At 50.1% G+C, this 115,343-nt stretch carries 104 protein-coding genes and 2 pseudogenes (1 of these 106 only partly in view); 47 read left to right on the plus strand and 59 right to left on the minus strand.

From position 1 onward, the window contains the following. Positions 1 to 64: 64 nt before the first annotated feature. The 3 genes from F4V72_RS17225 to F4V72_RS17235 form a co-directional block, all read right to left on the minus strand. On the minus strand, positions 65 to 646 hold the full coding sequence (locus F4V72_RS17225; protein ID WP_085347622.1) for a Slp family lipoprotein: 582 nt from the start codon (positions 644 to 646) through the stop codon (positions 65 to 67). Between the two features lie 71 nt (positions 647 to 717). Next, a complete protein-coding gene (gene tsaB / locus F4V72_RS17230; RefSeq protein ID WP_053528972.1) occupies positions 718 to 1,413 on the minus strand; it encodes a tRNA (adenosine(37)-N6)-threonylcarbamoyltransferase complex dimerization subunit type 1 TsaB in 696 nt (231 codons plus the stop codon). 57 nt (positions 1,414 to 1,470) lie between these two features. After that, positions 1,471 to 3,381, minus strand: a complete 1,911-nt coding sequence (locus tag F4V72_RS17235) for an ATP-dependent DNA helicase (protein ID WP_000128801.1) — start codon at positions 3,379 to 3,381, stop codon at positions 1,471 to 1,473. Between the two features lie 130 nt (positions 3,382 to 3,511). On the opposite strand from F4V72_RS17235, the gene F4V72_RS17240 reads away from it, so the two are divergent. After that, on the plus strand, positions 3,512 to 3,856 hold the full coding sequence (locus tag F4V72_RS17240) for a RidA family protein (RefSeq protein WP_000029548.1): 345 nt from the start codon (positions 3,512 to 3,514) through the stop codon (positions 3,854 to 3,856). Positions 3,857 to 3,861: 5 nt separating this feature from the next. Here F4V72_RS17240 and F4V72_RS17245 read toward each other — a convergent pair whose 3' ends face one another. Continuing rightward, positions 3,862 to 4,041, minus strand: coding sequence for a YoaH family protein (locus F4V72_RS17245; protein ID WP_000457328.1), 180 nt, complete (start codon positions 4,039 to 4,041; stop codon positions 3,862 to 3,864). Positions 4,042 to 4,121: 80 nt separating this feature from the next. On the opposite strand from F4V72_RS17245, the gene pabB reads away from it, so the two are divergent. From pabB to F4V72_RS17265, 4 genes are all read left to right on the plus strand, one after another. Then, positions 4,122 to 5,486, plus strand: coding sequence for an aminodeoxychorismate synthase component 1 (gene pabB, locus F4V72_RS17250; protein WP_072158641.1), 1,365 nt, complete (start codon positions 4,122 to 4,124; stop codon positions 5,484 to 5,486). A gap of 3 nt (positions 5,487 to 5,489) precedes the next feature. Then, complete coding sequence (locus F4V72_RS17255; RefSeq protein WP_023247713.1) at positions 5,490 to 6,068, plus strand: CoA pyrophosphatase; 579 nt, start codon at positions 5,490 to 5,492, stop codon at positions 6,066 to 6,068. A 275-nt stretch (positions 6,069 to 6,343) separates the two neighbouring features. Continuing rightward, positions 6,344 to 7,708: an L-serine ammonia-lyase gene (sdaA, locus tag F4V72_RS17260; protein WP_023185515.1), complete on the plus strand. Its 1,365-nt coding sequence runs from the start codon at positions 6,344 to 6,346 to the stop codon at positions 7,706 to 7,708. 137 nt (positions 7,709 to 7,845) lie between these two features. Beyond that, positions 7,846 to 9,447 carry an EAL domain-containing protein gene (locus F4V72_RS17265; RefSeq protein ID WP_023247714.1) on the plus strand — a complete coding sequence of 534 codons (1,602 nt, stop codon included), beginning with the start codon at positions 7,846 to 7,848 and terminating at the stop codon, positions 9,445 to 9,447. 21 nt (positions 9,448 to 9,468) lie between these two features. Here the strand turns inward: F4V72_RS17265 and yoaE are convergent, their stop codons facing one another. Continuing rightward, complete coding sequence (gene yoaE, locus F4V72_RS17270) at positions 9,469 to 11,028, minus strand: CNNM family cation transport protein YoaE (protein ID WP_023247715.1); 1,560 nt, start codon at positions 11,026 to 11,028, stop codon at positions 9,469 to 9,471. Continuing rightward, positions 11,016 to 11,348 carry a protein YoaL gene (locus F4V72_RS24855; protein WP_371113464.1) on the minus strand — a complete coding sequence of 111 codons (333 nt, stop codon included), beginning with the start codon at positions 11,346 to 11,348 and terminating at the stop codon, positions 11,016 to 11,018. Before F4V72_RS24855 ends, yoaE begins: the two co-directional genes overlap by 13 nt. A gap of 151 nt (positions 11,349 to 11,499) precedes the next feature. Between F4V72_RS24855 and manX the strand changes: the two genes are divergently transcribed. From manX to mntP, 5 genes are all read left to right on the plus strand, one after another. Further along, positions 11,500 to 12,468, plus strand: coding sequence for a PTS mannose transporter subunit IIAB (manX, locus tag F4V72_RS17275; protein WP_000150521.1), 969 nt, complete (start codon positions 11,500 to 11,502; stop codon positions 12,466 to 12,468). Between the two features lie 52 nt (positions 12,469 to 12,520). Further along, positions 12,521 to 13,321, plus strand: a complete 801-nt coding sequence (gene manY / locus F4V72_RS17280) for a PTS mannose transporter subunit IIC (RefSeq protein WP_000406918.1) — start codon at positions 12,521 to 12,523, stop codon at positions 13,319 to 13,321. A 12-nt stretch (positions 13,322 to 13,333) separates the two neighbouring features. Then, on the plus strand, positions 13,334 to 14,185 hold the full coding sequence (locus F4V72_RS17285) for a PTS mannose transporter subunit IID (protein ID WP_024149642.1): 852 nt from the start codon (positions 13,334 to 13,336) through the stop codon (positions 14,183 to 14,185). A gap of 58 nt (positions 14,186 to 14,243) precedes the next feature. Continuing rightward, a complete protein-coding gene (locus F4V72_RS17290) occupies positions 14,244 to 14,702 on the plus strand; it encodes a DUF986 family protein (RefSeq protein ID WP_053507876.1) in 459 nt (152 codons plus the stop codon). 409 nt (positions 14,703 to 15,111) lie between these two features. After that, positions 15,112 to 15,678 carry a manganese efflux pump MntP gene (gene mntP / locus F4V72_RS17295; protein WP_023247718.1) on the plus strand — a complete coding sequence of 189 codons (567 nt, stop codon included), beginning with the start codon at positions 15,112 to 15,114 and terminating at the stop codon, positions 15,676 to 15,678. Here mntP and rlmA read toward each other — a convergent pair. From rlmA to mgrB, 6 genes are all read right to left on the minus strand, one after another. Further along, on the minus strand, positions 15,675 to 16,484 hold the full coding sequence (rlmA, locus tag F4V72_RS17300; protein ID WP_023247719.1) for a 23S rRNA (guanine(745)-N(1))-methyltransferase: 810 nt from the start codon (positions 16,482 to 16,484) through the stop codon (positions 15,675 to 15,677). The two genes, mntP and rlmA, sit on opposite strands and share 4 nt — an antisense overlap. A gap of 66 nt (positions 16,485 to 16,550) precedes the next feature. Beyond that, the gene (gene ftsI, locus F4V72_RS17305; RefSeq protein ID WP_023247720.1) at positions 16,551 to 18,296 is read right to left on the minus strand and encodes a peptidoglycan glycosyltransferase FtsI; all 1,746 of its coding nucleotides are present in this window, start codon (positions 18,294 to 18,296) and stop codon (positions 16,551 to 16,553) included. Between the two features lie 220 nt (positions 18,297 to 18,516). Further along, positions 18,517 to 18,726 (minus strand): transcription antiterminator/RNA stability regulator CspE, encoded by a 210-nt coding sequence (cspE, locus tag F4V72_RS17310; RefSeq protein WP_001062678.1) that lies wholly within the window; start codon positions 18,724 to 18,726, stop codon positions 18,517 to 18,519. 12 nt (positions 18,727 to 18,738) lie between these two features. Beyond that, positions 18,739 to 18,882 (minus strand): DUF2627 domain-containing protein, encoded by a 144-nt coding sequence (locus F4V72_RS17315; protein ID WP_001537930.1) that lies wholly within the window; start codon positions 18,880 to 18,882, stop codon positions 18,739 to 18,741. Positions 18,883 to 19,532: 650 nt separating this feature from the next. Further along, positions 19,533 to 19,820 carry a YebO family protein gene (locus F4V72_RS17320; RefSeq protein WP_023247721.1) on the minus strand — a complete coding sequence of 96 codons (288 nt, stop codon included), beginning with the start codon at positions 19,818 to 19,820 and terminating at the stop codon, positions 19,533 to 19,535. 70 nt (positions 19,821 to 19,890) lie between these two features. Continuing rightward, positions 19,891 to 20,034 carry a PhoP/PhoQ regulator MgrB gene (gene mgrB, locus F4V72_RS17325; protein WP_000714547.1) on the minus strand — a complete coding sequence of 48 codons (144 nt, stop codon included), beginning with the start codon at positions 20,032 to 20,034 and terminating at the stop codon, positions 19,891 to 19,893. Positions 20,035 to 20,191: 157 nt separating this feature from the next. On the opposite strand from mgrB, the gene F4V72_RS17330 reads away from it, so the two are divergent. Continuing rightward, positions 20,192 to 20,431, plus strand: a complete 240-nt coding sequence (locus F4V72_RS17330) for a YobH family protein (RefSeq protein ID WP_023247722.1) — start codon at positions 20,192 to 20,194, stop codon at positions 20,429 to 20,431. Between the two features lie 210 nt (positions 20,432 to 20,641). Here F4V72_RS17330 and kdgR read toward each other — a convergent pair whose 3' ends face one another. Then, positions 20,642 to 21,433: a DNA-binding transcriptional regulator KdgR gene (gene kdgR, locus F4V72_RS17335; protein ID WP_023247723.1), complete on the minus strand. Its 792-nt coding sequence runs from the start codon at positions 21,431 to 21,433 to the stop codon at positions 20,642 to 20,644. A 175-nt stretch (positions 21,434 to 21,608) separates the two neighbouring features. Here kdgR and F4V72_RS17340 point away from each other — a divergent pair, with 175 nt between their 5' ends. From F4V72_RS17340 to F4V72_RS17345, 3 genes are all read left to right on the plus strand, one after another. Beyond that, positions 21,609 to 22,982, plus strand: a complete 1,374-nt coding sequence (locus F4V72_RS17340; RefSeq protein ID WP_079836756.1) for an MFS transporter — start codon at positions 21,609 to 21,611, stop codon at positions 22,980 to 22,982. A gap of 397 nt (positions 22,983 to 23,379) precedes the next feature. Beyond that, positions 23,380 to 23,508 carry a hypothetical protein gene (locus F4V72_RS24630; RefSeq protein ID WP_254888655.1) on the plus strand — a complete coding sequence of 43 codons (129 nt, stop codon included), beginning with the start codon at positions 23,380 to 23,382 and terminating at the stop codon, positions 23,506 to 23,508. Between the two features lie 339 nt (positions 23,509 to 23,847). Further along, the gene (locus F4V72_RS17345) at positions 23,848 to 31,302 is read left to right on the plus strand and encodes a putative adhesin (RefSeq protein WP_150342484.1); all 7,455 of its coding nucleotides are present in this window, start codon (positions 23,848 to 23,850) and stop codon (positions 31,300 to 31,302) included. 94 nt (positions 31,303 to 31,396) lie between these two features. On the opposite strand, the gene htpX is transcribed toward F4V72_RS17345, so the two are convergent. From htpX to F4V72_RS17370, 4 genes are all read right to left on the minus strand, one after another. Then, complete coding sequence (gene htpX / locus F4V72_RS17355; RefSeq protein ID WP_000984496.1) at positions 31,397 to 32,278, minus strand: protease HtpX; 882 nt, start codon at positions 32,276 to 32,278, stop codon at positions 31,397 to 31,399. A 193-nt stretch (positions 32,279 to 32,471) separates the two neighbouring features. After that, positions 32,472 to 34,520 carry a carboxy terminal-processing peptidase gene (gene prc, locus F4V72_RS17360; protein ID WP_053507871.1) on the minus strand — a complete coding sequence of 683 codons (2,049 nt, stop codon included), beginning with the start codon at positions 34,518 to 34,520 and terminating at the stop codon, positions 32,472 to 32,474. A gap of 19 nt (positions 34,521 to 34,539) precedes the next feature. Then, positions 34,540 to 35,226, minus strand: coding sequence for an RNA chaperone ProQ (proQ, locus tag F4V72_RS17365; protein ID WP_000431401.1), 687 nt, complete (start codon positions 35,224 to 35,226; stop codon positions 34,540 to 34,542). Positions 35,227 to 35,323: 97 nt separating this feature from the next. Further along, on the minus strand, positions 35,324 to 35,821 hold the full coding sequence (locus F4V72_RS17370) for a GAF domain-containing protein (protein ID WP_001518229.1): 498 nt from the start codon (positions 35,819 to 35,821) through the stop codon (positions 35,324 to 35,326). Positions 35,822 to 35,949: 128 nt separating this feature from the next. On the opposite strand from F4V72_RS17370, the gene yebS reads away from it, so the two are divergent. From yebS to F4V72_RS17395, 5 genes are all read left to right on the plus strand, one after another. Then, positions 35,950 to 37,233 carry a membrane integrity lipid transport subunit YebS gene (gene yebS / locus F4V72_RS17375; RefSeq protein ID WP_023247729.1) on the plus strand — a complete coding sequence of 428 codons (1,284 nt, stop codon included), beginning with the start codon at positions 35,950 to 35,952 and terminating at the stop codon, positions 37,231 to 37,233. Next, positions 37,202 to 39,835 carry a PqiB family protein gene (locus F4V72_RS17380; RefSeq protein WP_053507870.1) on the plus strand — a complete coding sequence of 878 codons (2,634 nt, stop codon included), beginning with the start codon at positions 37,202 to 37,204 and terminating at the stop codon, positions 39,833 to 39,835. Before yebS ends, F4V72_RS17380 begins: the two co-directional genes overlap by 32 nt. A gap of 77 nt (positions 39,836 to 39,912) precedes the next feature. Then, on the plus strand, positions 39,913 to 41,352 hold the full coding sequence (rsmF, locus tag F4V72_RS17385) for a 16S rRNA (cytosine(1407)-C(5))-methyltransferase RsmF (RefSeq protein WP_053507940.1): 1,440 nt from the start codon (positions 39,913 to 39,915) through the stop codon (positions 41,350 to 41,352). A 117-nt stretch (positions 41,353 to 41,469) separates the two neighbouring features. Further along, positions 41,470 to 41,706, plus strand: coding sequence for a YebV family protein (locus F4V72_RS17390; protein WP_024149645.1), 237 nt, complete (start codon positions 41,470 to 41,472; stop codon positions 41,704 to 41,706). A 110-nt stretch (positions 41,707 to 41,816) separates the two neighbouring features. After that, positions 41,817 to 42,008: a YebW family protein gene (locus F4V72_RS17395; protein ID WP_000457838.1), complete on the plus strand. Its 192-nt coding sequence runs from the start codon at positions 41,817 to 41,819 to the stop codon at positions 42,006 to 42,008. A gap of 27 nt (positions 42,009 to 42,035) precedes the next feature. Here the strand turns inward: F4V72_RS17395 and pphA are convergent, their stop codons facing one another. The 3 genes from pphA to sopE2 form a co-directional block, all read right to left on the minus strand. Continuing rightward, positions 42,036 to 42,686, minus strand: coding sequence for a protein-serine/threonine phosphatase (pphA, locus tag F4V72_RS17400; protein WP_114048872.1), 651 nt, complete (start codon positions 42,684 to 42,686; stop codon positions 42,036 to 42,038). 222 nt (positions 42,687 to 42,908) lie between these two features. Next, entirely contained in the window at positions 42,909 to 43,073 is a 165-nt protein-coding gene (locus F4V72_RS17405; RefSeq protein ID WP_023247734.1) for a hypothetical protein, read from the minus strand. A 284-nt stretch (positions 43,074 to 43,357) separates the two neighbouring features. Next, on the minus strand, positions 43,358 to 44,080 hold the full coding sequence (sopE2, locus tag F4V72_RS17410; RefSeq protein WP_053528967.1) for a type III secretion system guanine nucleotide exchange factor SopE2: 723 nt from the start codon (positions 44,078 to 44,080) through the stop codon (positions 43,358 to 43,360). Positions 44,081 to 44,771: 691 nt separating this feature from the next. Between sopE2 and F4V72_RS17415 the strand changes: the two genes are divergently transcribed. The 3 genes from F4V72_RS17415 to F4V72_RS17425 all read left to right on the plus strand — a co-directional run bounded on the left by F4V72_RS17415 (position 44,772) and on the right by F4V72_RS17425 (position 47,102). After that, positions 44,772 to 45,167 carry a DUF1398 domain-containing protein gene (locus F4V72_RS17415; protein ID WP_023247736.1) on the plus strand — a complete coding sequence of 132 codons (396 nt, stop codon included), beginning with the start codon at positions 44,772 to 44,774 and terminating at the stop codon, positions 45,165 to 45,167. A gap of 325 nt (positions 45,168 to 45,492) precedes the next feature. Further along, positions 45,493 to 45,987, plus strand: coding sequence for a hypothetical protein (locus F4V72_RS17420; RefSeq protein ID WP_114048873.1), 495 nt, complete (start codon positions 45,493 to 45,495; stop codon positions 45,985 to 45,987). Positions 45,988 to 46,103: 116 nt separating this feature from the next. Beyond that, positions 46,104 to 47,102 carry a hypothetical protein gene (locus F4V72_RS17425; protein WP_053507867.1) on the plus strand — a complete coding sequence of 333 codons (999 nt, stop codon included), beginning with the start codon at positions 46,104 to 46,106 and terminating at the stop codon, positions 47,100 to 47,102. A 147-nt stretch (positions 47,103 to 47,249) separates the two neighbouring features. On the opposite strand, the gene F4V72_RS17430 is transcribed toward F4V72_RS17425, so the two are convergent. Then, positions 47,250 to 47,993, minus strand: a complete 744-nt coding sequence (locus F4V72_RS17430; protein WP_053528964.1) for a CZB domain-containing protein — start codon at positions 47,991 to 47,993, stop codon at positions 47,250 to 47,252. Positions 47,994 to 48,975: 982 nt separating this feature from the next. Between F4V72_RS17430 and F4V72_RS17435 the strand changes: the two genes are divergently transcribed. The 9 genes and pseudogenes from F4V72_RS17435 (at position 48,976) to F4V72_RS17475 (ending at position 58,403) form a co-directional block, all read left to right on the plus strand. After that, positions 48,976 to 49,590: a fimbrial protein gene (locus F4V72_RS17435; RefSeq protein ID WP_136058321.1), complete on the plus strand. Its 615-nt coding sequence runs from the start codon at positions 48,976 to 48,978 to the stop codon at positions 49,588 to 49,590. 188 nt (positions 49,591 to 49,778) lie between these two features. Beyond that, positions 49,779 to 52,262 (plus strand): fimbrial outer membrane usher protein StdB, encoded by a 2,484-nt coding sequence (gene stdB / locus F4V72_RS17440; RefSeq protein ID WP_136058322.1) that lies wholly within the window; start codon positions 49,779 to 49,781, stop codon positions 52,260 to 52,262. A 60-nt stretch (positions 52,263 to 52,322) separates the two neighbouring features. Then, positions 52,323 to 53,075 carry a fimbria/pilus periplasmic chaperone gene (locus tag F4V72_RS17445; RefSeq protein ID WP_024149646.1) on the plus strand — a complete coding sequence of 251 codons (753 nt, stop codon included), beginning with the start codon at positions 52,323 to 52,325 and terminating at the stop codon, positions 53,073 to 53,075. Beyond that, positions 53,068 to 54,258: a hypothetical protein gene (locus F4V72_RS17450; protein ID WP_150342485.1), complete on the plus strand. Its 1,191-nt coding sequence runs from the start codon at positions 53,068 to 53,070 to the stop codon at positions 54,256 to 54,258. Before F4V72_RS17445 ends, F4V72_RS17450 begins: the two co-directional genes overlap by 8 nt. A 126-nt stretch (positions 54,259 to 54,384) precedes the next feature. Continuing rightward, the gene (locus F4V72_RS17455; protein WP_023247746.1) at positions 54,385 to 54,894 is read left to right on the plus strand and encodes a CaiF/GrlA family transcriptional regulator; all 510 of its coding nucleotides are present in this window, start codon (positions 54,385 to 54,387) and stop codon (positions 54,892 to 54,894) included. Then, positions 54,881 to 55,687 (plus strand): transcriptional regulator, encoded by an 807-nt coding sequence (locus F4V72_RS17460; RefSeq protein WP_070789210.1) that lies wholly within the window; start codon positions 54,881 to 54,883, stop codon positions 55,685 to 55,687. The genes F4V72_RS17455 and F4V72_RS17460 overlap by 14 nt, the downstream gene beginning before the upstream one ends. Positions 55,688 to 56,203: 516 nt before the next feature. Beyond that, positions 56,204 to 56,338 (plus strand): annotated as a pseudogene (locus tag F4V72_RS17465) (DinI-like family protein); the annotation flags it as partial. 716 nt (positions 56,339 to 57,054) lie between these two features. Then, positions 57,055 to 57,867, plus strand: a complete 813-nt coding sequence (gene cdtB, locus F4V72_RS17470; RefSeq protein ID WP_053529091.1) for a cytolethal distending toxin subunit B family protein — start codon at positions 57,055 to 57,057, stop codon at positions 57,865 to 57,867. A 158-nt stretch (positions 57,868 to 58,025) separates the two neighbouring features. Next, positions 58,026 to 58,403 (plus strand): DUF1353 domain-containing protein, encoded by a 378-nt coding sequence (locus F4V72_RS17475; RefSeq protein WP_136058325.1) that lies wholly within the window; start codon positions 58,026 to 58,028, stop codon positions 58,401 to 58,403. 177 nt (positions 58,404 to 58,580) lie between these two features. On the opposite strand, the gene F4V72_RS17480 is transcribed toward F4V72_RS17475, so the two are convergent. The 7 genes and pseudogenes from F4V72_RS17480 to F4V72_RS17510 all read right to left on the minus strand — a co-directional run bounded on the left by F4V72_RS17480 (position 58,581) and on the right by F4V72_RS17510 (position 62,659). Further along, positions 58,581 to 59,123: a glycoside hydrolase family 108 protein gene (locus F4V72_RS17480; RefSeq protein WP_053507860.1), complete on the minus strand. Its 543-nt coding sequence runs from the start codon at positions 59,121 to 59,123 to the stop codon at positions 58,581 to 58,583. A gap of 196 nt (positions 59,124 to 59,319) precedes the next feature. Further along, a complete protein-coding gene (gene artA, locus F4V72_RS17485) occupies positions 59,320 to 60,051 on the minus strand; it encodes a pertussis-like toxin subunit ArtA (protein WP_053507859.1) in 732 nt (243 codons plus the stop codon). Further along, positions 60,048 to 60,494, minus strand: coding sequence for a subtilase cytotoxin subunit B (locus F4V72_RS17490; RefSeq protein ID WP_063390527.1), 447 nt, complete (start codon positions 60,492 to 60,494; stop codon positions 60,048 to 60,050). The genes artA and F4V72_RS17490 overlap by 4 nt, the downstream gene beginning before the upstream one ends. A gap of 117 nt (positions 60,495 to 60,611) precedes the next feature. After that, positions 60,612 to 61,031 carry a subtilase family AB5 toxin binding subunit gene (locus tag F4V72_RS17495; RefSeq protein WP_072158639.1) on the minus strand — a complete coding sequence of 140 codons (420 nt, stop codon included), beginning with the start codon at positions 61,029 to 61,031 and terminating at the stop codon, positions 60,612 to 60,614. 813 nt (positions 61,032 to 61,844) lie between these two features. Beyond that, positions 61,845 to 62,066: a DUF6979 family protein gene (locus tag F4V72_RS24860; protein WP_371113465.1), complete on the minus strand. Its 222-nt coding sequence runs from the start codon at positions 62,064 to 62,066 to the stop codon at positions 61,845 to 61,847. Between the two features lie 49 nt (positions 62,067 to 62,115). Continuing rightward, positions 62,116 to 62,466, minus strand: a pseudogene (locus F4V72_RS17505) (lysozyme); the annotation flags it as partial. Next, entirely contained in the window at positions 62,447 to 62,659 is a 213-nt protein-coding gene (locus F4V72_RS17510) for a phage holin (RefSeq protein ID WP_053529090.1), read from the minus strand. The pseudogene F4V72_RS17505 and the gene F4V72_RS17510, both read right to left, overlap by 20 nt. 969 nt (positions 62,660 to 63,628) lie before the next feature. Here F4V72_RS17510 and F4V72_RS17520 point away from each other — a divergent pair. Then, the gene (locus tag F4V72_RS17520) at positions 63,629 to 64,078 is read left to right on the plus strand and encodes a hypothetical protein (protein WP_150342486.1); all 450 of its coding nucleotides are present in this window, start codon (positions 63,629 to 63,631) and stop codon (positions 64,076 to 64,078) included. Between the two features lie 479 nt (positions 64,079 to 64,557). Here F4V72_RS17520 and F4V72_RS17525 read toward each other — a convergent pair whose 3' ends face one another. The 4 genes from F4V72_RS17525 to yobA all read right to left on the minus strand — a co-directional run bounded on the left by F4V72_RS17525 (position 64,558) and on the right by yobA (position 67,610). Next, positions 64,558 to 65,010 (minus strand): helix-turn-helix domain-containing protein, encoded by a 453-nt coding sequence (locus F4V72_RS17525; protein WP_308810300.1) that lies wholly within the window; start codon positions 65,008 to 65,010, stop codon positions 64,558 to 64,560. Positions 65,011 to 65,992: 982 nt separating this feature from the next. Continuing rightward, positions 65,993 to 66,343 (minus strand): YebY family protein, encoded by a 351-nt coding sequence (locus tag F4V72_RS17540; protein WP_053528958.1) that lies wholly within the window; start codon positions 66,341 to 66,343, stop codon positions 65,993 to 65,995. 16 nt (positions 66,344 to 66,359) lie between these two features. After that, positions 66,360 to 67,235: a copper homeostasis membrane protein CopD gene (gene copD, locus F4V72_RS17545; protein WP_072158693.1), complete on the minus strand. Its 876-nt coding sequence runs from the start codon at positions 67,233 to 67,235 to the stop codon at positions 66,360 to 66,362. Then, positions 67,236 to 67,610: a CopC domain-containing protein YobA gene (gene yobA, locus F4V72_RS17550; RefSeq protein ID WP_136058326.1), complete on the minus strand. Its 375-nt coding sequence runs from the start codon at positions 67,608 to 67,610 to the stop codon at positions 67,236 to 67,238. A 137-nt stretch (positions 67,611 to 67,747) separates the two neighbouring features. On the opposite strand from yobA, the gene F4V72_RS17555 reads away from it, so the two are divergent. The 3 genes from F4V72_RS17555 to exoX all read left to right on the plus strand — a co-directional run bounded on the left by F4V72_RS17555 (position 67,748) and on the right by exoX (position 69,460). Continuing rightward, entirely contained in the window at positions 67,748 to 67,978 is a 231-nt protein-coding gene (locus F4V72_RS17555; RefSeq protein ID WP_023246229.1) for a DNA polymerase III subunit theta, read from the plus strand. Positions 67,979 to 68,084: 106 nt separating this feature from the next. Beyond that, on the plus strand, positions 68,085 to 68,741 hold the full coding sequence (locus tag F4V72_RS17560) for a carbon-nitrogen hydrolase family protein (protein ID WP_023246230.1): 657 nt from the start codon (positions 68,085 to 68,087) through the stop codon (positions 68,739 to 68,741). Between the two features lie 23 nt (positions 68,742 to 68,764). Next, on the plus strand, positions 68,765 to 69,460 hold the full coding sequence (gene exoX / locus F4V72_RS17565) for an exodeoxyribonuclease X (RefSeq protein WP_136058327.1): 696 nt from the start codon (positions 68,765 to 68,767) through the stop codon (positions 69,458 to 69,460). A gap of 38 nt (positions 69,461 to 69,498) precedes the next feature. Here exoX and ptrB read toward each other — a convergent pair whose 3' ends face one another. The 4 genes from ptrB to yebG all read right to left on the minus strand — a co-directional run bounded on the left by ptrB (position 69,499) and on the right by yebG (position 73,227). Next, entirely contained in the window at positions 69,499 to 71,550 is a 2,052-nt protein-coding gene (ptrB, locus tag F4V72_RS17570) for an oligopeptidase B (protein WP_023246232.1), read from the minus strand. A 212-nt stretch (positions 71,551 to 71,762) separates the two neighbouring features. Continuing rightward, positions 71,763 to 72,422, minus strand: coding sequence for a tellurite resistance TerB family protein (locus F4V72_RS17575; protein WP_023178693.1), 660 nt, complete (start codon positions 72,420 to 72,422; stop codon positions 71,763 to 71,765). Between the two features lie 93 nt (positions 72,423 to 72,515). Continuing rightward, positions 72,516 to 72,869: a protein YebF gene (gene yebF / locus F4V72_RS17580; protein ID WP_023246233.1), complete on the minus strand. Its 354-nt coding sequence runs from the start codon at positions 72,867 to 72,869 to the stop codon at positions 72,516 to 72,518. A gap of 67 nt (positions 72,870 to 72,936) precedes the next feature. Further along, complete coding sequence (yebG, locus tag F4V72_RS17585; protein WP_023246234.1) at positions 72,937 to 73,227, minus strand: DNA damage-inducible protein YebG; 291 nt, start codon at positions 73,225 to 73,227, stop codon at positions 72,937 to 72,939. Between the two features lie 130 nt (positions 73,228 to 73,357). Here yebG and purT point away from each other — a divergent pair, with 130 nt between their 5' ends. Then, on the plus strand, positions 73,358 to 74,536 hold the full coding sequence (gene purT, locus F4V72_RS17590) for a formate-dependent phosphoribosylglycinamide formyltransferase (protein ID WP_080070872.1): 1,179 nt from the start codon (positions 73,358 to 73,360) through the stop codon (positions 74,534 to 74,536). Positions 74,537 to 74,633: 97 nt separating this feature from the next. Here purT and kdgA read toward each other — a convergent pair whose 3' ends face one another. From kdgA to zwf, 3 genes are all read right to left on the minus strand, one after another. Continuing rightward, complete coding sequence (gene kdgA, locus F4V72_RS17595; RefSeq protein WP_053508930.1) at positions 74,634 to 75,275, minus strand: bifunctional 4-hydroxy-2-oxoglutarate aldolase/2-dehydro-3-deoxy-phosphogluconate aldolase; 642 nt, start codon at positions 75,273 to 75,275, stop codon at positions 74,634 to 74,636. 37 nt (positions 75,276 to 75,312) lie between these two features. After that, positions 75,313 to 77,124, minus strand: a complete 1,812-nt coding sequence (gene edd / locus F4V72_RS17600) for a phosphogluconate dehydratase (RefSeq protein WP_023246236.1) — start codon at positions 77,122 to 77,124, stop codon at positions 75,313 to 75,315. Positions 77,125 to 77,358: 234 nt separating this feature from the next. Continuing rightward, positions 77,359 to 78,834 (minus strand): glucose-6-phosphate dehydrogenase, encoded by a 1,476-nt coding sequence (gene zwf, locus F4V72_RS17605; RefSeq protein ID WP_023246237.1) that lies wholly within the window; start codon positions 78,832 to 78,834, stop codon positions 77,359 to 77,361. Positions 78,835 to 79,175: 341 nt separating this feature from the next. On the opposite strand from zwf, the gene F4V72_RS17610 reads away from it, so the two are divergent. Together F4V72_RS17610 and pyk are read left to right on the plus strand one after the other, a co-directional pair. Next, positions 79,176 to 80,045, plus strand: a complete 870-nt coding sequence (locus tag F4V72_RS17610; RefSeq protein ID WP_001056723.1) for a MurR/RpiR family transcriptional regulator — start codon at positions 79,176 to 79,178, stop codon at positions 80,043 to 80,045. 123 nt (positions 80,046 to 80,168) lie between these two features. Continuing rightward, entirely contained in the window at positions 80,169 to 81,611 is a 1,443-nt protein-coding gene (pyk, locus tag F4V72_RS17615; RefSeq protein WP_023246238.1) for a pyruvate kinase, read from the plus strand. A 245-nt stretch (positions 81,612 to 81,856) separates the two neighbouring features. Here pyk and F4V72_RS24170 read toward each other — a convergent pair whose 3' ends face one another. The 5 genes from F4V72_RS24170 to znuA all read right to left on the minus strand — a co-directional run bounded on the left by F4V72_RS24170 (position 81,857) and on the right by znuA (position 91,443). Then, positions 81,857 to 82,000 carry a hypothetical protein gene (locus F4V72_RS24170; RefSeq protein WP_154714648.1) on the minus strand — a complete coding sequence of 48 codons (144 nt, stop codon included), beginning with the start codon at positions 81,998 to 82,000 and terminating at the stop codon, positions 81,857 to 81,859. A gap of 100 nt (positions 82,001 to 82,100) precedes the next feature. Next, positions 82,101 to 87,329 (minus strand): Ig-like domain-containing protein, encoded by a 5,229-nt coding sequence (locus F4V72_RS17620; RefSeq protein ID WP_170245767.1) that lies wholly within the window; start codon positions 87,327 to 87,329, stop codon positions 82,101 to 82,103. A 746-nt stretch (positions 87,330 to 88,075) separates the two neighbouring features. Next, the gene (gene lpxM, locus F4V72_RS17625; RefSeq protein WP_136058329.1) at positions 88,076 to 89,047 is read right to left on the minus strand and encodes a lauroyl-Kdo(2)-lipid IV(A) myristoyltransferase; all 972 of its coding nucleotides are present in this window, start codon (positions 89,045 to 89,047) and stop codon (positions 88,076 to 88,078) included. Positions 89,048 to 89,163: 116 nt separating this feature from the next. Then, positions 89,164 to 90,483, minus strand: coding sequence for a murein DD-endopeptidase MepM (gene mepM / locus F4V72_RS17630; RefSeq protein ID WP_023248792.1), 1,320 nt, complete (start codon positions 90,481 to 90,483; stop codon positions 89,164 to 89,166). 15 nt (positions 90,484 to 90,498) lie between these two features. Next, positions 90,499 to 91,443, minus strand: a complete 945-nt coding sequence (gene znuA, locus F4V72_RS17635) for a zinc ABC transporter substrate-binding protein ZnuA (RefSeq protein WP_023248793.1) — start codon at positions 91,441 to 91,443, stop codon at positions 90,499 to 90,501. Between the two features lie 78 nt (positions 91,444 to 91,521). Between znuA and znuC the strand changes: the two genes are divergently transcribed. Both znuC and znuB read left to right on the plus strand, forming a co-directional pair. Continuing rightward, complete coding sequence (znuC, locus tag F4V72_RS17640) at positions 91,522 to 92,277, plus strand: zinc ABC transporter ATP-binding protein ZnuC (RefSeq protein ID WP_053508920.1); 756 nt, start codon at positions 91,522 to 91,524, stop codon at positions 92,275 to 92,277. Then, the gene (gene znuB / locus F4V72_RS17645) at positions 92,274 to 93,059 is read left to right on the plus strand and encodes a zinc ABC transporter permease subunit ZnuB (protein ID WP_023248795.1); all 786 of its coding nucleotides are present in this window, start codon (positions 92,274 to 92,276) and stop codon (positions 93,057 to 93,059) included. The genes znuC and znuB overlap by 4 nt, the downstream gene beginning before the upstream one ends. A gap of 51 nt (positions 93,060 to 93,110) precedes the next feature. On the opposite strand, the gene ruvB is transcribed toward znuB, so the two are convergent. The 6 genes from ruvB to aspS all read right to left on the minus strand — a co-directional run bounded on the left by ruvB (position 93,111) and on the right by aspS (position 98,479). Beyond that, positions 93,111 to 94,121 (minus strand): Holliday junction branch migration DNA helicase RuvB, encoded by a 1,011-nt coding sequence (ruvB, locus tag F4V72_RS17650; protein ID WP_000568510.1) that lies wholly within the window; start codon positions 94,119 to 94,121, stop codon positions 93,111 to 93,113. A gap of 8 nt (positions 94,122 to 94,129) precedes the next feature. Next, a complete protein-coding gene (gene ruvA, locus F4V72_RS17655; protein ID WP_136058330.1) occupies positions 94,130 to 94,741 on the minus strand; it encodes a Holliday junction branch migration protein RuvA in 612 nt (203 codons plus the stop codon). A gap of 81 nt (positions 94,742 to 94,822) precedes the next feature. Further along, the gene (ruvC, locus tag F4V72_RS17660; protein WP_023248798.1) at positions 94,823 to 95,344 is read right to left on the minus strand and encodes a crossover junction endodeoxyribonuclease RuvC; all 522 of its coding nucleotides are present in this window, start codon (positions 95,342 to 95,344) and stop codon (positions 94,823 to 94,825) included. A 34-nt stretch (positions 95,345 to 95,378) separates the two neighbouring features. Beyond that, complete coding sequence (locus tag F4V72_RS17665; RefSeq protein ID WP_023248799.1) at positions 95,379 to 96,122, minus strand: YebC/PmpR family DNA-binding transcriptional regulator; 744 nt, start codon at positions 96,120 to 96,122, stop codon at positions 95,379 to 95,381. Positions 96,123 to 96,151: 29 nt separating this feature from the next. Continuing rightward, positions 96,152 to 96,604, minus strand: a complete 453-nt coding sequence (gene nudB, locus F4V72_RS17670; protein WP_053508919.1) for a dihydroneopterin triphosphate diphosphatase — start codon at positions 96,602 to 96,604, stop codon at positions 96,152 to 96,154. Positions 96,605 to 96,706: 102 nt separating this feature from the next. Next, positions 96,707 to 98,479: an aspartate--tRNA ligase gene (aspS, locus tag F4V72_RS17675; RefSeq protein ID WP_053508916.1), complete on the minus strand. Its 1,773-nt coding sequence runs from the start codon at positions 98,477 to 98,479 to the stop codon at positions 96,707 to 96,709. A 324-nt stretch (positions 98,480 to 98,803) separates the two neighbouring features. Between aspS and F4V72_RS17680 the strand changes: the two genes are divergently transcribed. The 5 genes from F4V72_RS17680 to cmoB all read left to right on the plus strand — a co-directional run bounded on the left by F4V72_RS17680 (position 98,804) and on the right by cmoB (position 102,585). Then, positions 98,804 to 99,370: a hydrolase gene (locus tag F4V72_RS17680; protein ID WP_023248802.1), complete on the plus strand. Its 567-nt coding sequence runs from the start codon at positions 98,804 to 98,806 to the stop codon at positions 99,368 to 99,370. Further along, positions 99,367 to 100,185, plus strand: coding sequence for a DUF72 domain-containing protein (locus F4V72_RS17685; RefSeq protein ID WP_063390543.1), 819 nt, complete (start codon positions 99,367 to 99,369; stop codon positions 100,183 to 100,185). The genes F4V72_RS17680 and F4V72_RS17685 overlap by 4 nt, the downstream gene beginning before the upstream one ends. Positions 100,186 to 100,437: 252 nt before the next feature. Continuing rightward, entirely contained in the window at positions 100,438 to 100,833 is a 396-nt protein-coding gene (locus F4V72_RS17690; protein WP_023248804.1) for an MAPEG family protein, read from the plus strand. A 40-nt stretch (positions 100,834 to 100,873) separates the two neighbouring features. Next, the gene (gene cmoA / locus F4V72_RS17695) at positions 100,874 to 101,617 is read left to right on the plus strand and encodes a carboxy-S-adenosyl-L-methionine synthase CmoA (RefSeq protein ID WP_023248805.1); all 744 of its coding nucleotides are present in this window, start codon (positions 100,874 to 100,876) and stop codon (positions 101,615 to 101,617) included. After that, positions 101,614 to 102,585 carry a tRNA 5-methoxyuridine(34)/uridine 5-oxyacetic acid(34) synthase CmoB gene (gene cmoB / locus F4V72_RS17700; RefSeq protein ID WP_136058331.1) on the plus strand — a complete coding sequence of 324 codons (972 nt, stop codon included), beginning with the start codon at positions 101,614 to 101,616 and terminating at the stop codon, positions 102,583 to 102,585. The genes cmoA and cmoB overlap by 4 nt, the downstream gene beginning before the upstream one ends. Before the next feature lie 305 nt (positions 102,586 to 102,890). Here cmoB and cutC read toward each other — a convergent pair whose 3' ends face one another. Continuing rightward, the gene (gene cutC, locus F4V72_RS17705; RefSeq protein ID WP_023248807.1) at positions 102,891 to 103,637 is read right to left on the minus strand and encodes a copper homeostasis protein CutC; all 747 of its coding nucleotides are present in this window, start codon (positions 103,635 to 103,637) and stop codon (positions 102,891 to 102,893) included. Positions 103,638 to 103,656: 19 nt separating this feature from the next. Next, the gene (locus tag F4V72_RS17710; RefSeq protein ID WP_053508911.1) at positions 103,657 to 104,226 is read right to left on the minus strand and encodes a VOC family protein; all 570 of its coding nucleotides are present in this window, start codon (positions 104,224 to 104,226) and stop codon (positions 103,657 to 103,659) included. A 236-nt stretch (positions 104,227 to 104,462) separates the two neighbouring features. On the opposite strand from F4V72_RS17710, the gene argS reads away from it, so the two are divergent. Continuing rightward, the gene (argS, locus tag F4V72_RS17715; protein ID WP_001025357.1) at positions 104,463 to 106,196 is read left to right on the plus strand and encodes an arginine--tRNA ligase; all 1,734 of its coding nucleotides are present in this window, start codon (positions 104,463 to 104,465) and stop codon (positions 106,194 to 106,196) included. 188 nt (positions 106,197 to 106,384) lie between these two features. Further along, a complete protein-coding gene (mrdA, locus tag F4V72_RS17720) occupies positions 106,385 to 108,256 on the plus strand; it encodes a penicillin-binding protein 2 (protein ID WP_121768329.1) in 1,872 nt (623 codons plus the stop codon). A gap of 54 nt (positions 108,257 to 108,310) precedes the next feature. Here the strand turns inward: mrdA and F4V72_RS17725 are convergent, their stop codons facing one another. The 7 genes from F4V72_RS17725 to cheB all read right to left on the minus strand — a co-directional run. Further along, entirely contained in the window at positions 108,311 to 109,450 is a 1,140-nt protein-coding gene (locus F4V72_RS17725) for a glycoside hydrolase family 88/105 protein (RefSeq protein ID WP_136058332.1), read from the minus strand. Positions 109,451 to 109,710: 260 nt separating this feature from the next. Next, on the minus strand, positions 109,711 to 110,103 hold the full coding sequence (flhE, locus tag F4V72_RS17730) for a flagellar protein FlhE (protein WP_023248811.1): 393 nt from the start codon (positions 110,101 to 110,103) through the stop codon (positions 109,711 to 109,713). Further along, the gene (gene flhA, locus F4V72_RS17735; RefSeq protein WP_023248812.1) at positions 110,103 to 112,181 is read right to left on the minus strand and encodes a flagellar biosynthesis protein FlhA; all 2,079 of its coding nucleotides are present in this window, start codon (positions 112,179 to 112,181) and stop codon (positions 110,103 to 110,105) included. The genes flhE and flhA overlap by 1 nt, the downstream gene beginning before the upstream one ends. Next, positions 112,174 to 113,325, minus strand: coding sequence for a flagellar biosynthesis protein FlhB (flhB, locus tag F4V72_RS17740; protein WP_053528942.1), 1,152 nt, complete (start codon positions 113,323 to 113,325; stop codon positions 112,174 to 112,176). Before flhB ends, flhA begins: the two co-directional genes overlap by 8 nt. Positions 113,326 to 113,518: 193 nt before the next feature. Continuing rightward, positions 113,519 to 114,163: a protein phosphatase CheZ gene (gene cheZ, locus F4V72_RS17745; RefSeq protein WP_023248814.1), complete on the minus strand. Its 645-nt coding sequence runs from the start codon at positions 114,161 to 114,163 to the stop codon at positions 113,519 to 113,521. A 10-nt stretch (positions 114,164 to 114,173) separates the two neighbouring features. Beyond that, entirely contained in the window at positions 114,174 to 114,563 is a 390-nt protein-coding gene (gene cheY / locus F4V72_RS17750) for a chemotaxis response regulator CheY (RefSeq protein WP_000763861.1), read from the minus strand. Positions 114,564 to 114,580: 17 nt separating this feature from the next. Further along, positions 114,581 to 115,343: the 3' portion of a protein-glutamate methylesterase/protein glutamine deamidase gene (cheB, locus tag F4V72_RS17755; RefSeq protein ID WP_023248815.1), read on the minus strand. The gene runs 287 nt beyond the window's last position; 763 of the gene's 1,050 nt are visible here — the last part of the coding sequence; the start codon falls outside the window, past its right edge; it ends in the stop codon at positions 114,581 to 114,583.

The raw sequence follows: 115,343 nt of genomic DNA on the forward strand, positions 1-115,343 counted from the left end.
TATGTCTCTATGAATGCAGAAACAGCGGCCCAGCCGCTGTTTCTTTCATTGATAAAACAAAGAGTTACTCTGTTACTATCGTCTGAACCTCTGCGGGCCCAGGGTTATACCATCCCCAACCACCATAGCCATAAGGCCAGGCGCGTCCGCCGTAAAACCACGGATCGATCGGCTGTGGAGGTATGACGACCTGCTGAACAAGATGCCAGCGTTTATAGCCGGTAGCCTGCATCAGCATAAATTTATACGGCGTATTACCGATTTTGCCGTCAACCGTTCCGGTTATCGGGCCGACAACGGTAACTAACTGGCCACGGAAGTCCACCGGGTCCAGAAAACCATTCACATCTGCAAAAATTCTGCCGCGCGAGGCTTCGCCCAGAACAGGACGCGCGCCGCTGTCGAGCGGTACGGTAGCGATTTCAAGCCGGGTTTTTCCCTGCTGATTTTGTACCGCCACAACTTTACCGCCGAAACGCGCCTCTTGCCCGATATAGAGCTGCGGCGCATTCATGACCCGTACCAAATCCTGCTGCGGCGTCGGACTCGAACCTTTAATGGCATCCGGGATAGTCACGCAACCGCTCAGCATAAGCGCAAAAGCGCACGCCAGCGCCCCTTTTATTAACCGTTTTTGAACCGCCATGATGCGACTCCTTTTTCTCGACGTCTATTCCACCCCACAGCATAAAGTATGGGGGGTAATAGTAGTGAGAGTCATTCTTTGCCGGGAAGTTTCTTCCACGCCACTTCGTTACGCAAATAAACCGGCTCGGCATGTTCCACGACAACGGTCTCTCCTGCCGCCAGTTTTTGACTGGCGATGGGCAACATATCTTCCGCTGCCGGGAGCGACACCTCACCATCGTAAAGCGCCAGGCCACACTCCTTCGCCAGATCGGGCCATGCGGACCAACCCGTTCCTACCGTCGCCCACTCGCCGGAAAGCTGTTTCAACCGCTCGCCGACCCGTTCCGGTTTCAGCACCGCTTCCGTCTCTTCGCCCTGCCAGACGCCCTGCGCATCACGCTGGTATTCCGCCCAGTACACCTCGCCCATTCGCGCGTCAATCGCGGCGAGTACGCGGGTCGCGCCGGTTTTACGCCACGCGCCCTGCGCCATCGTGGCAAGCGTCGAAACACCGATCATTGGCAGATTTGCCCCTAACGCCAGCCCTTGCGCAATTCCAATGCCGATACGCACGCCGGTAAAGCTGCCCGGACCGCGCCCAAACGCCAGCGCATCTATCTCATTGAGCGAGGCGCCGCTGGTGGCCAGAATCTCCTGCACCATGGGCAGGATACGTTGAGTGTGTTCTCGTGGACAAAGCTCAAAGTGAGCCTTGATAGTACCGTTGTTCCACAGGGCGACAGAACAGGCCTCTGTGGCGGTATCGATAGCCAGAATTCGCATGAGGTTTCGTGCTTAGATCAATAAAATAGCGCGCATCTTACCATACTCCGTAACAAATTACTCGGCGGATGGAATCGCAAGAAAGCGAACAGCACGGGCGATATCACGCGTACGCGGCGCAGGAGGCAGGCTGGCAAGAAACGTGGCACCATAGGGCCGCATCACCAGCCGGTTATCACAAATCACTAACACCCCGCGATCGTCCGCATCGCGAATCAGCCGCCCCACCCCCTGCTTCAGCGTAATCACCGCATCGGGCAGTTGAACCTCGTCAAACGGATCGCCGCCGCGCAAACGACAGTCTTCCATTCGCGCTTTTAACAGCGGGTCGTCCGGGGAGGTAAACGGCAATTTGTCGATAATCACTAAAGATAACGTATCGCCGCGCACGTCCACCCCTTCCCAGAAGCTGCTGGTGGCGACGAGCAGCGCGTTGCCCGCGCTAACAAATTGCTGTAACAGTTGGCCTTTACTGGTTTCCCCTTGCAACAATACTGGCAGCGTCATGGTGGCGCGAAACTGCTCCGCCAGATCGCGCATCATGGCGTGCGAGGTGCATAGCATAAAACATCGCCCGTTATTGGCTTCGATAATCGGCCTTAGCATGGCCGCCAACTGTCGCGCCGCGCCGGGCTGGTTGGTTTGCGGCAGGTTACGCGGTACGCAGAGTAACGCCTGGCGCGTATAGTCGAATGGGCTGGGCAGCAGCATGGATTCTGCCTGCTCAATTCCCAGACGGGCGGTAAAATGGTGGAGATCATCATTTACCGACAACGTGGCTGAGGTAAAAATCCAGCTACCGGGCTTCTGTTCCATCACCTCTTTGAATTTGTCCGCCACGGTGAGCGGCGTCAGCGCCAGGGTGAAGTGCCGCGAGGTGCACTCATACCAGTAGCTGTATCCCGGCTGATTGATCTCTTTTAAGCGTTTCAGCCGTGAACGATATAGCGTGGCGCGTTCAAAAGCCGCATCCAGCAGCGCCGAACGGCCGAGCGACAGCTTCGCCACGTCGTAACAAAGCTCCAGCGTATCATCCAGCAGTAAAAATGCCCGTTGGATACGTGGGTCGGCTAACAGTTCACGCAAATTCCCCCGGTAGCCAGGCTCCCCCAGTTGCAGACGAAAATCCTGCGCGCTCTGGGCAAGGCGATCGGCGCATTTTTGCAACTGTTGAGTGTCTTTCAGTTCCGTCCGGTAGGCAATGGTGATGTCTTTTGCTAAATCCAGTAACTGGCGGCTGGAGAGCGATTGTCCGAAATACTGGCTGGCGATGTCAGGCAGTTGGTGGGCTTCATCGAAGATCATTACTTCAGCCTGAGGGATGAGTTCGCCAAATCCGCTCTCTTTAACCACCATATCCGCAAGAAAAAGGTGGTGGTTTACAATCACCACATCTGCGTCCATCGCCTTTTTACGCGCTTTCACCACAAAGCATTCTTTGTAGAGCGGACAATCGCTGCCAAGGCAGTTGTCGTTGGTACTGGTGACCAGCGGCCAGGCCTGGGAATCCTCCGCCACGCTGACGCAGGTGCTGATATCGCCATCCCGCGTCTGATTTGACCAGGAGCGCAGCAATATCACGTCGCTTAACGTTTGTACCGGTAAATCGCCGCCCGCTAGCGCTTGTTGTTCCAGCCGCTCCAGGCAGAGGTAGTTTGAACGTCCTTTCAACAGGGCCGTCTTACCGGTAAACGCCAACGCTTTTGCTACCGTCGGCAGATCGCGGCTGTAGAGTTGATCCTGCAACGCTTTCGACCCGGTCGAAATAATGACTTTTTTCCCGGCGCGCAACGCCGGAGCGAGGTAAGCATAGGTCTTCCCGGTTCCGGTGCCGGCTTCAACGACCAGAGGCTGCGCATTTTCAATCGCTTGTGTTACGGCAACCGCCATTTGTCGCTGTGGTTCGCGTGGTTTAAAACCGGTTATCGCTTTAGCCAGTTGGCCATCTGCTGCAAAATCGTCCGTCACACTGCCCCCTGTTAATTTGCACAGGGATTATGTCAGGGTGGAGAGGCTTACGCCAGTTACAGAGGTGACGGCGGCGCCACATTGTGGCAGTCTTGCGCCATTCAAGTGGAAAGCAAATGAGGAATAAATAATGTCTATCGTGCGTATTGATGCCGAAGATCGTTGGTCAGACGTAGTGATCCACAATAATACGCTGTGGTATACCGGCGTGCCGGAAAACCTGGACGCCGATGCTTTTGAGCAAACGGCGAATACTCTGGCGCAGATTGATGCTGTGCTGGAAAAACAGGGCTCCAGTAAGTCACGTATTCTGGATGCCACTATTTTTCTGAGCGATAAAGCGGATTTTGCCGCCATGAATAAGGCGTGGGATGCGTGGGTCGTCGCAGGTCATGCGCCGGTACGCTGTACCGTACAGGCCGGGCTGATGAACCCGAAATATAAAGTTGAGATTAAGATTGTCGCGGCGGTATAAGCCGGTTATTCGTCTTCATCCTCAAAACGCGCCACTATCCGTTCACCGGTATGGTTGGCGCGAAGTTCGCCCGCGACCTGGGCAATTGCTTCTCCGCTGCTCATACCTTGTGACATCAATTCCTGGATACGTTCTACGGCTTTTTGCTGTTGTTCATGACTGAGTGAAGGTAAACCTGCAAACATGATTAACTCCTGCTAAATTGTTAGCGCTAATTATTTCACGCTACCCGGCGGTAAGCCAGTAGTGTTGTAACGAGTCAGGAATGATGAAGACGTTATCTCCCACTGTTATTACCTTACCCTGGCGTCCGGACGCCGCTGAACACTATTTTGCGCCCGTAAACCATTTGCCCTGGGCGATGCTGCTGCATTCCGGTGATGCTATTCATCCCTATAACCGTTTTGATATTCTGGTCGCCGATCCTGTCACCATGCTGACCACGCGCGCACAGGACACCACGGTATGTACTGCGCGCACAACCACCGTCACTCTCGACGATCCGTTACACGTTTTGCAGACACAGCTAGAGGCGCTGCCTTTCCATCCTCAGCCTGACCCTGACTTACCCTTTCAGGGTGGCGCGCTGGGTCTGTTTGGTTACGATTTAGGGCGGCGTTTCGAAACTCTGCCCGATACTGCCGCACACGATATCGCTTTACCGGATATGGCAATTGGCATTTACGACTGGGCGTTGATTGTCGATCACCAAAAACAGGTGGTGTCGCTGATAAGCTATCACGATGCAGACGCCCGATATCGCTGGCTCACCAGCCAGCGCGCGCCGACCCGAACGCCCTTTACGCTTACCTCAGCCTGGCAGTCCAATATGACGCGTTGCGAGTACGGCGAAAAATTTCGTCAGGTGCGGGCCTGGTTGCACAGCGGGGACTGTTATCAGGTCAATCTTTCCCAACGTTTTCAGGCGAGCTACGAAGGTGATGAGTGGCAGGCTTTCGAACGCCTTAACCGCGCAAATCGCGCTCCGTTTAGCGCCTTTCTTCGTCTGCATGACGGCGCCATATTGAGTCTTTCTCCCGAGCGTTTTATCCAACTGGAGAACGGTCATATCCAGACGCGCCCGATCAAAGGTACGCTCCCACGGCTTAACGATCCGCAGGCGGATCATCAGCAAGCGCAGAAACTGGCCAACTCAATGAAAGATCGCGCCGAAAATTTGATGATCGTCGATTTGATGCGTAACGACATTGGCCGGGTCGCCGTGCCGGGTTCGGTGAAGGTGCCGGAACTGTTCGTCGTCGAACCATTTCCTGCCGTTCACCATCTGGTCAGCACCATTACCGCCCGTTTACCGGACTCGCTTCATGCCACCGACCTGCTGCGCGCCGCCTTCCCCGGTGGCTCCATTACCGGCGCGCCTAAAGTGCGGGCAATGGAAATTATTGACGAACTGGAGCCGCAGCGACGCAACGCCTGGTGCGGTAGCATCGGTTATCTGAGTTTCTGCGGCAACATGGATACCAGTATTACCATCCGCACCGTCACGGCGACACAGGGCCAACTCTATTGCTCAGCCGGAGGCGGTATCGTGGCCGATAGCAAGGAAGAAGCGGAATATCAGGAAACTTTTGATAAAGTTAATCGTATCCTGCACCCACTGGAGAACTAATACGTGGATACCAGCCGTCTGACGCTCGATCATTTCTTATCGCGCTTTCAGCTTTTGCGCCCGCAGATGACTCATGAAACGTTAAATCAACGTCAGGCCGCCGTACTGATCCCTGTGGTTCGTCGCCCCCAGCCGGGGCTGCTGTTGACCCAGCGGGCTATTCATTTGCGCAAACACGCCGGACAGGTCGCCTTTCCCGGCGGGGCCGTGGACAGTACTGATGCTTCGCTTATCGCCGCAGCGCTTCGCGAAGCGCAGGAGGAAGTCGCCATCCCGCCACAAGCCGTGGAAGTGATTGGCGTTTTACCACCGGTAGACAGCGTGACTGGTTTTCAGGTCACACCAGTGGTCGGCATTATTCCCCCCAACCTTCCCTGGCACGCAAGTGAAGACGAAGTGTCTGCGGTGTTTGAAATGCCGCTGGCGCAAGCGTTGCAACTGGGTCGATATCATCCGCTCGATGTTTACCGTCGCGGCACTTCGCACCGCGTATGGCTCTCCTGGTATGAGCATTATTTCGTCTGGGGCATGACCGCAAACATTCTTCGTGAGCTGGCGCTGCAAATCGGCGTGAAGCCCTGACTATATACAAAGTCATTCAAGTTGCTTCAAGGCGGCAAGCGAGCGCATCCCACTCGCAGCCTCCACAGAGGCAGCCTGAGGGATAACGTGTATATACTTAACTTTACGCGCGCAAGACACGACTTGAGATTACTGCCGCAATATTAGTAAAAACGCAGTTATTCATTAGTTTAATTCATGTGAATAGTTAAGCTGATAGCGGCGTTCCCTCTTACACTATGCGCAGTTATAACATCGTAACCGGAAGCCCCGGTTGCCCTGTCAGGAGTATTATCGTGATTAGCCTATTCGACATGTTTAAGGTAGGGATTGGTCCCTCCTCTTCCCACACTGTTGGCCCGATGAAGGCCGGTAAACAGTTCGTCGATGACCTGGTCGAAAAAGGATTATTGGATAACGTTACCCGCGTCGCTGTCGATGTCTACGGCTCGCTGTCGCTGACGGGGAAAGGTCATCATACCGATATCGCCATTATTATGGGATTGGCGGGTAATGAACCCGCTACCGTGGATATTGATAGTATCCCCGGTTTTATTCGCGACGTCGAAACGCGCGAGCGTCTGTTGCTGGCCCAGGGACGTCAGGAAGTCGATTTCCCGAAAGATGACGGAATGCGTTTTCATAATGGCAATTTGCCGCTACATGAAAACGGGATGCAGATCCACGCCTGGCATGACGACACGGTCATTTATAGCAAGACGTACTATTCCATCGGCGGCGGCTTTATCGTTGATGAAGCGCATTTCGGCCAGGAAGCGACGAATGAGGTTACTGTGCCTTATCCGTTTAAATCGGCGAAAGAAATGCTGGAGTATTGCAACAGCACCGGCCTTTCACTCTCCGGCATGGTGATGCAAAACGAACTGGCGCTGCACAGCAAGAAAGAGATTGAAGAGTATTTCGGTCACGTCTGGCAAACCATGCAGGCCTGTATTGATCGCGGTATGAATACCGAAGGCGTTCTGCCGGGGCCGCTGCGCGTACCGCGTCGTGCCTCCGCGTTGCGTCGTATGCTGGTTTCCAGCGATAAACTTTCCAGCGATCCGATGAACGTCATTGACTGGGTGAACATGTTTGCCCTGGCAGTGAACGAAGAGAACGCCGCTGGCGGCCGCGTCGTGACGGCGCCAACCAACGGCGCGTGCGGCATCGTTCCTGCGGTGCTGGCATACTACGACCATTTTATTGAGTCTGTCAGTCCGGATATTTACACCCGCTACTTCCTGGCGGCAGGCGCTATTGGCGCACTGTATAAGATGAACGCGTCTATTTCCGGCGCCGAAGTCGGCTGTCAGGGCGAAGTCGGCGTCGCCTGTTCGATGGCGGCGGCAGGCCTTGCTGAACTGTTGGGCGCCAGCCCGGAACAGGTTTGCGTTGCTGCTGAAATCGGCATGGAGCATAACCTGGGGCTAACCTGCGACCCGGTTGCCGGTCAGGTTCAGGTGCCGTGTATCGAGCGTAACGCCATTGCTTCGGTTAAAGCGATCAACGCTGCGCGTATGGCCATGCGTCGAACCAGCGCGCCGCGCGTCTCGTTGGATAAAGTCATCGAAACGATGTACGAAACCGGAAAAGACATGAACGCAAAATACCGCGAAACGTCACGCGGCGGGTTGGCCATTAAAGTCCAGTGTGATTAAACGCCGTTTCCCCTCCCTTCGCCCATCTGCTACGGATGGGCGAAATTTTTATCTCTTCCTCGTCGACTCCACGTTTCCCCACTACACTTGCTGTGTCGCGGTTGGCTTTTGTCGCCAACGCTTATTGGGCGGCCCGCATGCAAACAGCACAACGGATCATCAATCATTATCGCCGTAATCGTTTCATTGTTTGCACGATTTGTGCACTGACCACGCTCATTCTTACGCTGAGCATCCGATTTATTTCGGAGCGGAACTTAAATCATCATCGCACGGTCGCGTTCGCGAATCATGCCGTTGATGCGCTGGATAATGTTTTGCATCCCCTCCAGGTCGGACGAAACGTGCTGCTACCATTGCTTGAACTTCCGTGCGCGACCGCGCATCTGCCGTTGCGTAAGCAAGCCGCCCGCCTGCAAACCATCCGTTCTATCGGGCTGGTGAAAGAAGGAATACTCTACTGCTCAAGTATTTTTGGTGCCCGTAACGTCCCCATGCGCCAGCTTCAGCCCGATCTTCCCGCAGCCAGCGATCTACTGCTGCTTTCCACGGATCAATCATTACTCAAGGGAAGCCCGATTCTCATTCAGTGGTATCCCGCCTCCGCCGATGGCCAGGATGGCGTGATGGAAATTGTAAATATTGGCTTGCTGACAACCATGCTACTTGAGCCGCAGCAGCCGCAGATTACCAGCGCCAGCCTGACGGTCGGCAAACGGCACCTGTTATATGGTCGGGGCGTGGTCGATACTCTCCCGGAATTAAAAAAAGATGAAGAGCGTTACCAGCTCTCATCGCAGCACTTTCCTTTTACTATCAGCGTCAGCGGACCGTCGGCAGGCGAACTGGCGTTCAAGCATCTACCGACGCAGTTACCGCTGGCCGTATTGCTTAGCCTGTTGATCGGTTATATCGCCTGGCTGGCGACGGCCAGCAGAATGAGTTTTTCCTGGGAGATTAATCTGGCCCTCGCCGAACGTGAGTTTGAGCTATTTTGCCAGCCGTTGCTCAATGCCCGTACGCAGCAGTGTACCGGCGTTGAGATCCTGTTACGCTGGAACAACCCGCGCCAGGGCTGGATCTCACCGGATGTTTTTATTCCTATCGCCGAGGAACATAACCTGATAGCGCCGCTTACCCGCTATGTGATTGCGGAAACCATTCGGCAACGGCACTACTTCCCCATAAGCCACCAGTTTCATATCGGCATCAATGTTGCGGCAAGCCATTTCCGGCACGGCGTGCTTCTCAGGGATCTTAATCAGTACTGGTTTAGTGCGGAACCTGTTCAGCAACTGGTGCTGGAGCTCACGGAACGCGACGCGTTACTTGACGTTGATTACCGCCTGATGCGAGAGCTGCATCGTAAAGGCGTGAAGCTAGCCATCGATGATTTTGGCACAGGAAACAGCTCGCTCTCCTGGCTGGAAAAGCTGCGTCCGGATATTTTGAAAATCGATAAATCCTTCACCGCCGCCATCGGCACCGATGCGGTAAATTCAACCGTGACCGATATTATCATCGCGCTGGGGCAAAGACTGAATATTGAACTGGTTGCGGAAGGGGTCGAAAACCAGACGCAGGCACAACATTTGCGCCAGCATGGCGTACAAATGTTACAGGGCTATCTCTATGCGAAGCCGATGCCAATTAGCGAATTTCCACAGTGGCTGGCGGGCAGCGCGCCGCCCCCCGCCCGGCATAACGGACAGGTTATGCCCGCTATGCCGCATCTATAGACTTGATTCCTGCGTGTGACGTTATTCCTCTTCGTCACGGACAGGCTGTTCTTTAACAATCCGAACCAGATCTACACGATAGTCGTTGGCCTCGACAATGGTGATCCGCAACGGCGGAACATCAATGACATCGCCTACACGAGGAATATGGCCATTAGCGGCGATCACTAACCCCGCGACCGTCGCAATATCGCCCTCTTCGTTCACCAGATGGTCAACTTCCAGCGCCTGCTGTAGCGCATGAAGATCGGTGCCGCCCTTCACTATCCAGCCCTCGGCATCGGCAACGATTTCCGGCGTTTCATCGGCATCCGGGAACTCACCGGCAATCGCTTCCAGCACATCCAGCGGCGTAACCAGCCCCTGCACCACGCCGAACTCGTTAGTGACGATAACGAAACTGCCGCGCGCGCGACGCAGAACGCCTAACAGATTGATAGGATCAAGCGTTTCCGGCACCACTATCGCCGGAGAAGACGCGGCGATAGCCGCCACATCCGCGCCCTCTTCCAGCGCCACTAGCAACTCTTTCGCGCGAACGATACCGATAATTTCATCCAGCTCGCCCCGACATACCGGGAACAGGCTATGCGGAGAAGAGAGCAACTGCTGACGGATTTCAGCTACGCTGAGATTCGCATCCACCCAACTAATTTCGCCTCGCGGCGTCATAATGCCGCGCAGGGAACGCGACGCCAGAGTCAGTACACCGTTAATCATGTAGCGCTCTTCTTCGGCGAAGGCGCCTTCCGACACCGACATCGCGACCGGGCTATCTGTCTCATGTTGCGTACTCGCCTGGCGTTTACCGCCCATCAGACGCAGGATAGCGTCCGCAGTACGCGCGCGCAGCGGCAACGTGGACTGATGACGAATAAAGTTGCGGCGCGCAATCTGGTTAAACACCTCGATAATGATCGAGAAACCAATTGCCGCGTACAGGTAGCCTTTCGGAATATGGAAACCAAACCCTTCCGCCACCAGGCTCAAACCGATCATCAGCAGGAAGCTCAGACAGAGCACCACCACCGTCGGATGCTGGTTGACAAAACGGGTCAGCGGTTTTGACGCCAGTAGCATCACCGCCATCGCAATCACCACCGCCGCCATCATAACCGGCAGATGGTTCACCATACCTACCGCCGTAATCACGGCGTCCAGCGAGAAGACCGCGTCCAGGATGACAATCTGCGTGACCACGACCCAGAAGCTCGCATAACCTTTACCGTGTCCGGCGTCATGCTCGCGGTTTTCCAGACGCTCATGCAGCTCGGTGGTCGCTTTAAATAGCAGGAATATCCCGCCCAGTAGCATAATTAAATCGCGACCGGAGAAGGTAAAATCCCAGACGGTAAAGAGCGGCTTTGTTAAGGTCACCAGCCACGAAATTATGGACAGCAGCGCCAGACGCATAATCAGCGCCAACGACAGCCCGATAAGACGCGCTTTGTCACGCTGCTTTGGCGGCAATTTATCGGCCAGAATCGCGATAAACACCAGGTTATCGATGCCCAGGACAATTTCAAGGACGACGAGCGTGAGTAAACCCACCCAAATTGAGGGATCCATTAATAATTCCATGACAAGCTCCTGCTTAAGGAATGACTAAACGGCGCCCACAACATCTCAAAGGATGCAGGCGGTAACGCAATAAACAAAGTAAGGTTATGGCAAGATATGCCAGATTGACAGGCGCAAAACGGCCAAAAAGTGAAATGACGTCGGTGACGATCCATACAACGGGCTGCTGCCCTATACCCCATTCTAATTAAACGGAAGCTAAACATAACAGAGACAACTGGTTTTTGGCAAAGATTTACCTTCCTTTGCAAAGAGATGTAACCAGGATATTTTACACTTCGAAATTTCTCATTATCGAAAACAAAATTACGGATCTCCATCACACAAAATATTTTTTTCGATATCTAAAATAATTCACGAAAATCATGCGTTTTTCGTTGTAACCCGGATCTGAATCGATTCGATTGCGGACGGCGATGCAAAAATACATCTGTCAAGTTGATGTGTTGACAATAATAAAGGAGGTAGCAAGTGACCATTGCTATTGTGATAGGCACACATGGTTGGGCTGCAGAGCAGTTACTTAAAACAGCCGAAATGCTGTTAGGCGAACAGGAAAACGTCGGCTGGATCGATTTCGTTCCAGGCGAAAATGCCGAAACGCTGATCGAAAAGTACAACGCTCAGTTGGCTAAACTCGATACCAGTAAAGGCGTGCTATTTCTCGTCGATACATGGGGAGGCAGTCCGTTTAACGCTGCCAGCCGCATTGTCGTCGATAAAGAGCGCTATGAAGTTATTGCCGGCGTCAACATCCCGATGCTGGTCGAAACGTTTATGGCTCGTGATGACGATCCGAGCTTTGACGAGCTGGTCGCACTGGCAGTAGAAACCGGTCGCGAAGGCGTAAAAGCGCTGAAAGCGAAACCGGTAGAAAAAGCCGCGCCAGCACCAGTCGCCGCCGCGCCAAAAGCTGCCGCGCCGGCAAAACCGATGGGCCCGAATGATTATATGGTTATCGGGCTTGCCCGTATCGATGACCGCCTCATTCACGGTCAGGTCGCTACCCGCTGGACTAAAGAGACCAATGTCAGCCGTATTATTGTCGTGAGCGATGAAGTCGCAGCGGATACCGTACGTAAAACGCTGCTGACGCAGGTTGCGCCGCCGGGCGTTACAGCGCATGTGGTTGACGTTGCGAAGATGATTCGCGTCTACAATAACCCGAAATACGCCGGCGAACGCGTGATGCTTCTCTTTACCAATCCTACCGACGTCGAGCGCATCGTTGAGGGCGGCGTGAAAGTCACTTCCGTGAACATTGGCGGTATGGCCTATCGTCAAGGTAAAACGCAGGTGAACAACGCCGTTTCCGTCGATGAAAAGGATATCGAAGCTTTTAAAAAGCTCAACGAGCGCGGCATCGAGCTTGAGGTGCGTAAAGTTTCCACCGATCCGAAACTGAAAATGATGGATTTAATTGCCAAAGTGGCGAAATAACCGCCGGCATTTAATTAGCTTTCACACTTAAGATAGCAATAGGAGAAGTACAATGGAGATTACCACTCTTCAGATTGTGCTGGTGTTCATCGTCGCATGTATCGCGGGTATGGAGTCGGTACTTGATGAATTTCAGTTCCACCGTCCGCTGATCGCCTGTACCTTAATCGGCGCCGTTCTGGGGGACATGAAAACCGGTATTATCATCGGCGGTACTCTGGAAATGATCGCTCTGGGCTGGATGAACATCGGTGCCGCCGTTGCGCCTGATGCCGCACTGGCGTCCATCATCTCTACCGTTCTGGTTATCGCCGGGCACCAAAGCATTGGCGCCGGTATCGCGCTGGCGATTCCGCTGGCGGCGGCAGGCCAGGTACTGACCATTATCGTACGTACCATCACCGTGGCATTCCAGCACGCGGCGGACAAGGCGGCTGAAAACGGCAACCTGACGGCGCTCTCCTGGCTACACGTTTCCTCCCTGTTCCTGCAGGCAATGCGTATCGCTATCCCGGCGGTTATCGTTGCTATCTCCGTAGGCACCAGCGAAGTACAGGGGATGCTGAATGCGATTCCTGAAGTTGTCACAGGCGGTCTGAACATCGCCGGCGGCATGATCGTCGTGGTTGGTTATGCGATGGTTATCAACATGATGCGCGCAGGCTACCTGATGCCGTTCTTCTACCTCGGTTTCGTCACCGCGGCTTTCACAAATTTCAACCTGGTCGCACTGGGTGTCATCGGCGCAGTGATGGCTATTCTTTACATCCAACTGAGCCCGAAATACAACCGTGTAGCGGGCGCGCCTGCAGCGGCGGCTGGCAATAACGATCTCGATAACGAACTGGACTAACAGGTGAGCGAAATGGTTGATATGACTAAAACTACCACCGAGAAAAAACTCACTCCGAGCGATATTCGCGGCGTATTCCTTCGTTCTAACCTGTTCCAGGGGTCATGGAACTTCGAACGTATGCAAGCGCTGGGCTTCTGTTTCTCTATGGTGCCGGCGATTCGTCGCCTGTATCCGGAGAATAATGACGCGCGTAAACAGGCGATTAAGCGTCATCTGGAGTTCTTTAACACTCATCCTTACGTTGCGGCGCCGGTACTGGGCGTGACCCTGGCAATGGAAGAAAAGCGTGCGAACGGCGCGGAGATTGACGATGGTGCCATCAACGGTATCAAAGTCGGTCTGATGGGACCGTTGGCGGGCGTCGGCGACCCTATCTTCTGGGGTACCGTCCGTCCGGTATTCGCGGCGCTGGGTGCTGGTATCGCCATGAGCGGCAGCCTGCTTGGTCCGCTGCTGTTTTTCATCCTGTTTAACCTGGTGCGCCTGGCGACCCGTTATTATGGCGTGGCTTATGGCTACCGCAAGGGCGTCGATATCGTTAAAGATATGGGCGGCGGCTTCCTGCAAAAACTGACTGAGGGGGCGTCAATTCTCGGCCTGTTTGTCATGGGGGCGCTGGTTAACAAGTGGACGCATGTGAATATCCCGCTGGTGGTCTCCACCATTACCGGTCAGGATGGTCAGACACGTGTTACCACCGTGCAAACCATTCTCGACCAGCTGATGCCGGGTCTGGTCCCACTACTGTTGACCTTTGCCTGTATGTGGCTGCTGCGTAAGAAAGTTAACCCGCTGTGGATTATCGTGGGCTTCTTCATCATCGGCATCGCCGGCTACTCCGTCGGACTGCTGGGCCAGTAAGGCTGTTGTACACTACCGGGGCCAAACGGCCCCGTTTTTTTATTTCTCTGGAGGATAAATGACTATCACGGACCTGGTGCTGATTCTCTTTATTGCCGCATTATTGGCTTATGCTCTCTACGATCAGTTCATCATGCCCCGTCGCAATGGCCCCACTCTGCTTTCTATAGCCCTGCTTCGCCGTGGTCGCGTAGACAGCGTTATCTTTGTTGGGCTGGTCGCCATCCTTATCTATAACAACGTGACCAGTCACGGAGCGCAGATGACCACATGGTTACTAAGCGCGCTGGCATTAATGGGGTTTTATATATTCTGGATCCGCACGCCACGGATCATCTTTAAACAACGTGGTTTTTTCTTCGCCAATGTCTGGATAGAATATAACCGTATTAAAGAGATGAATTTATCGGAGGACGGCGTACTGGTGATGCATTTAGAACAACGACGTTTGCTTATCCGTGTACGCAATATCGACGATCTGGAAAAAATATATAAGCTTCTTGTTGCAACTCAATAAGTTAAGATATAGCCTCAACTATGTTTTTCGAATTTTATTTCGAATCATAATATAGCTAAGGCTATATTTTCTATTGACCAATTGTTATTTAATTTAACGTTTTATTGATGAATAAATCTAAATGAAAATCGTTTTCAATTGAAAGGCAAATAATATTTTATCGCTGTTGTTTTATATTCTAAAAATATGTTAATGTTGCGCCGTCAATTGGGGAGTAGCCGATTTCCGGACTCCGGAAATGTACGCGTCAACATACTCGTTGCAAAACGTGGCGCGTACGGACCAGCCGCCGCTGGTCAGGCGAGACCATAGGCGCATCAACTGCTGTGTATTTCGTCACAGGATGGCGACATGCATGTTTGCTGGGGGCGGTGATGTGTTTAATGGATACCCCGGTCAGGACGCTGTCATGCACTTTACTGCTACTGTTCTTCTTGCTTTCGGCATGTCGATGGATGCTTTCGCGGCATCGATTGGCAAAGGCGCCACCCTCCATAAACCCAAATTTTCAGAAGCGTTGCGTACCGGCCTTATCTTTGGCGCGGTTGAAACGCTGACCCCGTTGATCGGCTGGGGGTTGGGGATGTTGGCGAGTAAATTCGTTCTGGAATGGAACCACTGGATAGCCTTTGTTCTGCTGATCTTTCTGGGCGGACGCATGATCATCGAAGGTATCCGCGGCGGTAGTGATGAAGATGAAACACCGCTACGTCGCCACAGCTTTTGGCTATTAGTCACGACGGCTATCGCGACAAGCCTCGATGCTATGGCGGTTGGCGTCGGTCTGGCGTTTTTGCAGGTGAACATCATCGCTACCGCATTGGCTATCGGTTGCGCCACGCTTATCATGTCCACCCTCGGAATGATGATCGGTCGCTTTATCGGCCCAATGCTGGGTAAGCGTGCTGAAATTCTCGGCGGGGTCGTACTGATAGGGATTGGCGTCCAGATCCTCTGGACGCATTTTCACGGTTAACTGTCACGCTGCCAGAGATGAAGGTTGAAATCCGTCTGGCAGCTAAGCCCGGCGCTGACGGCCAGTTGTTCCCACACTTCCGGTCTGGCTCGCCAGGCGAATGGCGTCATTTGCAACAGTGCTACAGCCGCTTCGGCGTTGAGCTGCATGTGATAAGCAAGGCGGGTACTCTGCTGCAATGTGAATCCGTCGAGCTGCTCGGTATGCGGCGCATGTAAACGCACCTCATCATAAATGAGTCCTTTTAGTTCCATCAGATGATGCGGTCCCGGCGTCGCGGTAACGACCCAACCACCAGGTTTCACTACACGCGCCAATTCCTGCGCCTTACACGGGGCGTAGATTCTGATCACCGCATCCATTGACGCATTGGCAAAGGGCAGTCGATGGCTTGACGCCACACAAAACTTCACCTGCGAATAGCGCTTCGCCGCCGCTTTGATCGCCGTTTTAGCAACGTCCAGTCCAAACGTGGTGATTCCCGGCAACGCCTCTGCAAAAGCATGGGTGTAATACCCTTCGCCGCAGCCGATATCCAGAATCGCCGTGGCCGACTTATCCAGCCGCTCGCGCAACAGGTTAATCACTGCATCGCGCAACGGCTGATAATGGCCTGCATCAAGAAACGCTCTCCTCGCCTGCATCATTTCGGCGCTGTCGCCCGGATCGCGTGAACGTTTATGCTGTACCGGCAGCAGATTGATATAGCCCTCTTTCGCCACATCAAACTGATGGCGCTGTGGGCACATAAAGCTGTTATTAATCTGCGTAAGCGGCTGATGGCAAAGCGGACAGGTAAACGACATGACAACTCCGGACTGGGGGCGCTAAAGGGCGCAAGTGTAACGCGAATTGCGCCCCGGGAAAATCCTTTACGAGCCTGGAACCGCAACGTGGCTGCCATGCATCACCAGAAGGTGATCTGAATCGGCTGGCATGCCGTCTGGCTCAACATTTTCCAGCCGCAATACATCGCCCATGATCTGGCTGAATACAGGCGCAGATACCGCGCCGCCATAATAAGCCCCATTTTGCGGATTATTAATCACCACCACCAGCGCAAATCTGGGATTGCTTGCCGGGGCTACGCCTGCGGTATATGCCACATACTTATCAACGTATTTACCATCATCGCCAATTTTTTTCGCCGTCCCGGTTTTGACCGCAATACGGTAGTCTCTTACTGCGGCTTTTGTTCCGCCGCCGCCAGGCAACGCGACGCTCTCCATCATATGTTCCACCTCGTGCACCAGTTCTTCCGACATTACCCGCGTGCCAATCACGGGCGGATCAACTTTGGTGATCGATAACGGACGATAAATACCAAAGCTGCCAATCGTGGCATAAACGTGCGCCAGTTGCAGCGGCGTCACCATTAATCCATAGCCAAAGGCGAAGGTAGCGCGATCCAAATCACTCCAGTAACGGCGTTTCGGTAATAACCCGCTGCTCTCTCCGGTGAGACCAAGTCCGGTAGGCACGCCGAAACCAAAGCTTTTATAAGTATCCATTAATTTCTGTACCGGCATCGCCAGAGAAAGGTGAGAAACGCCGGTATCACTGGATTTTTGCAAAATGCCGGTTAATGTCAGTTCAGGATAGTAACCGACGTCGCGGATACGGTGTCCATCGAGAATAAAGGGATGGGTATCGATAACACTGTCCGGTTGCACGATGCCCTGCTGTAATGCAGTCATAATGACCAATGGCTTCACGGTAGAACCGGGTTCGAAGGTGTCGCTGATGGCGCGGTTACGAAAATCATCCAACTGCGCGCCTTCACGGTTGTTGGGGTTGAAATCCGGGTAGCTCGCCATCGAGAGGATTTCACCCGTTGGGATGTTAATCAATACGGCAGCGCCGGATTCCGCTTTATTCCAGGTGACGGCGTTATCCAGCGCATCTTCGGTAACCGTTTGCAGACGTTCATCAATGCTAAGCTGAAGTTCATGAGCAGGAACCGGATTCACTTCCGTAATATTCTCTATAACGTGGCCAAACTTATCTTTACGCACCAGTCGGGAGCCCGGTTTTCCCGTCAGTTGCGCGTTAAAGCTCTTTTCAATACCTTCTATTCCCTGCCCGTCGATATTGGTAAAGCCGATCAAATTGGCCGCTACATGCCCGGCGGGGTAAAAACGGCGCGACTCTTCCCGCAGGTTAATGCCCGGTAGATTCAGTTTATCTATCCATTCGGCTTGCTGAGGTGAAACCTGGCGCGCCAGGTAGATAAAACGGCCTGCCGGGTTGCTGTTTACCCGTTCAGCAAGCGTACTGAGCGACAGATGTAGCGCGCTGGCCAGCGCCTGCCAGCGCTCATTGTAGCCAACTCCGCCTTTGCTTATGATAGTTTTCGGATCGGCCCAGACAGCATTAACCGGAACGCTCACCGCTAAGGGGCGCCCTTCTCTGTCGATGATCATGCCGCGTGGAGAAGCCGTCGTCACTTCACGAAGCGAGCGCATATCTTCTTGTTTCACCAGTTTCGACGGCGTAACAATTTGCAACCATGCCACCCGCCCTAACAGCAATGCCATACTGAGCAGAATGGCAGTGCAAAGTAGTGCAAAACGTATGGGCGTAAAATTACGGGTATCGCCGTCGCTTTTCTTTTTCACCTGATCTCCAGCCGAATCATTTTTCAGGTGATTGATTTAACGGGAAACGGCAGGAAAAACCAGAAAAAACAATGCTAATAATATCGCGCCTTTGCAACAAATCGCTAACGAGAGCGCATTCAGACACATTTTGAAGGATATTGAATTAAAAAGCCCCGCTTTTAGCGAGGCTTTATATCTGAGGCTGACGCGACAAACCGCATCAAATCAGTGGGGTCGATCAGATAGCTGTTACGTTAACAGCAGCCGGACCTTTCTGGCCGTCCTGAATTTCGAACTCAACGTTCTGGCCTTCAGCCAGAGTTTTGAAGCCATTGCCCTGGATAGCGGAGAAGTGTACGAACACATCTTTGCTGCCATCAGCCGGAGTAATGAAGCCAAAACCTTTGGACTCGTTGAACCACTTAACTTGACCTTTAATCTTTGCCATTTGCAAAATTCCTTAGAGTGTTTTCTTTGCCCGCAGGCATAACATAGATAAAACTGAGACATTACTGCTTGAGGCACTAATATAAGGTTCGGCAGAGAAGCGGTATTCAACGTCAACGTGTTTACTCAGGACTTCTTTACTGAAAATGCCACACATAAACAGAACTGTACCTCGTTTAACCCAAAGCCTGTTATCACATACAACGTTAATTATGGCAAGCCATTTTTAAACGTGTCTCGATCCGTCGCACAAATTACGAGAACCTTCACAAATTGACAGCACGTTTATGCAACAAAACTGCTGAAAATATATCCTTGCAAATTGGCGGACTTCCTGACAACGTCATTGCTGAACTGCCACTTTTTTACCATAGCTCAATAAGTTCGCTTCTTCCAGTACATCAAATCACATTTAAAAGCTGTATCTTTTATATCACTTTTTATGCAGATTAATGCATAAAATATCACAATGCTAAAAAACACCTTTTAATCAAAATAATAGAAAAGAAAAGAGGTATTCGACACTGCTTCCTGTGAAATTTCTCGCCTTTACAGGATGTCTTAAAATAATGAACAAACAATGACAATCCACAAAAAGAGAGAGAAACGTTTCGCTTTTAATAGACAATGATCGATATCACAAAATTGACATATACACATTTGTTATAGATATAAAACTATGTTTCATATAAAGCCATATATTATCTAAGGCGTTGATACTGTATTGTCAGTTACAAGCGGCAACACTGACAAATCCGAAGGGGGAATGGGGCGTATGGTATCTGGCTGCTTGCGCCCCGGTAAGCGTTATCGTTCAGCAACCAGACGGATGATGTCCTCATCCTCCTTCCGCTCGCTTGCCGCTATTGCGGGTTCAGCGTCTTTTTCTGGTTCGTTTGCTTCACAAAGGCGGCGCAACAACGCGTTTTGCCGCTTCTGTTGATCCAATAACGCTTCGAGCAATTCTATCTGCTCGTTAGCGCGGGAACTTGCCCGGTTGACAAAGAACCAGATCGCCAGCCCGACCACCAGAACCACCATTGATACTATTAAAGATGCAAGAGAAAACGCACCAGAGTTTAAAACATCGTTCATTTCACCACCTCAATGTAGAGACGTCATTCTACCACTGCTACACGGGAAGGAAATCTCTGGTATAAAACGTTTACCAGGGAATAAATTTATTGATGGCGCAAATACCGCTGAAAAATTGTACATCCTGATCGCACATGATATTAAACACCTGCGCCCACAGCAACAGGCATACCACCACCACGATGCCGAGAACGACCCATCGAAATTTTTTCACTCCACTCTCCGATCTTACATCTTATGTCGCTAAATTATCATGGGTTACCTAAACCAGGAGTAACTGTAGCGGCATTATATGTTTTTAGGAATGATTCACTTGTTTCAATCAATGTACACGCTACTCTTATTCTAACTAAAAAAGAAAAGAGGTAGTAATGCGTTTGATCATTCGCGCAATTGTATTGTTTGCCCTGGTGTGGATAGGCCTGCTGCTGAGCGGCTATGGCGTACTGGTGGGAAGTAAAGTGAACGCTGCGGGGCTAGGCCTGCAGTGCCATTACCTGACTGCACGTGGCACCACCACGGCGCAATATGTCCATACCAATAGCGGCATCATTGGCTTTTCTGACTGTCCCCTTTTCAGAAAAAGCGCCACTGTCGTGGATAATGGCTAAGCGATAATAAATAATTTCACAGCGAAACTATCACGGATGATTACCCTATATTAGCTGTTGTTTATAAGCGTCGTTAAATAATGTTTTAATAACCGTTAAATAAGCCGACAGTCATTATCCTCTTTGACCATTCCATCTCACCAGATGTTATAAAAAAAGCAGCTACATTTTTCGCGGCTGCTTTTTTTAACGTCATGCTAATAACGTTGCTTAGAAGGGATAATCGTTGTAACCCATTTGTTCAGAAATTTTACGCGCGGCGGCGTGTAACATAGCCACATATTCCTGTAGGCGCTCTTCTGAAAAGCGCAGCGTCGGGAACGAAATGCTTAACCCTGCGATTACCACGCCAAAACGGTCGAATACCGGTACGCCGATACAACGTAACCCTTCTTCCTGTTCTTCATTATCTTCACCGTAGCCTTGCGCACGTACTTTATCCAACAGCGGCAGCAACGCTTCAGTACTGGTAATGGTTCGTCCGGTGCTTTGTTTATACTCTACGCCGTCGAGAATCTGCTTAACCTCATCGCGATCGCGCCAGGCCAGAAGCACTTTACCGATGGCCGTACTGTACAGCGGATTACGACGACCAATGCGTGAGTACATCCGTAGATTGTACATAGAGTCAATTTTATGGATATAGACAATACTGTCTTCATCCAACGCGCCAAGATGGATAGTTTCTTTCGTCAGACGAGACAGTTCGCGCATCTGAATGTCCGCACTGCGGATCAAATCAACATTTTGCAAGGCTCGCGCGCCCAGTTCAAACAGCTTTAACGTCAGAGAGTATTTTTCAGACTCCCCCTCCTGAGCCACGTAGCCCAGCGTTTTCATGGTTTGCAAAAAGCGATAAACGGTGCTTTTCGACATCATGACGCGCTGCGATAGCTCGGTAATCCCTATTTCACGCTCTTCACCCAGCGCCTGCAGAATGCCGAAAACCTTCAGCACAGAAGATACAGAATCAGGCTGTTTATCCAGATCTGCGTTTGCCATTTATCACCTCATTACGAGTGTTTTATAAAATTCAGAACGAGTTTTTATTATAATTTCACGCCAGGTCGCCCGCAATCCATCTTTGCTTACTTCGTTACAAATCTGCGACATAACACCTCAATATTGATGCTAAAATTATTATTCAGCTCATAATTATCATTATTACAAAATACTTATGGAAAAAACACGGGCCGACGGCCTGCCCCTCCCGCAGAGATACGGTGCTATCCTGACGATTATTATCGGTATTTCGATGGCGGTTCTGGATGGCGCAATCGCTAATGTCGCGCTGCCAACTATTGCGACTGATCTACACGCCTCCCCTGCCAGCTCTATCTGGATTGTCAATGCGTACCAAATCGCGATTGTCGTCTCACTACTTTCCCTGTCTTTTTTAGGCGACATGTTTGGTTATCGCCGGATCTATAAATGTGGTTTAGTGGTATTTCTGCTTTCATCATTGTTTTGCGCGCTTTCAGACTCGCTGCAAATGCTCACGCTGGCGCGCATTGCGCAGGGGTTTGGCGGCGCGGCGCTAATGAGTGTAAACACGGCGCTGATTCGACTTATCTACCCCCAGCGTCATCTGGGACGAGGCATGGGAATTAACTCTTTTATCGTCGCTGTCTCTTCCGCCGCTGGTCCAACAATCGCCGCGGCGATCCTGTCCATCTCATCATGGAAATGGCTGTTTCTGATTAATGTCCCATTAGGTATCATCGCCTTAATTCTGGCTATACGCTTTTTACCGGCAAACATCGCCCATGACGCTAAGCCTCGCTTTGACTTACCGAGCGCGGTAATGAATGCGCTCACATTTGGCCTGCTGATTACTGCGTTGAGCGGCTTTGCTCAGGGACAGTCGCTAGCGTTGATTGGCGCAGAGCTGCTCGTTCTGGTCGTGGTCGGGTTTTTCTTCGTGCGCCGACAGCTTTCTTTGCCCGTCCCCTTGTTACCCATTGACTTGTTACGCATTCCGCTTTTTTCACTCTCGATCGGCACGTCAATTTGTTCGTTCTGTGCGCAAATGTTGGCCATGGTCTCGCTACCTTTTTACCTGCAAACCGTGTTGGGCCGCAGCGAAGTAGAAACCGGCCTGTTGTTGACGCCCTGGCCGCTGGCCACGATGGTGATGGCGCCGCTGGCCGGTTACCTGATAGAACGTCTTCATGCTGGTTTGCTGGGGGCGCTGGGAATGGTGATAATGGCAGCCGGGTTGTTTGCTCTGGTCATGTTGCCAGACTCCCCCTCCGATGTGAATATTATCTGGCCGATGATCCTTTGCGGCGCAGGGTTTGGCCTGTTCCAGTCGCCGAATAATCACACCATTATTACTTCCGCGCCGCGTGAGCGCAGCGGTGGCGCCAGTGGGATGCTGGGCACGGCGCGACTGTTAGGCCAAAGTACTGGCGCTGCGCTGGTAGCGCTGATGTTGAACCAGTTTGGTGACAGCGGAACCCACGTGTCGCTGCTGGCGGCGGGCTTTCTGGCGACCCTTGCCGCCATCGTCAGTGGACTTCGGATCACCCAACCCCGGATCAAGGGATAAAAAAGGTTCATCGCAGGTTAGCGTGAACCAATAGAAAACGGCAGTCAGAACGTTTAGGTTTGTATTCGCCAGAACACACCCTGAACCTTCAAAACTGCCGTTACTATGAATGCTAGCCTGACTTCTCTTTCTGGAAAGGGTTCAGTGTCTCTTCCTGCACTAAAATTACTCCCGATACACGGCTCATTCGCCTCCAGCCTCTGACTTCCCTAACCCCATATTGTCGCTCCGCATATTCACGATACTTCCCTGCGACGTACCTGCTCAGTTAGAAGGTCTCGCTGGATGTACCCGTTCGCCGCTTACGCTGCTCATCCTGCGGCATTATGACCGAAAAAATCAACTGGCTGCCTGAGCGTCAGCGATACACCTCCACCCTGTCGGCGTGAATAGCTATATGGACATGAACACTGCGTTACTGGAAGCCAGTCAGCCATTAAATACAGTCGATGTGATGAAAACGGCACTGAAAGAAGTGTGGTATGCCCCGAATGAACAGGAGGCGAGCCAGCACAGGAATAGTTGAAAAGGCAGGAGCGTATTATTGCAGGGAAGAGATGTGAATATCGCCGCCCTTAATCTAAAATAAGACGGGAATTAAAATTGTGTAATTACCTGTTAGTGATATGTTTATTCCACCAACGCAGACAGGCAATTATGGACGAAAATAAACTCAAAGCGCTCGCTGCTGAACTGGCTAAAGGACTTAAACCGAAGCCGACCTTAATCAGTGGTTGAAGGAAGTGCCGCATCAGCCGTCAGAAGACATTCAGTAAGCTAAGCAGTACAGAGGGCCCGCCAGCCACCTGCGGACTTTAGCTCACTAATATTAATATTGAAAATATCAATAAAAAGGTTTGAATACATGCCGCAAATAACCGCTATCAATAGTATTGAAAGTCAAAATGTAATGCATGGCGCCCCCTCCGCGATAACAGCACTTACTACAGAACAATTATTAATAAAAATAGATAATGTAAGGTTAGAAGAAAGACCTGCAATTCCAGTCTGCTACCGGCTGGCTGTGAATGCTGGCGTTGTCGCCGGGACGATATCCAAAGAAACAGAAGATATCCTTTCATCTATTCCTGGTAATTATTCTGAAAACTATCAAAAAATTATGGGGATTACTGTAGGGAATTACTTCATGCATATCAGCAAGGATCATATTGTCGACTCTGGAATAATAAATCTCAGGAATTTAAGAAGTGGTAAAATATTTCACACAGCCTATGTGCATAAAACTATAAATGGCGAAATTATATTTCTACATAATAATAATCTGACAATAGATGCAATATTAAACAAAGGGATGCATTCTCTCCCTTTACAAAAAGGGGGACTGAATGTTCATATATTAGATGACCAGAAACTTAGAAACCTACAGGATTATCTTAACCAAAACATTGGCTTTCACTTCATTACAACACGTGATTTGGAAACTAATTTAAAAAAAGAGTATGGCTTTAACCATCCCTGTAATTTGCCATGTGAGCATTTAACACATAATTCAGAGGGAGAAAAACTTTCATCAGAACAAATGATGGATGTTGATGTACCGGGGACATCGGCACAACAAGCTAATATCCCTACTATTGTATATGAATTCTCAGCACAGAATTTGCCGGAAAAACTCAGCGATATAAAACCTGACGATGACGATGACATATATACTTCATCTTCTTCCTCTTCTTCCTCTTCTTCCTCTTCGCCTTGCCCCTCTCCCCCTCGTGTTCCTGATGCAGAAGAAATAAGAAGGAAAGAAGAGCATAATAAACGGGTTCGCTGGTATCAACAAAAACGGTTTGCAGAACTCACTAAATTACATCCGGATCTGGCTAGTCATATCGTAACAGAAATGTTACCTACAGGTATTTTGTTGACTCGTGTTAAAAACAGCCCAACTGATATATTATTTGTTGATGTACATGGTACATACATGAATATGAAGTCTGGCACAATGCTGAAACCAGAAGCTATTGCTCGAGGTTTCACTAAGACAATAACTATACCTAAGAATTTAGAACTGAATTTTTTAGCACCACACGATACTATCCTTACAGAAGGACCTGGATCGAAGGATGGTAATCATGTTGGTATAACAGAAAGAGCATTAGGCGCTACCGGTAAATCTTGCCAGATTTATTCCAGGCTGGCAGCGCCTGATGCTATGAGACCCGGTATTGTTTACTCAGAATATAATGAAAAAACGGCGGGAACAAACGAAACAGGGAAAGTTGTGAATTATCTTTTGAGTTCTACTTCCGACGATGTGGATCAGACATTGTGCCAACTCTCTATTTTAGAAAACCGTATTAGTTGTCCTGATAAAATGGATATGCTGACTATTGCACCGAAAGTAGGTATTTTTGATGAAAAATATAAAGTAACAACCCTGGAGGAACTCTTAAGAGTGATCCAGATTACTAACCCTCAATATAAAAGGATAATCCTTGGCTCATGCCGAAGAAGTTATTTTTCACGTGATGATTCCATTTATGAGTATTCTCTTCAGACATCAGACTTACCAATTGACAGGCAGATGCCTATACGTGGAGATAATAAATCAGCTTTTATTGTTGAAGATTATAATATCCTACCCAATGATGATTTAATGTCAATACGAAATTATATCGATAGGGAAATCAGGAAAAATCTTGCATGGACTCCAGATGCAGGTGATTTTATTCCCCATGTGATGATGAAGTTACCAGATTTTCAGGAGACAGGCTTGCAACTTAATATATTTACGCCATCACTGGAGTCAGGTGAGTATAATCACTGCGTTAGTTACCCAGAAAATACAGAACAGTCTATCCGGCATGAAATAAACCTTATTAATTATGGCGACCACTATGATCTTTTGACTGCAGATAACAAAATAATTGATATTCCTCCTGGTGGAAATTGTTTTTATCATGCAATTTATAACGCATTAACGGCAGAGCAGAAAATCAAGATAACAGGTACGCCGTTCATTGATTTAGCTATCCAGAACTTAAGACATCGTATTGCCGATCAGATTCTTCGAGATCCATCTTTGTGGCATTTAATCCCCGGTTTACGCTCGTTCATCCCGGCTAATGATTCTCAAATGGATGAGGCTCAGCAGAACTTACCAACTCATTATACTGGTACTATCACCCGTAATGTTGGATATGAACATGATGAGGGTATTAAATTATCGATAAATAAGGTACAGCTAAAAAAACGACCGGCACACGATCAAAAAGTTAAAACTTTAACCAAACGTCTTCCTGAAGCCAAAAAATTGACATTACATGCTGCTTATGCCGGTAAACTTATGACAGAGACAGTGCTTGCTGAAGCCGAAAGAGATGGCATGCTGCCTGCCCGTGTCGATGGAATGATAAACGCAAAAGATATTTTAAGTCATTACCGGCAGCAATCACTGCGTTTAATGAACCAGGAATCTTTTGGCGTAACCGGATATGAAATAGCAAGACAGATGGAATCCAGACTGGAGAAACTAGACAGTGAGTTGTCTTATTTAGATCATGAGGGGAAGAGAGATGAGTACAATTTATTAGCCGCTTCACTTTTTGATATCCATCCTTATGATTTAAAAAAGATGGCGCGCGAATCTTTTCCACTGATGGATCGCTATTGCGAAATGTTGGATCGGGTTGTGACGAGTGGCAATCTCACGCCGGAGACGTTGCAACAATGTCTTGATGCATTGCTCCATCGTCATTCAGATGAAAAAATGCCATCAATTGTTACTACGCTTCTCATAGATGGTCATTTCTCAACCAATCATCGTGATGATTCCTTGCATGAATGGAAACCCCGGTTGTGGAGTGTCATGGTGCATACCGCTCAGGCATTGGATCCTGTAGAGGGTATAAACAATATCAGAAAAATATTACTATCCCGATTGTGGCACGATACATCAGTCGGCAAAATAGGTTTTTCATTCAGGCAGAAAAAAGTCAATGCCTATGAGAAAATATTTTCCTCTTCAGTTCACAAAGATTCATTTTCTGCAAATCTGCCGCCTCTTGAACTTCTGCCCTCTCGTGAAGAGTTAAGAGCAAGCAAAGCTGGACTGGAATGTGTCAGGTTAAATGATAAATATGCCAGAATAGCGTTCTGTGTCTTAACGCCCGTTGAAAATATGTCCCCCCTGTCAAAGACAGTTCGGGAACTGGCGCTCATCCCTGATGCTGAAACCCGGATGTCTAAGGTGGTAGGGTACCTACTTGATGCGGAAAATAGTCAGGATAAGGAAAAATTTAACTATTATATCAGACTATTGCTGCCTCCACTGATGAAGCCAGGAGCGTTATCAGGAATGGATGATAAATCAATGGCGCTTTATGCGAGTATTCTGGATACCGTGAGTCGAAGCGCGTTACTGGAACCGAAAATGGCAGAAAAAATTGTTCATACGTTGGTTAATCCGGATGAACTATTTTCTGTGATTCGTATCGCTTTACAGCGGAATTCTGCTCCCTGGATGCACTCAATATGGAGTGCATTGTACCATGCCACGAATAAATCGGAAAATATGACACTTGATAAGATAAAAGAAATTCTTTTATCCAATACCTATAGTAATGAAATGATTGGGTCGTTAAAGTCTATTCGAGGCCTTATCCATCCATATGGTTACAATGCTTATAAAACCATCTTCAGACGCCCTGTTTCTGACCATAAGAGACAACTACCACGACATTTTTTACCCGAACGGAGCCAAATATTACGATATAGCAATTCCACCAGGCTTCGTAATGAAATTGAACAGCATAAAAACGTCGCTCCGGATGTGACAACGTCTCAATACATATCTTTAGGGGCCTTGTTTTCACGTCTTTTTGCTGATGGGGATGTCAGAAAACCTCTGGCGAGTATTGAGCATAATAATATCCGAACGCCTCAAACGTTGGCTCAAAGTTTACAAGCGAGGAAAGAAAAGGAGCAATTGGCACTGAGTCAGTTTTATACTTCTGCTACACTGGTAAAAGAAAGCGATTGGCTCCGTAATGATATTATCTCAACTCAACGTAATTTGTTACGAACAGATCTTTTGCTAAATGATTTTTGGTCTGAAGAGATGCGCCAGTATGCACCATCATTGATTGGACGTATTTTGCATTGTAATATTATCATTAGTAATAATGACGTAGTACGTAGTGTTGGTGGAAATTATCAGGATAAAGTACAGCTCATTGAAACTGCTGAAGGATATATTCCTCAGCATGCTAAAGATACTGATTATAAGCCTGCACCATTTTTTACTGCTTTACTCTCGGCATTACCCGATAAGTTACATAGCGAATTAACAGATGCACTTCGCAAAAAGACAGGAAAAACTCTGGCCCATTTGAAACCTGAAGAACAGATCGCGAAGTTGCTCTCTGATTATATTGAAATAAATCCACAAGTAATAGATAAGCTAATTGAGGAAAGATCTGGTATTGATAATCATGAATTATCATATCTGGATGTATTGATGTCCAGAATTACCGGACAAAGCGAATCAAAACATGGCGATCTTGATTTTTACGAATTTCTTTATTTATCTACACGAATTTTCCATGTGGACAATAATGATATACAAGAAAAAATACTATCTGTCATGTTAAGAAAGGATATTATCCAGAAGATGTTGAGGTTAGAAAAAAATTATGGCGTGATGACAACATATCTTGGACTACTACAAGTTGCATCTAACAAAAATAAAATAAGTAGTGACGGCATCATGACTATTTTCAACTTTCTTGCTGATAAGAATTCGTTTTTTATTAAAAGAATTATCGATAGCAAAGATGGCGAGCAGCTTTTCAGTTCTTATGTTTCTCTGTTGGATTACGCCATCGATTTCATTGCGAAAAGTAAAACCAATACTGACGAGGAATTCAAACGTGTGGTTGGGGAGATGAAATCTCAACTTCGTCAGAAATGGCTGAATATGGATGTGTTTAAAAAACTTGTCAGTAAAAAACAGCGGCGTGATTATAAAAAATTCATCTCTCTGTTGCATCATCGTGAATTAACGCCTACCTCCATGGAGTTCGATTCTGAACAGAAAAAAAGACGTCTCGACTTCAGGAAAAAAGTGCTCAGGACGTCACACCGCATAAATAAGTCTATTCATATGGAGCCTGAAAATAGACAACCACACAGTACAGAGATAACCTCTCTGGGCTTATTACGATTTGCACAAAAATACTTCCATACCAGTATTATTGAGCCTGAGCGCATCTACAGGATTGAGCAAGAAGCTATCAGCATAGTTAAATCTGCAATTATTCAACAAGTTAAAAAAGAGGTAATAACAATCATCTCTCAGCAGTACCTTGATGCAGCGAATGATATATTGAGTCGTTACCCCGGTAATTTCGAAGCCATTGACCAGGCCGACAAATTACGTAACGAAGCTAAGAATCCATCTAAAGAGATCGTTGACAAAATTGCCAGTGAACTGGCGGAACAGTTTTTTAGGGAAAGAGAGCAGGATTATATTCCCGTTCTTCGGCAGATAATTTCCAGTCATGCGAATTTGCTTCCTTTTATGCAAACGTGGGATGAGCAAGAAGAACGGATGGTCGTTCCTCGTTATGCGAGTTATATTTCATCCAGCCCAGCATTCAACCTTTTAATTCAGGATGTTATCGTCGGTGATCATGCTTCTGAACACAAAGAGCCAATGATGCCCAACAGCGAACTTTCTGTTGAGGATTGTGCGAGAGTATCCAAATTAATTGATGCGAGTAAGGATGTATCGGGTATAAATGCAGATGGTCAATATACAACGGAGGAATTGTATATTGACCAGTATCGAAATAAAACAGGCCAGACTAATGCCTGGATTAGCAAAAATAAACGTCTCCGTCTTAATCATAAATATCCGCATACAAGAGATATTAAGATATTTTCCGACGAGAATATTTTTCCTGCACAAAGTGAACGAGCACAACAATCATTCAGTAAAACGCTAAAGAATAGTACGAGAAACAGTCTGGAAGATAGTGACCGAACTAAAATTACAGGAGAAACCGGAGGAATTCGTGTTCCAACAATTGTATCGCATGCAAATTCTCTGAACACAATGTCTCTACCTAATGGCATACAAAATAATGTTAATGCTTCGGTGGATACTGGAAATGAAAGAGTTAAAGTAACGAATTCTCTTGTAGAGAACCCTCTCACTACTGAAAAACTTAAACCTGACCTTTACTATTTACAACCTGTAGAGCATGAGCGAGAGTCCAGAGTGGCTCAAGCAGTTACTACCAATGGCGCGTTAAGTTATCACGCTATTTCATCCACGTATGCCATTGACAAAAAAGATGTAAAAAAATTACAAGACAAACCTTACTCTCCAGCTCTGATTAATGATAAAAAAATGAAAGAGAATGTTCTACCGATGTCTAAACCACAATCGTTTCAATATTTTCAATATGATAAATCAATAACTGAAAATGAGATTAAGAAAAAATTTGAAGTGGAGAGGAATAAAGCCCAAACGCCTAATTTTACTTTTGATGGATATGTTGAGGGTATAAACCAGAAATCTATCAACGAAAAAGCGTTAGTTAGAGACGCGATACAAAAATTAAATGCGGAATATATTGAATGGGAACGGGAAGTTAAAAATAATAGTATGGTATCTAACGATGCAGTGGAGACCAAAGCACATTATCAATGGAATGAACCTGCTCTTGGTAAAGAAGAGGTCCACATGAATAAAATTTTGAATGACACACATCTTTTGAATAAAGTACATAATACTGTAAAATTAAAATCGGAAAGTGAAAATAACGAAACCCACTCCCGTTGGGAAAGCAAAATAATTAGCGCTAATACGCTCACATCGCTTCCTGAAGATATCCGAAGCCGATATAAAGATGGCTTTAATTCTGCTATAAAACATATTGAAGACAGTGCTAAAGCTATTGTTGAAACATCGCAGTTTGCCACTATCATAAAGCATGAGGCCGCTCTGGTTGATGCGGTTACATTTTCAGATAAAATGCAATCTAAGGACTCAACAGATACTACGGTCATAAAAGCTAATAGTGAAATTCATGATGCAGTCGATGCGAAGCGAAGTGAAATAGAAGAAGAAAGGGCTGAAAAGCATGAGAAGGCCTTAGACAAGGCCAGGGAAGAAGAGAAGAAAATAGAGGAAGAGAAGGAAAAAGCACAGAAAGAGAAGGATGCTTATAAGGCGTTAAAAAATGAGGAAGATGAGGAAAAATTGAAGCGGATGCAAAACATGAAAGAACCGACACAGGCAGAAAAACGTGCTGCAGCACTCAAGCGTTTTGAGCTTGTACCGGATTCTGTGTAAATGCCTTTTCTCAGAAGTGACCGTCCAGGCGGTCACCGAACCCGATAAAAAAAGCGCGTCTGTCGACGCGCTTTCTCTTTTCATTTGCCGCAGATTACTTCAGGTATTCCCCACTGCGCAACGCTTCGATACGCTTATCTAACGGCGGGTGGGTCATAAACAGCTCACTTAACGATTTTGATTTACCGTTAATACAAAACGCCATCATGCTGGTCGCCTCTTGCGGCTCATAGCTGGTTTTCAGGCGCTGCAACGCGGCAATCATTTTTTCGCGACCAACCAGCTTCGCCGATCCCGCATCGGCATGGAACTCGCGATAACGGGAGAACCACATGGTAATAATACTCGCCAGAATACCGAAAACCAGTTCCAGCACCATCGCAACGGCGAAATAAATTAGCGGATTGCCGTTACTCCCTTCGCCCTCATCACGGTTGCCGCCCAGAAAGCCAGCAGCAATTTGCGCGATAATACGCGAAATAAAGATAACGAAGGTGTTTACCACCCCCTGAATCAACGTCATTGTCACCATATCGCCATTGGCAATATGGCTGATTTCATGGGCAATGACGGCTTCTGCTTCGTCAGGGCTCATGTTTTGCAACAGACCGGTACTCACAGCGACCAATGAGGCGTCACGGCGTGCGCCCGTCGCAAACGCGTTAATGTCCGGCGCATGGTAGATAGCAACCTGCGGCATGGCGATACCGGCCTGGCGCGCTTGCGTTGCTACGGTGTTCATCAACCAGCGTTCTCTTTCATTGCGAGGCTGTTCAATAACTTCCCCTCCTACGGATTTTAACGCCATCCATTTGGACATCAGCAATGAAATAAAAGAACCGCCAAAACCAAACAGCAGCGCCATGATCAGCAAGCCTTGTACGCTGCTCGACTGTATCCCCGTCAGGCTCAGAACCAGCCCGAAAACGACCATCACGGCCAGGTTCGTCAGCAGGAAGAGCGCGATTCGCATCATAATTTTCTTTTAACCTCAATTTAACAAAGCGCACTATGCGATTACCCACATCGTATGGGTCTTATGACTATTTTCAAGCATCATCAGGCTGTAAGTCACGAGAAAAACACAACTTTACATTTTGTAGCATTATACTGACGACTTTCTGCGCTTGTTAAAAAAAACAGGCACAATTTCTTGTGCCTGTTTAGCGTTACTTACTGGCTGCCGCCTGCTCTGTTGGTTTTTCTTTTTCAAGATGCGCCAGGTCCAGAGCAATCTTCACCGTTTCATCAAGGTACGGGTCTGGCTCCTGGTAATCCTTCGGCAGATCGTCCAGTTTCTTCAGCAACGGTTTACCCTCGCGTTTAAACCGATCATTGATACGCGCCAGACGCATAGCGTCTTCTTCATTGTTCTCTTTCTCACGCTGCGCATAATTCAGGGAGACAATGTTACGTTTATCCTTCATGGCATTGAAACGTGCGATATCCTTCATGATGTACTGGAACTCAGGATCTTTGGCGATACGCGCGTTGTGTTCTTTCAATAATTCCGGACCAAACGGAGTTAAATCACCCGATTTCGCGTACTTAGCCGCATCAATGCTATCCCACGGTAAGGCGTTATCTTCAAATTTTTCTCCGGTTTCCGTTTCTTCATTGCCTGTCGGCATGATGATATCCGGCGTGACCCCTTTGCGCTGCGTACTGCCGCCGTTGACACGGTAAAACTTCTGAATGGTGTACTGCACCGAGCCCAACGCAGGCCATTCCGGGCGAAGCATCTGATCGTAAATTCGATTTAACGAACGATATTGCTGTACCGTCCCTTTGCCGAAGGTCGGCTCACCGACAATCAGCGCGCGACCATAGTCCTGCATCGCGGCGGCGAAGATTTCCGATGCCGAGGCGCTGAAGCGATCGACCAGCACCACCAGCGGGCCTTTATAGTAGACCACGCCGTCGGTGTCGCTATCCTCACGCACCTTGCCGTTATTGTCGCGTACCTGCACTATCGGACCGGAAGGGATAAACAGACCGGAAAGCGAAACGGCTTCCGTCAGAGCCCCGCCACCGTTTGAACGCAGATCGATAACAATGCTGTTAACGTTCTGTTTTTCCAATTTCTGAAGCTGAATTTTGACATCATCGGTCAAGCCAACATAGAAGCCAGGAATATCCAGTACGCCAACTTTCTCTTTGCCAACGGTTTTCACCGACATTTTAACCGCGCGATCTTCAAGACGAATCCGTTCACGCGTCAGCGTAACAATACGGGTTTTCGTCCCTTTCCCAGCAGGCAGAATTTCCAGACGGACCTTACTGCCTTTTGGCCCTTTGATCAGCGCCACTACATCGTCAAGACGCCAGCCGATCACGTCGACCATCGGTTTTCCGGTCTGTCCTACGCCAACGATACGATCGCCGACGCTAATCGACTTGCTCTTCGCGGCCGGGCCGCCGGCAACCAATGAGTTAATGACGGTGTAATCGTCATCCATTTGCAGCACCGCGCCGATACCTTCCAGAGACAGACTCATTTCGGTATTAAACTGCTCGGTATTGCGGGGTGAAAGATAATTCGTATGCGGGTCGATTTCACGCGCAAAAGCGGTCATCGCCAGCGAGAACACATCTTCACTGTTAGTCTGCGCCAGACGGCGAATAGCAAATTTGTAGCGACGCGTCAGGGTTTCGCGAATTTCTTTGTCGCTCTTGCCAGTGAGTTTCAGACTAAGCTCATCGAATTTCACTTTCCCATCCCACAGCGCATTTAGCTCAGCCTCATCTTTCGGCCAGGGCGCTTTACTGCGGTCCAGGTTAAACGTATCGTTTCCGGTGAAATCCATTGGCCGTTCCAGCACTTTTAGCGCGTACTGGTAACGTTCAAACCGGCGCTTTTGCGCCAGATTGTAGAGATCGTAAAAAACATCCAGCTTACCCGTGCGCAGCTCATCGCCTAACACGGTTTTCTTTTTCGCAAACTGCTCGACATCGCTCGCCAACAAAACGTTATGGCTATAGTCGAGGAGATTCAGATAGCGATCAAAAATCTTTGCCGAAAATGCCTGATCCAGATCGAACTGGCGATAGTGGGAGCGGGTAAAACGCGACGTTACGCGCTCGCTCACCGTCGCATGTTGCGTCTCTTCCTTCAATACGGGAATTTGATCGGCTCGCGTAATATCTTCCACGGCGAAGGACTGACCTGCTAATGCAAGCAGGCCAGCTAACGCGGTAAGCCTAAAAAAAGTGTTCATGCCAGGCCTGGCCTCCGTTTCAGAACACCAGGTGTTCTGCGCGTACAATCAAAGACATACCCGAATTCAGCTGTACACGGACACCATCTTTGGTGATTTCTAATACGGTGGCATCCATCGCATTATTACCCGCTTTCACCTTGAGGGACTGCCCTACGGTCAATACTGAAATATCAGAAACCGGCGTGTGCTTCTCTTCGCGAGGCGCACGCGGCGCTTTCGTCGTCGGTTTATCAGCGCGAGGCTTACGTTCAGCGCCTTCTTTACGACGCGCTACCGGGCGAGGTTTACGCTCGCGTCGCGGCGCGTCTTCTTTTTCGCCTGCCGCCGCGGCAGCTTCGCGTTTTTTCGCTTGCTGCTCTGCGCGCTGCGCCTGAACCCGGGCTTTAGCTTCTTCAAGCTGCTTACGAGCATGTTCGACATGCTGTTCTTCCAGCTCGCCGCACGGATTGCCATCAAGATCGACGCGCGTTGCGCCTGGCTTAACGCCGTACAGGTAACGCCAGCTTGAAGTATAAAGACGTAAAGCGGAACGAAGTTGCGTTTTGCTGAGGTTCATTTCGCCCCCAACTCGCTCTACCAGATCCTGAAAAATACCAATTTTCAGCGGGCGAGCTTCGCCTTCCGCACTAAAACAGTGAGGAAAACGCTCGGCCAGAAACGCGATAACTTCTTTACTGCTATTCAACTTAGGTTGATTTTCCATGAAATTTCCTGATTACAACGGACGTAGCCAACAAGCCGCAGGCATGAACAGGCGTCATTATAATGACGCCATCAGTAATTGCTACGTTATCCGTTGATTATCCTGCGACGCTCGCAAAGAATTTTTTGTAATCCGTCGTTGCAAGCACGGTTTCAAGCTGTGCGACTAGCGTACGCAGGCCATGTTCATCTTCTTCGGTAAAACGGCCAAACGCCGTGCTATCTATATCCAGCACGCCGATAATCCGTTCGCCAACCGTGACAGGCAGCACAATTTCGGCGTTGCTGGCGGCATCACAGGCAATATGACCGTCAAACGCATGAACATCATCAATACGCTGAACCTTATTCTGCGCTACCGCTGCGCCGCACACGCCGCGACCAACCGGAATCCGCACACAGGCGATTCTCCCCTGAAACGGCCCCAACACCAGCGTATCACCTTCGAGGAGATAAAATCCTGCCCAGTTCACCTCAGTAAGGCGTTCGAACAGTAGCGCGCTGGTATTCGCCAGCGTGGCCAGAAAACTGGTTTCACCTGCCATTAACGACTGAAAATCACGGTTTAACGCCGCGTATAGCTCTGTTTTGCTCATTATATAATCACTTCGTGGTCTTACTCCTCAACACAGGCTATTAAAATAAGCATTAAATGCGTTCTTGCTCAAGATTATTCCTGTCATGAGTTAAGATTACATTATTCTAACACTTTGATTCACGATACATGGCTCTGAACACCTCACACGTCACGCCAACAAAAAAGCTAACGATCTGGTCAATTAGCGAAGCGCTGCCGCGCAGCCACTATCAGCGCTGCCCTGAATGCGACATGCTGTTCAGCTTACCGGAGATGAGCGCTCATCAAAGCGCTTATTGTCCTCGTTGCCAGGCCAAAATTCGCGATGGTCGCGACTGGTCGCTGACGCGGCTGACCGCGATGGCGGTAACCATGCTGTTACTGATGCCGTTTGCCTGGAGCGAGCCGCTACTCCACATCTACCTGTTGGGCGTACGCATTGATGCCAATGTTATGCACGGCATCTGGCAAATGACGCAGCAGGGCGATCCGTTAACCGCCGCAATGGTGCTCTTTTGCGTGGTGGGTGCGCCGCTTATTCTCGTTTTTTCAATCGCTTACCTGTGGTTTGGCAGCCTCCTCGGCATGAATCTGCGCCCGGTCCTGCTGATGCTGGAAAAACTGAAAGAGTGGGTGATGCTGGATATCTATCTGGTCGGTATTGGCGTTGCTTCTATCAAAGTACAGGACTATGCCTTTCTGCAGCCGGGCATCGGGCTTTTAGCGTTCGTCTCGTTGGTGGTTCTTAGCATTCTGACTATGATTCATCTGAATGTGGAGCAACTATGGGAACGATTTTATCCGCAGCGCCCTGCCCAACGTTCGGACGAAAGATTACGCGTCTGTCTTGGCTGCCACTTTAGCGGCTATCCGGATGCTAAAGGGCGCTGTCCGCGTTGCCATATTCCGCTACGGTTACGCAGAAAGCAGAGCGTGCAAAAGTGTTGGGCGGCATTGCTGGCGTCTATTGTCTTTTTGCTGCCGGCAAATCTGCTGCCTATCTCAGTGATTTATATTAATGGCGGGCGTCAGGAAGATACTATCCTGTCGGGTATTATGTCGCTCGCCAGCAGCAATATCGCCGTCGCCGCCGTGGTTTTTATCGCCAGTATTTTGGTGCCGTTTACCAAAGTCATCGTGATGTTTACGTTACTGCTGAGTATCCATTTCAAATGCGAACAGGGGCTGCGAACACGAATTTTGTTGCTGCGTCTGGTGACATGGATAGGCCGCTGGTCGATGCTGGATCTTTTCGTTATCTCGTTAACCATGTCTCTGATTAATCGCGATCAGATTCTGGCTTTTACAATGGGACCGGCTGCGTTTTATTTCGGCGCAGCGGTAATTTTGACTATTCTTGCAGTGGAATGGCTGGATAGCCGCTTACTTTGGGATGCACATGAGCCAGGAAACGCCCGCTTCGAAGACTGAAGCGCAAATTAAAACCAAACGCCGTATTTCACCTTTCTGGCTGCTGCCGCTTATCGCGCTAATGATCGCAGGGTGGTTAGTATGGGATAGCTACCAGGATCGCGGCAATAGCGTGACTATCGATTTTATGTCGGCGGACGGTATCGTACCGGGTCGTACTCCCGTTCGTTACCAGGGAGTAGAAGTCGGCACCGTGGAAGATGTCAGCCTGAGCAAAGATCTGCGCAAAATTGAAGTTCGCGTTAGCATCAAATCAGATATGGAGGATGCGTTGCGCGAAGAGACGCAATTCTGGTTGGTGACGCCCAAAGCCTCGCTGGCGGGCGTTTCCGGCCTGGATGCGCTGGTCGGCGGGAATTACATCGGTATGATGCCAGGTAAAGGTAAGCCCAGAGATCATTTCGTCGCCCTGGATACACAGCCTAAATACCGGCTTAGCAATGGCGATCTGATGATTCATCTCCATGCGCCGGATCTTGGTTCGCTCAATAGCGGTTCACTGGTCTATTTCCGTAAAATCCCTGTCGGACGGGTGTATGACTATTCGATTAACCCTAACAAACAGGGCGTCACGATTGACGTTCTGATTGAACGACGGTTTACCGATCTGGTGAAGAAAGGCAGCCGTTTCTGGAATGTCTCCGGCGTTGACGCCGATCTGAGCCTGAGCGGCGCGAAAGTGAAACTGGAAAGCCTCGCGGCCCTGGTCAATGGCGCGATTGCGTTTGACTCGCCGGACAATTCCAAACCCGCCGCCCAGGATGACACGTTCGGCTTATATAAAGATTTAGCCCATAGCCAACGAGGGGTAATAGTTAAACTTGAGCTACCCAGCGGGGACGGACTGAAAGCGGAATCTACGCCGCTAATGTACCAGGGACTGGAGGTGGGAGAGCTTTCTAAACTGACGCTCAACCCTGGCGGTAAAGTTACCGGAGAGATGACCGTCGATCCCAGCGTTGTTCCGCTGATGCGGGAAAATACGCGTATTGAGTTACGCAATCCCAGGCTGTCGCTAAGCGACGCGAATATCAGTTCGTTGTTAACCGGAAAAACCTTCGAGCTGGTGCCGGGCGACGGCGAACCGCGCAGTGAATTTATGGTAGTGCCGGGTGAAGAAGCCTTACTGCATGAGGCGAATGCCTTAATCCTGACGCTGACGGCCCCGGAAAGCTACGGCATCGAACCGGGACAGCCGTTAATTTTACATGGCGTAAAAATTGGCCAGATCATTGAGCGCAACTTATCCAGTAAAGGGGTGTCATTCACCGTCGCGATTGAACCGCAGCACCGGGATTTGGTACAGGGCGACAGTAAATTCGTGGTCAACAGCCGGGTGGATGTCAAAGTCGGCCTTGACGGCGTAGAGTTTCTCGGTGCCAGCGCCAGCGAGTGGATTGACGGCGGGATTCGCATTTTGCCAGGTACAGGCGGGAAGATGAAATCCACCTACCCGCTCTATGCTAACCTGGAGAAAGCGCTGGAAAATAGCCTCAGTGACTTACCCACTACCACCCTGACGCTGACTGCCGAAACATTGCCGGATGTTCAGGCCGGTTCCGTCGTGCTGTATCGAAAATTTGAAGTAGGCGAAGTCATCACTGTCCGACCACGCGCCAATACCTTTGACATCGACCTGCATATTAAGCCGGAGTATCGCCACCTGTTGACCAGCAATAGTGTGTTCTGGGCGGAAGGCGGCGCGAAGGTGCAACTTAACGGTAGCGGCCTAACGGTGCAGGCCTCTCCACTCTCTCGCGCGCTGAAAGGCGCCATTAGTTTTGATAACCTGAGCGGCGCCAGCGCCAGTCGGCGCAAAGGCGATAAACGTATTCTTTATGCTTCAGAAACTTCCGCCCGCGCAGTAGGCGGACAAATTACGCTGCACGCGTTCGACGCCGGAAAACTGGCGGAGGGAATGCCAATTCGTTACCTCGGTATCGATATCGGTCAGATCCAGACGCTGGAATTGATCACCGCGCGTAATGAAGTGCAGGCAAAAGCCGTACTTTATCCGGAGTACGTACAGACATTTGCCCGCGCCGGGACGCGTTTTTCCGTTATTACGCCACAAATTTCTGCGGCGGGCGTCGAGCATCTGGATACGATTCTCCAGCCCTATATTAACGTTGAGCCAGGACGCGGCGCGGCGCGGCGCGACTTTGAGCTACAGGAAGCGACCATCACCGACTCGCGCTACCTGGATGGATTAAGCATCGTCGTGGAGGCGTCAGAAGCAGGCTCGCTTAATATCGGCACACCGGTTCTGTTCCGCGGTATCGAAGTGGGAACCGTCACCGGAATGTCCCTGGGGTCGCTCTCCGATCGCGTGATGATCACCCTGCGCATCAGTAAGCGTTACCAACATCTGGTGCGCAATAATTCCGTGTTCTGGCTCGCCTCCGGCTATAGTCTCGACTTTGGTCTGACAGGCGGCGTGGTGAAAACAGGGACATTTAATCAATTCATCCGCGGTGGTATCGCCTTCGCCACTCCGCCAGGTACGCCGCTGGCGCCGAAAGCGCAGGCCGGTAAGCACTTCCTGTTACAAGAGAGCGAACCGAAAGAGTGGCGTGAATGGGGCACCGCCCTGCCACGTTAAACACCAGGCTCCGGCGTACTCGCGCCGGAGCGTTTTATGCTACACTGCGCGCCTGTTTTTTTGCCGGCGATACACCTGTGGCTCAACACACTGTCTATTTTCCCGACGCTTTTCTGAGGCAAATGCGTGAAACAATGCCTTCCACGCTCTCTTTTGATGAGTTTATTTCGGCCTGCCAACGCCCGTTGCGCCGCAGTATACGCATCAATACACTTAAAATATCCGTGGCTGATTTCCTCGCCTTAACCGCGCCCTACGGCTGGTCGCTCACGCCAATCCCGTGGTGTGAGGAAGGATTCTGGATCGAGCGCGATGATGAAGAAGCGTTGCCGTTGGGCAGTACCGCTGAGCATTTAAGCGGCCTGTTTTACATTCAGGAGGCCAGCTCGATGCTACCGGTCGCGGCGCTGTTCGCCGGTAATAATCATCCGCAGCGGGTCATGGATATGGCGGCGGCGCCAGGCTCCAAAACCACGCAAATCGCTGCCCGCATGGGGAACCACGGCGCCATTCTGGCCAACGAATTTTCGGCCAGCCGCGTCAAAGTTCTGCACGCTAACATCAGCCGATGTGGAATCGCCAATACCGTGCTGACGCATTTCGATGGCCGCGTATTTGGCGCCGCATTGCCGGAGATGTTTGACGCTATCCTGCTGGATGCGCCCTGCTCTGGCGAAGGCGTAGTACGTAAAGATCCTGATGCGCTAAAAAACTGGTCGCCAGAAAGCAATCTGGATATCGCTGCTACACAGCGGGAACTGCTCGACAGTGCCTTTCATGCTTTACGGCCCGGCGGCACGCTGGTCTACTCCACCTGCACGTTAAATCGCCAGGAAAACGAAGCGGTCTGCCTCTGGCTGAAAGAGACCTACGCCGATGCCGTTGAATTTTTGCCGCTGGATGATCTGTTTCCTGAGGCTGACCGCGCCCTCACGCCGGAAGGCTTCTTGCACGTTTTCCCACAAATTTACGACTGCGAAGGGTTCTTTGTCGCACGTCTGCGTAAAATTTCATCCCTTCCAGCCATGCCCGCGCCGACGTATAAAGTGGGGAAGTTTCCTTTTACCCCCCTCAAAGGCCGCGAAGCATTACACGTTACCCAGGTGGCCAACGCCGTCGGACTGATCTGGGATGAAAATCTCCATCTTTGGCAGCGTGAAAAAGAGGTCTGGCTGTTCCCGGCTGCGATTGAACCCCTGATCGGAAAAGTCCGTTTTTCCCGGCTCGGCATTAAGCTGGCCGAAAGTCATAATAAAGGCTATCGCTGGCAACATGAGGCAACGATAGCCCTTGCCAGTCGGAATCATGCTCACGCGTTCGAACTTTCCCCGCAAGAGGCAGAGGAGTGGTATCGCGGACGGGATATTTATCCGCAAACACCCCCTGCCGCTGATGATATACTGGTGACGTTCCAGCATCAGCCGCTCGGTCTGGCAAAACGTATCGGCTCACGAATAAAGAACAGCTACCCGCGTGAACTGGTACGAGATGGTAAACTCTTTACCGGTAACCGCTAAAGGGCGCACAAAAAAACCGCACTTTTTGACTGGCGCTTTTGCGCACGTTGACTACGCTGAAAAATGGACGACTAAACTGGTCGTACCACAATTAGCGTATTAACGGAGAGCACGATGATGAAAACCAGTGTGCGCATTGGCGCTTTTGAAATCGACGATGCCGAGTTACATGGCGAATCGCCGGGAGAGCGAACGTTAACTATCCCCTGTAAATCCGATCCGGATTTATGTATGCAGCTTGACGCCTGGGACGCCGAAACCAGCGTTCCCGCCCTTCTTAACGGGGAACATTCCGTTTTGTTCCGTAATCATTACGATCCTAAATCTGATGCCTGGGTCATGCGTCTTGCCTGACTCAAAAAGAACCCGTCGCCAGGCGGGTTATTTATTCTTCCTTTTCTCATTTCCCCCTTGCGCTAACCTCTCCTACACTATCGTGTAAAGTAGTTAACATTGAGGATGGAATGTTCGCGCTGGTACTTTTTGTGTGTTACCTGGATGGAGGATGCGAGGATATCGTTGTGGACATCTACGATACCGAGCAGCAATGTCTTTATTCGATGGACGATCAACGTATTCGCCACGGCGGCTGTTTTCCGGTGGAGGATTTTATCGACGGCTTCTGGCGACCTGCGCAGCAATATAGCGATTTTTAACCCCGACATTGACCTCTCCAAATGCCGCTATTGCATCTGCGCTAACGTCAATTGTCCGCCAAATACTGCGCCCGTATCAATATAGTGTACGTTGCCAAAATCCATACGCCGACACAGCGGCGTATGGCCAAACCAAAAATGATCGGCGCCTCTGATCCCGCCACGTTTATTCATAAGCCGTTCGCGGCTCCAGAGAACCTGATGTAAATCGACCTTTTTTTGCCATTGATAGGTTGACGACGGATAATCAGCATGGGCGATCACATGCGTGCTATGGCGGCAGCGAACTTCCAGTATCCAGGGCAGCCACTGGCAAAGGGTAAAAAGCATTTCAGCTTGCGCAGCGTGTTCAGTCGTCAGGCGGGTAAACCAGTCGCCACCATTCATAAACCACAGCGTTGACTGCGATGAAGACCGCGCATCCAGCGCCATTTGTTCATGATTGCCGCGAACCGCCCTCATCCATGACTCACGCAGTAAGGCCAGGCAGCGCAGGCTGTCTGGCCCTCTATCAATAATATCGCCCACAGAAACTAACAAGTCTTGTTGCGGATCAAATCGACACTCACGTAACTTTTTCATTAACATTGAAAAACAGCCGTGGATATCGCCGACAACCCAGATATGCCGCCAATCCTTCCCCTCTATTCGCTGATAAATTTCTTCAGGCCGCATCATGTTTTTCCTGTCGTTCATTATCCTGGACGGATATAAAAGGATAGCGCGTATAGGTTGTTTTGCTTAGTAAATATCCTCTGTTGTAAATAGCGTATTTTAACAGTAGAGAATAAATTCATTGTTATCAGCGGAATAAAATATAACTGACTGCGCCAGGGAGCGTTATCCCCTGGCGCAGCGAGTTACTCAATATCGCCTGTTCACATTCAATATTTCTCCTCCTCAAAAACATGGCAAAAACATAAACCACATATCGACACCACAGACTTCAGCACACTCTTTAGCTGAGTGACTTGCAAGACACATCAGCGCCAATGCAGGTGTCGTTACCGTGGCTAGCATCGCCCCCAAAAACAGGAGCAGCACAATTTTTTTTAAAGGCGGCATAACCTCTCCTGACAGTTAACAGACCATTAATCCTTATCGAGACATCATCCGTGTGCGGGTATCATAGACTTAACAGCACGTGGCGTTACAAAAAAAGCTGTCTGGTTATGCAGGTATTTAGAGTAATAACAATTATTTTAAGTTTTAAGGATATCCTTTTGATTTTTATATTAAAATAAAGATGGCGACCTTTTGTTAACAGCGTCGCCATAAAAATGAGTATACAGTTTAAGAAAATCTGCTATCAATTCACATGCTTAACAGTAGCACTATGTTTGCTATCTTCAGGAGGCATTCTGAAGATACTTATTCGCAATATTTTCCACTGTTAACTGAAATTGTTGTGGCGTCTGCATCGATCGCTCATTAAACAGCGACGTAACTTCTTTCATAATGATCTTCTCAGCATATGCTTTAAAAGACACCTGCTGATTATAATTTGTAAACATATGCGGATATTTAGTGCTCGCTGAAGAGATGAGAGGAACGACAAAAGGATTCGTCCCTGCCCCAGCTGGAGTAAATACGCCATTTTTTATCTCTCCAGGTAGCCCCGCATTTTGCGCAGCCTCTCCTATCTCTTTCAGAAAGGGCGTAATACTGCCCCCTTTATTGACGAGTAATTTACAACATTGATCTTTATGATTACTGTACACCGATGATAATATGGCTTCGCATGTCTGACGAGCATAGGCCGGATCTTTACTCGCATTCCCTTTGATATCCAGACTATTGAGTTTTTGCAGCATAAAATCTTTAACAATTTTATTGGTTAATACTGAGCGTCCCTCAGAAGCGTTCCCACGATGAAAATGGGTAGTCGGTGTTTCTGTTTGCTTGTGCAAGCTAAAATGCTCTGACAGACTCGTAGATAGTCTGATAAAGCTATTTCTAACAGCGGTAATACTTTTTGCAAACGCGCTCTTCTCCGTTGTTTTTTCTTTTACTGGTTCAACGTCACTTTTATGAATTCTACAAAGCTGGGGGGATAGTGTTATGTTAGTCACGGTAGTTCTCCTTTTGAATATGTATGCATAGCTACACCTTGTTTAGGTTCCTTGCTTTCAAAAAATAACCACTTCCGACACAATCCTCTTTACATGTTGATTTTTATAAATTTTATTTACCTGGTGAATTTTGGCACTCTATCACTTAGCGTGTTTTTTCGGCAAAACGTGATCAGCTTTTATCCAATCTCATTTTTACCAGGACAAGCCTGAACAGGGAAAACGTAACCCCAATTCATCTTCTGCATCACACGAGACATTCATGAATATTATTATTCATGCTGATACCGTTACGGTTTTACCTTATACATAGACTGCCCACCGATTTTTCTGTCGGTGAATTATCCACTTTTTCAGAACCAATAAAGTTACCCCCCCATATCTTTCGGCCACAGAAAACATCATCAAAAACACACCTAACCTACTGATTTTTTAAAAAAATTATTTATTTTAATTTTCATGTCGATCGGAAGAACTACAAATTTATATGAATGGGCTAATCTAGTAGCGGTCCAAAAAACACTCAACAAGAAATAATCAGTAACAATTGAAACACTATTCCAATCATAACGTAAATTATATGATACCAGACGATTATTATTGCTTTTTGGTAACATCTTTGTACGGTTTTTTTTAAAGCAACAATACTCTAGCACAACATATAGCATTATAACTTACAATAGGTTAACAAATGGAATTACAGCTTATACTTAATAATTATTTCGAGCGCGTCAGAAGGGATGCAAATTTCAACGCATTTTTAATCGATCTGGAACACAATAATATTGCTTATTATATCTATTTTGTTGCTACCGGTAATGTTAAAATCATTACCCATACCGGTCACTTTATTTCGGTTAAGAGCAATAGAAAGCTAATTAAAGTCAGTTCAACAACGAATGCAGAATTAATAAAATTCACTTCCGCTAAACATTTTTCTGGAGGACACTCCTATGAAAAGTACTGTAATGATCTGGCAACAGCAGGCGTTTTTAAATGGATTGTTGAGTTAAACCAAAAAACTCGACAATACTGGTCGAAAGACAACAAATTATTATATATAGAAAATGTGATCACGACGCTTTAACCGACAGCGGTACTAATAGAGTCAGTCGTGACATCTGCCGTGCTGCGAATACAGGTTGTCAATTAGAAACAACGGTGAGAGTCTGGCTGCGATGGCGCCTGTTCAGTTCAGACTGCGCGGCAACTTTTGATACGTCCCCTCTACAACTGAATGGCTTACATCAGGCAAAATGATTTTCAAAGTGATTTTGAGTAAAAACTCAAAATATTTGCATGCTATTTATACCCTGTCTAATTAATACCCTCCGGGAAGTATGGCATAATTGCCGAATCTGTCAGGCTTCGGGTGCGTACCGGAGCGTAATCGAAAAGCCATCTGGAGATGTATGAGCAAGGATGAAATCAGTTATCAAATTCTTTACCGGTACTATCTGGAAAAGCTGTACAGCACCTTTACCCGGAGAGTGGATAACGTGCTGTCATTTGCTCTCGTTCTTTTCGGGGTCGGCGTCATCGTAAACGTCGGGAGTCCCTTTATACTGGGGCTAAGCATTGTGGGTATCTCCGTACTAAAAATAGTATTCCGCTTCGGCACACGATCAACACAGGCCGACTGGCAATCCCGCGCCTGGTTGAAACTTTTTAATACCCGGCACCGCTTTCCTTCAGATAAATCTTTGTTTCTTAGCATCACATCTCTTGAGCAAGACGCGAGCGAAGTGTGGTCCATGCTTATTGGTCCTGCCATAGTCATGACCCGGACCGCCCTCGGGAAAACCCCCATTGAGCCATTGACGGCGGGTGAAAAACTATGTGCATTTTTGAGTGGCGCGACGAAACCCCAGCCCCCTATTGAAGAAAATGATTGGTTCAACGGCTAAAAAACTCTCTGAGCGTTATTTGAAAGTTTACAGGCTCCCTTTCACTCATAATCAATCCGTAATTTTATACTGATAACTACAGTAATCAGTTAATATATATAAATAGGGGAGTACCGATGCACATCAATTCAGCGAAAACCTATGCCAGGGCGTTTACCGCAAATACACAACTGCATGAAGCTGCAGGAAATTATGAAAATAAACTTGCCACTAAAATCGCCAAAGGAATCGTTGGAGCACTCACTCTGGGAATTGGATATGGTATTATCCGACTAATTGAAAATTATTGCAACGTTCGTGATAAAATTAATGATTATTGCGCTAATGCCGAGAATATTCATAATGGGATTGCGGTAGCTATAGTGACGGGGAATAACGTTGCCGAGATTAAACTCCAGGACAATAGAATTTTAACATTAGAACAAATTAACCATGAGCACGTTAGTGAATCCTCTGTAAGGATATCAGATGGTGAGCATACAGAAGAAATCCCAGGAACGTTTAGCGATATCTGTATGAAGCTAGGTCAGGAGTTTAATAATGCGCCTGGTCTGTATAACATTAGCAGTCAATATCAGCCGCTGGACTTCTTTTTACAGATGCGAGCCTGCACAATTGCGCCAGTCATTAACTTTTCGCCGGTCACCGGACAATATGAAAATTTATATGAGAATAATATTCTCAATATACATAATGCACTTAGCAAGGCTATATCCATGGAAATGACAGGGGCAAAAGTAACGTTAATCGGAGGGTCGGAAATTGAATTTAGTATCTCGCAAGAATCAGGCGACGAACAAAAAAAATCACAGATAACTAATGGGTTACAAGTTATGGAAGTTGAAGGTACTTTCACCGATCTCTGTCGGGAATACGAGTTATTACTTTATACAAAAGACCAGAATATTGATTTTACAACGCTGGATGAAAGGTTAGCTGAGGTAAAAGCGAATAAAAACTCAGCCGGGGCAATCCCTGATCTGGAAGACTTTACTCTTACAGCACGCTGTATGGCTGACGCAGAAACGGCGCGTCTTGCAGAAGCCACCCAACGGTTTAATGCAGCGTATGGTGATAGCGCGCCACCTTCAAGACCCCCACTACGTTTTAAGTAATGAATAATGGAAACGTACGCTATCCATGCCTGAGATCACTCAAGCTAAAAACAAATAATGCCGAAACCTGTGGCGCACTTGAATCCCGTACAAGAATGTTCAAGTAACGCTTCAGGCAGTCTGTCCGGCTGCTGTAAGTATCCCGTATTATACGCTCAGTTCAGTTTGCAGTTTATGTAACAGCGCAATATGTTTTTGTATCCGGACAATGCCGCCGACAAGCTGCTGACTGAGTACCTCTAGTTGTGCAAGGTCGCTGGACAATTGATTAAACTCCGTTCCCTCAACCCCCTTATCAATTATTTTATTTATCATTTCATGATAGCGAGAATGTATCTCCCCAAGCGAACGGAATATCGGTAAATGTGAGTACGCTTTTTTACCTCGTCCATTATACCACAGGCCCAGATGACACTTTTCAGCGCTCATCAATTTCAGCGACGCGTTATCATCTCCGCCAAGAATAATCGCCATAAATACTCGCTCGCGCCATAAGAAATGCTTTATTGTGATAACCGACAAGTCGAGTAATTCAGCAGCATAACGCTGCTCAACCGAAAATGTATGAATCCTTTCGGCAACTGAAGAGGCAGTGGTATGAAATTCTCTCAACTGCTGCAATAACGATTTTCTTCTCACTGGGGACAGAGGAGTCCTTTCAGAGTCAGCATATTTTGTTTCTTTAGCATTCCAGTGCTCAAGACGCCTGATAACCAACCTACTCCGGTTGGCGCTGTCCTGTAGCTCTCCGGCCAATAGCCGATGAGCTGAACATAAGTGCTCCAGATTTTCACGAACGCTGCCAAGTCCATCGGTCAGGTAGCTAAGACTGGTTAACTTACTCTGCTGAAGACGGTAAATGTACTGCATTCTTTTTATAGTATCGGGCATTTCCACTACTCCACTACAGCGGTGTCATCATGGGATAATCCACATATCGCTTACTGATGAGAAACATCAGTTCGGGATTCTGCAATTTCCTCTATGAAAAAGCTCACGTTCGTACGACAGATACAGATTAGAGACAGCAGGTTATAACTTTAAAGCGAATTTATCGATCATAACGATCGATAAATTCGATTATAGCGAGCATTAACCTCACCAGACGACAAAGCATCAGACCTTATACCTGCCAATGCCATCACATTTAGGTACCCGATTATTCAGGATGGATAAAAAGAGGTCGGATAAACAAAGGGTAACGTTCCAGTCTTCTGACCTCCTGACAACTACACAATGTTAGCTGTTGTAGTTTCATACTGCGTTGAGTGCAGCGAGGAAAATAGCGGCATATCGTGACAGGCATCACAATTAAAGAAATATGTCGCTTTGCCGATTAATCTTTATCGAATTTACACCAGGACAGTTTATAAATATTCATAAACTTAACGAATTGGAGTTAATGATCTGATACTTGCCGCTACAACAGGATTTAATCCTGTTAATTGCGACTATTTGAACGCATTTTTGAAATTATCATTCATGATATTTAGTTCCCCCACAAAACAAAAGATACATTTCATCTATAATATTACAAAATATTTCATAACCACAGTGAATATCTACAGGCAAGGCATTCCCCATACTAATAATTCTTTTAAAAAGTGTTTCCCTGATGATTATTCTTAAATCACGATCATAAACATCGATCGTATCGATCTATTTTTATTATTTTAATTTAAATGAGACTTTTCTTATAACTATCCAGGCATTAGCTGAAATAGCAGCATCCTGAGATCGGTTCAGACATGTTGGTTGTCTCCTGGCATCTATTATTAATACCTGCTTCACCTGAACGCTTCTCATTAATATTTTCAGACCTGTTTTCAGCCTGTGCTCAATAATTCTCATTTGCTCAAAGGACATATTATCTATGCGTAATAAAATAATACTTGCCATGACGGCTGCCGGTATGATGTGCGCCACTTCGGCTTTTGCTGCTGGTGCTATTGCCACCACTGACGCTGGCGGAGGGACAATGACCTTCAGTGGCTCAGTCATTGATGCGCCGTGCAGCATTGTGCCGGACAGCCAGAACATCAAAGTGGACCTGGGTCAGGTCAGTATGAAATCACTATCAGCAGCAGACAAGTACTCCAGTTCGGTTCCTGTTACCATAAGTCTGACCGGATGTTCATTTGAGGCAGCCCCTGGCACGCCACCGACAGATGGCACAACAGGTAACTATTCAAAAGTGGCCGTAACATTCCCTGGTGTTATGCCCCCACCGGGCGGCGATTTGGTTAAAGGAGAAATAGCAAATACCGCAAACTCCCCTGCCGCTAATGTAGCTATTCAGCTCCTGAAAGGTGATGGCGTTAATCCTGTGGACCTGAGCAAGACGACACCTACAACAGGTGATATTACACTGGATACCTCTTCGGCAACCAATAAGCTGAATTTCTTTGCCCGTATGATAACCGTTGGCGGAGCAGCCTCCCAGGGCGCTGTCGGCGCCACAGTCACCTATAAACTGAAATATTTCTGATACGGTCCGCAGGCCGGTATTTATTTCAGACAGTAATAAACAGTTTCGCTGTTTATTTATCCGGCATACTCGGGCACCGGAACTGTTTATTTTCTTTCTTCAGTGGCGGGCTGATATTTCACGGAGCGGTTTATATCAGCAGCAACGGATTTTAATTTATTCAGGTAACACGGACAGCGACACATACCATGAAAATAACCCGGCCGGCACTGCTGATTACCCTGAATATACTGACGTTACCGGCAGGGGCGACACAGTTCAGCGCCGGTTTTCTTAAAAACAGTGACCACAGCAGCGTGGATTTATCCGCCTTCAGCCGGGATGGCTACGTTGCGCCGGGAGATTACCTGCTTGATATTTACCTGAACGACAGACTCATCCGCAGCCAGTACAGCGTCAGGGTGGTGGAGACCGGCAACGGTCGCTCACGCTTCTGCATCACCCCGGCACTGACAGACATGCTCGGGCTGAAAGAGGAGAGCCGCCGTCAGCTTGTCCCGGTCGAAGGGACGGACGGTCAGTGCCTTAACCTGAGCACAGCGGACAGCAGGGTACAGTATTCACCGGACAACCAGTCCCTGTCCGTCACCCTGCCCCAGGCGTGGATGGAATACCAGGACCCGGACTGGGTGCCCCCGGCCCGCTGGAGCGAGGGCGTCACGGCGGCCCTGCTGGACTATAACCTGATGGCCAACCGGTACATGCCGCATCAGGGTGAGACCTCCACCAGTTACAGTCTGTACGGCACCGCCGGGTTTAACCTCGGCGCCTGGCGCCTGCGCAGCGATTATCAGTACAACCGCTATGCCAGCGGAAACGGCAGCGTGCAGTCTGATTTTTACCTGCCGCAGACGTATCTGTTCCGGGCGCTGCCCTCACTGCGCTCGAAACTGACGCTGGGACAGACGTATCTCAGCTCCGCCATTTTTGACTCCTTCCGCTTTGCCGGACTCACCCTGGCCAGCGATGAGCGCATGCTGCCGTCCTCCCTGCAGGGATATGCCCCGCAAATCAGCGGCATTGCGAACAGTAACGCGCAGGTGACCGTCAGCCAGAACGGCCGCATGCTGTACCAGACCCGGGTGTCTCCCGGACCGTTCGTACTGCCGGACCTGAGCCAGAACATCAGCGGCAATCTTGACGTGACGGTGCGCGAAAGCGACGGCAGCGTCCGGGCCTGGCAGGTCAACACGGCCAGCGTGCCTTTTATGGCCCGTCAGGGGCAGGTTCGCTACAAGGTGGCCGCCGGACGTCCGCTGTACGGCGGGACGCATAACAACAGCACGGTCAGTCCCGACTTTCTGCTCGGCGAGGCCACCTGGGGAGCATTTAATAACACCTCGCTGTACGGCGGCGTGATTGCCTCCACCGGCGATTACCAGTCCGTCGCCCTGGGTGCGGCGCAGAACATGGGGCTCTACGGCGCGATATCGGTGGATGTCACCCGCTCGGATGCACAGCTCCCGCACGGGCAGATCCAGTCCGGTTACAGCTACCGGGTTAACTACACCAAAACGTTTAACAGTACCGGCAGCACGCTGGCGTTCGTCGGATACCGTTTCTCTGACCGGCATTTTCTGTCCCTGCAGGAGTATCTGGCGCGTTCCGTGTATGACGGGGAGTATCTTCAGGATGAAAAGCAGAGCTACTCCGTAAGCTGGAATCAGTATCTGTCAGCCCTGAACATGAATGCCTCGCTTTCCCTGAGCCGTCTCAGTTACTGGAATGCTGATTCAAACAATAACTGGACCCTGTCGCTCAGTAAGTCGATGAATATGGGGCCCGTACACGGCATTAACCTGTCACTGTCACTGTCCCGTAATCAGTCGGCGTACAACCGGACACAAAACCAGGTTTATTTCCAGGTCAGTGTCCCCTGGGGGGACAGTCGCCAGGTGAGTTACAGCCTGCAGAAGGATAACCAGGGCAGTATGCTGCAGACCGTGAATTACAGCGATTTCCATAACCCGGATACCTCATGGAATATCAGCGCCGGCCATAACCGGTATGACAGCAACAGCAGTGACAGCTTCAGCGGGAGTATCCAGAGCCGTCTGCCGTGGGGCCAGGCCAGCGCGGATGCCACCCTGCAGCCCGGTCAGTACCGCAGTCTGGGGCTGAACTGGTATGGCTCACTGACCGCCACGGCACATGGCGCTGCGTTCAGCCAGTCAATGGCCGGGAATGAGCCGCGGATGATGATTGATACCGGAGACGTGTCCGGAGTGCCGGTTAACGGCAACAGCGGCGTGACCAACCACTTCGGGGTGGCCGTGGTGAGCGCGGGCAGCAGCTATCGCCCGGGCGACGTCTCCGTGGATGTGTCCGCGTTGCCGGACGGCGTGGATGTGGCTGACCCGGTGATCAGCCAGGTACTGACGGAAGGGGCCGTCGGTTACAGGAAGATAGACGTCAGCCAGGGAGAACAGATATTCGGGCATATCCGGCTGGCTGACGGCACAAGTCCGCCATTCGGCGCGCAGGTCGTGTCGGAGAAAACCGGTAAAACGGCGGGGATGGCGGGTGATAACGGGCTGGTCTACCTGACGGGCATTGATGCTTCAGAGCGGAATGCTCTGGTCGTGACATGGGGCGGCAGGCCGCAGTGCCGGCTGTCCCTGCCGGAGAACGCGAATCTCAGCCGGGGAGCCCTGCTGCTTCCCTGCCGGTGACGGCCTGCGACAGGCGTGCAACACAGCAGACGTACAACATTATTCTTACGGAGAGAAAAGGTGAACAACAGACAGACAGCGATGCTCATTGCCGGCCTGGTCCTTGTCCTTGCCGGGCCCGGTACTGGCCAGGCGGCCATCAATGTTGACCGCACCCGTATCATCATGAGCAGCGATGCAAAAGCCGTCTCCGTCGGGCTGAGTAACGACAGTCCCGACGCCCCCTATCTGGCGCAGTCATGGATGGAGGACAGCCTGGGAAAAGCGACAAATATACTGATAGCGCTGCCGCCGCTGCAGCGCATCGATGCGGGAAAAAAATCCCGGGTCAGGATAATGCGGGTGGAGAATGCAGGCACCGCCCCGCTGCCGGCAGACCGGGAGAGCCTGTTTTATTTTAACGTCAGGGAAATCCCACCGGCGCCGGAGGACAAAAACAAAAATATCCTGCAGCTTGCCACCCAGAGCCAGTTGAAGCTGTTCCTGCGCCCGGCCACGCTGGCGGCGGAGGGGAACGCCTCGCCGGAGAAGATGCTGCTGGTACAGTCCGCCGGCGGGTCGCTGACGCTGAAAAATCCGACGCCGTATTACATCACGCTTGTCTGGCTGGGACAAAGTCCGAAACAGAAACTGGCGGGCTTTAAGGAAGGCACGATGGTGGCCCCGTTTTCATCGCTGCCGGTGAATGCCGTCCTGCCTGCCGGAACTGGCCAGATAATGGTGGGCAATGTGGATGACTATGGCGGGCTGCGGATGAACCGCTTCATCTGCACGTCAGGAAGATGTACTTATCAGGAGCGTATCAATGAATAAGGTGATGTACGGAGAAAACAGGAGACGTGGCGGCAGGAATATGTTATGCCGGCTGCTCCGGTCCGGACGGTGGTTTTTATGTCTGGCGCTGCTCTGTTCTGTCATGTTGCCGGGATTTGCCAGCGCGGCAGAGCCTGTTCCGGCTACAGCGCAATGTACGGACTGGAACAATAGCCAGGGAGATATACAACTAAAGCTGCCGGCCTCTGTCACTATTCAGCCCGGTATGGTCGACATTCCTCCCATCCCGTCGGTCACCGTTAAGTATAAATGTAGCGTACCGGACAGTAACAATCACACAGTGGCTATAGTCTCTCTTGCCGATGCGCATAATTTAATTGGCTCACTGAAATCACTTGGGCTGACACTGAAAATGACGATTACTGATAGCTCCGGAGGGGCCGTAGGTCATTGGACTTTTCCCGCCCCGGGGGGGGGGATATACCCTGAATATGTAGCGATCGGCGATTCTTATAAGGGTAATGACGGTACCGGTGAGAGAACGATGACCATCAATGCAACCCTGTCAAGAAATCCATCACAAAGTACCCGCCCCGGGTTTTATGCGATACCCTCGCTGTCTGCTTTCAGACTGAAACCTTATTATAATTATGGCAGTGGTCCATTACTGACTTCTCCGGCAATAAGATTACAGTATGTCCCGACATGTTTTGTGAGGTTCCAACTGGATAAAAATAACATTAACTTTGGACCGGTAATGACAACAGATGTGGACAGTTCTTTTTCCCGGAGAGATAACTTTACTGTCACTGCAGATGTAAACCCAAACTGTAACAGCGGGCAGTTCGGAAATCTCCTTGGCGGCTATACCCCCCAACTGACAGGGGCACAGACATATTATCTGGACCTCCCTTTAAAGGTCTCTTTTACACTGCAGGGTGGAGGATATATTTCAGGGAATTCCATTCTTCTGTATAAGCAAGACACACTAACAAAAAATGGCCTGAAACTGACAATAACTGACCCGGATAATCACCCGGTTAAGTTTGGTGAAATCATTTCACCTGATGCCCAGTCACTACCTGGCAATAAACTAGGTGAATTCAGTAATGGAAATTTTAATGCTAAAAAAATATATAACGTCAAACTGTCCGCCACAGGAGAACCGGCATTAACCGGAAAATACAACGCACAAGTTCTCGTTAAGGTGGAATATTACTGATTATTTCCGGTGGAGAGCATAATAATCCATCGGCTGAACACCGTCATAAAAATAATAAACATATTAATAATATTTAATGATACCTCAGGCCTTTCTTTTTTCGTTAATTATGATGACGAGGTTTTTATGTGCCCTGATAACACACACGCAAAAAAGCGGTACCTGACGCCCGGTAACGATATGCATTATCCCGGTCAGTCAAACCATGACGCCTGCTTTATTCCAGAGAGCGTCCGCCAGTATGCCAGCGAGCCCTTATATATCATCGTCGCGCACTGGTGCCAACAGCAGCAGGACTGGGTCCAACGCAACCAGATATCAGAGGCGTTTCATATTACTGCCAGACGGGCCAGTTACCTGATTGCCTATCTGCGAAGTAAAGCTTCGCGGGTAGTCTGTGTCTGCCGCCATCAGACTCTGCCTAATAAAGCGCTACGCTATGAGATTTATATTATTCGTGTTCTTAACAATCCCAATCCAGCTCGCCGTGAACGGCTCGTAACGCCACCGGTATCCCGGCGCAGGGTCGGGAATGCCGACAAGACGATGGCGAATGTGTTGTGGAACCAGCTGTGCAGTAACAGAAATGCGGGGAAAATCCTGAAAAAGGAGAAAGATGAAGATGACAGGAAATAACCGGATGCCGGTTCGGCAGATCATCGTGCATGGTGACTGCTGGCCGGTAACAACCGCCGTGGCGCATCTGGTCAGGTCAGTACTATCTACGTGTGAGTATGTAATTACGTACACGCTGCCAGTTCTGTTGCAGCAACTGCACCGGAAACCGGAAGCAACCTTAGTATTGTGTCTGCGCCCTCGTGAACATCTTTTTTTGTTTTACGCTCTGAAACAAGCGATCCTGGATCACCCGGTCCTGGTCATCAGTGATGAACTGTTTTTTAGTGACCAGTTGGTACTAAAGGTATATGGGGATATCCCGGCAATTCAGCAGCAGGAACTAACGGAGATGCTTATACGGGTTAAACAAGAAGAGCAATGGTATGGCGGAACGCGTTGTCAAGTGACGAAAAAGCTGGACGATTTTCTGTTATATCCGACCCTGGTGACAGGTTTTCTGGAAGTCCCCCAGATATTCAACAGCCCAAAGCGGCTGATGACCTACATGTCACTGCTGATGCACAGGGAAATTCTGGCATGTGGAGTGAGTCCGGCCCAGCAGCGTCTGCTTGAGGAGGTTTATCGTGGCCGGGGAAGGCTGTCAGCGCTCTGTGGACGGCTGAATGCAAGGGAAAGACAAATCTGGCAAGACAAGTATCGGTTACTGGTGAAATTAGGCATGAGAAATCGGTTACGTGAACTGTTGTACGGCACCCGGTTCTGTATGAATATGCAAAAAACAGTTTTTATGGCTCCGGCAGAAACCGTATTCCCTGACCAGCAGAATGATTTCGCACCACACTCATTCTGATGATGGCGCCAGACGGAGTATTGCTCGGCTCATGAAATGATAAATAATCCATTCACGCAACGCCTCAGGCAATCTGTTCGGCCGCGCAGAGCCGTATCCCCGGCTCCCGCAACCGAGTCGGGTTCGAGAATGGCCACTGAGATAATCTATTAATGCCCTGCTTTTTTAATTTAAAAATGTTAAATAGAATTTTATCGTGGTATAAGGAAAAAAGCCGAACAGGGATGTGTCGAGTAACGGCAAACACGCCTTCGATTTCAAAGACAAATAAAAAGAGACCAAATATGATTTCTACAATAAGTCAACATTAAAATTCCTATTTAAATTCAGACCACTACATAATAATTGAGTATTTTTAACGACTAAAATACGTTATGTTACGTTCTCATAAATTCAATTAGTTATCATTCTTTACGTTTTAATTGGGACGTATTTCTGACCGTTTTGTTTGTCATTTTCCCGCCCCAAAATCCGCACGACCAAATACATCTCCCTCCTCCTCTGGGGAACCCCCAGCACCAGATATTTCCCGATGCTAAAGTGAAGGTTAAGCCCATGTAGACGAATGGCTTGAATAGCGACGCCAGCAAAAGCGATCGTGAAAAACTAAACCGTATGCTGGAGGAAATGTTTGAAGTAACAAATAAGTAGCGGGTTTCGGATTCTCTTGTACTTTCGTATTGTACTAGTAACAGCCACGGTAACTGGCGATTGTTCAGTAGAACAAGTATCAATCTACCGCTCATGCCCCACATAGTATGAGCTGTGGTATTCAGCTTCTTCCTCCAGAGCACTATCAAACTCACATACTCATATGGACATTATCATAATGAACGATAATCCCACGTCACGTTAATCAGCACTGTCTTCTGATAATGAAAACTGAGCGTCACCAATCTACATCCAGGCCGAATAACCGGAACGGACGACACTTCTCTCTATGCAACTAAATCATCAAGATACAATTATGAAAAATTCAGCAGCATGAAGTTTAAATTTCATGCACATTATTCATATAATCGTCTGACTCTACTCACCGTAACAAAGAATTGACTTCGTTAAATAAATATAAATTCACTTCTATATCAGACATCTATTTCGGTTTTATTTACGTTTCATGATGTACTTTGAATACTACCCTATGCAATGTATGGAACATGAAGCATACATTGCCAGGATACAATCAACAGCAATACTGTGAACGGATAATATTATGGATATAATCATCATCCTGGTAAAGAATAACATCTCTAAAAACGAATATGATACTGGCGAATACTAATGAAACAATCAAGATCTACGCATTTTTATCTCATTCAATTTAAACAAACAGTCAATAATTCAGCGAATCAACAGGGGAGTAGATGATGAAAAAGAATTTTTTTCACCTTCTGATAATGCTTATCTGCAGCTATATTTCTTTTGCCTACGCGAATATCAGCGACTACAGAGTTATGACCTGGAATCTTCAGGGATCTTCAGCATCTACAGAAAGTAAATGGAATATCAATGTCAGACAGCTTTTAAGTGGTACTGCCGGTGTGGATATCCTTATGGTCCAGGAGGCCGGTGCTATTCCCACCTCAGCGGTTCGTACCGGACGACATATTCAGCCTTTTGGAGTGGGTATTCCCATTGATGAGTACACCTGGAATCTCGGAACCACCAGACGTCAGGATATAAGATATATTTACTACTCGCCTATTGATGTTGGAGCACGCCGTGTGAATCTGGCAATAGTTACCAGACGAAGAGCGGATAATGTTTATGTCTTGCGTCCGACAACTGTCGCATCTCGCCCCATCATTGGCATCGGACTGGGTAATGATGTTTTTCTGACGACGCACGCACTGGCTAGTGGAGGTCCGGATGCTGCAGCTATTGTCAGGGTTACCTATAATTTTTTTAGAACACCTCAGATGCGGCATTTATCCTGGTTGCTTGGCGGAGATTTTAATCGCGCCCCAGACAGACTTGAAAGTGACCTGATGACTGAGCATCTGGAACGACTTGTAACCATAATTGCACCTACAGAACCCACGCAAATTGGCGGTAATATTTTAGATTATGGGGTCATTGTCGATCGAGCACCTTATTCACAAAGGGTTGAAGCATTACGTAATCCTCAACTCGCTTCTGATCATTATCCTGTGGCGTTTGAAGCACAGCATTGTGGATAAGAGACTCATCCACAAAAACGATGTATTTTTCATATTATTAAGCATGATATCTATTAGCAGATAGTAAACAGCAGGAATAGTCAATTCTCCCCAGTATAGAGTTTTGCGATATGTATTCCCTGATAATACAGTACATGGGATTAATAACAGGTAAAATTATGAGTTGTTTTACTACTCCAGCAATAATGGAAATGTTAGGTCATTATAGATGGCGGGTTTACGAACCATTCCGATTTTATCTCAGTGAAGATAAAAATGATGTAATTGAAGTGCCAGTCGGTTTTATTACCGATCTAGCCACTGTTCCGCGTATTTTCTGGTCACTGTTACCACCGGATGGAGAATATGCCAAAGCAGCAATCATTCACGACTACCTGTACCACTATTCACTACGCGACAGAAAAGAATCCGATTTAATATTTCTGGATGGAATGACAGTACTCGGTGTGCCAAAATGGAAACGAACATTAATGTATCTTGCTGTAAGGATGTTTGGATGGAAATATTATGACTCTCATACTTCACACTCTGATTAACTGTCTCAGGCTGACTTTCAAAATTAACAAAGTGGATGGGTTATTAAAAAAGCATGGAAAACCTCCATGCTTTAAAATAGCAATTATGATTCTTAACGGCTTTACTGTTCCATCGACAGTGACACAAATCGTATTGATGCATCCATCGCAAATAGCCATATTGCAGATTAATGAAAACTACAGTTTAACACGTTCTTTCATCCATCCGTAAATAAATGATTCATTAGCCTGACGCTGTTCAGCCAGTTCCAGATAGCGTTGCCCCTGACTACAATTTAGCGCAAGAATAAGTATCATTTCACCTTCACTTCCCCGGATAGAGAGGAAAAATCTCAACGCCGATAGGGTACGCGAACCAATCTGACTATCCACTATCAAATCCGGATAAAATCTTTGTTGATTATTAAAGACATTCAGCCAACGCTGGAACCACTTAATCGGGATTAATGGCCCCATATTCACACCCGTATCACAAAGCTCAGCAGCGACAGAGTGAGATATCATGGCGACTTGATCGAACCGCGGACCGTACCAGTAATCAGCCTCAAGAATTTTTAACGCTTGATCACGAGTAAGATTTCGCATATCGCCCATGTAGCCATTAGCTCGCGCCCTCATCAGGGTGATCCCCCAGTTAGTTGGACCGCCTCTGTCGTCAGGATGATTAACGTAACCGCCCTCTCTATCGAGGATAGACGCAAAGACTTCATCTTTAGTCATGATAGCTCTTCTCAATATTAATAAAGTACATCACCCGATTTCCATGTTTTATAATACCAGCAGGAATAGTGTCATCATTATCATATGAACATTAATCTTTAATAATAAATCTGTTCAGAAATCAGGAACTATTAACAGCATTGAACAGACTACTGACAGTGGTCTGTTCAATTTAATTTGCAGCATACTTTAACCCTCAATTACCTGAAATGATAAATTGTATTACTGGCCTTGCATCATAAAATGGCATTTTGTACACTTCAGTTTTTTGACCTCTATGTGTCTGACACACGCTATAAATTGAAAAGCATGAACTTATTAACGAGCCAAATGCATCAATCCGTTGCTGTGTATTAGCCTGCGGCTCGGGGAGAAAAGGTATCACTCCTGGATTCGACACACTGCTTATACTTACATAATCGGTATTTATTGTACTTGTACCATCCTTTATCTGACCTGTTGAACTATCATAAACGAGCGCCACAGCCTTTTGAATATTTTCCGGCAAAATAGACAATGTGGAAACATACTCACTTTGTAATCGTATCATGCTTTTTTCATAAGCATTAAAGTGACCGCCTTGCGATTCCAGGTAGTTGACGGATGGAGTCAAACTGTAGAAATTATTGTCTGCGCGAATTTTATATCTGTACAGATTACCTTTGAATTTTGAATGAGAATAGTACGCTCTGGCTATAGCGTATGTTTTATTAATATCTGATGTCGTTACAATATAACGACTGTCACTACTTCCACCAGCACACGATCTTCCACTGATCAATTGCTGTAGGTCCCGATTATATCCAAGTAGAGAGAACCCATCACGAAAAATAACATCCGGTGGATTTGGATCTACACGATAAACAAAATCTATCGCATAGATATCAAAACTGGCTATTATTAAGGTCAGTAATATTAACTTTTTCATTGTTCCACATCCCTCTTACTCTTAGGCTTACCAGGGCCAAAGCAGTCGGTTGCTGCGCTGCATGACGATAATCCCACGAGGGCATTTGTTGAAAATGTATTTACAAAGGGTTGATTTGTCCAGACATTATGATCATAATAAATCCTTACAGATTGTTCGGTGACGTAAAAATACCTTGCTTGTTCTAGGAGTACTTTAAAAGAAGGAGCCCATACACTCTCATTTGATACTGAGCATGCAATAAGAGGAGTACTACGACTACCATCGGCTTTAACCGCTTTTATGCAAAAATAAGCGCCCCCATCGATCTGGCCAACATGGAACTCACTGATAACTTCGTGTGAAAAATAACCAATGTTTTCGTAATCTCCCGTCCACTCAGCGCTGGCGTTGAAAGAACAAATGAGGCTTAATAACGCACAAACAGAGGTGATTTTTTTCATAATACTTCCTCTTAGCTTAGCCAAAAATATTTAAAAGCAGGAATTACTATTACGAATAAACTATTATATCAGTTTAAATTCGTATATGATGGCATTCTTAATAGCCAGGAACTCACTTTACATCTTCGGCTTCACAGGTCCGAAACATTCAGATGTACTACATGAAGAAAGTCCAACAAGTGCATTGGATGATAACGCTTCTATAAAGGATTTATTGCTCCAGACATTTGGTTGAACATACACTCTTATAGAGTGCCCTGTAATATAAAAATTCCTTGCCTGTTCTAACATAATATTAAATGAAGGTATCCATTTAGAATCATGTGAAAGTGCACATGCTATAATCGGTGTCCCTTCTCCTGATTTTTTAACTGTTTTTATGCAAAAATATGCACTGTGGTTAAACTGACCGACATGAAAATCAGAGATAACTTCATCAGAATAATAGTTTATAGAACTATCTCCTGTCCATTCAGCCCACGAACTCAAAGGCCATGCTGTAATTAACAAAGCACAGACAGAAAAAATCTTTTTCATATTAACACCTCACACCTTTATAAACAGAACGAAGCTTGCATTTATTCATTGTGTATCTACCGTGCTCTATTAGAGTTAAACAAAACTATCATAACTTACTTCAACAAAGAGTCACTAGCACAGACTCCTCTCTTCTCATGTCAAGAATAACCATTCATACTATACTATCCGCACATGAAACTTTAACAGCTAATAATAAGCCAGACCTATTTCCATTATTAAAAAATATCACCACCAACACTTTTATCTTCATAATAATAATAAAACAAATTAACCTCTGGTAATGATGAGTACTTATGACAATCGTCTAACATTTTAATTATTAAGTACTCATACAAACCGAAATCTATATATTTCATTTTAGCGTTCGAAAAAAGTGCCTGTGACGGACATTATGCCGAGGCACTGAATACTGCATTCTGGCGGGATCTGGCGTGTTACCAGTTCATTTCTGTGGGGTAGGTATAAAACTAACCCATGCCAGTCGCATTTGCCGGACGACACTGACAGGGCGCACCTGACCACACCCGGCATCCATGCCGGATGTTCACCATTTACTCTCTGTCTTCTCCCTGTACTCCCGGTTACGCCATTAACAATTACGATTGGATATTGCATGGTGATTACCTTCAAAAAAGAGATCACTGTCTCACCAAAACAGCCACACCCGAGCGCACCATGCTGCGATGGCGTTCTCAGCGGTCGCTTTTGTGAATGGTCTCGGGGTTGAAATACGTGGTGAGTGCGCGATGAAGTGGATAAGAAAAAGTCACACTAAATCCGAGGCCTTTAGGTACCAGACAAGCCAGGAACTTACTCTGGATGTTGAAGTAATCTACCTTGAGCAAGTGCTATGACAATGTCATAAGATCCTTGCCTGTCTTTGTAGCAAGTTTTGTCCACCAACTCGGCTTTGCTGATTGTAGGTAAATCTAATATCAGATTAGCAACCTGGATTGCTCTCTGGTACAGCTTTCCTCCTTTTTTCTCCTCATGCCGTGCTTCTATGCCCTGTAGATAGCCGCAATCAGCCAGGGTGAGAAATGTTGCTCTCGGGCATCCCTTCTTTCTTGAAGATTCACTTTCTTTTCAGCAGGGAGAATTTGGCAAATGCACCAGTACCAACGTTGTATGCAAAGGAGTAGAACGCCGCCCTTTCGCTTTCGGGGATACTGACCTTAATCAGTGGATCAATGCGGGCTGCGACCAGTGCCAGGTCTTTATTCAGTAGCGCATCACATTCCGCATCGGTGTAGTACTTGCCTGGAACGATGTCTTTTCCCGTATGCCCGTCGCAGACTGTGAGTACGACTGCCACATCGCGATAGGGTTCGTGGCGCCTGCCTTCCAGATCGTCAAGAAGCACCGCCGCTATCACTATTGCCCCCGCGCCACCAGCCAGAAGGGCTTTTACTTTATTCTTTAGAACCTCCATCCCCCTCCCGCTCCTGAATCTTTAACCGCCGCCACTGAAAATAAAAATTCGTTAGAAATGTCAGCGTACCAAAAATAACGCCACTAAGAATTCCAATTGCCGCCCATTCATCAGGAGTAAATGAGTCGAGGACGGAATAAAGCGTTGTGGCAAAAGACACGCCGTATGACACTCCCGTGGTCATTTTGTCCATTATCATAACTTCCCCTGTCCGGGAGACTAACTATCCGGGTATCGGGTGAGTGGAAAAAGAAAAGGCTACCGAAGTAGCCTTTGATTTAAATAATGAGTGAGTATTGCAGTGCCGGGCGCTACCCGGTGAGCCTTTGGTTGACCTGCCATGACCCGCTATGGTGTCTGCTGCGACATTGGTTAACAGAAGTATATGATCAGTTTGCCCCGTGCTAACGGGATTCACCGCAACATCATTACCATAACATGATAATTTACATGGTTTACTAGTTTAGGATTTATCTGTTTAACTTAACCATAAGAATCAGGCAAGGTTAGAAAACTGCACGATCCAGTCAATTGTGCGGTTCTCCTGCTAAAAGTGATGATGTACTCCTTGTTTATTTCAAATTCAGTATTTACTGCCCGCCTCTTCCCTTGGCGGGTTTTTTCTGCCTGAAATTTGCCCTGTAACAATGAGCCACCGCCGCCGCGTGACCAGCGGGACAACAACGGGGTATATGAAGTCGAACCTCGTATCTACAGTTTAGAAGGCTGCTAATCTGTCAGGATGAGCCAGTGGCGGTTGGTTGTTGTGGTGCCGGGCGTCTCCCGGTGAGTCTTTGGCTGGTTACGCACCGTGACTCGCACGATTATCCGTATCAGCAACCATTTACGACTCCCCGAGCCATGTTTTTTAACGGGTGTGGTTTACGCGCAAAACGGGTACTTCATATCGACTTTAGCCATCATAAATCCTGCGATAAGAATCGGTATTCTAAACGATAATCACCGGATTGAATACATGACCCCGAAAGGACAATTCGATATAACTTTATTTGCATTGCAAATTAATCTTTTCCATAAGGAACACCATTAAGAATAATACCAATTTAATTAAAATAACTTGATCTCCCAATTGAAGAATGAATAATAACGAGCCCTGCCAGGGCAGGGCATAGAAATAACTAACGAGAAATAGGTAGGAACAATGAAAAACACCGCTCTGGGTAAGATCATTTTTATCGTCGGCACCGCGTTGCTGCTCGGTGGCTGTAGTGGCATGGCCATGCCACCCTATGCCACCCACGGCACATCGGTCGGCATCATCGCGCCAGCGGGAGGCTATAGCGAGTGGCACACGGATAGCCGCAACCACACCACAGGAGGCAGTCACAGCCAGTCACAGGGAAACTGCACCCAAAGTGAAGATAGCCAGCTCAGCAAAAATGGTCTCACACGGACACACCAAAGCAACTGTAACACCCGTAGCCAAACCCACAGCAGTAGCACCAGCAAAACCCGCTCCAGTAGCGTCGGTTTCAGCGTCGGAGGGCCTGTTGGTGCCAGCCTGGGGTTGATCAAGCAGATGGAGTCGATGAACCGTGCGCCTGCTAACGATATGAGTAGTAATGATATGTTCAAAAATTTCGGTTTCTAAGCGCGTAACGCTACCTGGTACCGTCATGGTGTCCAGCCCGGCGGCTATCTTGTAACGACTCGCAGACAGCGCAAATTTTGGTTCACAATAACTGCAACTGAAATCGGACGTGGACTCACGCTAAGTGAGAACGAAATCCGACATCCAGACACAAATGAGAAATTTTTTCATTTACAGTTATTGTGAGCCAGCCAAAATGGATTGCGAGTCCGTATGGCTGATTGCGAGCCCATTTGCATTTAATCCGGGCTGAAAAATGGAATTATTGCGAGTCGTTACAGCTAGTTGCTCTAACCGGAAGAAGACAGTCTGAATCTAACATCGCTAATTCTATTCCTGATACCCCAGTATACCAAAATGGCGACATTGCATTATTTGAACAAAGAGGAATTTAGCGCTAGTTTACACAAATAGAATCTCCCTGCCTGTCTGTTATCAACAATATTAGCAAACAGGAGGCAGACTCCAATGAACCAGTGCTAATTTTTTCTGGTAAGAGACATTAATCTATTTTTTTGCCATTTAAAGAGCAACTTATCTAAAAAAAATAGTTTGAATACTTTCACTATCAAAAGACCGCCCCAAATAGCCATAACCCAAACAGGCCAATCACTATGCGGCGCATATATATAATTAAGAAAATACATTATTGCACATACAATGATAGCTACTATTATACTTTTTAATAACTTAGCTTCATCTTTTACTCGTTTTTTAGCTTCTGCGATTCGACTATCTAACTCTATACTTTCCGGCAGCGGCTCAGAAGTAAGTTCAGATACACTGACATTAAACACGGAAGCTAATGCGCTAAGTGTTTCTAAACTTGGCACTTCATTATTTTCTATTCGCTGAATAGTCCTTGTGCTGAGCGATGATAACTCAGCCAGTCTTTCTTGAGACCAGGCTCTTTCCAGTCTTAGTTGTTTCACTCTGCTTTCCATAATGGCATACCCTCTGAAATAAATAATCACGGTTTGATTATTGTTGCAGTGCTGACCGTTTATGGCAACGACATCATCATGACACGAACACGACACCAGTATGACAATTTTAATATCAGTTAGTTACAGTCGGTAAGTGACATTTCTACTTTGTGGAATCGGGTGACATTTTAAACTTGCAGTAACAAGACGGGTCCCGTCCACGTTGAAACGACCATGAGATGGTTATTTTCGATGGCTATATGGTCAAAACAAACTGAATAAAAAATGCATAGAACAGAGTGAAAATTGCATAGCGTTTTTTCGTAACGAACACGCTGTTTTATTAACTTTCCTCTGAAAGTGGCAAGAAACAAGCCCCTATGATCTGGGGATCTTCGTTGAGGTCAGAAATTCAACTCATACCAGCGTAGCGCACTTTTTGCGGCCCGTACTAATACTTTTCTTTTCCCCCTCAATAAAGCCCTCTGCAGTCGCCATAAGACGCCGAATTTCACGTTCTGACAGCTCGCGAGGAATTCACCCAAAAACTCCTGGGCCACACCTCAGAGAACACCACGAAACTCTATCTCGATGAACGCGATAATAAAGCTTACGTGATGCTCTGATTTTGCTGTAAAAGAAATGTTAAACTGGATTTGGATGTGATATAACCAAAAAGGCCAGAATACAGTAATTCGGAAAAATTTCGGATTCAGCGTTGTAAGCTATTGATTTAAAAACAAAAAGAGACCGAATACGATTCCTGTATTCGGTCCAGGGAAATGGCTCTTGGGAGAGAGCCGTGCGCTAAAAGTTGGCATTAATGCAGGCTAAGTCGCCTTGCCCTTTAAGAATAGATGACGACGCCAGGTTTTCCAGTTTGTGACGAAGGTGATTGAAAAAATCTGCCGCCATGTTTGTCATCAGAGATAAAAAAACCGTAACCCTTTTCGTGAAGGTTTACGGTTTTTTATTAAAAATCAGTCAGCTATTTGGATGGATCACAAAGCTTTTCCGCACGTTCGATAAACGGCGCCAGACTCATTTTCTCACCGGGCTTCGCCGGGTTATCTATTTGAATGACGGCAATAGGCTGAGCGCGCGTTTTACCTTCCGCCACTTGCTGTTCGGCAATGTCATTCAAGGGATACTGCACCAGCGTACTGGGGTTGATCGCATAGAGCGCCTGGCCTGGCCGACAGGTCAACATGACCTCTTCCCGATTAAACGCCCACTTGTCTTTTCCTACTTCAAAACGACTTACGGTAATCACCTGCGGCGCCGCCAGCGCAACGCCTGAAGTTGCCAGCAGAAGCACCGGGAGTAGAATTTTTTTCATTCGTTATGCCAGTCCATCAGAAAGGTTCGAGGGTTGCAAACAGGCTGACGATCGCCAGGACTATGCCTCCGACTCCCCATTCAATTTGCGTCATCCTGACAAACCATATGTCAGCCCGGGGATTTTCCTGTCGCATACGTGGTACGAGAACATACCGATTCGTCAGCGCAATTGCCACCATAAGCACTACCAGCGCACATTTTAACAAAAGCAACTGTCCATAGGTGGTCTGCCAGATGGCAGTAAATCCCGTGATAAATAGCGTGTTGCTAATGCCTGTGAGCAATACGCCCGCCACAAAAAAGTGACCATAACGAGAAAAACGCATCATGGCGCTAATGGCCTGCTGACGCCAGCGTCCTTGAGCCATGCGCATACAATAAACCACTGGCAACAGCCCGCCAAACCAGGATGCAGCGCAGAGTAAATGCAGGGCATGGTTAATTTGCTGTAATGTTCCCGGTACGCCGTCGCGCATCGTCGCATGTCCAACGCCTGCCAACAGAATAAACTGAGCAACGGTCAGAATAAGAAGCCGTCGCTGCATTTTTACCGGCGCAATGACCACCATCACCAGAGTGACCAACGCGAGGATAATTTGCCATATCCAGACCGCGCCAAAACGGGTTTGCAGTACCGCGCTCCACACCGAGACGGAAAACACATCGGGCCAGCCGCCGCCCATCAGCCCGCCCTGAATCGCCAGCATAAAAGCCGCGCTGATAACACTCCAGGCGGCGGCATGTCGTTGCAGATGTAAAAATCGACACGTCATTAAACGACGAATTGATGCTGGCGCCAGCCAGGCGCCGTAAAGCGCGCAGCCGTAGACCAGCATCAAACTGGTAAAATGAATAAATCGGAGAGTTATCCAGACGAATGTCAGCATCATTTATTTCACGCTGAAGGTGTATTTCCCTTTTGTTTTATGCCCATCCACCGACACAACATGCCAGACTACCGTGTAAGTGCCGGGTTTTAGCGGCTGCTCGAGCGGGATAATTAACTGCGTTTTATCCTGTTCGTTTCGCTTTGCCGGTCGCGTTTTGATGGACTCTTGCTGAGGGCCGGTAATTGTTGCGCCGCTGAATCCGGGCTCAATCCCCTCAGAAAAGTTCAGGGTCAGCGCCTGTGGCGCAGCCGTGACGGCAGCATTCGCCGCCGGGTATTGATGCGTCAGGTGCGCATGCGCCCAGGCCGCTGGCGTCGCAAATGTCGATGCCAATAAAAGTAAAGCTAAACGTCGCGATGGTGCAGAAAAAGCCATATTCACTATTCCTTTTTGTTATGCCTACGTTACAGAGAATAACCTTCAACAATCAATGAGTCGAGGATGATCATTTCCATCTTGCCATTACCACGGACTCTTAGTACCTTCTGGCGGCAACAAAAAAGGAGACGCGTATGAAAACGAATCTGGCTCAGCTTGAACAAGCAGAAATGGATAAAGTCAATGTGGACCTGGCGGCAGCCGGGGTGGCATTTAAAGAGCGCTATAATATGCCGGTTGTAGCGGAAGCGGTTGAACGAGAACAGCCAGAGCATCTACGCGCCTGGTTTCGCGAGCGGCTGATTGCCCACCGTCTGGCTTCCGTATCCCTATCCCGGCTACCCTACGAACCCAGGGTTAAATAAAATTATATAACGTTACACTTCCTTACATGCAGTTGACTACATTATAAGGCGATTCTTAACCTATGCTTTTTAGAATGGCTGTAGAGACTATGAAAAGGAAGTCATTATGTCATCCTGGAAAATTGCCGCTGCGCAATATGCGCCCGTGAACGCCTCGCCGGCGGAGCATGTCGCCCATCATCTGGAATATATTGAGCTTGCAGCTCGTCAACAGTGCGAACTACTGGTCTTTCCGTCACTGTCGCTATTAGGATGCGACGAAAGAAATAAACCATTGCCCGCCCCGCCTGATGAGGCGCTTTTACAGCCGCTCACTCATGCGGCCAATACCCACCGTATGACTATCATTGTGGGCATGCCTGTCGAGCATAATTGCCGCTTCGTAAAAGGCATCGCCATTTTTGCCCCGTGGATAACGTCGCCGCTCGTGTTTCACAAAAGTCATGGGGCCTGTATTGCCAGGCAGCGAAGCGCTATCAACGTGGTGGATGAGCAGCCCGAAGGGGTTGATATAGACCCGTCATTTACGTTATTCACAACCAGTCAATGCCTTAACGATCCTGAGCTACATGCTTCTACAGCACGCTTACAACGTTTTTCGCATAAATATGCGTTGGCCGTACTGATGGCCAATGCCTGTGGCAGTAGCTCGCTGTGGGATGAAAGCGGGCAACTTATTGTTCGTGCCGATAGCGGTCCGTTATTACTGACAGGTCTGCGCACAACGGAGGGTTGGCAAGGCGATATCATTCCATTACGCTAAGGTCTTTCGGTGAGGAATGAATCATGTTGCGGATAATAGACACGGAAACCTGCGGGCTGCAGGGCGGGATCGTAGAGATAGCCTCTGTTGATGTCATTGATGGCAACATTGTCAATCCCATGAGTCACCTGATACGTCCCGATCGCCCTATTACGCCGCAGGCGATGGCGATACATCGCATTACCAAAGCCATGGTCGCTGATAAACCGTGGATTGAAGATGTCATACCACTTTATTACGGTAGTCAGTGGTATGTCGCCCACAATGCCAGTTTCGACAGACGCGTATTACCAGAATTGCCGGGTGAGTGGATCTGTACCATGAAGTTGTCGCGACGCCTGTGGCCGGGAATAAAATACAGCAATATGGCACTCTATAAATCACGCAAGTTAAGCGTACAAACGCCGCCGGGGCTGCATCATCACCGGGCGCTTTATGATTGCTATATCACCGCTGCCTTGCTGATTGATATTATGCGAACCACCGGCTGGACCGCGGAAGAGATGGTCAATATCACGGGCCGTCCTGCGCTGTTAACCACTTTCCCGTTCGGTAAATACCGCGGTAAGGCGGTATCTGAAGTCGCAAAACGCGACCCGGGTTATTTGCGCTGGCTTTTTAATAACCTTGATAATATGAGCCCGGAACTTCGCCTGACGCTTAAACACTATCTGGAGGATGTTCAGGCTGGCGAGCAACGCGGCAATGGGACACCATAATAGCCAACGACACTCACAAGCCGTTACGAGACGCGCGTTTACGCGCTATATAAGGTTCCCTGCGCCAGGCCGATTAAAAAGGCGAACTCCAGCGCGACGCCTTCATAGGATTTAAACCGCCCCGACTTACCACCGTGGCCGGAGTCCATATCGGTACATAACAGCAACAGATGATCGTTCGTTTTTAGCTCGCGTAATTTTGCCACCCACTTCGCCGGTTCCCAGTATTGCACCTGAGAATCGTGCAATCCGGTTGTCACCAGCAGGTGCGGATAGTCCTGCGCTTTAACATTGTCATAGGGACTATAGCTTTTCATATAGTCATAATACTCAATGTCCTGCGGGTTCCCCCACTCTTCAAACTCTCCTGTCGTTAATGGGATAGACTCATCCAGCATCGTGGTCAATACATCAACAAACGGTACCTGAGCAATAACGCCGTGGAAAAGCTCGGGACGCTCGTTGATAGCGACGCCCATTAGCATTCCGCCCGCGCTCCCGCCCATCCCGTAACACAGCGAAGGCGAACCGTAGCCCAGTTTTAATAAGGCATCGCAGGCATCAAGATAGTCATTAAAGGTATTCCGCTTTTTGAGGAACTTGCCATCCTCATACCACTGCTGCCCCAACTCGCCGCCACCGCGAACGTGTACGATAGCGTAAACAAAGCCACGATCCAGCAAGCTCAGTCGACTGCTGCTGAAGTCTGCGTCAATACTGGAACCGTAAGATCCGTAGCCGTAAACCAGAAGCGGATTTTGCCCTTTACGAAAATACTTCTGATGATAAACCAGCGATACCGGCACTTCGACGCCGTCGCGCGCGGTGATCCACAGGTGTTCGCTCCGATAACAGCCAGAATCAAACCCAGGCACTTCCGTCTGTTTAAGTACCCGTCGCTCTCCAGTATCCATATCCAGTTCAAACAAGGTATCTGGCGTCGTCATTGAAGAATAGCCGTAACGCAGCCGGGAGGTCTCAGGTTCAGGATTATAGGCAAGCCACGTCACGTAAGCCGGATCGTCAAAGGCGATGCCTATCACTTCACGGGTTTTACGGTTAATTTGCCGCAGGCTGGTTAAGCCACGTTGACGCTCTTCTACCACTAACCAGTCGGTAAACAGGGTAAACCCTTCCAGCATAATATGCTCGCGCGGAGGGATCAGCTCTTCCCAGGCGTTTTCATTGCGCACGCGGGTACGGTACAACCCAAAGTTTTTACCGTTCCGGTTAGAGCGCAGGTAAAATTTGTGCTGATAGTGATCGAGACTATATTCGTGATCTTTGCGGCGCGGTAAGAATGAAAACGGCTCGGCATCGGCCAGTTCCGCGTCAAGTAATAGCACTTCGCTGGTGGTGGCGCTGGCAAGATGAATCACCACATAATGTTGCGAAGTGGTTTTATGCAGGCTGACATAAAAGGTATCGTCTTTCTCTTCATATACCAGCTCATCTTGCGACGACGGAGTGCCAATCGTGTGCCGCCAAACCTGATAGGGCAGCAAGGTCTTCTTATGTTTACGCACATAGTAAAGGGTCAGGGAATCATTGGCCCAGACGAATTCAGGCGCAACGTTATCCAGCAGTTCCGGATACCAGTTACCGCTTTCGAGGTTACGAAAACGCAACCCATACTGACGGCGGGATAAATAATCTTCTGCCAGCGCCATGATGGTATTATCCGGCGTAATGGCAAGTCCGCCGAGCGTATAAAATTCGCTGTGTGCGGCTCGCTGGTTCGCATCAAGCAAGGTTTCCCATCCATCCCACTCTTCGCTTAACGCCGATTGTCGTTGATAGATGGCATATTCGCAGCCGGGTTCATAGACATAACGGTAGCGATAGCCGTTTTTCACATACGGGGCGGAGACTTCTTTGGGCGGGATGCGATCGATAATTTCTTTTAGAATGCGGTCCTGTAACGCCTGCTGAGAGGTCATGACCTTCCGGCCATACTCATTTTCCCGATGCAGGTAATCAAGGACTTCCGGCTGCGAGCGAGTGTCATCTCGCAGCCAGTAATAATTATCAATGCGCGTATCGCCATGTACGGTCATGGCATAGGGAATTCGATTGGCTTTTGGCAACATGTCGTTTTTTCTTTTGCGTTAATATTTGTTATATATCACGCGGCAAACACAGCGACTTAGCATAGTCATCCCGGTCACTCACCTCGGTAAGCGTCTGAGATGTCACTGCTTCGCCGCTATCCTGCAACATGAATGACGTAAACTATCCATCCTATAAGGGTGGCAAAAGACACGCATGATGCAAGCGAAACATGTTACTTAATGGCAGGTTATCAGCCAGGTAGCGCCTGTTTTTGCTGCTGCAAGTCCTGCTCGATACCGTCCCGAACATCCTGAGGAATTTTTAGCGCGTCTCCTAAAGCATTCAGGTAGCTACGTTCCATAAAGTGGTCAATATCAATGGCGGCGCAGCTCAGGAAGTAGACTTCCAGGGCTTCTTCTTCATTGCGAACGCCCTGCGCCAGACGTTGTGGATCAAGCGGCTGCTCGATAGCTTTCTCGATAAACACACGCCCTTGCTCTTCCACACCTGATTCTCGCAGTTGGTGCTCAATCGCCGCGCGTTCTTTGGCATCAATATGCCCGTCGCTTTTTGCAGCAAAAACCAGCGCCAGGATCAGTCGCTCAGTGCGAACATCCAGCGGCGTACTTTGGCTGCCGAATTGCGGCTCTCCCTGGTGCGCAGCGCGTACTTTATCTTTGTACTTATTCCACAATACGGAACCCGCCACCGCGCCACCGCCCACCAGCAAAGCGCCAGTACCATATTTGGTTAATAATTTGCGCGAAGACTTATTGGCGACCAACAGTCCCGCCAGACCGCCCAGCGCGCCGGGAACCAGCAATTTATTTAGCCCCTGTTCACCGGAAGACGAGGCGGAAGCGCCTTTTTGCCCAAGAAGTGATTGTAATTGGTTCAACCAGTTAGCCATAGTACCCCTCAAATACAGACCAATAATGGTCAAGCGTACCTGAGGGGATGTCAGGAATTGTCTGTTCCGGCAAAAGAAGCGCAAATTACGCTACTAACGAGGCTTATATTCCGCCGTACCAGCTTTGCAATCAACGATGACCTGATAATGAATGTCGGCACTTTTACCGCGAACGGTGAGTGGAACAGTCCATTTATCATTTTGACCGACAACGTCCTGCACATTAACCCACGCGACCGGGTCAGCCTGCCCGACCTTTTTTTGGTCGTCTGCCCACCGCACGATACGATTTTGCTGGTAGTCGCGCTTCACGCTTGCCGCAATCCCGGCGGCATCCAGCCCTTCGCACTGCGGAAACTTAACCGATTTACTCTCGGTGGATGCCGCAAATGCCGATACGCTGGCGGATAGCAACAGCAGGCTCAACAACGCTCCTCTTTTATTCATACTTTTCTCCTTAGCACAATGGTTCAGGAAAAGCATGGTACAAAACGCCGGGAGCGCAAGTGTGGGTTCACGCGGCTTGCTTTTTCGTTTTACTCACGGCGTGCTTTTCAACCGCCTGCGGAGAAGGCAACTTACCGGTTTTCAGGATGGTGCTTAACACCTCTTTATGTTCCGCCAGCCACAGCGACAGCGCTTCGCGCTGCCCATCTTCCAGCACGACTGGCGACTGCTCAAGCCAGGTATCAAGAAGATCGGCAGTATCGAGCATTTTGTCCCAGGCGTCGGCTTCCTTTTTACTGGTAAATGACATCTTCTCCTCACCCTCGCGAATGACTACGTATTTAACTTCAACCGCCATTTTGCAGCCCCTTAGTTAACTGTGTTTATATACAGTATATTGTGAGGCAGCAAGAAAAGCAATCTATTCGAAAAGACAGACGCAAACGTTTTCGTATATACTGCGCGCAGGTAAATCAGGGGACAGAAATATGACGCTATTAGGCACAGCGCTGCGTCCGGCAGCAACGCGGGTGATGTTATTAGGTGCAGGAGAATTGGGAAAAGAGGTGGCGATTGAATGCCAACGCCTGGGAATCGAGGTTATCGCCGTCGATCGCTATCCTGACGCTCCCGCCATGCATGTGGCTCACCGTTCACACGTCATTAATATGCTGGACGGCGAGGCGCTACGTCATGTGATTACAGTGGAAAAACCGCATTATATCGTGCCAGAAATAGAAGCGATCGCCACCGATACGCTGCGTGAGCTGGAAGACGAAGGGCTGAATGTTGTGCCCTGCGCCCGTGCTACGCAGTTAACGATGAACCGCGAAGGGATTCGTCGCCTGGCCGCAGAAGAATTAGGTCTGCCGACATCTGCGTATCGTTTTGCCGACAGTGAGGCCAGTTTTCATGATGCGGTAGCCGCAATAGGTTTTCCTTGCATCGTCAAACCGGTTATGAGCTCTTCCGGCAAAGGCCAAAGTTTTATCCGCTCAGCCGAACAGCTCGCGCAGGCATGGGAGTATGCTCAACAGGGCGGACGCGCTGGCGCGGGTCGCGTGATTGTGGAAGGCGTGGTTAAATTTGATTTTGAAATTACGTTGCTCACCGTTAGCGCCGTCGATGGCGTACATTTCTGTGCGCCGGTCGGTCATCGTCAGCAAGATGGCGACTATCGCGAATCCTGGCAGCCACAGCAGATGAGCGAACTGGCGCTGAAGCGGGCGCAAGAGATTGCCCGTCATGTGGTGCTGGCGTTAGGCGGTCATGGTCTGTTCGGCGTTGAACTTTTCGTCTGTGGCGATGAAGTTATTTTCAGCGAAGTCTCCCCTCGCCCGCACGATACCGGAATGGTGACGTTGATTTCTCAGGATCTTTCTGAGTTTGCGCTGCATGTACGCGCCTTTTTAGGGCTGCCGGTAGGCGCTATTCGCCAGTATGGCCCCGCGGCCTCAGCCGTGATTCTGCCGCAGCTTACCAGTCAGAATGTGACGTTTGATAATGTACACGCGGCGGTAGGGGCAGGAGTGCAGGTGCGGCTGTTTGGTAAGCCGGAGATCGACGGCGCCCGTCGTCTTGGCGTAGCGTTAGCGACAGGTGAAAACGTTGAAGAGGCGGTGATAAGAGCGCAAAAGGCCGTCAGCCGCGTGATAGTAAAAGGCTAATGCGCCATAGCCTGATGGCGACGCTAGCGCGTCTTATCAGGCCTACAGTTCGCAACTCATAGGCCCGATAAGCAAGCGTCATCGGGCATTTAACGGCTTACTGCTTTGCGCCTTCTAGCGCTTCACGCGCCAGTTTGGTGATGCGATCGTAATCACCCGCTTCCAGCGCGTCGGCCGGCACCAGCCAGGAGCCGCCGATGCACAACACGCTTTTCAGCGCCAGATAGTCACGATAGTTTGCCGGAGAGATGCCGCCGGTTGGGCAGAAACGTACCTGAGAGAACGGACCGGCAATCGCCTGTAACGCTTTGGTGCCGCCATTCGCTTCCGCCGGGAAGAATTTGAACTCTTTCAGACCATAGTCCATGCCCAGCATCAGTTCGGAAACGGTGCTAATACCGGGGATCAATGGAATCGTACCTTCCGTTGCGGCTTTCAACAGTGGCTCAGTCAATCCCGGGCTAATCGCAAACTGCGCGCCCGCTTCCGTCACCTCCGCCAACTGTTGCGGATTGAGAACGGTTCCGGCACCGACAATCGCTTCCGGCACTTCTTTAGCGATAGCGCGAATAGCATCCATCGCGCACGCCGTACGTAAGGTCACTTCCAGAACGCGAACGCCCCCGGCCACCAGCGCTTTAGCCATTGGCACCGCGTGCTCCAGTTTATTGACTACAATGACCGGGACAACCGGGCCGGTGGTCAGGATTGCTTCTGCACTTGTTTTCCAGTTTTTCATCGGAATTCTTCTCTCGCCTGATTACAAATGTGTCATCTTAAAAAGTGATACAGGTTGCGCCTTGCTCCGCACCCGACAGCTTCTCGCGCAGCGCGCCGAACAACTCACGTCCCGTTCCGACGCGCGACGCGCGCAGGTCCGGAATATGAGGCTGGCGAACGGCAAGTTCTGCCTCGTCGACCAGCAGAGTTAACTCACCTGTCTGTCCATTCACGCGAATGATGTCGCCATCGCGCACTTTTGCCAGTAAGCCGCCATCGTAGGCTTCCGGCGTTACGTGGATAGCTGAAGGCACTTTACCCGAAGCGCCTGAAAGTCGTCCATCTGTAACTAACGCGATTTTGAAACAGCGGTCCAATAATACACCAAGTGGCGGCATGAGTTTATGTAATTCTGGCATTCCATTCGCTTTTGGTCCCTGATGACGCACGACAACGACACAATCCCGGTCAAGCAGACCCGCGTCGAACGCAGGCAGCACATCATGCTGACTTTCAAATACCACGGCAGGCGCTTCAATGATCTGATTTTCAACCGGTACCGCAGACGTCTTCATCACTGCGCGTCCCAGATTACCGCTCAGTACCTTAGTGCCGCCGTGGGGAGAGAATGGCTTATCAAAAGAGGCAATCACATCGCTATCCAGTGACGTTTCCGCGCCTTCACGCCAGTCCAGCTCGCCGTTGTTGAGCCAGGGTTCCAGCGTATAGCGTTTCAGGCCGAAGCCTGCGACAGTGTTAACGTCTTCGTGCAGCAATCCGGCATTGAGCAACTCGCGTACCAATACCGGTACGCCGCCCGCCGCCTGGAAGTGGTTAATGTCCGCCGGGCCGTTCGGATACAGGCGCGCCATCAACGGTACCACTTCCGACAAATCCGAGAAGTCATCCCAGTTGATCAGAATTCCCGCCGCGCGCGCCATCGCAACCAGATGCATGGTGTGGTTGGTGGAGCCGCCGGTAGCCAACAGCGCGACAATGCCGTTCACCACGACTTTCTCGTCGATCATTTTACCGAGCGGCATCCACGTATTGCCATTGCCGGTAAGACGAGTTACCTGACGTGCGGCAGCGGCAGTCAATGCCTCGCGCAGCGGCGCATCCGGATGCACAAACGAAGAACCCGGCAACTGCATCCCCATAAACTCCACCACCATCTGGTTGGTGTTGGCGGTGCCGTAAAATGTACAGGTGCCCGGCGCATGGTAAGAGGCGGCTTCCGACTCCAGCAGCGCCATTCTGTCTACTTTTCCTTCCGCATATAGCTGACGAATACGGACTTTTTCTTTATTCGCCAGGCCGCTCGCCATCGGGCCTGACGGAACAAAAATCGCGGGTAAATGACCAAAAGAGAGCGCAGCCATCGCCAGCCCCGGGACGATTTTGTCGCATACGCCGAGGAATAACGCGCCGTCGAACATATTGTGAGAGAGCCCTACCGCCGCCGACATCGCTATCACTTCGCGGCTGAGTAATGACAACTCCATGCCGTCCTGCCCTTGCGTAACGCCATCGCACATTGCCGGTACGCCGCCTGCGACCTGACCTACCGCGTTCACGGAATGCAGCGCCTGGCGAATGATCTCCGGATAATGTTCATACGGTTGATGCGCAGAGAGCATGTCATTGTAGGAAGTAATGATGGCGATATTATTGCGCAACATACTTTTCAGCGAGGCTTTATCCTCTGGCTGACAGGCGGCGAAGCCATGCGCCAGGTTGCCACAGGCCAATTGAGAGCGGTGAACCGTGGCGGTTTTCGCCTGCTCAATACGGGCAAGATAGGCTTTTCGGGTCTGCTGCGAGCGTTCAACAATTCGCTGTGTTACGCGTAACAAATTAGGATTCATAGAGGCTCCTGAAATTTAGCTGTCCGACTACCGGGTTTACCATGTGTTTCATCAATGTGGAAAGACAGCGAACTACATGATGTCCGGCGATAATGGGGCAAAATCGTTTCAGGCAGTGTAATAAAAAAAGCCTCGCGGGTGAATCCACACGAGGCTTAAAAGTGCAAAAATGATTCTACAATCTGTGTTAGATCATGTTACCGGTAAAATAACACCTAAGAGTAAGTGGCAAAGTTACTCAAACTCATTCCATGAACGACCGTCACGGGTAATCATCGCCACGGACGCTACCGGTCCCCAGGTGCCCGCCTGATACGGCTTCGGCGCATCGTTGTCCATCGCCCATGCTTCGGTAATGGAATCCACCCACTTCCAGGCTTCTTCCACTTCGTCACGGCGGACAAACAGTGCCTGAATGCCACGCATCGTCTCCAGCAGCAGGCGCTCATATGCATCCGCCAGGTGCGTCTGATTGAAGGTCTCGGAGTAGCTCAGATCAAGCTTCGTGATTTGCAGGTTATGCTTATGATCCAGCCCCGGCACTTTGTTAAGCACCTGAATATCTACGCCCTCATCCGGCTGCAGGCGAATCGTCAGTTTGTTCTGCGGCAGGTCTTGCCAGGACTCTTTAAAGAGGTTCAGTTCAGGCGTCTTGAAATAAACCACGACTTCAGAGCACTTGGTTGGCAGGCGCTTACCGGTACGCAGATAGAATGGTACGCCCGCCCAACGCCAGTTATCAATGTCAACGCGGATCGCGACGAAAGTTTCGGTGTTGCTGCTTTTATTCGCCCCCTCTTCCTCCAGATAGCCCGGCACCTTTTTACCCTGCGCAAAACCAGCGGTGTATTGACCACGAACCGTTTTTTCGCGCACGTTGGAGCGATCGATACGACGCAGCGATTTCAGCACTTTCACTTTTTCATCACGAATGCTGTCGGCGCTCAGGTCAGACGGCGGTGACATGGCAATCATGCAGAGAATTTGCAGCAAGTGGTTCTGGATCATATCGCGCATCTGGCCGGCCTGGTCAAAGTATCCCCAGCGCCCTTCAATCCCCACCTCTTCCGCTACGGTAATCTCAACATGATCGATAGTGCGGTTATCCCAGTTATTAACGAATAACGAGTTGGCAAAACGCAGCGCCAGCAGGTTGAGAACCGTTTCTTTGCCCAGATAGTGGTCAATACGGTACACCTGACACTCTTCAAAGTATTCGCCCACCTGATCATTAATCTCGCGCGAGGTTGCCAGTGAAGTACCCAACGGTTTTTCCATCACGACGCGCGCCGGTTTGGCGTTGAGTTTAGCTTCCCCTAACCCTTTACAAATAGCGCCAAAGGTGCTGGGCGGCATCGCAAAATAGTTAATGGTGGTGCGGTTTTTTTGATCCAGCATATCGCCCAGGCGACTAAACGCAGGCGTATCGTTAACGTCAAGATTACAAAAATCCAGACGGCCGCTCAGCGTATCCCACAATCCTTCATCGATTTTTTCCTTCATGAAGGTTTCCAGCGCTTCACGCACGACGTGGGTATAGGCTTCTTTATCCCAGTCCGCGCGCCCTACCCCAATAATACGGGTATCCGGATGGATCTGGCCGGCTTTCTCAAGCTGATACAGGGAAGGCAGCAGTTTCCGGCGCGCCAGGTCGCCTTTCGCGCCGAAAATGACCAGGTCACATGCCTGGGCTGTTTGCGTTACCGCCATGTCATTCTCCTCAGTTAATCTCCTGGTACTTTAGCCAGGATATCGTTGTAATTTTATTACACAGCACTGTACTGCTTTTACGAGATTACGGAAACCGTAAACGCCTTTTCATGGGTGAACTGACGTTTGACTGGCAATATAATCGGCAAAACGCCTAATAAAATTGTCGTTTTTCCACACAAGCCGGAACCTAAAATCCGACATCGATCATGTAATGAAAAAAAACGACACCTTTTTTAACCATTTTGCTCCCTTCGGCAGTCGCCAGGGGTAATATCTAACAAAACGCGCTCGGTTTCGCGCATCATTGAAATCGCTAATACCCATGAGCCTTGCTAATCATGAATATGCTGGAAAAAGTCCAGTCTCAACTGGAACATTTAAGCAAATCTGAACGAAAAGTCGCCGATGTTATTCTGGCCGCCCCCGGCAGATCGATTCACTTAAGCATTGCCATGCTGGCCCAGGAAGCCAACGTTAGCGAGCCGACGGTGAACCGCTTCTGTCGCAGTATGAATACCCGCGGCTTTCCTGATTTTAAACTGCATCTGGCGCAAAGTCTGGCAAATGGCACCCCCTATGTTAATCGCAATGTGGATGAAGATGACAGCGTTGAGGCCTATACAGGAAAAATCTTCGAGTCCGCCATGGCCAGCCTCGACCATGTTCGCCAGTCGCTGGATAAATCGGCCGTCAACCGCGCGGTCGATTTACTGACCCAGGCAAAAAAAATCGCCTTTTTCGGTCTTGGTTCCTCCGCCGCGGTCGCACATGACGCCATGAACAAGTTTTTTCGCTTCAATGTACCGGTGATTTACTCCGACGATATCGTGCTGCAACGAATGAGCTGTATGAATTGTAGCGATGATGACGTCGTCGTGCTTATTTCTCATACTGGCAGAACCAAGAGCCTGGTGGAGCTGGCGCAGTTGGCGCGGGAAAACGATGCGATGGTGATCGCCCTGACTTCCGCTGGAACCCCGCTGGCGCGCGAAGCCACGCTGGCCATTACCCTCGATGTACCGGAAGATACAGACATTTATATGCCTATGGTCTCTCGACTTGCTCAGCTGACCGTGATAGATGTGCTGGCAACGGGATTTACTTTGCGCCGTGGGGCAAAATTCAGAGATAACTTGAAGCGTGTCAAGGAAGCGCTCAAGGAATCGCGTTTTGATAAAGAATTACTCACCAGGAGTGATGACCGCTAAAAGCAATAACAATGTTCTACCCTTTTCGTCATCCGGGGACGTTCATTTTATACCGTTAAGGTTTCAGAACGACCGGATCAATGTTCACGCAACACCAAGTTGTTTTAGTCAACGGAGTATTACATGTCCAGAAGGCTTCGCAGAACCAAAATCGTTACCACGTTAGGCCCGGCAACTGACCGCGATAACAACCTTGAGAAGGTTATCGCCGCGGGCGCAAACGTAGTACGTATGAACTTCTCTCACGGCTCGCCGGAAGATCATAAAATGCGTGCTGATAAAGTCCGTGAGATTGCCGCCAGACTGGGGCGTCATGTGGCTATTTTAGGCGACCTGCAAGGGCCAAAAATTCGCGTTTCCACCTTCAAAGAAGGCAAAGTGTTCCTCAACATTGGGGACAAATTTCTGTTAGACGCGAACCTGGGTAAAGGCGAAGGCGACAAAGAAAAAGTCGGCATTGATTACAAAGGATTGCCGGCAGACGTCGTTCCCGGCGATATCCTGCTGCTTGATGATGGTCGCGTGCAACTGAAAGTGCTTGAAGTCCAGGGCATGAAAGTCTTTACCGAAGTCACCGTCGGCGGCCCGCTGTCTAACAATAAAGGCATTAACAAGCTCGGCGGCGGGCTTTCTGCCGAAGCACTGACCGAAAAAGACAAAGCCGATATTCAGACCGCTGCGCTGATAGGCGTTGACTATCTGGCCGTCTCCTTCCCACGCTGCGGCGAAGATCTGAACTATGCACGTCGACTGGCACGCGACGCCGGCTGCGACGCGAAAATCGTGGCTAAGGTCGAACGCGCCGAAGCGGTATGCGATGAAAACGCCATGGACGACATCATTCTGGCATCTGACGTGGTGATGGTCGCTCGTGGCGACCTGGGCGTTGAAATCGGCGATCCGGAACTGGTCGGAATCCAGAAAGCGCTGATTCGCCGTGCGCGTCAACTGAACCGCGCAGTCATCACTGCAACCCAGATGATGGAATCGATGATCACTAACCCAATGCCAACCCGTGCAGAAGTGATGGACGTGGCGAACGCCGTACTGGATGGCACTGATGCGGTTATGTTGTCTGCCGAAACCGCAGCCGGTCAGTATCCGTCTGAAACCGTTGCCGCAATGGCGCGTGTCTGCCTGGGCGCAGAAAAAATCCCCAGCATCAATGTGTCTAAACACCGTCTCGACGTGCAGTTCGACAATGTCGAAGAAGCCATTGCCATGTCTGCGATGTATGCGGCAAACCATCTGAAAGGCGTTACCGCGATCATCACCATGACGGAATCCGGTCGTACCGCGCTGATGACTTCCCGTATCAGCTCCGGCCTGCCGATTTTCGCCATGTCACGCCATGAACGCACGCTGAACCTGACCGCGCTCTACCGCGGCGTAACGCCGGTGCATTTTGACAGCGCGGCTGATGGCGTTGTCGCGGCGCATGAAGCTGTTAATCTGCTGCGCGATAAAGGGTATCTGGTTTCCGGCGACCTGGTGATCGTGACCCAGGGCGATGTAATGAGCACCGTAGGTTCGACCAATACCACGCGTATTTTGACCGTTGAGTAAAACTCACCCAGGCCTGATAAGCGTTGCGCTATCAGGTATTACTGACGAGTCCTGGAATAGGTTGACACTTTTCAGTCTTATAACGCCCGATGAACCTCATCGGGCGTTTTGTATTGTAGCGACAGATGAAGCCGCTATGTGTTGTAAATTTCTACCGACTCCCTGACCATCCTTCTTGCCTGTTCTCTATCTTCTGGTTCCGCACTTTCTGAGTGAAGAGGACGTGAGCCAGTCGGGTTAACCGTTTATTCAGCCAGTTCAGCACAGTATGGCTGCCCGCGGTTTTGCGCCTGGCAGTATGTCATTTCGCCTTTTCCGACCTGCTCAACGACAGCCAGTTTAAAGGATAGAGAGTGATCGCGCCGTGTGCGTTTAACTTTTTGATTCATCAAACTTTCATCTGTCTATACGTTAAATGTGTCAACGTTATTCAGGGCGGGGCAACGGATATAAAAAAGCGAACCTTGTGGCTCGCTTTTTTATTCGCTGTCAGTTAATAGTTAAATCCAACGTTAATCGGTATTCAAACGCCCAACTGGTATGCCAGTCTTGTCCGTAGAAATGGATCAGTCCAGAGTAATGACCCGGTGGGATAGCCTGATTATCGCTGCGGCTCCATATAAATCCGGCCCGGTACCCGCCTGAGCTGCTACATCCCACGGCAGCGTTAAGAGGACGTTGTGAACAATCCGATTGACGATAGCCTTTGAGATTAACCGTATACTGCTGCCCACTGTTATCTACCAGCGTCACGGGCGTTGAGACTTCAGAATAATTGCCAGAAGGCGCCCAGTCCAGTTCTGTCGGGCCCGTTGTGGGCGCAGAGGTGACAAAACCTAAATCGGGATAACCTTTGATTGCCGAAGACGTATAGGTTGATGAATCCGTTGTGACGTACCATGTATCTTCAATGGTGTTGATAAACTTCACCTGGTCATTTTTTAATGACGACGTATTGATCGATGCTGTTACCGTGGCCTGACCAACATCATTACCACTTAGTTTCACTGTGGCGACGCCAGAACTGTTAGTATTGGTTGTTGACGCTGACAGCTTGTTCAGCGTGGTCTGCCAGTTAATGGCAGCATTAGGCACACTGTTATGGTTCACATCCTCAATTTGAGTGGTATAGGTAACAGTATCAGAGCCATTAGCGAGTGCGTCGGTTTTATCCACTGTCAGTGAAAGCAGCGTTGCCGTTTTCGCGTCGCCAATAAAGGTCACTTTAGCGGCTGACAGCGTTTTGCCATTACCTGGAACGGTTGCTGTCACCACCGCATCACGTGCTTTCAACGTATGGCCTGAAATGGAGGCAATACCCTGCTCGTTGGTTACGCTACTATTGGCCGTAAGCGTCAGATCCGGGTCGTCGCTGCTCCAGTTAATCGCCGTTGACGGCAGAACGTTGCCGTAACCGACCTTCACGGTGACGGACCAGGTGACCGTGTCGGTGTTGTCCGCTACGGCCTGGGTTTTATCGGCCTTAATGTTTGAGAGCGTTGCGGTGTCAACATCACCGATAACGTTCAACTGTAATTCTTTCTGAGAATCGTTGATACCCGCCCCGACAGTCGTTGTACCGGCTTTGGTATCTGTGTAAGTCACACTGGCTAAACCATTGCTGTCGGTGACGCTGCTGTCGGCTGGCTGGAATGCCCCTCCGCTGCTATCAGTCCCCCAATTTACCGTCGCGTTAGCGACGGGATTGTTATTCCCGTCGGTGACGGCGGCCTGAAGCGTGATGACGTCTTTTCCGGCGACGATATCCGTCGTTTTGCTGGCAGTGATTTGCGAGAGCTTCTCTGTCGTGCTGTCAGCGATAAAACGCATCGTCACCGAGTGTGTACTGATGCCATTGAACGTGGCGACCGCTTTGCATGAGACAATATTCTCTGAAGTAACGGATACGGTAGATTTGCCCTCGGTATTGGTGGGTACGGTGTCGGCAGAGAGCTGTGCAGAACTCGCCGGGTCAAGACTCCAGGCTACGTCGCCCTGATTGATGACGTTGCCGTATTGATCCTTCACGGTGGCCGTTAAGTTAATCGCGTCCATTCCATTGGCTATGGCATCGTAGTCATGTTCCGGAGAGGTGATCGAGACCACTTTCGCGCTCAACTGATCCGGTACGATGTTGAGCTGAATGGTTTTCTCACTGTCATTCACGCTACTCGCCGTCACAGTTGTGACCTGTGCGAGTGTGCCACTAAAGGTGACAATCGCCTGACCCTGGGCATCCGTGGCCGTGGTGGTTTCGCTGAAGTTGCCCGAAGTATTATCGGATGACCAGTTCACGTTAGCGTTCGCAATAGGGTGCCCCGACGCATCCTGTACCGTTGCGGTAAGAGTGATAGTGTCTCTTCCTGCGGCGATATCGTCCGTTTTATTTGCCGTAAGTGTTCGGATGGCGGCCGATCCGGCGTCAGCGGTAAAGTTAACGGTTTCGGCGTTTTCAGGGTTACCATTGACTTCTGCGGTCACCACGTAATTTTCTACCTCGGTAGATGTTAAGGCGACGGTCACTTTACCTGCGATGTCAGAGGTGCTGGTGGTGGCTGACAGCTTGCCCGTAGCCGGGCTGACCGACCATTCTGCAGTAACACCTGCAACAGGATTGCTGTTGGCATCGATAACGGTGCCGGTATAGGTAATGCTATCCACGCCATCGGCGATGGCGGTGGTTTTACTCACGGTGATGTTTTCTATCTGTGCGGTAGCGGTATCACCGGTAAATGTGGTTACCGGCGCATTCCACGCCGCGCCCGTAGTTGCCTGGGCGGTGACGTTTACGTCACCTGCTTTCAGCGTTGTCACAGTCACCGTAGTGGTTCCGTTCACGTCCGTTTGGGTCGTTACTGCAGACAGTTTTGCCGTGGCAGGCGTTACCTTCCAGTTAACGTCCTGTTCCTTAACTGGATTGCCTTTTGCATCCGTCACGGTGGCGGTGTAGGTAATCTGGTCTTTACCATTGGCGATAGCCGTCGATTTATCTACAGTAATGTCAGTCACTTTGGCTGTTGCGGTATCTGCGGTAAACAGAAGGTCGGGCGAATTAACCGCCCCGCCGGTTGCGGCGCTGGCTGAGACGACGACCTTACCCTGCACGGATGAGACCAGCGTTACAATGGCATCACCTTGCTGGTCGGTGCTGTTTTGCGTGGTGCTCAGCGTGCCTTGTCCTTCCACGATTTTCCATTCAATTGCGCTGTTAGCGACAGGGTGCTCATTGGCATCGATAACGTGAGCTGTCAGCGTAATCCGGTCGTTTTGGTTAGCAACCGCCTGGGTTTTGTCGGCATTCACTGACTGAACGGATGCTGTGGCGTCATCGGCGAGGAAATTAACCGTGGGCGAAGTTTGCGATTGTTCTCCCAGTGTCGCGGTCACCGTCACGTTTTCTACGGCGGTGGAAGTCAAATCTACTGTCGCTTCCCCCTGCGCGTCCGTGCTGGTGGAGGTGGCGGACAGGCTGGCCTGGGTACTGCTGGTTGCCCAGCTAATTTGTATTCCTTTTAATGGATTTTTATTGGCATCTTCAACCTTTACGTTGAACGTCACAGGATCGTGCCCGTTCGCGAGAGCTGACGTTTTGCTGACCGTTACGCTGCTCAATGTCGCGGTTTTAACGTCTGGCAGGAAGGTTAGCGTATCTGTTTTTAACGCTTCGCTGTCGCCTGTTGAGGCCGAAACGATGCCCTGTCCGGCTTTCGCTGATTTCAGCGTGACAGTGGCGATGCCATTTTCATCGGTATTACTCTGTTTATCCGCCAGGTGAGCGCTGCCGCTGGCCGAATCGATCGCCCAGTTAACGGGCTGGTTCACCAGCGGGTGCTGGCTGGCATCAGTGACCATCGCGCTGACGGTGATAGCGTCCTGATTATCGGCGAGAGCAAGGGTTTTATCGGCATCAATTTTTATGACTTTTGCGCTGCTGGCGTCGGCCGTAAACTGCAGCGTTTTACTCTGCATGGATTCGCCGTTATCCAGCGTTACACTCACCGTTGTGCTTATGATTTGACCGCTGGTGACAGAGGCGACGGCATTACCCTGGCTATCCGTTGTGCTTGATGGTGTGTTTAGCATCGCGCCAGCATTGTCGCTTTCCCAGTGCACGGTCACGCCCTGAACAGGATTATTCATCGCATCCACCACGTGCGCAGTCATTGAAATCGCATCCTGACTATTCGCCAGCGCTGTGGTTTTGGACGCATCAAGTGTGGCGAAATGCGCGGTGTCTTTCACTGCCGTAAGGTTAATGGTGGTTGTGTTGAGCTTGGTCGTCTGATTGTAGAGAGGCTGAACGATAACCGCGCCAGGCTGGGTGCCTGCGGTGAAGGTACTGACGTACACGCCCGGCGATTGCTCTTTAAACTCGCTGATTTTTTCCGCTACCGGCGAGGCCGCCGATGCCCCCTGAATCTGCGTGTTACGAATGAGCTGGGCGCTAAGGCTACTGGCGAGGCCGGTAATTTTTTGCCCGCTACCGGACGTAACAGTAACGCTCACCTGCGTGGTGCTGACGCCGTCTGCCGGCAGAGTTGTGCTGGCCGCTGTGGTTGCGGTAACAATGTCATTAGGGTTAAAGCCGCTCACGGCGACGGTCATATGGCTGACGTCAGATTTATTACCCTGGTTGTCGTATGCCGTGGCGGCGACAACATACATATTCTTCTCGGCACCATTTTGCACGTAGTGCGGCATCGTAACCGTCCACGTCCCATTTTCCTCGGTGATGTTGCCGCCGTTCTGTATCAGGCTATCATCCTGCCAGGTGATATGATCGAGAGGATATTTACTCTTCACAGTTACGTTGACAGGCAGGGTTTCATCTTCCACGCCGGTCATTTTTTCCGGCACTTTCAGCGAAATTAACTCTTTCTTGCGGTATTCCAGCACGATAGTGTTATTGCGATTAACCAAATCAAGGCGACTGCCGAGAAGTGTGCGGCGGTTTTTGACATTATCGGCGTCGAGCTGAGCATTGAGCGGCGAGCCGAGCATCCAGTTAACCGCCATCTCAATTTGAGTATCGTTATGATTGCCTTTCCCCATTTTTTGATTTAAGCCAACGGAAAACAGCGGAACCGGGGTGTAATTAACGCCTGCGGTCAAAGCATAAGGATCACGTTGACGGTCGTCGTCGCTATCGCCAAACAGAGCAACGTCATCGCCATAATACTGCTCCCAAATCAACTGAGCGCCTAGCTGCGGATATGCTGGTAAATAGCCTTCGGCTCGCACATCATAGCCGTTGGCGACACGTTCTTCGTAATCAGTATGGTCTTTCGAATCTTTCCAGCCAGAAAGACGCTGATAGGCGTTGGCGCTCAGCTTGAAATAATCCCAGCCAAGCTCGCCGCCGAAACCCAGACGCTGGTGGGTAACACTGGAGATTTGCTGATCATAAAATGCGTTAACGCCCCACATCCAGTGGTCGGCGAAATAGCGGTAGCCCACGCCTGCGTTGATAATATTACGATCGTCATCGCGTCTTCCGCCTAATTGTGTAAATAACAGGTTGTGTTTCTTGTCATCATAAAGCGGCAACAGTATATCCAGGCTAGCACTTTCCAGCGACAGATCGTTATCGAGCCCCAGATTTACCCTCGCCGTACCAAATTGCTGAAGCCAGTTTTGTACTGCATTAGTGGCGTAAGCAGATCCATTATTAATCGCAGAATTGATTAATGCATCCGTTTTGTTATCCTGATTCAACATAGCACCAGTGCTGGAAAGCACATTCGCGAGATTCTTACCTGCATCGTCTTCTTTCGCCGTGTTTGATGCCGCTGTGACCGTTGTCTGCGGCGCTGACGGGGGGGTAGTTTCCGCTCTGATCGGGAATGAAAATACAAAAGAGTTAATAAATAAAAATATTATATGAACACATATTTGTATGCAGGCCGTAAATCGAGTGGAAAAACGCATAGCCAAAGTCCTTTTAGGTTAATGACGAGGTAGAATAAAAACCACTTGAGAGTATATTAATATTTTTTCAGGAAGCAGCTTTATGATTTCTTATTTATAAATTTAGTTTTTCTAACATCATAAAATAACAAACAGTTACATTATTTAAATGATTTAAAAGAAGGAGATTTATAGCTACCCCCATAATTAATAATAGATCCGGCATTCGATATGAAGAGACAAAAAATAATATTCTTCAAGAGAGCTATTTTATTTTCTATTATTTACATTATGGGTAATTTATTGATTATCCATAATTATTATAGTAAGCCTTCCATTAACCTTCAGTTTTAGCGACGCGTTCGTTTGTATGCTGCCGCTGGCGGTATGTCATTTCGCCTTTTTCGACCTGTTCAACGACGACCGGTTTAAACAACAGTGAGTCATCGTGTTGTGTGCGTTAACTTATTGGTTCATCACGCGTATAAGCAAAATGTGCCAACGCTATTCAGGACGGGGTATACACAATATAAAGCCTCTCTTACGAGAGGCTTTATTTATTTGATGGGATAAAGATCTTTACGCTTATACGACTGGATCTCGCCCGGCTTTCGAGTTTTGAGCAATTTCAGAATCCAGGTGTACTGTTCCGGATGCGGGCCAACAAAAATTTCGACCTCTTCGTTCATTCGTCTGGCGATAGTGTGATCGTCAGCGGTGAGAAGATCGTCCATTGGCGGGCGAATCTGGATGGTCAGGCGATGCGTTTTACCATTATAAACCGGGAAAAGCGGTATCACGCGTGCGCGACACACTTTCATCAGCCGACCAATCGCAGGCAGCGTCGCTTTGTACGTTGCAAAGAAATCAACGAATTCACTATGCTCCGGGCCGTGATCCTGGTCCGGTAGGTAGTAACCCCAGTAGCCCTGGCGAACAGACTGAATGAAGGGTTTAATCCCGTCATTACGCGCATGTAAACGTCCGCCGAAACGCCGACGCACCGTGTTCCAGATATAGTCAAAAACAGGGTTACCCTGGTTATGAAACATCGCCGCCATTTTTTGCCCTTGCGAGGCCATCAGCATGGCCGGAATATCCACACCCCAGCCATGCGGCACAAGGAAAATGACTTTCTCGTCGTTACGACGCATCTCCTCAATGATTTCCAGACCTTCCCAGTCAACACGCTGTTGAATTTTTTTCGGACCGCGCATCGCCAGCTCAGCCATCATCGCCATCGCCTGCGGCGCGGTGGCGAACATTTCATCGACAATTGCTTCGCGCTCAACTTCGCTACGCTGCGGAAAGCACAATGACAGATTAATCAGCGCCCGGCGACGAGAGCTCTTTCCTATACGTCCGGCAAAACGCCCCAGCGTCGCCAGCAAAGGGTCGCGAAATGATGCCGGGGTTAATGCGATCCCCGCCATTGCCGCAGCGCCCAACCAGGCGCCCCAATACTGCGGATAGCGAAAGGATTTTTCAAATTCAGGGATATATTCTCTATTATTTTTTTGGGTTTTCATGCTGTTCCAGGGTCTGCTGACGCGAAAAGGAATTGTGAATAGTGTAGCGGCGTCTGCGCCTCACACAAAACAAAAAAGCCGGTACACATCGCGTACCGGCTCTGTCAGCACATTTGTTAATCGAAACGCAGTTGCGGCAGAACCTCTTTCACCTGCGCCAGGTATTCACGACGATCTGATCCCGTCAGACCTTCCGTACGCGGCAATTTTGCTGTTAAAGGGTTAACGGCCTGCTGGTTGATCCATACCTCATAATGCAGATGCGGCCCTGTGGAACGCCCGGTATTACCAGAAAGCGCAATACGATCGCCACGTTTCACTTTTTGCCCCGGTTTCACCAGCAGCTTACGCAGGTGCATATAGCGCGTGGTGTAGGTGCGTCCATGACGAATCGCGATGTAGTAACCGGCAGCGCCGCTACGTTTAGCAACCACTACCTCGCCATCCCCCACCGACAGCACCGGCGTCCCCTGCGGCATCGCAAAGTCAACGCCACGATGCGGCGCAACGCGTCCAGTAACCGGGTTCAGACGACGCGGATTAAAGTTGGAGGAGATGCGGAACTGTTTTGCGGTCGGGAATCGTAAAAAGCCTTTCGCCAGGCCGACACCGTTACGGTCATAGAATTTACCGTCAGCGGCGCGAATGGCGTAGTAATCTTTGCCATCGGAACGCATACGCACGCCCAACAACTGACTCTGCTCGCGCTTGCCGTCCAGCATCTCACGCGACATCAGAACCGAAAATTCATCGCCCTTTTTCAGCTTCCGAAAATCCATCTGCCACTGCATCGCTTTTATCACTGCGCTGATTTCGCTGCTGGTTAAACCTGCCTCTTTCGCGCTGGCGACAAAGCTACCACCTACCGTGCCTTTCAGCAGGCTGTTGACCCAGTCCCCCTGCTGCATTTCACTGCTCATTTTGAAACCGTTTGCAGTGCGATCGTAGGTACGCGTTTCACGGCGGGAGACTTCCCATGTCAGACGCTGTAAATCGCCATCGGCGGTCAGTGTCCATGAGAGTTGTTGACCAATTTTCAGATTTCGCAGCTCCTTATCAGAAGCGGCAAGTCGACTAATATCGGCCATATCGATGCCGTACTGATTCAGAATGCTGCTTAGCGTATCGCCTGTAGAGACGACGTATTCATGGACGCCGACTTCGCCTGAGGTTTTATCGTCCAGCTCATCCTGAGGAATAGCTTCATCTTCCTGGGCGGCCTGATCGATGGGTTCACTGGCCTCAGGTAAGAGGGAACGAATCTCGCTTTTCTCCAGTTCAATAGTTTTAACGATTGGCGCGGATTCCGGGTGGTAGACATATGGCCGCCATACGGCGACGGCCAGTGTCAGAACGGTAAGTGACCCCAACATAACGCGATGGGGTCGGGGCAGATTATTAAATGCCAGGGCGACAGAGCGGGCTATCTGTTGCACGTATTCACTTCCTCGTTAATCTCCTTTCAGGCAGCTCGCATACTGGTTGGCTAATTGGCTTAAAAACGCTGAATAGCTTGTTTTACCCAGTTTAATGTTCGTCCCGAGGGGGTCCAGTGTTCCCATTCGAACGGATGTCCCTCTCGCCACGGCTTCCACGACCGCTGGCCTGAATTGTGGCTCAGCAAAAACGCAGGTTGCTTTTTGCTCAACCAACTGTGTTCTTATTTCATGTAAACGCTGCGCGCCAGGTTGTATCTCAGGGTTCACGGTAAAGTGACCGAGTGGGGTGAGTCCGTAGTGTTTTTCGTAGTAACCGTAGGCGTCATGAAAAACGAAATACCCTTTCCCCTTGAGCGGCGCGAGCTCGTTACCGACCTGTTTATCGGTTGCGGCTAATTGTGCCTCAAAATCCTTCAGGTTGGCGTCGAGTTTGGCTCGACTTTGCGGCATAAGTTCCACTAATTTTTCATGGATTGCAACCGCTGTAGCCCGCGCTATCTCTGGGGAAAGCCAAAGATGCATGTTATATTCGCCGTGATGGTGATGTACGTCACCTTTTTCCTCATCGGCATCAGCGTGCGCATGTTCATCCTCATCATCATCCGCGCCCTTCATGAGTAATGGCTTCACATCGGCAAGTTGCGCAATGGTAACCTGCTTATTACCAGGAATATTCCTGACCGACTTCTCCATAAAGGCTTCCATTTCCGGGCCAACCCAGACGACTAAGTCCGCGCCCTGTAAGCGTTTTACGTCTGATGGACGCAATGAATAATCATGCTCGGAAGCCCCATCCGGAAGTAAGACTTGCGTATCCGTAACGCCGTCAGCAATGGCGGAAGCGATAAACCCAAGCGGTTTAAGCGAAGCGACAACGGCGGCGTCGGCAGCCTGGGTTGCACTCCCCCAAAGCGCGGCGGATAATGCTGCGAAAAGAAGCGTATTTTTCTGTAACATAATGCGACCAATCATCGTAATGAATGTGTGAAATGTGATATTATAACATCCTATCACTTCTGCAAGCCTAAAATTGACATGACAAGTTTAGTTTCACTGGAAAACGTCTCGGTCTCATTTGGTCAACGCCGCGTCCTCTCTGACGTGTCGCTTGAATTGAGCCCCGGAAAAATTTTAACGCTTCTCGGTCCTAACGGCGCGGGGAAGTCAACGCTTGTGCGCGTGGTTTTAGGACTGGTAGCTCCTGATGAAGGAGTGATCAAGCGCAACGGACAACTCCGTATCGGCTATGTCCCACAAAAGCTCTATCTCGATACCACGCTTCCGCTGACGGTAAACCGATTTTTACGTTTACGTCCCGGCACGCAAAAAACGGATATTCTCCCGGCGCTTAAACGTGTTCAGGCCGGACATCTGATTGACGCGCCCATGCAAAAACTCTCCGGCGGCGAGACACAGCGCGTACTGCTGGCCCGCGCTCTGCTTAACCGGCCGCAGTTGCTGGTACTTGATGAGCCGACGCAAGGCGTGGATGTCAACGGCCAGGTCGCGTTATACGACCTTATCGATCAGTTGCGCCGCGAACTCGATTGCGCCGTGCTAATGGTGTCGCATGATCTACATCTGGTAATGGCAAAAACAGATGAGGTGTTATGCCTGAACCATCATATTTGCTGTTCCGGCACGCCGGAAGTGGTGTCTATGCATCCGGAATTTATCTCTATGTTTGGTCCGCGCGGTGCAGAGCAACTGGGGATTTATCGCCATCATCATAATCATCGCCATGATTTACAGGGCCGTATTGTACTGCGCCGGGGAAATGGTCACTCATGATTGAATTATTACTGCCCGGCTGGCTAGCCGGGATGATGTTGGCCTGCGCCGCAGGTCCGTTGGGCTCATTCGTGGTCTGGCGTCGGATGTCCTACTTTGGCGATACACTGGCTCACGCGTCGCTTCTGGGCGTGGCGTTTGGCCTGTTGCTGGACGTTAACCCCTTTTATGCGGTAATCGCCGTTACGCTGCTGCTGGCCGCCGGTCTGGTATGGCTGGAGAAACGCCCTCACCTCGCGATTGATACCTTACTGGGCATTATGGCGCATAGCGCTCTGTCTTTAGGACTGGTCGTTGTCAGCCTGATGTCCAATGTCCGCGTTGATTTAATGGCTTATCTGTTTGGCGATTTGCTGGCCGTCACGCCGGAAGATCTTATCTCGATCGCCATTGGCGTAGTTATTGTGCTGGCTATTCTCTTCTGGCAGTGGCGCAACTTGCTGTCGATGACTATCAGCCCGGATCTTGCCTTTGTCGATGGCGTGAAGTTACAGCGCGTGAAGCTGCTATTGATGCTGGTAACGGCGTTAACCATCGGCGTAGCGATGAAGTTTGTCGGGGCACTGATCATTACATCGCTACTGATTATCCCCGCCGCAACCGCGCGTCGCTTTGCCCGTACGCCGGAGCAGATGGCGGGTGTCGCGGTGGTAACAGGAATGATCGCCGTAACGGGCGGACTGACCTTCTCCGCGTTCTATGATACGCCAGCAGGTCCGTCAGTGGTATTGTGCGCAGCCATGCTGTTTATCTTCAGCATGATGAAAAAACAGGCGAGCTAGGGGATGTTACCGGGTGGCGCAGTTCAACACCGCCATCCGGCATAATCAAGCTTAAGGCATTTCCGGCGGCGTAATACCAAAGTGGTTCCACGCACGCACTGTTGCCATTCTGCCGCGTGGCGTGCGCTGTAAAAAGCCCTGCTGAATCAAATACGGCTCCAGCACATCTTCAATGGTTTCACGCTCTTCGCCAATCGCCGCCGCAAGGTTATCCAGTCCCACCGGACCACCGAAGAATTTATCAATAACCGCCAGCAGCAGTTTGCGATCCATATAGTCAAAGCCTTCCGCATCGACGTTCAACATATCCAGCGCCTGCGCGGCAATTTCCGCAGAAATAGCCCCGTCATGCTTCACCTCGGCGAAATCACGCACACGTCTGAGCAGACGGTTGGCTATACGCGGCGTACCGCGCGCCCGACGCGCCACTTCCAGCGCGCCGTCATCGCTCATCTCAAGCCCCATGTGCCGGGCGCTGCGCCCGACAATGTGCTGCAGATCGGGCACCTGATAGAACTCCAGGCGCTGCACGATACCAAAACGGTCGCGTAGCGGCGAGGTCAGCGAACCTGCTCGCGTCGTCGCGCCAATGAGCGTAAACGGCGGCAGGTCGATTTTAATCGACCGCGCGGCTGGCCCTTCGCCAATCATGATATCCAACTGGTAATCTTCCATCGCCGGATAGAGCACCTCTTCCACCACCGGTGAAAGCCGATGAATCTCATCAATAAACAGCACATCATGCGGTTCAAGATTGGTGAGCATGGCCGCCAGATCGCCCGCTTTTTCCAGCACCGGGCCGGATGTGGTACGCAGATTAACGCCCATTTCATTGGCCACGATATTCGCCAGAGTCGTTTTACCTAACCCTGGCGGACCGAAAATCAGCAAGTGATCTAATGCGTCGCCGCGCAGTTTTGCCGCCTGAATAAAGATCTCCATCTGGGAGCGCACCTGCGGTTGACCGACATACTCCGCCAATAACTTAGGGCGAATGGCGCGATCGGCAACTTCCTCTGCGATCGTGGCGCCTGCTGAAATCAGGCGATCTGCTTCTATCATCCTTTACCTCATAACGCGGCGCGTAACGCGTCGCGAATCAGTGTTTCACTGCTTGCGTCCGGACGAGCGATTTTGCTCACCATCCGACTGGCTTCTTGCGGTTTATAACCCAGCGCCACCAGCGCAGCAACCGCTTCTTGCTCAGCATCGTCCGTTGTCGGGCTGGCTGGCGACGTCAATACCAGATCGACCGCTGGCATAAAGAGATCGCCATGTAGCCCTTTAAAGCGGTCTTTCATTTCCACAATCAATCGTTCAGCGGTTTTTTTACCGATGCCGGGTAATTTCACCAGCGCCGCAGGATCTTCACGTTCAACCGCATTGACGAATTGTTGCGCCGACATGCCGGAGAGGATCGCCAGCGCCAGCTTAGGCCCGACGCCATTTGTTTTGATTAGCTCTTTAAACAGCGTGCGCTCTTGCTTATTGTTGAATCCGTACAGCAACTGCGCATCTTCACGCACCACAAAATGGGTAAAGACAGTCGCTTCCTTTCCGGATTCCGGGAGCTCATAGAAACAGGTCATGGGCATATGCACTTCATAGCCTACGCCCCCTGTCTCCAGCAGCACGATCGGGGGTTGTTTTTCGAGAATAATGCCTCTGAGTCTGCCAATCACATGACGCTCCTGCGTAAAGGGCTGAAAAGGTAAAGCCGTATCATAAAAAAAGGCTGGATAGATATCCAGCCTCATTTGTCATTATCGCAACCTTCCCCGCGCCAGATTGAGTCGGCTCTCGCTCATTTGCATCGCGTTCTGGCTAACGTGGCAATGCGTAATCGCGATAGCCAGCGCATCTGCGGCGTCTGCCTGCGGGTTAGCGGGGAGCTTCAGCAACGTTCGCACCATATGCTGCACCTGGCTTTTCTCCGCGCTACCAATACCGACGACGGTTTGCTTCACCTGACGCGCCGCGTATTCAAACACCGGCAGTTCCTGGTTGACCGCGGCGACAATTGCTACGCCGCGCGCCTGTCCCAATTTGAGGGCTGAATCGGCATTCTTCGCCATAAACACCTGTTCGATAGCGAAATAGTCCGGCTGGAACTGTGTAATGATTTCCGTCACGCCTGCGTATATGAGCTTCAAACGAGACGGCAGATCATCGACTTTAGTGCGAATACATCCGCTGCCCAGATAGGTCAGTTGCCTGCCGATCTGACGAATAACGCCATAACCGGTGATGCGCGACCCCGGGTCAATACCGAGAATAATAGCCATCACGCATCTCCTGTTATGTTCGGATTCAACCACCTCATTCTAAGGTAGCGGCAACCTCATCAGAGATCTCACCGTTATGGTAGACTTCCTGAACATCATCACAGTCTTCCAGCATATCAATCAGACGCAGCAGTTTCGGCGCGGTTTCCGCATCCATATCCGCTTTGGTTGACGGGATCATGGACACTTCGGCGCTGTCCGCTTTCAGACCCGCCGCTTCCAGCGCGTCACGCACTTTGCCCATCTCTTCCCAGGCAGTGTAAACATCAATCGCGCCATCATCATAGGTCACAACATCTTCCGCGCCAGCTTCCAGAGCGGCTTCCATGATGGTGTCTTCATCGCCTTTCTCAAAGGAGATGACCCCTTTCTTACTGAACAGGTACGCCACTGAGCCGTCCGTACCCAGATTACCGCCGCACTTGCTGAAAGCATGACGCACTTCCGCTACGGTACGGTTACGATTGTCACTCAGACACTCAATCATAATGGCCGTGCCGCCAGGACCGTAACCTTCATAGATGATGGTTTCCATGTTCGCATCATCATCGCCGCCGACGCCGCGAGCGATGGCGCGGTTCAGAGTGTCGCGGGTCATGTTGTTGGCCAGAGCTTTATCCACGGCCGCGCGCAGACGCGGGTTGGCATCCGGATCGCCGCCGCCCAATTTAGCTGCCGTTACCAGTTCACGAATAATTTTAGTGAAGATTTTACCGCGCTTGGCATCCTGCGCAGCTTTACGATGTCTGGTGTTGGCCCATTTACTATGACCTGCCATAAATATTTCCTCAAAAAAAGCGCGCCTTTTCAGGCGACGTTAATGACAAACTCTTCAATCGCTTGCCGATTACTCCAGGACTTGGTAAGCGCCGCCGCGTCAGGCGCATCAAGCCACTGGTACGTCAGATGTTCTGTGAATATCACCTGACGCTCATGCGGTAGGGCAAGGCAGAACCAGGATTCTGTATTGTGCATGACGCCCGGCGCATAGCGATGACGTAAATGTGAAAAAATCTCAAACTCCACCGTACGTTGGCAGTCGATTAAGGTCAGTTGCTCTGCCGCAACATCAATCGTGACCTCCTCTTTGACTTCACGCACGGCGGCCTGCAACGCGGTCTCCCCTTCTTCCACACTGCCCGTCACCGACTGCCAGAAATCCGGGTCGTCGCGTCGCTGCAACATCAGCACCCGTTTCGTATCTTGCGCGAAGATAATCACCAGGACCGAAACGGGGCGCTTGTACACTTTATCCTTCACGCGGCCTCGTTGTTGGCTGTTAGGTGACGCCGCTCATTGATGAGACTCGCCCTTGTGGACCGCCGCGATATCGCGCGAATGATGTCGTGTACATTGTTCATATCAGTTATTCTCAGCTTTCTTCACAACCTGAATACCCAACTCCGTCAACGCCGCCTGGTTGGCGAAACTTGGCGCTTCGGTCATCAGACACGCGGCAGCGGTCGTTTTCGGGAAGGCGATAACATCACGAATATTGTCGGTGCCGGTCAACAGCATGGTCAGACGGTCCAGACCAAACGCCAGGCCCGCGTGCGGCGGCGTACCGTATTTTAACGCATCCAGCAGGAAGCCGAACTTCTCGCGCTGCTCCTGCTCATTGATACCGAGAATACCAAATACGGTTTGCTGCATTTCACCGTTGTGAATACGCACCGAACCGCCGCCCACTTCGTAGCCGTTAATCACCATATCGTAAGCGTTAGCGACGGCTTCTTCCGGCGCAGTTTTCAGTTCAGACGCCGTCATGTCGCGCGGGGCGGTGAACGGATGGTGCATCGCGGTCAAACCGCCTTCGCCGTCGTCTTCAAACATCGGGAAGTCAATCACCCACAGCGGCGCCCACTTGTCTTCGTCGGTCAGGCTCAGGTCTTTGCCCAGTTTCAGACGCAACGCGCCCAGCGCATCGGCAACCACTTTTTTGTTATCTGCGCCGAAGAAAACCATATCGCCGTCCTGCGCACCAGTACGTTCAAGGATAGCGTCTACGATGTCGGCGGTCAGGAACTTGGCCACCGGGCTGTTGATCCCGTCCAGACCTTTCGCGCGCTCGTTAACTTTGATATACGCCAGGCCTTTCGCGCCGTAGATCTTAACAAAGTTACCGTAATCGTCGATCTGCTTACGGCTAAGCTGTGCGCCGCCCGGCACACGCAGCGCAGCCACACGGCCTTTCGGATCGTTAGCCGGGCCCGCGAAGACCGCGAACTCTACCGATTTCAGCAGGTCAGCGACATCCACCAGCTCCATCGGGTTACGCAGGTCTGGTTTGTCAGAGCCGTAACGACGTTCCGCCTCTGCAAATGTCATGACCGGGAAATCCCCCAGATCCACGCCTTTCACTTCCAGCCACAAATGGCGCACCAACGCTTCCATCACTTCGCGCACCTGCGGCGCGGTCATGAAGGAGGTCTCGACGTCGATCTGAGTAAATTCAGGCTGGCGGTCAGCACGTAAGTCTTCATCACGGAAGCATTTGACTATCTGATAGTAACGGTCGAAACCGGACATCATCAGGAGCTGTTTAAACAGTTGCGGCGACTGCGGCAGCGCGTAGAATTTACCTTTATGAACGCGCGAAGGCACCAGATAGTCGCGCGCGCCTTCCGGCGTGGCTTTGGTCAGCATCGGCGTTTCAATATCAAGGAAACCGTGATCGTCCATAAAACGACGCACCAGGCTGGTAATTTTGGCGCGAGTTTTCAGGCGCTGCGCCATTTCCGGACGACGCAAATCCAGATAGCGGTACTTGAGACGCGCCTCTTCGGTATTAACGTGGTTAGCGTCAAGCGGCAGTGAGTCTGCGCGGTTGATGATAGTGAGAGAGGACGCCAGCACTTCAATTTCGCCGGTCGCCATATCCGCATTGACGTTTTTCGCGTCACGCGCACGCACGGTGCCCGTAACCTGAATGCAGAACTCATTACGCAGTTCAGAGGCCAGCTTTAACGCGTCCGCACGATCCGGATCGAAGAACACCTGCACAATACCTTCGCGGTCGCGCATATCGATAAAGATCAGGCTACCAAGATCACGACGACGGTTGACCCAACCACACAGAGTCACCTGCTGCCCCACGTGGGACAGACGTAGCTGTCCGCAATATTCTGTACGCATGAGATATCCCTTAACTTAGCCGCAGGCGGATTGTTGCCTGCCATGCAGGCGACGAAGTCGCAGCTTTAGCTGTATGTCACAACTGGATGAAAAAAGGCGGCTATTATACTGGAAATTCTGCCGCACGATAAGAGTCAATCCAGCATGGGAGCGATAACTTGCCCGTTTCATGCGGTATCGACGCCTGGTTCATACTGACTGTACCCGGGTTTTTCACGCGGGTATTGCGTATGCTCACAAAAATTAACAATATTTGTCGCCGCTTTCCTCTTTAATCGTGCTTAAGGTATAGCGAAATCCGCTATTTTTAGGAGAGTGATTATCATGCTGAAACTCAACGCGACCACAACCGCCCTGGTAGTTATTGATTTACAGGAAGGAATTCTTCCGTTTGCCGGCGGCCCGTACACGGCAAACGAGGTGGTCGCCCGCGCCGCGCGGCTGGCGGAAAAGTGTCGCGCCAACGGCTCGCCAGTGGTCATGGTACGCGTCGGATGGTCTGAGGATTATGCCGAGGCGTTAAAACAGCCGGTTGATGCTTCAACGCCTGCGCACGCGTTGCCGGAAAACTGGTGGACCTGGCCTACGGCATTGGGTAAAACTGACAGCGATCTGGAAGTGACTAAACGCCAGTGGGGCGCGTTTTACGGCACCGATCTGGAATTACAACTTCGCCGCCGGGGTATCGACACCATCATATTGTGCGGGATCTCAACCAATATCGGCGTCGAATCCACAGCGCGTAACGCCTGGGAGTTGGGATTTAACCTTATTATTGCCGAAGATGCCTGTAGCGCCGCCAGCAGTGAGCAGCATCAGAGCAGTATGACGCATATTTTCCCGCGTATTGGCCGGGTACGTAGCGTAGAGGATATTTTAAACGCCTTATGATCTACATTGGCTTGCCGCAATGGTCGCACCCGAAATGGGCGCGGCTCGGCATCACCAGTCTGGAAGAGTATGCCCGCCACTTTAACTGCGTGGAGGGCAACACCACGCTTTACGCGCTGCCGAAAGCGGAAATTGTTGATCGCTGGTATGCGCAAACTACGGATGATTTTCGTTTTTGTTTCAAATTTCCCGCGACCATTTCTCACCAGGCCGCTCTGCGTCATTGCGACGATCTGGTGCAGGAATTTTTTACCCGTCTGGCGCCGCTGGAAACGCGCATTGGCCAATACTGGCTTCAGTTGCCTGCCGTCTTTGGACCGCGAGATCTCCCCGCCTTATGGCAATTTCTTGATGCGCTCCCCGCCACGTTTACCTATGGCGTAGAAGTTCGTCATCCGTGTTTTTTTGACAAAGGTGAGGATGAACAGCGGTTCAATCGCGGGTTACACGAGCGCGGCGTAAACCGCGTGATCCTGGATAGTCGTCCGGTACATGCCGCCCATCCCCACAGCGAGGCCGTCCGCGACGCGCAGCGGAAAAAACCCAAAGTCCCGGTACATGCGGTCGTGACGGCCAGCCATCCGATGGTGCGTTTTATCGGTAGCGATAATATGGCGCAAAACCGTCAGTTTTTCGCCGCCTGGTTGCAGAAACTCCCGCAGTGGCGGCAGACCACCACGCCTTTTCTGTTTTTACATACTCCGGATATCGCGCAGGCGCCGGAACTGGTGAATACGCTTTGGCATGATTTACGCAGCGTCTTACCGGAAATCGGCACTGCTCCGTCCATTCCACAGCAATCTTCTCTTTTCTGAAAATGCCCCCTATCATAGGCAATGCCATCAGCCATTACTTACTCTAAATAATTCGAGTTGCAGGAAGATGGCAAGGGAGAGAATCCCCGGGAGCTTACATTCAATAAGTGACTGGAGTGAACGACAAATCTGCCGGGAGCAGATTTGAACGCGGCTTGCAGCGGCCCCGTATGGGGCGAGACCCAGAGATGAGTCAAGTATCTACAGCCAACGCACATGCAACTTGAAGTATGAAAAGTAAAGGGAGTTTGTATGGTAAGCGCGCTTTATGCCGTTTTGGGTGCGTTATTATTAATGAAGTTCTCTTTTGATGTCGTTCGCTTGCGAATGCAGTACCGTGTCGCCTATGGCGACGGCGGTTTTAGCGAGCTGCAAAGCGCTATCCGTATTCATGGTAATGCGGTGGAATATATTCCCGTCGCGCTGGTACTGCTGCTGTTTATGGAAATGAACGGCGCCGAAACGTGGATGGTGCATATCTGCGGCATCATTTTAATCGCCGGTCGGCTGATGCATTATTACGGCTTCCACCACCGCCTGTTCCGCTGGCGGCGGGCGGGGATGAGCGCGACCTGGTGTGCATTGTTGCTGATGGTGCTGGCAAACCTGTGGTATATGCCCTGGGAGTTGGTTTTCTCCCTGTATTAGCGCACAATACGCGCCTTTATTTTTCCCGGATGTATACGTTATGTCTCACCGCGACACGCTTTTTTCTGCGCCTATCGCCCGTCTCGGCGACTGGACTTTTGATGAACGAGTAGCCGAAGTTTTCCCCGACATGATTCAACGGTCGGTGCCCGGCTACTCTAACATCATCTCTATGATCGGTATGTTGGCTGAACGCTTTGTGCAGCCGAACACGCAGGTCTACGATCTGGGCTGCTCGCTGGGCGCCGCGACGCTGTCTGTTCGGCGCAATATCCGCCATGAGCATTGTCGGATTATCGCCGTCGATAACTCCCCGGCCATGATTGAACGCTGCCGCCGCCATATTGATGCGTATAAAGCGCCTACGCCGGTTGACGTAGTTGAAGGCGATATCCGCGATATCACTATTGAAAACGCCTCGCTGGTGGTGCTGAATTTTACCCTGCAATTCCTTGAACCTGCCGAACGCCAGGCATTGCTGGATAAGATTTACCAGGGGTTAAATCCCGGCGGCGCGCTGGTGCTGTCGGAAAAATTTAGCTTTGAAGACGCTAAAGTGGGCGAGCTGTTATTCAACATGCACCACGATTTTAAACGCGCGAATGGGTACAGCGAACTGGAGATCAGCCAGAAGCGCAGTATGCTGGAAAACGTGATGCTCACCGACTCGGTGGAAACGCATAAAGCGCGCCTGCGTAAGGCGGGTTTCGAACACAGCGAACTGTGGTTCCAGTGCTTTAATTTTGGGTCGCTTGTCGCGTTAAAAGCCGGAGTTGCCGCATGATCGAGTTTGGTAACTTTTATCAGCTCATTGCTAAAAATCATCTCTCCCACTGGCTGGAAACATTGCCAGCGCAGATTACCGCCTGGCAACGCGAGCAGCAGCATGGCTTGTTTAAACAGTGGTCGAACGCGGTAGAATTTTTACCGGAAATTACGCCCTGGCGGCTGGACTTACTGCACAGCGTCACGGCGGAAAGCGAAACGCCGCTCAGCGAAGGTCAGCTAAAGCGTATTGATACGTTGCTGCGTAATCTGATGCCGTGGCGTAAAGGCCCGTTCTCGCTTTATGGCGTCAATATTGATACCGAATGGCGTTCCGACTGGAAGTGGGATCGCGTACTGCCGCATTTGTCAGATTTAACCGGCCGGACGATCCTTGATGTCGGCTGCGGCAGCGGCTATCACCTGTGGCGGATGATTGGCGCAGGCGCACATCTGGCGGTCGGCATCGATCCTACGCAGCTTTTCCTCTGCCAGTTTGAGGCGGTGCGTAAACTGTTGGGTAACGATCAGCGCGCGCATCTGCTGCCGTTGGGCATTGAACAACTCCCGGCGCTGAAAGCATTTGATACCGTCTTCTCGATGGGGGTGCTTTATCACCGTCGCTCGCCGCTGGAGCATCTGTGGCAGTTAAAAGATCAGTTAGTCAACGAGGGTGAACTGGTACTGGAAACGCTGGTCGTCGACGGCGATGAAAATACCGTTCTGGTGCCCGGAGATCGCTATGCCCAGATGCGTAACGTCTATTTTATTCCTTCCGCACCGGCATTAAAAAAATGGCTGGAAAAATGTGGCTTTATTGATGTGCGTATCGCTGACGTTTGCGTCACCACCACCGAAGAGCAGCGCCGTACCGAATGGATGGTTACCGAATCGCTGGCCGATTTCCTTGACCCGAACGATCGCAGCAAGACGGTGGAAGGCTATCCCGCCCCATTACGTGCGGTATTGATTGCACGTAAACCCTAGTCATTTTTGACTGGTGGCACATTTTCTCCAAAATAGTTCGGTTTGCGACAAGGCGGCGACGCAGCAAATCCCCGGGAGCGTAGATCACTACGTGACCGGGGTGCGCGAGGACAAATTCGTCTGGAACGAATTTGAACGCTGTTCACAGCGCCCGCAAGGGCGAGGCCCAGGGATGGGCCGAGTTATTGCCAACGCAGTAGCAGACCGAAATATGCAGGAGAAGGATAAAAAAAGGCCCCTGTTGAAATTGCAGGGGCCTGGTACGAGCAAGCATCATATTGGGCGACATGATGCAACGGTAAAAATCATTTGGCCTGATGGCGAACCATGATTCCTTTCATTTCAGCGACCGCCGCCCCCTCTACCCTATAGCGGGAATACTCGTCCGCCTGAATATCGGCAGACATCGATAACCCCTGATTGCGATAGCGCATCGGCGAAGGCAGTAAGACTCCGGCGGAACTGTGTACTTCCCGTACTCCGGCATCGAGGAAATTCTGCAGGTTATTTGCACGAACCCCCGCACCAGCCATAATGATTGGAGCATCCCTCTGTGCAATAAGTTCCATAATTATTGATAAACCTTGCGCCGCATCAGATTTTTGCCCGGAGGTCAGCACTCTTGCTACGCCTGCGTCAGCCAGATTCTTTAGCGCATTGAAGGAATTAGCGCACATATCAAAGGCGCGGTGGAATGTCACCGCCAGCGGTCCGGCCGCCGCCATTATTTTTTCCATTCGCAACATATCGACATCCCCGTCAAGGGTTAACACGCCAGTAACCAGCCCGGGAAAACCCAACTCTCTGACGAGGCGAATATCTTCCAGCATGGCGGCAAATTCGCCGTCAGTGTAATAAAAATCCCCGCCGCGAGGACGAATAATCGGATGTACGGGAATCGTAATATGCTCGCGCACGCTGCGTAAGACGCCCAGCGAAGGCGTAAGCCCCCCTTCTTTCGGCGCAGCGCACAGTTCGATACGATCCGCGCCGTTTCGCTGCGCGGTGAGCGCGCATTCCATGCTGTAACAACAGATCTCAAGTAACGCCATATTCACTCCTGTCGGCAGGTTAATGGGCAGCCTGTTCACTGGCGACGATCGCTTCAATCGACCACGGATGAAATTTTACCGTGACGCGGCCATCGGTCACGGCCAGCGTAGGGTTTGGCAAACGTTCATGCTCGCCCTGCGGCGTACTGGTTTTAACCACGATCCCCGGCTGACTAAGTCCCTCATCCGACAACAACGCCAGGGCCCTCGCGTTCAAGGTCTCCGGCTCGCCGGGCAGCACGATTTCAATATGCTCCCACCCTTCGTGCGGATAGCGTTTTTCTCCCGGCCACGGTAATTCAATAACAGAAAACCGCCAGTGTTCCACACATACCGGTTCATGCAGTTTAAACAGACAAATCGGCCTGCCGTTGATGATATTTTCCGACAGTAACTCACCGCATTGTTCAAATCCGCGACGCCAACGCTCTGCCGTCGTATTCTGGTGACAGCGCAAGGAAATGTGATCGGCCTCAAGGGCGCTAATATCCAGACCAAGACGAGTGGAAAGTTCTCTGAACGCCAGAGTGAATCGCGGTAAATCTGCGGAAATATCATGCAGTTCGTCAATGTTTTGCCAGTTCGCCATATCAGGACGCTCTTCTTGCTGTGAAAACCGCTAATTTACGCTGTTGCGTCCCGTCAACCAACCTTTGATTTGATGGGGCGTTTATTGAATGCTTATGCAGATTATTGTTGCGTATATTTCAGGCGACGCGCCGCGCGCGCAATGCTGACGCCAACGGGCATTTGCAGTATACTCCCGCCCTAATTCTTAAACTGGCGCGGGCAATACAGCCCGCTTCATAAACGTAAGGTATTCCGGTGAATATTCAGGCTCTTCTCTCAGAAAAAGTTAGTCAGGCCATGATTGCTGCAGGCGCGCCTGCAGATTGCGAGCCCCAGGTTCGTCAGTCAGCCAAAGTTCAGTTCGGCGACTATCAGGCCAACGGCATGATGGCAGTTGCGAAAAAACTGGGTATGGCCCCCCGACAACTTGCAGAGCAGGTGCTGACTCATCTGGATCTCAGCGGCATCGCCAGCAAGGTTGAAATCGCCGGCCCTGGCTTTATCAATATTTTCCTCGAACCAGCTTTTCTCGCTGAACAGGTGCAACAGGCGCTGGCCTCCGATCGTCTGGGCGTTTCTCAGCCGACTCGCCAGACGATTGTCGTTGACTACTCCGCGCCCAACGTCGCGAAAGAGATGCACGTCGGTCATCTACGCTCCACGATTATCGGCGATGCGGCAGTACGCACGCTGGAGTTTCTGGGCCATCATGTTATTCGCGCTAACCACGTCGGCGACTGGGGCACCCAGTTCGGTATGCTTATCGCCTGGCTGGAAAAACAGCAGCAGGAAAACGCGGGCGACATGGCGCTGGCGGATCTCGAAGGATTTTACCGCGATGCGAAAAAGCATTATGACGAAGATGAAGCGTTTGCCGAGCGCGCGCGTAACTACGTCGTCAAATTGCAGAGCGGTGATGCCTATTTCCGTGAGATGTGGCGTAAGCTGGTTGATATCACGATGACGCAAAATCAGATCACCTATGATCGCCTCAACGTCACCCTGACGCGTGATGATGTGATGGGCGAAAGTCTGTATAACCCGATGCTGCCGGGCATCGTCGCCGATCTGAAAGCCAAAGGCCTGGCGGTTGAAAGCGAAGGCGCAACGGTGGTTTTCCTTGATGAGTTTAAAAACAAGGAAGGCGACCCAATGGGCGTCATCATTCAGAAGAAAGATGGCGGTTATCTGTATACCACTACCGATATCGCCTGCGCCAAATATCGTTACGAAACGCTGCACGCCGACCGCGTGCTCTACTACATTGACTCCCGTCAGCACCAGCACCTGATGCAAGCCTGGACCATTGTGCGCAAAGCCGGTTATGTACCGGATTCCGTTCCGCTGGAACACCACATGTTCGGCATGATGCTGGGTAAAGACGGTAAACCGTTTAAAACTCGTGCGGGCGGTACGGTGAAACTGGCGGACCTGCTGGATGAGGCGCTGGAGCGCGCGCGTCGTCTGGTGGCGGAGAAGAACCCGGATATGCCGGCTGACGAGCTGGAAAAACTGGCTAACGCAGTCGGTATTGGCGCGGTGAAATACGCCGATCTGTCAAAAAACCGCACCACTGACTATATCTTTGACTGGGATAATATGTTGGCTTTCGAAGGCAATACCGCACCTTATATGCAGTATGCCTATACGCGTGTGCTGTCTGTTTTCCGTAAAGCGGACATCGACGAGCAGGCGCTGGCGAGCGCGCCGGTTATCATCAGCGAAGATCGCGAAGCGCAACTGGCTGCCCGTCTGCTGCAGTTTGAAGAGACCCTGACGGTGGTCGCGCGTGAAGGTACGCCGCACGTCATGTGCGCGTATCTGTATGACGTCGCCGGGCTGTTCTCCGGCTTCTACGAGCACTGCCCCATTCTCAGCGCAGAGAATGACGCCATTCGCAATAGCCGTCTGAAACTGGCGCAACTGACGGCGAAGACGCTGAAACTGGGTCTGGATACGTTGGGTATCGAAACCGTAGAACGCATGTAAACGCGCCGTCGTTAACATCATCAGGCCTGGCTCCGGGTAGTGGACTCAGGCCTTTTTATTGCCACTGCGGTATATCTGTAACAAATCACAAGGAATGACACATTTCTATAGAGAGATGGAACATCTTTTACCTGTGCTGGCGCTGACCGCCCCGTATCATTAGGCGGCGGATTGTTCAGGTACAGGTAATGACTTTTAAAGACTTTGATGCGGAAGAGAAACTCTTCCTGAGACGTGTGATCGTGGCGTTTGGCGTAGTGGTTGTCTGCTTTGGTATCCTGATCTTCAATCTCTATAACTTGCAAATCCGCCAGCACCATTACTACACCACCCGTTCGAATGAGAACGATATCAAGATGCTGCCCGTCGCGCCAACGCGCGGCATCATTTACGATCGCAACGGCATCCCGCTGGTGCGTAACGTGACCTGGTATGATATCGCGGTTACGCCCTATAAAATTGCCGATATGGATGCGCTGCTAAAACAGCTCACCCCTATTGTTGATCTCTCCCCCGATGATATCGCCGACTTTCGCCATGCGCTAAAATCAAGTAGCCGCTATCGTCCGGTGGTGCTCAAAAATGCGCTAACGGATGTTGAAATTGCACGCTTTGCGGTCAATCAGTTTCATTTCAACGGCGTCACGATCAATAGCTATCAGGATCGGCAGTATCCTTACGGCGCCGAGCTGGCGCATGTTCTCGGTTACGTGTCAAAGATAAACGACAACGACCTTAAAGCGCTGAACCAAAAAGGGCTGGCGGAGAATTACGCGGCGGACCATAACATCGGTAAGCAGGGAATTGAGCGTTACTACGAAAACGATCTTCACGGTAAAACTGGCTATCAGGAGGTCGAGGTTGATAATCACGGGCGTATTGTCCGCCTGCTGAAAGACGTTCCCCCCATCGCGGGTAAGAACATTCACCTGACGCTGGATCTCCATTTACAAGAGTACATTGAAAGCTTGCTGGCCGGGCAGCGTGCTGCCGTACTGGTTGAAGATCCGCACGATGGTTCAGTGCTGGCGATGGTATCTATGCCCAGCTACGACCCGAACCCCTTTGTAAAAGGTATTAGCTATCAGGATTACGGCAAACTACTGCACGATAAAAATCTGCCGCTGATCAACCGCGTGACGCAAGGGCTTTATCCTCCGGCATCAACGGTTAAACCCTATATGGCGATGTCCGCGCTGTTAAGCGGGATTATTACGCCGCAAACCACCTTCTTTGGCGCGCCAACCTGGACGCTTCCCGGCACGCAACGACATTACCGGGACTGGAAAAAAACCGGACACGGTATGCTGGATGTCACTAAAGCGATTGAGGAATCTGCGGATACCTTTTTCTATCAGGTCGCTTATATGATGGGTATTGACCGTATCGACACGATGTTGTCTCAGTTCGGCTATGGCAAACCGACGGGCATCGACCTTAATGAAGAGTATGACGGGCTGCTTCCCAGCCGCGCATGGAAACAGCGGGTCCATAAAAAAGCCTGGTATCAGGGCGATACCATCTCTGTCGGCATCGGTCAGGGTTACTGGATTGCCACCCCCATCCAGATGGTAAAAGCGATGGTGGCGCTCATCAATAACGGTAAGGTGATTGCCCCTCACCTGTTGCTCAATGAAGAGAGCGGTAAAACGGTGGTTCCGTATCGTCCTTCTGGAACATCGTCACAGATAGCCGATCCGGCTTCGCCATACTGGGGACTGGTGCGCCAGGCGATGTATGGCATGGCGAATGCACCCAACGGAACGGGTTATAAGTTCTTTCACACCGCGCCCTACGGCATTGCGGCCAAAAGCGGCACGTCGCAGGTGTTTAGCCTGAAAGAAAATCAGACCTACAACGCGAAAATGATCCCTATTCGCCTGCGCGATCATGTCTTTTATACCGCTTTTGCGCCGTATAAAAACCCTAAGGTCGCTATTGCCTTGATTCTGGAAAACGGCGGAAGCGACGGCGTTACCGCCGCGCCCGTCATGCGAAAAATCCTTGACCACCTGTTTGATCCACAGGCTGATACCACGCAGCCGGGGCAAGCGCCATAGATCAAATAAGCCAGGCGCCATCAGACAAGGATACGGCCGGAATATCCGCATACATCAGAAATAGTTACGCAGGTATTCCGTCAAACACAGCATGGCCATCGCCTGCCCGTAAGGCATAGAGGTCAACGGTATATGACGATAAAAATCGAGATCGTGACCCATGCCAGTGCCAAATGAGGTTTGCAGCAGTTCGCCTTCCGGCGAGATATGTTTCACTATCCCCCGAATAGCTTTTTCCGCCACCAGCGCATAGTGCCGCTCGACATAGCGTTTGCGCACCGCTTTAAGAATACCGTAGGCAAAACCTGCCGTCGCCGACGCCTCAAGATAAGAGTGCGGATCGTCAAGCAGAGTATGCCACAAACCGCTTTCATCCTGATATTTCGCCAGCGCGGCGATCTGCGCATTCAGTACCTGGACCAGATAACGGCGCACGGCATTATTTTCCGGCAAATTCAGCAGTTCAAGAAAATCCGGGATCACAATGGTCAGCCAACTGTTGCCACGCGCCCAGCGAGCGTTAGCGAAGTTATGATGACCGTCATAGCTCCAGCCGTGGAACCACAACCCCGTCTCTTTATCCATCAAATTCTGCACATGTAGCAGGAACTGATAGGTTGCCTCTTCCATGTATTCCGGTCGGTTCAACAGTTTACCGATTTTCGCCAGCGGCAGCACCGTCATCATTAGCGTGTCGTCCCACATCTGCTGATGATTTTCCTCCGCCAGCGTGGTGTGCTGCATCCCGCCGTGATCGGTACGGGGCATTTCATTCATCGCCCATTCGGCCCACGTTTCCAGCCACGGTAAATACGCTGGATTACGCGTCTCTTCATAGCGATACGCCAGCGTTAAAAACGGCGCCATCGTATTAACGTTTTTCGTCGTCGCGCCTTCCGCAAAACGATCGGCAAACCAGTCATCAATGATCTTACGCATCGTCTGGTCGCCGGTCTGTTGATAATAGTGATACATTCCGTACAGACCCACGCCGTGCGTCCACTCCCATCCTGCCCAACCTTTAGTATCGATCACGCGTCCATCGTCCAGTCGCAATAAAAATTCGCCCGTCTCATCTTTAATATTGACCAGGTTATGCGTCACCTTTTGAATCAAGGCTTTTAGTTCATCTCTGGCGATAAAATGCTCAGGCTGACGCAATAACGGACTGTGTTTGACTGGATAAACCATCATTTACTTACCCTCTGTTTAATGTCGAATTCAGCGCTGCGTGCAGTTTTATCGCCGACGCAGTCGATTCGCCACAGTAAAAGCTAAGCTGGGCGGAAACCTTTTTGTTTCTGCCATTGCCAGAGCATAAATGGCAAAAACACAAAGAGTCCGGCAACCTACGTCACCAATTTATAAAACAGCGTTTCTATTTATAAAAAAAGGAGAGTCAAACATGCGAAACAGGCAGCAGCATTCCTGCTGCCTGGTGAAAAGATGGGCGGTTAGCGGTAGTTAACAATCACCTGATTGCTCCGCACTTTTAATGCGGGGATGAGTCGGCCGCCGCCGGGGACTTCCCAGACAAAGCGGAGCGGTTCGACTGCGGGAACATGAGCAAAACCGTGGGTCGTGCCACTCTGACCATCAAGTTCTACGCAACGGGACTGGGAACATAAACGTACCCGTAATCCCGCGGGTGTCGGGCCATTCAGTTCATAACGCCAGACGACCAGCGTCATCAAACCGGAAACCGGCTGACGCGCCGACAGCGGCGAAGACGATACGGAAACGCCCCGGTAATTTAAGGTTACGCCCATACCGCTATCCTGCCACGCGCCTTCGCCTGCGGCCTGAACCGTCAGGGGAAAGAGCAGCAACGCCAGCCACTTACGCATTATTTTCCTCCAATGGTCGCTGTCATGCGGATATGACGGTTATCGGAAAGCTCAAGGTTCGATAACACCACCAACTGCGGTAAACTGCGTCGCAAAAAGCGGGACAATAATGGACGTAGCGCATGGTTAACCAGCAATACTGGCGGCGCGCCAAGCATCTCCTGGCGAGAAAGCGCCTCTTGCGTCTGCGCCAGCAGGCGATCCGCCAAACCCGGTTCAAGACCGCCGCCGCCCTGCAATGCCTGAAGCAGCAAACGTTCCAGCGCGGTATCCAGGCCAATCACCTGCACTTCTTCATTACCGGGGAACCACTGTTGCGTAATAGCCCGTCCTAATGCCACGCGTACCACGGCGGTTAATTCATGCGGATCGCTTTGTAACGGCGCATGTTCCGCCAACGTTTCAAGAATGGTTCGCATATCGCGAATCGGGACTTTTTCCGCCAGTAAGTTTTGCAGGACTTTGTGTAAGGTCGTAAGGGTCACGACGCCGGGGACCAGATCTTCTGTGAGTTTAGGCATCTCCTGAGAGACACGATCCAACAGTTGCTGCGCTTCCTGGCGGCCAAACAGTTCGGCGGAGAATTGGCCAATCAAGTGGTTAAGGTGCGTCGCCACAACAGTACTGGCTTCAACTACGGTAAAGCCCTGAATTTGCGCCTGCTCTTTCAGGGCGCTTTCAATCCAGATGGCATCAAGGCCAAAAGCTGGATCGACGGTTTTCTCGCCCGGTAGTGTTCCCGCCGCCGTGCCGGGGTTAATAGCCAACCAGCGTCCCGGATAAGCGTCCCCGCTGCCGATCTCTACCCCTTTCATCAAAATACGGTAACGCGCAGGCTGTAAATCCATATTGTCGCGAATATGGACAACCGGTGGCAGAAACCCCATATCCTGCGCGAATTTCTTACGAATGCTGCGAATACGTCCGAGTAATTCTCCATCCTGTTGAAAATCCACCATCGGAATCAGGCGGTAACCGACTTCCATTCCCAGTGAATCCTCAAGCTGTACGTCATTCCAGGTGGCTTCGACCACCGAGTTATTCTCCGGCATTTTTACCGGCTGCGGCTCCTCAGGCGCTTTTTCTTCGCGCCCGCGCAGCCACCATGCCAGGCCGAGCAAGGCGGCGGTAAAGAGTAAAAATACCAGGTTAGGCATTCCAGGCACCATGCCAAGCAGCCCCAGTACCGCCGCTGCAAGCAGCATTACTCTTGGGTTACTGAACAGTTGGCCGACCATCTGCTCGCCGACATCCTGATCGGTACTGACGCGGGTTACAATGACACCCGCCGCCGTGGAGATGACCAGCGCCGGGATCTGGGCGACCAGGCCGTCGCCAATGGTCAGCAGGGTATAGCTTTCCGCCGCGCTGCTCACGCTCATTCCATGCTGCAATACGCCGACCAGCAACCCGCCGACCACGTTAATCACCATGATGAGAATACCGGCGATGGCGTCGCCACGTACAAATTTACTCGCCCCGTCCATCGAGCCGTAGAAATCGGCTTCCTGAGTGACTTCCGAACGCCGCTTTTTGGCCTCGTCTTCACCAATCAGACCGGCATTAAGATCGGCATCAATCGCCATTTGCTTACCGGGCATACCGTCCAGCACAAAGCGCGCGCCGACTTCGGCAATACGTCCGGCGCCTTTGGTGATGACCATGAAGTTGATAATGACAAGAATGATAAAGACCACAATCCCGATCGCGAAATTACCGCCGACCAGGAAATGACCGAACGCCTCCACCACCTTTCCCGCCGCCGCCGCGCCGGTATGTCCCTCCATCAAAATAATACGCGTTGAGGCCACGTTAAGCGCCAGACGCAATAGCGTGGTAAACAGCAGGATGGTCGGAAACGCGGCAAAATCCAGAGTACGCTGGGTAAACATCGCCACCAGCAGCACCATGATCGATAGCGCAATATTAAAGGTAAACAGTAAGTCGAGGATAAAAGCAGGCAGCGGCAGCACCATCATCGACAAAATCAGCAGAATGAGGATCGGCCCGGCGAGAATTTGCCATTGCGTTGATTTCAGGTTGCTGGGCAGGCGCAGCATCGCGACCAGATTAGCCATCAGTAGTCTTCTCGTTCATAAAATCCAGCGCTTCTGGCACTGGAAGATTCTCAGGTTGTGGAGGACGTTGCCCGCCCGCAAGCCGCCAGCGTTTAAGCTGCCAGACCCAGGCCAACACTTCCGCAACGGCAGCATATAGCTGTCCGGGAATTTGCTGACCGATTTCGGCGTGGCGATATAATGCCCGCGCCAGCGGCGGCGCTTCTAAAGTGGGAACCCGGTGTTCAGCGCCTATTTCGCGAATGCGCAGCGCTATCAACCCGGCCCCCTTCGCGACCACTTTCGGCGCGCTCATTTTGTTTTCGTCATACTGCAGCGCCACGGAATAGTGCGTCGGGTTGGTGACAATGACGTCCGCTTTCGGCACATCGTTCATCATGCGGCGCTGTGCGGCGGCGCGCTGCATCTGGCGAATTTTGCCCTTAACGTGCGGATCGCCTTCGCTCTCTTTAAATTCGTCGCGAATATCTTTACGTGACATGCGCAATTTTTTCAGGTGGCTAAAGATCTGGAAAAAAACGTCAAATCCCACCATCGGGATCACGCCCAGTACCACCAGTAACGCGCAGAGTCCGACCAGATCCAGTGCATTCCCCATTGCGGTAATTGGCGACTCCGCCATCAGGCGCATCATTTGCGGCCAGTTATGCCAGAGATAAAATCCGGTAACGCAGCCTACCAGCGTGGATTTCAACACCGCTTTTAGCAGCTCCGCGCCGGTCTGCGCCGAGAACATACGCTTAATTCCCGGTAGTGGGTTTAATTTAGAAAATTTGGGCTGTAGTGACTTACCGCTAAAAATCAGACCGCCAAGCATAACCGGCGAGATAAGCGCCACCAGCACCACGCCCGCGATGAGCGGTAGCAGCGCCATCATCGCCGCTTTAATCAGCAAAATTATCTGTCCCAGGATCAGGTTAGGATCGTTCACCATACGGTGATCGAAGTGCAGGCCTGCTGAGAGCATTCCCGCCAGTTGCCGCGCCAACGACTCGCCGCCGAACCAGATAATGCAAACGCCCACCAGCAATATCAGCAGTGAGGTTAGCTCTCTGGAGCGGGGGATCTGCCCTTCTTCCCGCGCTTTTTCAAGTCGGTGGGGTGTGGGGGCTTCTGTTTTGTCGTCGTCGCTCTCTTCTGCCACGCAGCAAACCCTGGATAGATTGATAAGCGAGAATGATGCCAGAACCGCTTTACGCCAATGGGCAGAGTAAGCGGTAAAAAAGGCGGGGTTTATGGCGTTAATATGGATAACCGGATACGATAAGAAGGTATCGTATCCGGCCTGGTTGACGGATTCAGACCCGATAAGCGCAGCGCCATCAGGTCAAAAAGGCTTAAAACCCAAGGCTGTCCAGTAGGTCGTCCACCTGATCCTGGCTGGCGACTACGCCAGCTTTCGAGGTATCCACCTGCGGGCCGTTGAGCAAGCTTTCGTTCTCGCGTTTTGGGCGCGCGCCCTGTTCCGGGATGTTTTCCAGCAGCACCATTAACAACTGGCGCTCAATCTCCTGAATCACGTCCATCATGCGTTTGATCACCTGACCCGTCAGGTCCTGGAAATCTTGCGCCATCATGATGTCCAGCAGTTGCGCATTCGTAAAACTGGTATGGCCCGGGACATCCTTGAGAAACTGGCGCGTATCTGTCACCAGCTCACGGGCGTCGGAAAGCTCGATCGGATTTTCAAACCACTCGTCCCAACGTTGTGTCAGCGCTTTCGCCTCTTTTTCCATCGCATCCTGATGCGGCTGCGAGGCCTCTACGCTGTTTAGCGCGCGTTCCGCCGCCTGCGCCGTCATCTGGACGACGTAATCCAGACGGTCGCGCGCATCGGGTATCGCCTCCGCCGCTTCGGCAATCGCCTGGTCCAGCCCCAGTTCGCGCAGGCTGTCGCGCAGCATTCGGGTCAGACTACCGATGCGCGCAATGATGTCTCCTGCTGAGCCTTCATCAACAGGCTTGATAGATGGTTGCATCATCATCGCATCCTCACATGCCCAGTTTCTCAAAGATTTTGTTTAGCTTCTCTTCCAGAGTCGCTGCCGTAAACGGTTTTACGACATAACCGCTGGCGCCAGCCTGCGCGGCGGCGATAATATTCTCTTTCTTGGCTTCCGCCGTTACCATCAACACGGGTAACGCCGACATGGCGCTATCGGCGCGAATGGTTTTCAGCAGCTCCAGACCATCCATGTTCGGCATGTTCCAGTCGGAGATAATGAAACCAAAGCCGCCCGCCTGGAGCTTATTCAGCGCATCGACGCCGTCTTCGGCCTCTTCCACATTGTTAAATCCAAGCTCTTTTAAAAGGTTGCGCACGATACGACGCATGGTCGAAAAGTCATCCACAACCAAAAATTTAAGCTCTTTATCCGCCATAAAATACTACTCCTGGTTCAAATACGTATCGCCTGTCCGGCACTGATTTTCGCCAGCATTTGCTGGCTTACCTGGCTAAGATCGACCACTTCGCTTACGCCACCCATATTGATGGCCTCGCGCGGCATGCCGAACACCACACAACTTGCTTCGTTTTGCGCAATGGTCCAGGCACCTGCCTGGTACATCGCTAACATTCCGGCTGCGCCATCGTTGCCCATCCCCGTAAGAATGACGCCTACGGCGTTGCGCCCCGCGTGTTTCGCCACCGAATGAAACAGCACATCCACGGAAGGCCGATGCCGGTTCACCGGCGGGCCGTCATGAATTTTGATTTGATAATTCGCCCCGCTACGCGCCAGCTCCATGTGCTTGTCGCCGGGCGCAATGTAGGCATGACCTGGCAATACGCGTTCGCCATCCTCGGCCTCCTTGACGCTGATTTGACAGAGTTTATTCAGGCGCTCGGCAAACGAGCGGGTAAAGCCAGGCGGCATATGCTGCGTAATAATCACTGCCGGACTGGAAAGCGGCAGCGGTTGCAGCACATGGCGGATAGCTTCAGTACCGCCCGTTGAAGCGCCGATAGCAATCAGTTTCTCCGAACTGAGCAGCGGACCGGCTTTTAAAGTTGCCGGGGCCGTCATCGGTTTATGCGCGGCGATGCGGGCTCGCGCGGCGGTACGCACTTTTTCAGCGATCATCTCGCTATACGCCAGCATACCTTCCCGAATACCAAGCTGCGGTTTAGTGACAAAATCGATGGCCCCCAACTCCAGC

Origin of the sequence: Salmonella enterica subsp. diarizonae (assembly GCF_008692785.1) — a bacterium.
In the GTDB taxonomy this organism is placed as follows: domain Bacteria; phylum Pseudomonadota; class Gammaproteobacteria; order Enterobacterales; family Enterobacteriaceae; genus Salmonella; species Salmonella diarizonae.

What these genes read in the sequence shown, in the direction of transcription:
- F4V72_RS17225 (WP_085347622.1), bottom strand. Translation starts at nt 646, where the DNA reads ATGGCGGTTCAAAAACGGTTAATAAAAGGGGCGCTGGCGTGCGCTTTT.
- tsaB (WP_053528972.1), bottom strand. Translation starts at nt 1,413, where the DNA reads ATGCGAATTCTGGCTATCGATACCGCCACAGAGGCCTGTTCTGTCGCC.
- F4V72_RS17240 (WP_000029548.1), top strand. Translation starts at nt 3,512, where the DNA reads ATGTCTATCGTGCGTATTGATGCCGAAGATCGTTGGTCAGACGTAGTG.
- F4V72_RS17245 (WP_000457328.1), bottom strand. Translation starts at nt 4,041, where the DNA reads ATGTTTGCAGGTTTACCTTCACTCAGTCATGAACAACAGCAAAAAGCC.
- pabB (WP_072158641.1), top strand. Translation starts at nt 4,122, where the DNA reads ATGATGAAGACGTTATCTCCCACTGTTATTACCTTACCCTGGCGTCCG.
- F4V72_RS17265 (WP_023247714.1), top strand. Translation starts at nt 7,846, where the DNA reads ATGCAAACAGCACAACGGATCATCAATCATTATCGCCGTAATCGTTTC.
- yoaE (WP_023247715.1), bottom strand. Translation starts at nt 11,028, where the DNA reads ATGGAATTATTAATGGATCCCTCAATTTGGGTGGGTTTACTCACGCTC.
- F4V72_RS24855 (WP_371113464.1), bottom strand. Translation starts at nt 11,348, where the DNA reads ATGGAGATCCGTAATTTTGTTTTCGATAATGAGAAATTTCGAAGTGTA.
- manY (WP_000406918.1), top strand. Translation starts at nt 12,521, where the DNA reads ATGGAGATTACCACTCTTCAGATTGTGCTGGTGTTCATCGTCGCATGT.
- F4V72_RS17285 (WP_024149642.1), top strand. Translation starts at nt 13,334, where the DNA reads ATGGTTGATATGACTAAAACTACCACCGAGAAAAAACTCACTCCGAGC.
- F4V72_RS17290 (WP_053507876.1), top strand. Translation starts at nt 14,244, where the DNA reads ATGACTATCACGGACCTGGTGCTGATTCTCTTTATTGCCGCATTATTG.
- mntP (WP_023247718.1), top strand. Translation starts at nt 15,112, where the DNA reads ATGCACTTTACTGCTACTGTTCTTCTTGCTTTCGGCATGTCGATGGAT.
- rlmA (WP_023247719.1), bottom strand. Translation starts at nt 16,484, where the DNA reads ATGTCGTTTACCTGTCCGCTTTGCCATCAGCCGCTTACGCAGATTAAT.
- cspE (WP_001062678.1), bottom strand. Translation starts at nt 18,726, where the DNA reads ATGGCAAAGATTAAAGGTCAAGTTAAGTGGTTCAACGAGTCCAAAGGT.
- F4V72_RS17315 (WP_001537930.1), bottom strand. Translation starts at nt 18,882, where the DNA reads ATGTGTGGCATTTTCAGTAAAGAAGTCCTGAGTAAACACGTTGACGTT.
- F4V72_RS17320 (WP_023247721.1), bottom strand. Translation starts at nt 19,820, where the DNA reads ATGAACGATGTTTTAAACTCTGGTGCGTTTTCTCTTGCATCTTTAATA.
- F4V72_RS17330 (WP_023247722.1), top strand. Translation starts at nt 20,192, where the DNA reads ATGCGTTTGATCATTCGCGCAATTGTATTGTTTGCCCTGGTGTGGATA.
- kdgR (WP_023247723.1), bottom strand. Translation starts at nt 21,433, where the DNA reads ATGGCAAACGCAGATCTGGATAAACAGCCTGATTCTGTATCTTCTGTG.
- F4V72_RS17340 (WP_079836756.1), top strand. Translation starts at nt 21,609, where the DNA reads ATGGAAAAAACACGGGCCGACGGCCTGCCCCTCCCGCAGAGATACGGT.
- F4V72_RS24630 (WP_254888655.1), top strand. Translation starts at nt 23,380, where the DNA reads ATGGACATGAACACTGCGTTACTGGAAGCCAGTCAGCCATTAAATACA.
- F4V72_RS17345 (WP_150342484.1), top strand. Translation starts at nt 23,848, where the DNA reads ATGCCGCAAATAACCGCTATCAATAGTATTGAAAGTCAAAATGTAATG.
- htpX (WP_000984496.1), bottom strand. Translation starts at nt 32,278, where the DNA reads ATGATGCGAATCGCGCTCTTCCTGCTGACGAACCTGGCCGTGATGGTC.
- prc (WP_053507871.1), bottom strand. Translation starts at nt 34,520, where the DNA reads ATGAACACTTTTTTTAGGCTTACCGCGTTAGCTGGCCTGCTTGCATTA.
- proQ (WP_000431401.1), bottom strand. Translation starts at nt 35,226, where the DNA reads ATGGAAAATCAACCTAAGTTGAATAGCAGTAAAGAAGTTATCGCGTTT.
- F4V72_RS17370 (WP_001518229.1), bottom strand. Translation starts at nt 35,821, where the DNA reads ATGAGCAAAACAGAGCTATACGCGGCGTTAAACCGTGATTTTCAGTCG.
- yebS (WP_023247729.1), top strand. Translation starts at nt 35,950, where the DNA reads ATGGCTCTGAACACCTCACACGTCACGCCAACAAAAAAGCTAACGATC.
- F4V72_RS17380 (WP_053507870.1), top strand. Translation starts at nt 37,202, where the DNA reads ATGAGCCAGGAAACGCCCGCTTCGAAGACTGAAGCGCAAATTAAAACC.
- F4V72_RS17390 (WP_024149645.1), top strand. Translation starts at nt 41,470, where the DNA reads ATGAAAACCAGTGTGCGCATTGGCGCTTTTGAAATCGACGATGCCGAG.
- F4V72_RS17395 (WP_000457838.1), top strand. Translation starts at nt 41,817, where the DNA reads ATGTTCGCGCTGGTACTTTTTGTGTGTTACCTGGATGGAGGATGCGAG.
- pphA (WP_114048872.1), bottom strand. Translation starts at nt 42,686, where the DNA reads ATGATGCGGCCTGAAGAAATTTATCAGCGAATAGAGGGGAAGGATTGG.
- F4V72_RS17405 (WP_023247734.1), bottom strand. Translation starts at nt 43,073, where the DNA reads ATGCCGCCTTTAAAAAAAATTGTGCTGCTCCTGTTTTTGGGGGCGATG.
- F4V72_RS17415 (WP_023247736.1), top strand. Translation starts at nt 44,772, where the DNA reads ATGGAATTACAGCTTATACTTAATAATTATTTCGAGCGCGTCAGAAGG.
- F4V72_RS17420 (WP_114048873.1), top strand. Translation starts at nt 45,493, where the DNA reads ATGAGCAAGGATGAAATCAGTTATCAAATTCTTTACCGGTACTATCTG.
- F4V72_RS17425 (WP_053507867.1), top strand. Translation starts at nt 46,104, where the DNA reads ATGCACATCAATTCAGCGAAAACCTATGCCAGGGCGTTTACCGCAAAT.
- F4V72_RS17430 (WP_053528964.1), bottom strand. Translation starts at nt 47,993, where the DNA reads ATGCCCGATACTATAAAAAGAATGCAGTACATTTACCGTCTTCAGCAG.
- F4V72_RS17435 (WP_136058321.1), top strand. Translation starts at nt 48,976, where the DNA reads ATGCGTAATAAAATAATACTTGCCATGACGGCTGCCGGTATGATGTGC.
- stdB (WP_136058322.1), top strand. Translation starts at nt 49,779, where the DNA reads ATGAAAATAACCCGGCCGGCACTGCTGATTACCCTGAATATACTGACG.
- F4V72_RS17450 (WP_150342485.1), top strand. Translation starts at nt 53,068, where the DNA reads ATGAATAAGGTGATGTACGGAGAAAACAGGAGACGTGGCGGCAGGAAT.
- F4V72_RS17455 (WP_023247746.1), top strand. Translation starts at nt 54,385, where the DNA reads ATGTGCCCTGATAACACACACGCAAAAAAGCGGTACCTGACGCCCGGT.
- F4V72_RS17460 (WP_070789210.1), top strand. Translation starts at nt 54,881, where the DNA reads ATGACAGGAAATAACCGGATGCCGGTTCGGCAGATCATCGTGCATGGT.
- cdtB (WP_053529091.1), top strand. Translation starts at nt 57,055, where the DNA reads ATGAAAAAGAATTTTTTTCACCTTCTGATAATGCTTATCTGCAGCTAT.
- F4V72_RS17475 (WP_136058325.1), top strand. Translation starts at nt 58,026, where the DNA reads ATGAGTTGTTTTACTACTCCAGCAATAATGGAAATGTTAGGTCATTAT.
- F4V72_RS17480 (WP_053507860.1), bottom strand. Translation starts at nt 59,123, where the DNA reads ATGACTAAAGATGAAGTCTTTGCGTCTATCCTCGATAGAGAGGGCGGT.
- artA (WP_053507859.1), bottom strand. Translation starts at nt 60,051, where the DNA reads ATGAAAAAGTTAATATTACTGACCTTAATAATAGCCAGTTTTGATATC.
- F4V72_RS17490 (WP_063390527.1), bottom strand. Translation starts at nt 60,494, where the DNA reads ATGAAAAAAATCACCTCTGTTTGTGCGTTATTAAGCCTCATTTGTTCT.
- F4V72_RS17495 (WP_072158639.1), bottom strand. Translation starts at nt 61,031, where the DNA reads ATGAAAAAGATTTTTTCTGTCTGTGCTTTGTTAATTACAGCATGGCCT.
- F4V72_RS17510 (WP_053529090.1), bottom strand. Translation starts at nt 62,659, where the DNA reads ATGGACAAAATGACCACGGGAGTGTCATACGGCGTGTCTTTTGCCACA.
- F4V72_RS17520 (WP_150342486.1), top strand. Translation starts at nt 63,629, where the DNA reads ATGAAAAACACCGCTCTGGGTAAGATCATTTTTATCGTCGGCACCGCG.
- F4V72_RS17540 (WP_053528958.1), bottom strand. Translation starts at nt 66,343, where the DNA reads ATGAAAAAAATTCTACTCCCGGTGCTTCTGCTGGCAACTTCAGGCGTT.
- copD (WP_072158693.1), bottom strand. Translation starts at nt 67,235, where the DNA reads ATGATGCTGACATTCGTCTGGATAACTCTCCGATTTATTCATTTTACC.
- yobA (WP_136058326.1), bottom strand. Translation starts at nt 67,610, where the DNA reads ATGGCTTTTTCTGCACCATCGCGACGTTTAGCTTTACTTTTATTGGCA.
- F4V72_RS17555 (WP_023246229.1), top strand. Translation starts at nt 67,748, where the DNA reads ATGAAAACGAATCTGGCTCAGCTTGAACAAGCAGAAATGGATAAAGTC.
- F4V72_RS17560 (WP_023246230.1), top strand. Translation starts at nt 68,085, where the DNA reads ATGTCATCCTGGAAAATTGCCGCTGCGCAATATGCGCCCGTGAACGCC.
- exoX (WP_136058327.1), top strand. Translation starts at nt 68,765, where the DNA reads ATGTTGCGGATAATAGACACGGAAACCTGCGGGCTGCAGGGCGGGATC.
- ptrB (WP_023246232.1), bottom strand. Translation starts at nt 71,550, where the DNA reads ATGTTGCCAAAAGCCAATCGAATTCCCTATGCCATGACCGTACATGGC.
- F4V72_RS17575 (WP_023178693.1), bottom strand. Translation starts at nt 72,422, where the DNA reads ATGGCTAACTGGTTGAACCAATTACAATCACTTCTTGGGCAAAAAGGC.
- yebF (WP_023246233.1), bottom strand. Translation starts at nt 72,869, where the DNA reads ATGAATAAAAGAGGAGCGTTGTTGAGCCTGCTGTTGCTATCCGCCAGC.
- yebG (WP_023246234.1), bottom strand. Translation starts at nt 73,227, where the DNA reads ATGGCGGTTGAAGTTAAATACGTAGTCATTCGCGAGGGTGAGGAGAAG.
- purT (WP_080070872.1), top strand. Translation starts at nt 73,358, where the DNA reads ATGACGCTATTAGGCACAGCGCTGCGTCCGGCAGCAACGCGGGTGATG.
- kdgA (WP_053508930.1), bottom strand. Translation starts at nt 75,275, where the DNA reads ATGAAAAACTGGAAAACAAGTGCAGAAGCAATCCTGACCACCGGCCCG.
- edd (WP_023246236.1), bottom strand. Translation starts at nt 77,124, where the DNA reads ATGAATCCTAATTTGTTACGCGTAACACAGCGAATTGTTGAACGCTCG.
- zwf (WP_023246237.1), bottom strand. Translation starts at nt 78,834, where the DNA reads ATGGCGGTAACGCAAACAGCCCAGGCATGTGACCTGGTCATTTTCGGC.
- F4V72_RS17610 (WP_001056723.1), top strand. Translation starts at nt 79,176, where the DNA reads ATGAATATGCTGGAAAAAGTCCAGTCTCAACTGGAACATTTAAGCAAA.
- pyk (WP_023246238.1), top strand. Translation starts at nt 80,169, where the DNA reads ATGTCCAGAAGGCTTCGCAGAACCAAAATCGTTACCACGTTAGGCCCG.
- F4V72_RS24170 (WP_154714648.1), bottom strand. Translation starts at nt 82,000, where the DNA reads ATGAATCAAAAAGTTAAACGCACACGGCGCGATCACTCTCTATCCTTT.
- F4V72_RS17620 (WP_170245767.1), bottom strand. Translation starts at nt 87,329, where the DNA reads ATGTTGAATCAGGATAACAAAACGGATGCATTAATCAATTCTGCGATT.
- lpxM (WP_136058329.1), bottom strand. Translation starts at nt 89,047, where the DNA reads ATGAAAACCCAAAAAAATAATAGAGAATATATCCCTGAATTTGAAAAA.
- znuA (WP_023248793.1), bottom strand. Translation starts at nt 91,443, where the DNA reads ATGTTACAGAAAAATACGCTTCTTTTCGCAGCATTATCCGCCGCGCTT.
- znuC (WP_053508920.1), top strand. Translation starts at nt 91,522, where the DNA reads ATGACAAGTTTAGTTTCACTGGAAAACGTCTCGGTCTCATTTGGTCAA.
- znuB (WP_023248795.1), top strand. Translation starts at nt 92,274, where the DNA reads ATGATTGAATTATTACTGCCCGGCTGGCTAGCCGGGATGATGTTGGCC.
- ruvB (WP_000568510.1), bottom strand. Translation starts at nt 94,121, where the DNA reads ATGATAGAAGCAGATCGCCTGATTTCAGCAGGCGCCACGATCGCAGAG.
- ruvC (WP_023248798.1), bottom strand. Translation starts at nt 95,344, where the DNA reads ATGGCTATTATTCTCGGTATTGACCCGGGGTCGCGCATCACCGGTTAT.
- F4V72_RS17665 (WP_023248799.1), bottom strand. Translation starts at nt 96,122, where the DNA reads ATGGCAGGTCATAGTAAATGGGCCAACACCAGACATCGTAAAGCTGCG.
- aspS (WP_053508916.1), bottom strand. Translation starts at nt 98,479, where the DNA reads ATGCGTACAGAATATTGCGGACAGCTACGTCTGTCCCACGTGGGGCAG.
- F4V72_RS17680 (WP_023248802.1), top strand. Translation starts at nt 98,804, where the DNA reads ATGCTGAAACTCAACGCGACCACAACCGCCCTGGTAGTTATTGATTTA.
- F4V72_RS17685 (WP_063390543.1), top strand. Translation starts at nt 99,367, where the DNA reads ATGATCTACATTGGCTTGCCGCAATGGTCGCACCCGAAATGGGCGCGG.
- F4V72_RS17690 (WP_023248804.1), top strand. Translation starts at nt 100,438, where the DNA reads ATGGTAAGCGCGCTTTATGCCGTTTTGGGTGCGTTATTATTAATGAAG.
- cmoA (WP_023248805.1), top strand. Translation starts at nt 100,874, where the DNA reads ATGTCTCACCGCGACACGCTTTTTTCTGCGCCTATCGCCCGTCTCGGC.
- cmoB (WP_136058331.1), top strand. Translation starts at nt 101,614, where the DNA reads ATGATCGAGTTTGGTAACTTTTATCAGCTCATTGCTAAAAATCATCTC.
- cutC (WP_023248807.1), bottom strand. Translation starts at nt 103,637, where the DNA reads ATGGCGTTACTTGAGATCTGTTGTTACAGCATGGAATGCGCGCTCACC.
- F4V72_RS17710 (WP_053508911.1), bottom strand. Translation starts at nt 104,226, where the DNA reads ATGGCGAACTGGCAAAACATTGACGAACTGCATGATATTTCCGCAGAT.
- mrdA (WP_121768329.1), top strand. Translation starts at nt 106,385, where the DNA reads ATGACTTTTAAAGACTTTGATGCGGAAGAGAAACTCTTCCTGAGACGT.
- F4V72_RS17725 (WP_136058332.1), bottom strand. Translation starts at nt 109,450, where the DNA reads ATGATGGTTTATCCAGTCAAACACAGTCCGTTATTGCGTCAGCCTGAG.
- flhE (WP_023248811.1), bottom strand. Translation starts at nt 110,103, where the DNA reads ATGCGTAAGTGGCTGGCGTTGCTGCTCTTTCCCCTGACGGTTCAGGCC.
- flhA (WP_023248812.1), bottom strand. Translation starts at nt 112,181, where the DNA reads ATGGCTAATCTGGTCGCGATGCTGCGCCTGCCCAGCAACCTGAAATCA.
- cheZ (WP_023248814.1), bottom strand. Translation starts at nt 114,163, where the DNA reads ATGATGCAACCATCTATCAAGCCTGTTGATGAAGGCTCAGCAGGAGAC.
- cheY (WP_000763861.1), bottom strand. Translation starts at nt 114,563, where the DNA reads ATGGCGGATAAAGAGCTTAAATTTTTGGTTGTGGATGACTTTTCGACC.